118 protein-coding genes, 1 tRNA gene, 1 pseudogene and 2 riboswitches (2 of these 122 running past the window's edge) are annotated in these 112,777 nt (G+C 49.7%); of the genes and pseudogenes, 49 read left to right on the plus strand and 71 right to left on the minus strand.

The features are described 5' to 3' along the window. Positions 1–490 carry the 3' portion of a PaaX family transcriptional regulator gene (locus AC2D8L_RS09665; protein ID WP_484685274.1) on the plus strand. 380 nt of this gene lie to the left of the window's left edge, so only the last 490 of its 870 coding nucleotides appear in the window; its start codon lies beyond the left edge, outside the window; the stop codon is at positions 488–490. Between the two features lie 29 nt (positions 491–519). Here AC2D8L_RS09665 and AC2D8L_RS09670 read toward each other — a convergent pair whose 3' ends face one another. Next, positions 520–954, minus strand: a complete 435-nt coding sequence (locus tag AC2D8L_RS09670) for a PaaI family thioesterase (RefSeq protein WP_484685275.1) — start codon at positions 952–954, stop codon at positions 520–522. 85 nt (positions 955–1,039) lie between these two features. Here AC2D8L_RS09670 and paaA point away from each other — a divergent pair, with 85 nt between their 5' ends. From paaA to AC2D8L_RS09700, 6 genes are read left to right on the plus strand one after another with little or no spacing between them, the layout of a single operon-like run. Then, a complete protein-coding gene (paaA, locus tag AC2D8L_RS09675; RefSeq protein WP_484685276.1) occupies positions 1,040–2,041 on the plus strand; it encodes a 1,2-phenylacetyl-CoA epoxidase subunit PaaA in 1,002 nt (333 codons plus the stop codon). 23 nt (positions 2,042–2,064) lie between these two features. Then, on the plus strand, positions 2,065–2,349 hold the full coding sequence (gene paaB / locus AC2D8L_RS09680) for a 1,2-phenylacetyl-CoA epoxidase subunit PaaB (protein WP_484685277.1): 285 nt from the start codon (positions 2,065–2,067) through the stop codon (positions 2,347–2,349). Beyond that, positions 2,349–3,101, plus strand: a complete 753-nt coding sequence (paaC, locus tag AC2D8L_RS09685) for a 1,2-phenylacetyl-CoA epoxidase subunit PaaC (RefSeq protein WP_484685278.1) — start codon at positions 2,349–2,351, stop codon at positions 3,099–3,101. Before paaB ends, paaC begins: the two co-directional genes overlap by 1 nt. Positions 3,102–3,106: 5 nt before the next feature. Continuing rightward, positions 3,107–3,619 carry a 1,2-phenylacetyl-CoA epoxidase subunit PaaD gene (gene paaD / locus AC2D8L_RS09690; RefSeq protein WP_484685279.1) on the plus strand — a complete coding sequence of 171 codons (513 nt, stop codon included), beginning with the start codon at positions 3,107–3,109 and terminating at the stop codon, positions 3,617–3,619. 9 nt (positions 3,620–3,628) lie between these two features. Continuing rightward, complete coding sequence (locus AC2D8L_RS09695; RefSeq protein WP_484685280.1) at positions 3,629–4,708, plus strand: 2Fe-2S iron-sulfur cluster-binding protein; 1,080 nt, start codon at positions 3,629–3,631, stop codon at positions 4,706–4,708. A 54-nt stretch (positions 4,709–4,762) separates the two neighbouring features. Beyond that, the gene (locus tag AC2D8L_RS09700; RefSeq protein WP_484685281.1) at positions 4,763–5,266 is read left to right on the plus strand and encodes an AAA family ATPase; all 504 of its coding nucleotides are present in this window, start codon (positions 4,763–4,765) and stop codon (positions 5,264–5,266) included. Positions 5,267–5,418: 152 nt separating this feature from the next. Here the strand turns inward: AC2D8L_RS09700 and AC2D8L_RS09705 are convergent, their stop codons facing one another. Further along, the gene (locus AC2D8L_RS09705; RefSeq protein WP_484685282.1) at positions 5,419–8,805 is read right to left on the minus strand and encodes an indolepyruvate ferredoxin oxidoreductase family protein; all 3,387 of its coding nucleotides are present in this window, start codon (positions 8,803–8,805) and stop codon (positions 5,419–5,421) included. A 113-nt stretch (positions 8,806–8,918) separates the two neighbouring features. Between AC2D8L_RS09705 and AC2D8L_RS09710 the strand changes: the two genes are divergently transcribed. Continuing rightward, positions 8,919–9,398 (plus strand): Lrp/AsnC family transcriptional regulator, encoded by a 480-nt coding sequence (locus tag AC2D8L_RS09710; protein WP_484685283.1) that lies wholly within the window; start codon positions 8,919–8,921, stop codon positions 9,396–9,398. Here AC2D8L_RS09710 and AC2D8L_RS09715 read toward each other — a convergent pair. From AC2D8L_RS09715 to AC2D8L_RS09755, 9 genes are all read right to left on the minus strand, one after another. Further along, positions 9,395–9,793, minus strand: a complete 399-nt coding sequence (locus AC2D8L_RS09715) for a rhodanese-like domain-containing protein (protein ID WP_484685284.1) — start codon at positions 9,791–9,793, stop codon at positions 9,395–9,397. The two genes, AC2D8L_RS09710 and AC2D8L_RS09715, sit on opposite strands and share 4 nt — an antisense overlap. 12 nt (positions 9,794–9,805) lie before the next feature. Then, positions 9,806–10,099, minus strand: coding sequence for a GNAT family N-acetyltransferase (locus AC2D8L_RS09720; RefSeq protein WP_484685285.1), 294 nt, complete (start codon positions 10,097–10,099; stop codon positions 9,806–9,808). After that, the gene (locus AC2D8L_RS09725) at positions 10,096–10,563 is read right to left on the minus strand and encodes an NUDIX domain-containing protein (protein ID WP_484685286.1); all 468 of its coding nucleotides are present in this window, start codon (positions 10,561–10,563) and stop codon (positions 10,096–10,098) included. Before AC2D8L_RS09725 ends, AC2D8L_RS09720 begins: the two co-directional genes overlap by 4 nt. Next, positions 10,556–11,464 carry an ornithine cyclodeaminase family protein gene (locus AC2D8L_RS09730; protein ID WP_484685287.1) on the minus strand — a complete coding sequence of 303 codons (909 nt, stop codon included), beginning with the start codon at positions 11,462–11,464 and terminating at the stop codon, positions 10,556–10,558. The genes AC2D8L_RS09725 and AC2D8L_RS09730 overlap by 8 nt, the downstream gene beginning before the upstream one ends. A gap of 9 nt (positions 11,465–11,473) precedes the next feature. Further along, positions 11,474–12,103: a cob(I)yrinic acid a,c-diamide adenosyltransferase gene (gene cobO / locus AC2D8L_RS09735; RefSeq protein ID WP_484685288.1), complete on the minus strand. Its 630-nt coding sequence runs from the start codon at positions 12,101–12,103 to the stop codon at positions 11,474–11,476. After that, positions 12,100–15,816: a cobaltochelatase subunit CobN gene (cobN, locus tag AC2D8L_RS09740; protein WP_484685289.1), complete on the minus strand. Its 3,717-nt coding sequence runs from the start codon at positions 15,814–15,816 to the stop codon at positions 12,100–12,102. Before cobN ends, cobO begins: the two co-directional genes overlap by 4 nt. Further along, a complete protein-coding gene (gene cobW / locus AC2D8L_RS09745; protein ID WP_484685290.1) occupies positions 15,816–16,883 on the minus strand; it encodes a cobalamin biosynthesis protein CobW in 1,068 nt (355 codons plus the stop codon). Before cobW ends, cobN begins: the two co-directional genes overlap by 1 nt. A gap of 55 nt (positions 16,884–16,938) precedes the next feature. After that, positions 16,939–17,157: riboswitch (cobalamin riboswitch) on the minus strand. A 16-nt stretch (positions 17,158–17,173) separates the two neighbouring features. Beyond that, positions 17,174–17,869, minus strand: coding sequence for a tRNA (5-methylaminomethyl-2-thiouridine)(34)-methyltransferase MnmC2 (gene mnmC2 / locus AC2D8L_RS09750; protein ID WP_484685291.1), 696 nt, complete (start codon positions 17,867–17,869; stop codon positions 17,174–17,176). A 70-nt stretch (positions 17,870–17,939) separates the two neighbouring features. Further along, positions 17,940–18,617: an energy-coupling factor ABC transporter permease gene (locus AC2D8L_RS09755; protein ID WP_484685292.1), complete on the minus strand. Its 678-nt coding sequence runs from the start codon at positions 18,615–18,617 to the stop codon at positions 17,940–17,942. Between the two features lie 74 nt (positions 18,618–18,691). Continuing rightward, positions 18,692–18,921, minus strand: a riboswitch (cobalamin riboswitch). Positions 18,922–18,944: 23 nt separating this feature from the next. Between AC2D8L_RS09755 and AC2D8L_RS09760 the strand changes: the two genes are divergently transcribed. Continuing rightward, positions 18,945–20,117 carry an NAD(P)/FAD-dependent oxidoreductase gene (locus tag AC2D8L_RS09760; RefSeq protein WP_484685293.1) on the plus strand — a complete coding sequence of 391 codons (1,173 nt, stop codon included), beginning with the start codon at positions 18,945–18,947 and terminating at the stop codon, positions 20,115–20,117. Between the two features lie 196 nt (positions 20,118–20,313). After that, entirely contained in the window at positions 20,314–21,261 is a 948-nt protein-coding gene (locus AC2D8L_RS09765; RefSeq protein WP_484685294.1) for a hypothetical protein, read from the plus strand. A gap of 221 nt (positions 21,262–21,482) precedes the next feature. Here the strand turns inward: AC2D8L_RS09765 and AC2D8L_RS09770 are convergent, their stop codons facing one another. From AC2D8L_RS09770 to AC2D8L_RS09780, 3 genes are read right to left on the minus strand one after another with little or no spacing between them, the layout of a single operon-like run. Beyond that, positions 21,483–21,695 (minus strand): DUF4287 domain-containing protein, encoded by a 213-nt coding sequence (locus AC2D8L_RS09770; protein WP_484685295.1) that lies wholly within the window; start codon positions 21,693–21,695, stop codon positions 21,483–21,485. Further along, positions 21,695–22,114 (minus strand): SRPBCC family protein, encoded by a 420-nt coding sequence (locus AC2D8L_RS09775; protein ID WP_484685296.1) that lies wholly within the window; start codon positions 22,112–22,114, stop codon positions 21,695–21,697. The genes AC2D8L_RS09770 and AC2D8L_RS09775 overlap by 1 nt, the downstream gene beginning before the upstream one ends. 15 nt (positions 22,115–22,129) lie before the next feature. Then, positions 22,130–22,447 (minus strand): ArsR/SmtB family transcription factor, encoded by a 318-nt coding sequence (locus tag AC2D8L_RS09780; protein WP_484685297.1) that lies wholly within the window; start codon positions 22,445–22,447, stop codon positions 22,130–22,132. A 261-nt stretch (positions 22,448–22,708) separates the two neighbouring features. Between AC2D8L_RS09780 and AC2D8L_RS09785 the strand changes: the two genes are divergently transcribed. From AC2D8L_RS09785 to AC2D8L_RS09800, 4 genes are read left to right on the plus strand one after another with little or no spacing between them, the layout of a single operon-like run. Next, the gene (locus AC2D8L_RS09785) at positions 22,709–23,983 is read left to right on the plus strand and encodes an imelysin family protein (RefSeq protein WP_484685298.1); all 1,275 of its coding nucleotides are present in this window, start codon (positions 22,709–22,711) and stop codon (positions 23,981–23,983) included. 47 nt (positions 23,984–24,030) lie between these two features. Next, entirely contained in the window at positions 24,031–25,545 is a 1,515-nt protein-coding gene (locus AC2D8L_RS09790; protein WP_484685299.1) for a di-heme oxidoreductase family protein, read from the plus strand. Next, on the plus strand, positions 25,542–26,594 hold the full coding sequence (locus AC2D8L_RS09795) for an imelysin family protein (RefSeq protein WP_484685300.1): 1,053 nt from the start codon (positions 25,542–25,544) through the stop codon (positions 26,592–26,594). The genes AC2D8L_RS09790 and AC2D8L_RS09795 overlap by 4 nt, the downstream gene beginning before the upstream one ends. A 1-nt stretch (position 26,595) precedes the next feature. Next, positions 26,596–27,690, plus strand: coding sequence for a DUF1513 domain-containing protein (locus AC2D8L_RS09800; protein WP_484685301.1), 1,095 nt, complete (start codon positions 26,596–26,598; stop codon positions 27,688–27,690). Here AC2D8L_RS09800 and AC2D8L_RS09805 read toward each other — a convergent pair. Then, positions 27,687–28,259, minus strand: coding sequence for a helix-turn-helix domain-containing protein (locus AC2D8L_RS09805; RefSeq protein WP_484685302.1), 573 nt, complete (start codon positions 28,257–28,259; stop codon positions 27,687–27,689). The two genes, AC2D8L_RS09800 and AC2D8L_RS09805, sit on opposite strands and share 4 nt — an antisense overlap. Before the next feature lie 214 nt (positions 28,260–28,473). Here AC2D8L_RS09805 and AC2D8L_RS09810 point away from each other — a divergent pair, with 214 nt between their 5' ends. The 12 genes from AC2D8L_RS09810 (at position 28,474) to AC2D8L_RS09865 (ending at position 42,411) form a co-directional block, all read left to right on the plus strand. Then, positions 28,474–30,054 carry an ABC transporter substrate-binding protein gene (locus AC2D8L_RS09810; RefSeq protein ID WP_484685303.1) on the plus strand — a complete coding sequence of 527 codons (1,581 nt, stop codon included), beginning with the start codon at positions 28,474–28,476 and terminating at the stop codon, positions 30,052–30,054. Between the two features lie 66 nt (positions 30,055–30,120). Then, a complete protein-coding gene (locus AC2D8L_RS09815; protein WP_484685304.1) occupies positions 30,121–31,062 on the plus strand; it encodes an ABC transporter permease in 942 nt (313 codons plus the stop codon). Continuing rightward, on the plus strand, positions 31,062–31,904 hold the full coding sequence (locus AC2D8L_RS09820) for an ABC transporter permease (RefSeq protein WP_484685305.1): 843 nt from the start codon (positions 31,062–31,064) through the stop codon (positions 31,902–31,904). The genes AC2D8L_RS09815 and AC2D8L_RS09820 overlap by 1 nt, the downstream gene beginning before the upstream one ends. 4 nt (positions 31,905–31,908) lie before the next feature. Then, positions 31,909–32,901, plus strand: a complete 993-nt coding sequence (locus tag AC2D8L_RS09825; protein WP_484685306.1) for an ABC transporter ATP-binding protein — start codon at positions 31,909–31,911, stop codon at positions 32,899–32,901. Then, on the plus strand, positions 32,902–33,879 hold the full coding sequence (locus AC2D8L_RS09830) for an ABC transporter ATP-binding protein (protein ID WP_484685307.1): 978 nt from the start codon (positions 32,902–32,904) through the stop codon (positions 33,877–33,879). A 23-nt stretch (positions 33,880–33,902) separates the two neighbouring features. Beyond that, positions 33,903–35,696, plus strand: a complete 1,794-nt coding sequence (locus AC2D8L_RS09835) for a M24 family metallopeptidase (protein ID WP_484685308.1) — start codon at positions 33,903–33,905, stop codon at positions 35,694–35,696. A gap of 182 nt (positions 35,697–35,878) precedes the next feature. Then, positions 35,879–37,093 carry an ROK family transcriptional regulator gene (locus AC2D8L_RS09840; RefSeq protein ID WP_484685309.1) on the plus strand — a complete coding sequence of 405 codons (1,215 nt, stop codon included), beginning with the start codon at positions 35,879–35,881 and terminating at the stop codon, positions 37,091–37,093. After that, positions 37,086–38,336: a M20 family metallopeptidase gene (locus AC2D8L_RS09845; RefSeq protein WP_484685310.1), complete on the plus strand. Its 1,251-nt coding sequence runs from the start codon at positions 37,086–37,088 to the stop codon at positions 38,334–38,336. Before AC2D8L_RS09840 ends, AC2D8L_RS09845 begins: the two co-directional genes overlap by 8 nt. A gap of 17 nt (positions 38,337–38,353) precedes the next feature. Further along, the gene (locus AC2D8L_RS09850) at positions 38,354–39,403 is read left to right on the plus strand and encodes a substrate-binding domain-containing protein (RefSeq protein WP_484685311.1); all 1,050 of its coding nucleotides are present in this window, start codon (positions 38,354–38,356) and stop codon (positions 39,401–39,403) included. Between the two features lie 83 nt (positions 39,404–39,486). Then, positions 39,487–40,440 carry an ABC transporter permease gene (locus tag AC2D8L_RS09855; RefSeq protein ID WP_484685312.1) on the plus strand — a complete coding sequence of 318 codons (954 nt, stop codon included), beginning with the start codon at positions 39,487–39,489 and terminating at the stop codon, positions 40,438–40,440. 8 nt (positions 40,441–40,448) lie between these two features. Then, positions 40,449–41,654, plus strand: a complete 1,206-nt coding sequence (locus tag AC2D8L_RS09860; RefSeq protein WP_484685313.1) for an alanine racemase — start codon at positions 40,449–40,451, stop codon at positions 41,652–41,654. Between the two features lie 4 nt (positions 41,655–41,658). Continuing rightward, complete coding sequence (locus AC2D8L_RS09865) at positions 41,659–42,411, plus strand: ATP-binding cassette domain-containing protein (RefSeq protein ID WP_484685314.1); 753 nt, start codon at positions 41,659–41,661, stop codon at positions 42,409–42,411. Positions 42,412–42,604: 193 nt separating this feature from the next. On the opposite strand, the gene phnE (AC2D8L_RS09870) is transcribed toward AC2D8L_RS09865, so the two are convergent. The 12 genes from phnE (AC2D8L_RS09870) to phnF form a co-directional block, all read right to left on the minus strand. Beyond that, the gene (phnE, locus tag AC2D8L_RS09870; RefSeq protein WP_484685315.1) at positions 42,605–43,465 is read right to left on the minus strand and encodes a phosphonate ABC transporter, permease protein PhnE; all 861 of its coding nucleotides are present in this window, start codon (positions 43,463–43,465) and stop codon (positions 42,605–42,607) included. Then, a complete protein-coding gene (gene phnE / locus AC2D8L_RS09875; protein ID WP_484685316.1) occupies positions 43,462–44,400 on the minus strand; it encodes a phosphonate ABC transporter, permease protein PhnE in 939 nt (312 codons plus the stop codon). The genes phnE (AC2D8L_RS09870) and phnE (AC2D8L_RS09875) overlap by 4 nt, the downstream gene beginning before the upstream one ends. Before the next feature lie 62 nt (positions 44,401–44,462). Then, complete coding sequence (phnD, locus tag AC2D8L_RS09880; RefSeq protein WP_484685317.1) at positions 44,463–45,380, minus strand: phosphonate ABC transporter substrate-binding protein; 918 nt, start codon at positions 45,378–45,380, stop codon at positions 44,463–44,465. 43 nt (positions 45,381–45,423) lie between these two features. Beyond that, positions 45,424–46,230 (minus strand): phosphonate ABC transporter ATP-binding protein, encoded by an 807-nt coding sequence (gene phnC, locus AC2D8L_RS09885; protein ID WP_484685318.1) that lies wholly within the window; start codon positions 46,228–46,230, stop codon positions 45,424–45,426. 140 nt (positions 46,231–46,370) lie between these two features. Continuing rightward, on the minus strand, positions 46,371–47,537 hold the full coding sequence (locus AC2D8L_RS09890; RefSeq protein WP_484685319.1) for an alpha-D-ribose 1-methylphosphonate 5-triphosphate diphosphatase: 1,167 nt from the start codon (positions 47,535–47,537) through the stop codon (positions 46,371–46,373). After that, a complete protein-coding gene (locus AC2D8L_RS09895) occupies positions 47,524–48,201 on the minus strand; it encodes an ATP-binding cassette domain-containing protein (protein WP_484685320.1) in 678 nt (225 codons plus the stop codon). The genes AC2D8L_RS09890 and AC2D8L_RS09895 overlap by 14 nt, the downstream gene beginning before the upstream one ends. Positions 48,202–48,255: 54 nt before the next feature. Beyond that, entirely contained in the window at positions 48,256–49,065 is an 810-nt protein-coding gene (locus tag AC2D8L_RS09900; protein WP_484685321.1) for an ATP-binding cassette domain-containing protein, read from the minus strand. Continuing rightward, on the minus strand, positions 49,062–49,976 hold the full coding sequence (locus AC2D8L_RS09905; RefSeq protein WP_484685322.1) for an alpha-D-ribose 1-methylphosphonate 5-phosphate C-P-lyase PhnJ: 915 nt from the start codon (positions 49,974–49,976) through the stop codon (positions 49,062–49,064). Before AC2D8L_RS09905 ends, AC2D8L_RS09900 begins: the two co-directional genes overlap by 4 nt. Beyond that, positions 49,973–51,034, minus strand: a complete 1,062-nt coding sequence (locus AC2D8L_RS09910) for a carbon-phosphorus lyase complex subunit PhnI (RefSeq protein ID WP_484685323.1) — start codon at positions 51,032–51,034, stop codon at positions 49,973–49,975. The genes AC2D8L_RS09905 and AC2D8L_RS09910 overlap by 4 nt, the downstream gene beginning before the upstream one ends. After that, positions 51,035–51,568, minus strand: coding sequence for a phosphonate C-P lyase system protein PhnH (gene phnH / locus AC2D8L_RS09915; RefSeq protein ID WP_484685324.1), 534 nt, complete (start codon positions 51,566–51,568; stop codon positions 51,035–51,037). 1 nt (position 51,569) lies between these two features. Beyond that, a complete protein-coding gene (locus AC2D8L_RS09920; protein WP_484685325.1) occupies positions 51,570–51,998 on the minus strand; it encodes a phosphonate C-P lyase system protein PhnG in 429 nt (142 codons plus the stop codon). Between the two features lies 1 nt (position 51,999). Then, positions 52,000–52,731 (minus strand): phosphonate metabolism transcriptional regulator PhnF, encoded by a 732-nt coding sequence (gene phnF, locus AC2D8L_RS09925; RefSeq protein ID WP_484685326.1) that lies wholly within the window; start codon positions 52,729–52,731, stop codon positions 52,000–52,002. Positions 52,732–53,164: 433 nt separating this feature from the next. Between phnF and AC2D8L_RS09930 the strand changes: the two are divergent. Then, positions 53,165–53,965: pseudogene (locus AC2D8L_RS09930) on the plus strand (terminase TerL endonuclease subunit); the annotation flags it as partial. Between the two features lie 33 nt (positions 53,966–53,998). Here the strand turns inward: AC2D8L_RS09930 and AC2D8L_RS09935 are convergent. The 5 genes from AC2D8L_RS09935 to AC2D8L_RS09955 form a co-directional block, all read right to left on the minus strand. Then, positions 53,999–54,781 carry a hypothetical protein gene (locus AC2D8L_RS09935; protein ID WP_484685327.1) on the minus strand — a complete coding sequence of 261 codons (783 nt, stop codon included), beginning with the start codon at positions 54,779–54,781 and terminating at the stop codon, positions 53,999–54,001. 75 nt (positions 54,782–54,856) lie between these two features. Beyond that, positions 54,857–55,825: a DUF2971 domain-containing protein gene (locus tag AC2D8L_RS09940; RefSeq protein WP_484685328.1), complete on the minus strand. Its 969-nt coding sequence runs from the start codon at positions 55,823–55,825 to the stop codon at positions 54,857–54,859. A gap of 223 nt (positions 55,826–56,048) precedes the next feature. Beyond that, complete coding sequence (locus tag AC2D8L_RS09945; RefSeq protein WP_484685329.1) at positions 56,049–56,444, minus strand: hypothetical protein; 396 nt, start codon at positions 56,442–56,444, stop codon at positions 56,049–56,051. A gap of 251 nt (positions 56,445–56,695) precedes the next feature. After that, a complete protein-coding gene (locus AC2D8L_RS09950; protein WP_484685330.1) occupies positions 56,696–57,430 on the minus strand; it encodes a FadR/GntR family transcriptional regulator in 735 nt (244 codons plus the stop codon). Between the two features lie 112 nt (positions 57,431–57,542). Then, a tRNA-Ser gene (locus AC2D8L_RS09955) sits at positions 57,543–57,632 on the minus strand. A gap of 271 nt (positions 57,633–57,903) precedes the next feature. Here AC2D8L_RS09955 and AC2D8L_RS09960 point away from each other — a divergent pair. The 4 genes from AC2D8L_RS09960 to AC2D8L_RS09975 all read left to right on the plus strand — a co-directional run bounded on the left by AC2D8L_RS09960 (position 57,904) and on the right by AC2D8L_RS09975 (position 59,835). After that, entirely contained in the window at positions 57,904–58,239 is a 336-nt protein-coding gene (locus AC2D8L_RS09960) for a hypothetical protein (protein ID WP_484685331.1), read from the plus strand. Between the two features lie 13 nt (positions 58,240–58,252). Beyond that, a complete protein-coding gene (gene msrA, locus AC2D8L_RS09965; protein WP_484685332.1) occupies positions 58,253–58,837 on the plus strand; it encodes a peptide-methionine (S)-S-oxide reductase MsrA in 585 nt (194 codons plus the stop codon). A 3-nt stretch (positions 58,838–58,840) separates the two neighbouring features. Then, positions 58,841–59,197: an MmcQ/YjbR family DNA-binding protein gene (locus AC2D8L_RS09970; RefSeq protein WP_484686386.1), complete on the plus strand. Its 357-nt coding sequence runs from the start codon at positions 58,841–58,843 to the stop codon at positions 59,195–59,197. A 68-nt stretch (positions 59,198–59,265) separates the two neighbouring features. Beyond that, entirely contained in the window at positions 59,266–59,835 is a 570-nt protein-coding gene (locus AC2D8L_RS09975) for a DUF2799 domain-containing protein (RefSeq protein WP_484685333.1), read from the plus strand. 53 nt (positions 59,836–59,888) lie between these two features. On the opposite strand, the gene AC2D8L_RS09980 is transcribed toward AC2D8L_RS09975, so the two are convergent. The 4 genes from AC2D8L_RS09980 to AC2D8L_RS09995 all read right to left on the minus strand — a co-directional run bounded on the left by AC2D8L_RS09980 (position 59,889) and on the right by AC2D8L_RS09995 (position 63,331). Continuing rightward, positions 59,889–60,524 (minus strand): peroxiredoxin, encoded by a 636-nt coding sequence (locus AC2D8L_RS09980; protein ID WP_484685334.1) that lies wholly within the window; start codon positions 60,522–60,524, stop codon positions 59,889–59,891. Positions 60,525–60,670: 146 nt separating this feature from the next. After that, entirely contained in the window at positions 60,671–60,871 is a 201-nt protein-coding gene (locus AC2D8L_RS09985) for a hypothetical protein (protein WP_484685335.1), read from the minus strand. Between the two features lie 146 nt (positions 60,872–61,017). Continuing rightward, entirely contained in the window at positions 61,018–62,625 is a 1,608-nt protein-coding gene (locus AC2D8L_RS09990) for a SulP family inorganic anion transporter (RefSeq protein ID WP_484685336.1), read from the minus strand. A 100-nt stretch (positions 62,626–62,725) separates the two neighbouring features. Beyond that, positions 62,726–63,331 (minus strand): TetR/AcrR family transcriptional regulator, encoded by a 606-nt coding sequence (locus AC2D8L_RS09995; RefSeq protein WP_484685337.1) that lies wholly within the window; start codon positions 63,329–63,331, stop codon positions 62,726–62,728. Positions 63,332–63,407: 76 nt separating this feature from the next. Between AC2D8L_RS09995 and AC2D8L_RS10000 the strand changes: the two genes are divergently transcribed. Then, complete coding sequence (locus tag AC2D8L_RS10000) at positions 63,408–63,812, plus strand: DUF4345 domain-containing protein (RefSeq protein ID WP_484685338.1); 405 nt, start codon at positions 63,408–63,410, stop codon at positions 63,810–63,812. Positions 63,813–63,867: 55 nt separating this feature from the next. Here the strand turns inward: AC2D8L_RS10000 and AC2D8L_RS10005 are convergent, their stop codons facing one another. Beyond that, a complete protein-coding gene (locus AC2D8L_RS10005; protein WP_484685339.1) occupies positions 63,868–64,698 on the minus strand; it encodes an amino acid ABC transporter permease in 831 nt (276 codons plus the stop codon). 60 nt (positions 64,699–64,758) lie between these two features. Then, positions 64,759–65,556 carry a transporter substrate-binding domain-containing protein gene (locus AC2D8L_RS10010; RefSeq protein WP_484685340.1) on the minus strand — a complete coding sequence of 266 codons (798 nt, stop codon included), beginning with the start codon at positions 65,554–65,556 and terminating at the stop codon, positions 64,759–64,761. Positions 65,557–65,778: 222 nt separating this feature from the next. Here AC2D8L_RS10010 and speA point away from each other — a divergent pair, with 222 nt between their 5' ends. The 4 genes from speA to speB are packed head-to-tail and all read left to right on the plus strand — an operon-like array spanning position 65,779 to position 70,973. Next, the gene (speA, locus tag AC2D8L_RS10015) at positions 65,779–67,668 is read left to right on the plus strand and encodes a biosynthetic arginine decarboxylase (RefSeq protein WP_484685341.1); all 1,890 of its coding nucleotides are present in this window, start codon (positions 65,779–65,781) and stop codon (positions 67,666–67,668) included. Positions 67,669–67,694: 26 nt separating this feature from the next. Beyond that, positions 67,695–68,906 (plus strand): saccharopine dehydrogenase family protein, encoded by a 1,212-nt coding sequence (locus AC2D8L_RS10020; protein WP_484685342.1) that lies wholly within the window; start codon positions 67,695–67,697, stop codon positions 68,904–68,906. A gap of 19 nt (positions 68,907–68,925) precedes the next feature. Continuing rightward, positions 68,926–70,110, plus strand: a complete 1,185-nt coding sequence (locus AC2D8L_RS10025) for a carboxynorspermidine decarboxylase (protein ID WP_484685343.1) — start codon at positions 68,926–68,928, stop codon at positions 70,108–70,110. 11 nt (positions 70,111–70,121) lie between these two features. Then, complete coding sequence (gene speB / locus AC2D8L_RS10030; RefSeq protein WP_484685344.1) at positions 70,122–70,973, plus strand: agmatinase; 852 nt, start codon at positions 70,122–70,124, stop codon at positions 70,971–70,973. A 170-nt stretch (positions 70,974–71,143) separates the two neighbouring features. Here speB and AC2D8L_RS10035 read toward each other — a convergent pair whose 3' ends face one another. Together AC2D8L_RS10035 and lepA are read right to left on the minus strand one after the other, a co-directional pair. Then, on the minus strand, positions 71,144–71,560 hold the full coding sequence (locus tag AC2D8L_RS10035; RefSeq protein ID WP_484685345.1) for a VOC family protein: 417 nt from the start codon (positions 71,558–71,560) through the stop codon (positions 71,144–71,146). Between the two features lies 1 nt (position 71,561). Further along, complete coding sequence (gene lepA / locus AC2D8L_RS10040; RefSeq protein ID WP_484685346.1) at positions 71,562–73,364, minus strand: translation elongation factor 4; 1,803 nt, start codon at positions 73,362–73,364, stop codon at positions 71,562–71,564. A gap of 147 nt (positions 73,365–73,511) precedes the next feature. On the opposite strand from lepA, the gene AC2D8L_RS10045 reads away from it, so the two are divergent. From AC2D8L_RS10045 to AC2D8L_RS10070, 6 genes are all read left to right on the plus strand, one after another. After that, a complete protein-coding gene (locus tag AC2D8L_RS10045) occupies positions 73,512–73,931 on the plus strand; it encodes a c-type cytochrome (protein ID WP_484685347.1) in 420 nt (139 codons plus the stop codon). A 19-nt stretch (positions 73,932–73,950) separates the two neighbouring features. Further along, positions 73,951–74,394, plus strand: a complete 444-nt coding sequence (locus AC2D8L_RS10050) for a c-type cytochrome (RefSeq protein WP_484685348.1) — start codon at positions 73,951–73,953, stop codon at positions 74,392–74,394. A 15-nt stretch (positions 74,395–74,409) separates the two neighbouring features. Beyond that, positions 74,410–75,129 carry an extensin-like domain-containing protein gene (locus AC2D8L_RS10055; protein ID WP_484685349.1) on the plus strand — a complete coding sequence of 240 codons (720 nt, stop codon included), beginning with the start codon at positions 74,410–74,412 and terminating at the stop codon, positions 75,127–75,129. A 97-nt stretch (positions 75,130–75,226) separates the two neighbouring features. Beyond that, positions 75,227–76,213, plus strand: a complete 987-nt coding sequence (gene mbfA / locus AC2D8L_RS10060) for an iron exporter MbfA (protein WP_484685350.1) — start codon at positions 75,227–75,229, stop codon at positions 76,211–76,213. Positions 76,214–76,238: 25 nt separating this feature from the next. Further along, positions 76,239–77,081 (plus strand): alpha/beta fold hydrolase, encoded by an 843-nt coding sequence (locus AC2D8L_RS10065; RefSeq protein ID WP_484685351.1) that lies wholly within the window; start codon positions 76,239–76,241, stop codon positions 77,079–77,081. A 28-nt stretch (positions 77,082–77,109) separates the two neighbouring features. Further along, entirely contained in the window at positions 77,110–77,946 is an 837-nt protein-coding gene (locus AC2D8L_RS10070) for an alpha/beta fold hydrolase (protein WP_484685352.1), read from the plus strand. Here the strand turns inward: AC2D8L_RS10070 and AC2D8L_RS10075 are convergent. Continuing rightward, positions 77,936–78,493 (minus strand): pyridoxamine 5'-phosphate oxidase family protein, encoded by a 558-nt coding sequence (locus tag AC2D8L_RS10075; RefSeq protein WP_484685353.1) that lies wholly within the window; start codon positions 78,491–78,493, stop codon positions 77,936–77,938. The genes AC2D8L_RS10070 and AC2D8L_RS10075 overlap by 11 nt on opposite strands. 140 nt (positions 78,494–78,633) lie before the next feature. Here AC2D8L_RS10075 and AC2D8L_RS10080 point away from each other — a divergent pair, with 140 nt between their 5' ends. Then, complete coding sequence (locus AC2D8L_RS10080; RefSeq protein ID WP_484685354.1) at positions 78,634–79,872, plus strand: glycerophosphodiester phosphodiesterase family protein; 1,239 nt, start codon at positions 78,634–78,636, stop codon at positions 79,870–79,872. A gap of 34 nt (positions 79,873–79,906) precedes the next feature. Here the strand turns inward: AC2D8L_RS10080 and AC2D8L_RS10085 are convergent, their stop codons facing one another. Then, positions 79,907–80,320 carry a hypothetical protein gene (locus AC2D8L_RS10085; RefSeq protein ID WP_484685355.1) on the minus strand — a complete coding sequence of 138 codons (414 nt, stop codon included), beginning with the start codon at positions 80,318–80,320 and terminating at the stop codon, positions 79,907–79,909. Positions 80,321–80,424: 104 nt separating this feature from the next. Here AC2D8L_RS10085 and AC2D8L_RS10090 point away from each other — a divergent pair, with 104 nt between their 5' ends. Beyond that, positions 80,425–81,003, plus strand: a complete 579-nt coding sequence (locus AC2D8L_RS10090) for a TetR/AcrR family transcriptional regulator (RefSeq protein ID WP_484685356.1) — start codon at positions 80,425–80,427, stop codon at positions 81,001–81,003. On the opposite strand, the gene AC2D8L_RS10095 is transcribed toward AC2D8L_RS10090, so the two are convergent. Then, entirely contained in the window at positions 80,977–81,486 is a 510-nt protein-coding gene (locus AC2D8L_RS10095) for a DUF2306 domain-containing protein (protein WP_484686387.1), read from the minus strand. The two genes, AC2D8L_RS10090 and AC2D8L_RS10095, sit on opposite strands and share 27 nt — an antisense overlap. 110 nt (positions 81,487–81,596) lie before the next feature. Between AC2D8L_RS10095 and AC2D8L_RS10100 the strand changes: the two genes are divergently transcribed. Continuing rightward, positions 81,597–82,370 carry a LytTR family DNA-binding domain-containing protein gene (locus AC2D8L_RS10100; RefSeq protein ID WP_484685357.1) on the plus strand — a complete coding sequence of 258 codons (774 nt, stop codon included), beginning with the start codon at positions 81,597–81,599 and terminating at the stop codon, positions 82,368–82,370. A gap of 3 nt (positions 82,371–82,373) precedes the next feature. On the opposite strand, the gene trhO is transcribed toward AC2D8L_RS10100, so the two are convergent. Further along, entirely contained in the window at positions 82,374–83,396 is a 1,023-nt protein-coding gene (gene trhO / locus AC2D8L_RS10105) for an oxygen-dependent tRNA uridine(34) hydroxylase TrhO (protein ID WP_484685358.1), read from the minus strand. A 176-nt stretch (positions 83,397–83,572) separates the two neighbouring features. Here trhO and AC2D8L_RS10110 point away from each other — a divergent pair, with 176 nt between their 5' ends. Further along, positions 83,573–84,610: an aldo/keto reductase gene (locus AC2D8L_RS10110; RefSeq protein ID WP_484685359.1), complete on the plus strand. Its 1,038-nt coding sequence runs from the start codon at positions 83,573–83,575 to the stop codon at positions 84,608–84,610. A 24-nt stretch (positions 84,611–84,634) separates the two neighbouring features. Further along, complete coding sequence (locus AC2D8L_RS10115; RefSeq protein WP_484685360.1) at positions 84,635–85,114, plus strand: GNAT family N-acetyltransferase; 480 nt, start codon at positions 84,635–84,637, stop codon at positions 85,112–85,114. A gap of 33 nt (positions 85,115–85,147) precedes the next feature. Here AC2D8L_RS10115 and AC2D8L_RS10120 read toward each other — a convergent pair whose 3' ends face one another. The 12 genes from AC2D8L_RS10120 to infC form a co-directional block, all read right to left on the minus strand. Next, positions 85,148–86,671, minus strand: coding sequence for a fumarate hydratase (locus tag AC2D8L_RS10120; protein WP_484685361.1), 1,524 nt, complete (start codon positions 86,669–86,671; stop codon positions 85,148–85,150). 85 nt (positions 86,672–86,756) lie between these two features. Next, positions 86,757–87,980: an O-antigen ligase family protein gene (locus tag AC2D8L_RS10125; protein WP_484685362.1), complete on the minus strand. Its 1,224-nt coding sequence runs from the start codon at positions 87,978–87,980 to the stop codon at positions 86,757–86,759. 5 nt (positions 87,981–87,985) lie between these two features. Beyond that, positions 87,986–90,412, minus strand: coding sequence for a phenylalanine--tRNA ligase subunit beta (pheT, locus tag AC2D8L_RS10130; RefSeq protein WP_484685363.1), 2,427 nt, complete (start codon positions 90,410–90,412; stop codon positions 87,986–87,988). Between the two features lie 4 nt (positions 90,413–90,416). After that, on the minus strand, positions 90,417–91,436 hold the full coding sequence (locus tag AC2D8L_RS10135) for an ASCH domain-containing protein (RefSeq protein ID WP_484685364.1): 1,020 nt from the start codon (positions 91,434–91,436) through the stop codon (positions 90,417–90,419). Between the two features lie 14 nt (positions 91,437–91,450). Next, positions 91,451–92,029 carry a hypothetical protein gene (locus AC2D8L_RS10140; protein WP_484685365.1) on the minus strand — a complete coding sequence of 193 codons (579 nt, stop codon included), beginning with the start codon at positions 92,027–92,029 and terminating at the stop codon, positions 91,451–91,453. After that, positions 92,026–93,138, minus strand: coding sequence for a phenylalanine--tRNA ligase subunit alpha (pheS, locus tag AC2D8L_RS10145; protein ID WP_484685366.1), 1,113 nt, complete (start codon positions 93,136–93,138; stop codon positions 92,026–92,028). Before pheS ends, AC2D8L_RS10140 begins: the two co-directional genes overlap by 4 nt. 188 nt (positions 93,139–93,326) lie before the next feature. Continuing rightward, on the minus strand, positions 93,327–93,728 hold the full coding sequence (gene rplT, locus AC2D8L_RS10150; RefSeq protein WP_484685367.1) for a 50S ribosomal protein L20: 402 nt from the start codon (positions 93,726–93,728) through the stop codon (positions 93,327–93,329). A 26-nt stretch (positions 93,729–93,754) separates the two neighbouring features. After that, the gene (rpmI, locus tag AC2D8L_RS10155; RefSeq protein ID WP_236112880.1) at positions 93,755–93,952 is read right to left on the minus strand and encodes a 50S ribosomal protein L35; all 198 of its coding nucleotides are present in this window, start codon (positions 93,950–93,952) and stop codon (positions 93,755–93,757) included. Between the two features lie 165 nt (positions 93,953–94,117). Beyond that, on the minus strand, positions 94,118–94,453 hold the full coding sequence (locus AC2D8L_RS10160) for a VOC family protein (protein ID WP_484685368.1): 336 nt from the start codon (positions 94,451–94,453) through the stop codon (positions 94,118–94,120). Positions 94,454–94,463: 10 nt separating this feature from the next. Then, entirely contained in the window at positions 94,464–95,000 is a 537-nt protein-coding gene (locus AC2D8L_RS10165) for a DUF4199 domain-containing protein (protein WP_484685369.1), read from the minus strand. Positions 95,001–95,085: 85 nt separating this feature from the next. Beyond that, the gene (locus AC2D8L_RS10170; RefSeq protein WP_484685370.1) at positions 95,086–95,517 is read right to left on the minus strand and encodes a response regulator transcription factor; all 432 of its coding nucleotides are present in this window, start codon (positions 95,515–95,517) and stop codon (positions 95,086–95,088) included. A gap of 107 nt (positions 95,518–95,624) precedes the next feature. Continuing rightward, positions 95,625–96,170 carry a translation initiation factor IF-3 gene (infC, locus tag AC2D8L_RS10175; RefSeq protein ID WP_484686388.1) on the minus strand — a complete coding sequence of 182 codons (546 nt, stop codon included), beginning with the start codon at positions 96,168–96,170 and terminating at the stop codon, positions 95,625–95,627. 163 nt (positions 96,171–96,333) lie between these two features. Between infC and AC2D8L_RS10180 the strand changes: the two genes are divergently transcribed. Next, positions 96,334–97,107, plus strand: coding sequence for an alpha/beta hydrolase (locus AC2D8L_RS10180; RefSeq protein ID WP_484685371.1), 774 nt, complete (start codon positions 96,334–96,336; stop codon positions 97,105–97,107). Here the strand turns inward: AC2D8L_RS10180 and AC2D8L_RS10185 are convergent. The 3 genes from AC2D8L_RS10185 to AC2D8L_RS10195 are packed head-to-tail and all read right to left on the minus strand — an operon-like array spanning position 97,082 to position 99,740. Next, entirely contained in the window at positions 97,082–97,936 is an 855-nt protein-coding gene (locus tag AC2D8L_RS10185) for an SDR family oxidoreductase (RefSeq protein WP_484685372.1), read from the minus strand. The two genes, AC2D8L_RS10180 and AC2D8L_RS10185, sit on opposite strands and share 26 nt — an antisense overlap. A gap of 4 nt (positions 97,937–97,940) precedes the next feature. Beyond that, positions 97,941–99,062, minus strand: a complete 1,122-nt coding sequence (queG, locus tag AC2D8L_RS10190; protein WP_484685373.1) for a tRNA epoxyqueuosine(34) reductase QueG — start codon at positions 99,060–99,062, stop codon at positions 97,941–97,943. After that, entirely contained in the window at positions 99,063–99,740 is a 678-nt protein-coding gene (locus AC2D8L_RS10195; protein ID WP_484685374.1) for a glutathione S-transferase family protein, read from the minus strand. Between the two features lie 115 nt (positions 99,741–99,855). On the opposite strand from AC2D8L_RS10195, the gene AC2D8L_RS10200 reads away from it, so the two are divergent. Next, positions 99,856–100,668, plus strand: coding sequence for an undecaprenyl-diphosphate phosphatase (locus AC2D8L_RS10200; RefSeq protein WP_484685375.1), 813 nt, complete (start codon positions 99,856–99,858; stop codon positions 100,666–100,668). Between the two features lie 34 nt (positions 100,669–100,702). Here the strand turns inward: AC2D8L_RS10200 and AC2D8L_RS10205 are convergent, their stop codons facing one another. The 12 genes from AC2D8L_RS10205 to AC2D8L_RS10260 form a co-directional block, all read right to left on the minus strand. Beyond that, complete coding sequence (locus AC2D8L_RS10205; protein ID WP_484685376.1) at positions 100,703–101,677, minus strand: complex I NDUFA9 subunit family protein; 975 nt, start codon at positions 101,675–101,677, stop codon at positions 100,703–100,705. A 151-nt stretch (positions 101,678–101,828) separates the two neighbouring features. Continuing rightward, positions 101,829–102,530 carry a FadR/GntR family transcriptional regulator gene (locus AC2D8L_RS10210; RefSeq protein WP_484685377.1) on the minus strand — a complete coding sequence of 234 codons (702 nt, stop codon included), beginning with the start codon at positions 102,528–102,530 and terminating at the stop codon, positions 101,829–101,831. A gap of 31 nt (positions 102,531–102,561) precedes the next feature. Beyond that, the gene (locus AC2D8L_RS10215) at positions 102,562–103,653 is read right to left on the minus strand and encodes an ABC transporter ATP-binding protein (RefSeq protein ID WP_484685378.1); all 1,092 of its coding nucleotides are present in this window, start codon (positions 103,651–103,653) and stop codon (positions 102,562–102,564) included. Positions 103,654–103,655: 2 nt separating this feature from the next. Then, positions 103,656–104,513 (minus strand): carbohydrate ABC transporter permease, encoded by an 858-nt coding sequence (locus AC2D8L_RS10220; RefSeq protein WP_484685379.1) that lies wholly within the window; start codon positions 104,511–104,513, stop codon positions 103,656–103,658. Beyond that, positions 104,513–105,388, minus strand: coding sequence for a carbohydrate ABC transporter permease (locus tag AC2D8L_RS10225; protein WP_484685380.1), 876 nt, complete (start codon positions 105,386–105,388; stop codon positions 104,513–104,515). Before AC2D8L_RS10225 ends, AC2D8L_RS10220 begins: the two co-directional genes overlap by 1 nt. Positions 105,389–105,447: 59 nt before the next feature. Then, positions 105,448–106,653, minus strand: a complete 1,206-nt coding sequence (locus AC2D8L_RS10230) for an ABC transporter substrate-binding protein (RefSeq protein ID WP_484685381.1) — start codon at positions 106,651–106,653, stop codon at positions 105,448–105,450. 103 nt (positions 106,654–106,756) lie between these two features. Further along, entirely contained in the window at positions 106,757–107,845 is a 1,089-nt protein-coding gene (gene hisC / locus AC2D8L_RS10235) for a histidinol-phosphate transaminase (RefSeq protein WP_484685382.1), read from the minus strand. Next, a complete protein-coding gene (locus AC2D8L_RS10240; RefSeq protein WP_484685383.1) occupies positions 107,845–109,347 on the minus strand; it encodes an aldehyde dehydrogenase family protein in 1,503 nt (500 codons plus the stop codon). The genes hisC and AC2D8L_RS10240 overlap by 1 nt, the downstream gene beginning before the upstream one ends. Positions 109,348–109,352: 5 nt before the next feature. Next, positions 109,353–111,035 (minus strand): thiamine pyrophosphate-dependent enzyme, encoded by a 1,683-nt coding sequence (locus AC2D8L_RS10245; protein WP_484685384.1) that lies wholly within the window; start codon positions 111,033–111,035, stop codon positions 109,353–109,355. Between the two features lie 5 nt (positions 111,036–111,040). Continuing rightward, the gene (locus tag AC2D8L_RS10250) at positions 111,041–111,310 is read right to left on the minus strand and encodes a hypothetical protein (protein ID WP_484685385.1); all 270 of its coding nucleotides are present in this window, start codon (positions 111,308–111,310) and stop codon (positions 111,041–111,043) included. A gap of 3 nt (positions 111,311–111,313) precedes the next feature. Further along, the gene (locus AC2D8L_RS10255) at positions 111,314–112,462 is read right to left on the minus strand and encodes a nitrilase-related carbon-nitrogen hydrolase (protein ID WP_484685386.1); all 1,149 of its coding nucleotides are present in this window, start codon (positions 112,460–112,462) and stop codon (positions 111,314–111,316) included. 13 nt (positions 112,463–112,475) lie between these two features. Beyond that, on the minus strand, positions 112,476–112,777 hold the 3' end of the coding sequence (locus AC2D8L_RS10260) for a phytoene desaturase family protein (protein WP_484685387.1). 1,273 nt of this gene lie beyond the right edge of the window; 302 of the gene's 1,575 nt are visible here — the last part of the coding sequence; its start codon lies beyond the right edge, outside the window; the stop codon is at positions 112,476–112,478.

Genomic DNA, 112,777 nt, shown 5'->3' on the forward strand with positions numbered 1-112,777 from the left:
CGAAGCTCAAAACTCGATTTTGACGGAAATGGGCGGCCTGCCACTTCGAAACGGAGTTGCCTTGTTTGCTGATCCTAATGATGCAACACGCAGTAAGATCCGCGATGCGGATTTGTTGTTGGTCGAATGCGCCGAGCACAATTTACCCAATTGGATCAGCGCACGATTGGAACTTGATCAGCTCAAGAAAAATTATGCGGATATGACCGAACGGTTCGCGCCCGTCGCAAATGCTTCTAGTGAGTTGGCATATTTCACTCCACTGGAAGCACTTTGCACGCGTCTATTGCTTATTCACGAATGGCGACGTTTGATCTTAAAGCAACCACCACTTCCACATGAGTTATTACCTCAGGATTGGCCAGGTGCTGATTGTCACGCAATGGTGGCAAAACTCTATCGCGCTGTGCTTCCAAATTCAGAACATTGGTGGGATGGCGCAACAAACAAAACGGCGCAAACTGAATTGTCGCGCCGCTTTTCCGTTTGACTAATGCGAGAAGATTTTTGATCTGGACCCTAGTCCTCGATGTAGGCAAATACGCCCGTTGAAGTCGTCGCAATTTTTTCGCTGCTCTCGGCCCGAATATCGATGCGCGTGGTGGCCAACCTTCTGCCGTTCGAAAGCACGTCGACGTCGTAAACAACATTGCCAGCCGGTAGAGGCCGCATGAAGTTGGTGGCCATATCAACGGTCACGCAATCACGAAAACGGCCATTGAGGTAACTCAGCGCCAAAAACGAAACCGTATCAGAACCCGCCATCAGGGCCTGCCCGCTCACCAAAGCGCCGTTCGGACCTTTGTGCCGCAAGATTTTTTCCGTCGCTGGCATGATGAATTGTATCTTGTCATCATCAAGCGTCAGCACCTTAATACCCAACTCTTGCACCCACGGCGCACAGATCTCGCTAATCAATCCCTCAAGTTCAGCTGAATTTAGCCGATTTTCCATCCCATCTCTCCAATATGTTACAAAATTTACTTGATATGTAATTTTTTGTCACATATTATTATCAGGAACGTAAGGGGATGCCAATATGTATTCACAAGGATTGATTGGTGCGGACGGAAAGACAACAGAATCTGAAGAGTTTCTGGCCGCCTTCCAAGCCCGTATTGACCGGGAAGAAAAGATTGAACCAAATGATGCGATGCCAGAAGGCTATCGCAAAACATTGGTACGCCAAATAGGGCAACACGCACACTCCGAGATTGTGGGCATGTTACCCGAAGGCAATTGGATTACACGTGCGCCGTCGCTGCGCCGCAAAGCTGCTCTGCTTGCCAAAGTGCAGGACGAAGGCGGGCACGGACTTTACCTTTATTCTGCAGCAGAAACACTTGGTGTCACACGCGAACAGATGACCGAAGAATTGCATTCGGGCAAAGCGAAATACTCGTCCATTTTCAACTACCCAACGCCTACATGGGCGGACATGGGCACGATCGGCTGGCTGGTTGATGGCGCAGCCATTATGAACCAAATACCGCTTTGCCGTTGTTCATATGGGCCCTATGCCCGCGCCATGATCCGGGTGTGTAAAGAAGAGAGTTTTCACCAGCGCCAAGGCTATGAAATTCTGATTACACTTTGCAATGGTACGGACGCGCAAAAAGAAATGGCGCAAGACAGCATCAACCGTTGGTGGTGGCCCGCCTTGATGATGTTCGGCCCGCATGACGCGGATTCAAGCCATTCAGAGCAGTCCATGAAATGGAAGATCAAACGGTTTTCCAATGACGAATTACGTCAAAAGTTCATCGACGCCACCGTGCCGCAAGCCGAGTTTTTGGGCCTCACTGTTCCTGATCCGGACCTTAAGTGGAACCCGGAAAAGAATGGCGGCAAAGGCGGATATGACCACGGTAAAATTGATTGGGACGAGTTTTGGCGGACAGTAAAAGGCGGCGGTCAAATGAACCGCGACCGCATCAAAGACCGCAAGAAAGCTTGGGAAGACGGAGCATGGGTACGCGAAGCCGCGCTTGCTCATGCAGAAAAGCGAGCCGCACGCCAAACCAAACAAGCCGCTGAATAGCGCACAAGAATTAAGGACAAATCATGTCAAACGAAACACCCCTATGGGAAGTATTTATCCGCCCACGCAATGGCCTCTCACATAAGCATTGTGGTTCGCTGCACGCTGCTGACGAAGTGATGGCACTAAACGCTGCACGCGACACCTACACGCGCCGTGGCGAGGGCCTGTCGATATGGGTTGTGCCTTCGAAGTCGATCTTTGCTTCTGACCCAGATCAGGCAGGTGAAAACTTTGAGCCGGGCGTTGATAAGGTTTACCGCCACCCAACATTTTATGACATCCCAGACGAAGTGGGGCACATGTAATGTCTAGCGCTTTGTTTAATGCTTTACTCGAATTGGGTGATGACCATTTGATCCTCGGACACCGGATTTCTGAATGGTGCGGACATGCGCCCATGCTTGAAGAAGATCTTGCCATGCCAAACATGGCACTTGATCTGATCGGCGCATCACGCAGCATCTACACCTATGCGGGTGAAATTGAAGGCAAAAACCGAGACGAGGACCAACTGGCCTATCTCCGCCTTGATCGTCAATATAAGAACTGCCTTTTGGTCGAACGCCCCAATGAAGATTTTGCGCACACTATGCTCAAGCAGCTCTATTTCGCTACGTTCATGGAACCCTATTGGCAAGCCGCGCTTTCTTCAAATGACGAAACGATCAAGGGCATTGCCGGCAAGTCGGCCAAAGAGATGGCCTATCACATTCGCCATGCTGGCGAATGGGTCATTCGCTTGGGTGATGGCACTGAAGAAAGTGCAAACCGCATGAAGGAAGCTGTTAGCTGGCTCCATCCCTATGTGGAAGAGCTGTTTGCCATGTCTGAAGATGCGCAAGCCTGTGCGGATGATGGTGTGTTACCTGACAGATCAGCACTTCGTGGCCAATGGGAACAAACGATCTCTAACGTTTTCGATCAAGCCTTGCTTGATATTCCAGAGGTTCAGTTCACGCAGATGGGCGGACGGACCGGTCATCATGGTGAGGAATTTGGGCATTTGCTATCGCAATTGCAGTATGTCCAACGCGCCCACCCCGGTATGGTTTGGTAAGGCAAGTGACGCAAGCCCAATTCGACACGCCAACACGCGATCCCCTCGCCCAAAAGGCTTGGGAAGCGGCGTCACTTGTGCCCGATCCAGAAGTGCCATGTGTGAATGTGGCAGAGCTTGGCATTTTGCGCGATGTTGAGATGATCAACGGCCAAGCAGTAGCCTATGTCACGCCAACCTATACCGGTTGCCCAGCAGTTCTGGCCATCGAATTAGCGATTGAAGTTGCATTACGCGAAGCGGGGTTCGATCCAATAATAGAGCGGGTGATTTCCCCGGCTTGGACAACCGATTGGATCAGCGAAGAGGGCCGCGAAAAACTGCGTGCCTATGGCATTGCCCCGCCGGTAAATGGGTCAAATTCAAAACTTGCCCTATTTGGTGAAACCATTGTCGCCTGTCCAAAATGCGGCAGCTCCACAACAGAAAAACTATCCGAATTTGGGTCAACAGCCTGTAAAGCACACTATCGGTGCAAAGACTGTCTAGAACCCTTTGACTATTTCAAATGTATTTGAGGTCCGACCATGGCACCCACTTTCCACACGCTAAAAATTTCAAACATTGAGCAGCTCACGCCAGACGCGAAAGCGATTAGCTTTGCACCAGATGAAAGCCTAAACGGGGCCTACCGTTTTGTGCCAGGTCAGTATCTAACGTTACGGGCTGACATTGATGGGAAAGACACACGCCGTTCCTATTCAATCTCTTCACCGGTCGGCACCGATCAACTTACCGTCGGTATTCGCCATGTTGAAGAAGGTGTATTTTCTTCATTTGCCATGAACGATCTAAGCGTGGGGCAAGAATTGCAAGTCATGACCCCAGAAGGTCGTTTTACGGCCAATGTGGGCGCTGTAAAAGATGCGCTTTTGATCGCTGCAGGCTCGGGCATTACCCCAATGATGTCGATCGCCCAGTCATTGCTCGATGGTGACGACGAGGCGACGGTCACGCTGGTTTACGGCAACCGTGAAACGTCTTCGATCATGTTCCGCGAACAGCTGGAATTTCTCAAGGACCGTTACATGGATCGATTTACATTGATCCATATTCTAAGCCGCGAAGACCAAGACGTGCCAATTCTCAATGGCCGCATTGACGGCGACAAAATCAAACTGCTGACCAAGACCGCTGCAATTGACCCCTTATCTTGTGATGGCATTTTTGTGTGCGGCCCGGAAGAGATGATACAAAATGTTCGCGCCACTTGCGAGGAGATGGGTGTCGAAAAATCCAACATTCACTTCGAACTGTTCACCCCAGCAGATGGCCAAGCACCGCGCAAAGCGCCGACCAAAGAAATGCTTGAGGCAGCAGAACAGGGCGTGTCCGTTGAAATTATCCTTGACGGCACAAAACGCAATTTCAAGCTTACAGATGCGAATGAAAGCGTGCTGGAAGCCGCGAACAAACATGGTCTTGAACTTCCCTTTTCATGTAAAGGCGGCATGTGCTGCACTTGCCGCTGCAAGGTCGCTAAGGGCAGTGCGGAAATGGCCGTGAACTATTCGCTTGAACCTTGGGAAATTGAAGCCGGGTTCACCCTTGCCTGCCAAGCACGCGCCACCAGCGACAATCTTACCTTGGATTTTGACGAAACGTAGAAATTTCAACCTCTTAAGCTTGTTGATCAACCCGTTATTTGGTAGACGCTAAAAATGGGAAACAAAAACTATCTTATTCGCGGTGTGTCATGCACTGGCAAAACAACAGTTCACCATGAATTGGTGCGCCGGGGTTTCCACTCGTTCAATGGGGACAAAGATTTAGCATATCAAGGGGACCCTAAAACCGGCATACCCTTGCCGGGCACTGGCCATGAACACCATATCTGGAATGTTGAAAAGGTCCGTTCGATCATGGCAGACCAACAACATCGCGCATCATTTTTCTGTGGTGACTGCAGAAATTTTAGCAAATTCATCCAGTTTTTCGACAAGGTGTTCGTACTAAATATTGATCGGGCGACACTGGATCAACGACTTAAGAAACGTCCGGCGAACGAATGGGGCGGGAAAGAACAGGAGCGTCAAGTCATTCGGCAACTCCACGCCGAGCAAGAAGATTTTCCCAAGAAATATATTATGATCGACGCCACCGCGTCACTTACTGAGGTGGTCATGTCGATTTTGAATGAACGCGACCTAACATATTCGCGTTAGGTATCGATCAACGTAGTTCTTAAGCCAATCCTCAATCGTCACCCTCGGGCTTGACCCGAGGGTCCACCTCACAATTTATGGTTCTGCCGTGCTAAGATGGTTGCTCGGATCAAGTCCGAGCATGACGAAGAAAGAGGCGTGGTGCCTATCCCCTAGGCAAGCGTTTTGAGCTTCTTATAGTAAGCAACCAAATTCGCTTCTTGCACCACGCCGTACCCTTTGACCATGTCAACAAGCCCAGCACGCTTCATTGCCGCAGCATGATTTTGTGCGTTGAGATCTTGCAGCAACTCATTTGCAAGCTGAATATAGTCATCACGTAATTGGCGTTCATCGCGCCTGTCTTTTGCCCAGCCAAAAACATCTAACGCTGAGCCGCGCAATGGCCTCATGGCATTGAGCAATTTTAATGTTGGGATTGCAATGCCACCTGGAATGGCAAACTTTTTCGGACGGCCGTTTGGTTCTTTAATCCAGTTCAACATTGGCGGTGCCATGTGGAATTTAAGCTTGCCACCATCTTTAAAATTCGTGCGCATTTCACTCAGATGAGCGGTTTCAAGATGCAGCCGAGCAACTTCATATTCGTCCTTGTAAGCCATCAACCGCGCCAAATGATGCGCGACAATTTCAGCTAGCCCCGTTTTGCCAATTGCTGCCTCTGCATCTGCAACATTGGCGACAATCGACTTATATTGATTGGCGTAGGCTTCATCTTGATAATCGGTCAAAAACGCAGCGCGATCCTCTATCAGTTCTTCAAGTGTTTGCTCACCTGCCTCCTCTTCATCAGCCATAAAAATTTCTGGCTGTTCAGCAATAAGCCGACCTAATTCGAAAGCCTCAATGTTTGCATCTACGGACTTTCCGTTAAGCGTAACTGCCCGGCGAATAGCATCACCATCCAAGGGCACATTTCCCTTTTGCCAAGCCATACCGGTCAGCATCATGTTCGAGAAAACGCTATCGCCAAACAGTTGAACGGATAGATCTGTAACGTCAAATGAAGTCACTGACTTCGCGCTTTCAGTTAGCTTTTTCAGGCGAATTTCTTCTTGGAAATCGGCAAGGCCGCGCAGCACAAAATCTGCCGTTGGCAAAATTTTTGTGTTGGCGATGACGTTGGTTTTATCCATCGATAGGCTCGCCATAGGCTCCGCCATATTGGCTACCACCAGGTCACAAGCGATAAGCGCAGTTGCGCTTCCTTTGTCGATGCGAACTGGCGTTTCAAGTCCCGGCCTTTCGAGCACTTTGAGGTGCGAAATGACCGCGCCGCCTTTCTGGGCAAAGCCCATAAAGTCTAGCACCGACGCGCCCTTGCCTTGCAGGTGCGCTGCCATCGCCAAAACAGCACCAACAGTCACAACGCCGGTTCCGCCAATGCCGGTGATCAAAATCTCGCCGGTTTTGGCGACTTGAGGCTCAGGCAATGTTTTGGTGTGCACCAAGAGATGTTTGCGGCGCGTTTCATCGCCGGTGGCTTTTTTCTCTTCACCCTCAACGGTCACGAAGCTGGGGCAAAATCCTTCAACACAGGAAAAATCCTTGTTGCAAGACGATTGGTCAATCGTTCGCTTCACACCCCATTTCGTTTTCAAAGGACTGACGGAAATGCAGTTTGATTGCACAGAACAATCACCACACCCCTCGCAAACCGCAGGGTTGATGAACACCCGCTTTTTCGGATCTTCGATCAGCCCGCGTTTGCGTTTGCGGCGTTTTTCGGTTGCGCATCCTTGATCAAAAATCAGCGCGGTAACGCCCTTAAGTGTTTTCAACTCTTCCTGTACAGCGTCGAGGTTTTTGCGGTGATCAATGCTCAAACCTTCGCCGCGCATCAAATCCCATGCAAAGCGGTCGGGTTTGTCGCTCACTAGAGCAACGCGCTTGAGGCCTTCTGCGCGCAATTGAGCAATGATGGATTCAACGCTCAACTCGCCATCTACATCTTGCCCGCCAGTCATCGCAACCGCATGGTTGTAGAGCACTTTATACGTCACATTTGTGTTGGCGGCGATGGACTGGCGGATGGCCAACAGGCCGGAATGGAAATAGGTGCCGTCGCCCAAATTTTGGAAAATGTGCTCACGGCCAGTATAGGGTGACATGCCAATCCAATTGACGCCTTCCCCGCCCATTTGCACGATGCCATTGGTCTCGCGCCCCATCCAAGACGCCATAAAATGACATCCAATGCCCGGCAACGCCTTGCTGCCTTCTGGCAGATTTGTGGATCGATTATGCGGACAGCCTGAACAGAAGTAAGGCGTGCGTCGCTCAACGTCCAAACCGGATAGGTTTGGCGCAGGTTGAGGAACAGGAGGTGTACCCTCAAGGTTCAAGAACTGATGAACCACCTGCGCCAAAATGGAAGGACGTAACTCGCCTGCTTCGGGAAGCAGCGGGGTGCCATCCAATGACTTTTTACCGATGATTGAGAAGCGATTGTCCGCATTGAAAAACAACTCTTTAAGCTGCGTTTCAACGACCGCACGTTTTTCCTCAACGACCAACAATTTTTCAGCGCCTTGCAAGAATGTTTGATATCCGGTCGGCTCAATCGGCCAAACTAGGCCGACTTTGTAAATGCCAATGCCAGCGCGTTTTGCAGCCGTTTCTGAAAGGCCGAGGTTTTTCAGTGTTTGCATCAAATCGGCAAAGGCTTTGCCAACTGCTACAATGGCCAGTTTTGGCTTTTTTGCACCAAACGCAACCCTATCGATTGGGTTCGCGCGGGCGAATGCTTTCATCGCATCAAGTCGCGCCAACAGCTTTTGCTCAAGCACAGGGCCAAAGCTTGTTGCCGGATCATGGCTTAGCTCAAATGGCGGCGTATATTCATCTGGCGTTTTGAATTTACGCGGATGCGGCACTTCAATCGCCGCACTAGATTCAAGTACTTCCGATATGGTTTTGATGCCAATCCAAGCGCCAGAATAGCGCGACGCGGCAAAGCCATAAAGCCCAAACGGGATATAGTCAGCGACCCCTGCCGGGTGCAGCACCGGCATCATGAAATGTTCGGCGGCTTGATCTGACTGGTGCGGCATGGAAGACGATACACATCCGTGGTCATCGCCTAAAAATGCCAGTACGCCACCATGTTTTGAAGAGCCCAGCGCATTGCCGTGTTTTAGCGCATCACCAGACCGGTCCACCCCGGGGCCTTTGCCGTACCAAATGCCAAACACACCATCCACGTTTACAAGTTCGTCACTTGATACCTCTTGCGTACCGATCAAAGCGGTGGCTGCTAAATCTTCGTTGATCGCTGGCTTCACCGTGATGTTGTGGCTATCCAAGGCATCCTTGGCTTTGAACATTGCTTGGTCATATGCACCAAGGGGAGAGCCGCGATAGCCGGAGACAAAGCCCGCAGTGTTTAAACCTGCCGCTTTGTCAGCCTTTGCCTGTTCAATGGGAACGCGGACCAGAATGTCAGTGCCGGACAGAAAAACCCGCTCTTTGACCAGGCCGTCGGCCAATTCATAATCTGGAAACGCAAAAATGTTGGCATCTGCCGGTAACAGGTCCATGTCTCAACTCCCTCTCTCAGAGGTAGTATCATTCAATTTTCTTGATTGATCCGGTCAAAATCCATATGATTTCAACAAATCTATGCACGTTTGGTTCGACATTGGAGGAAATTATGGCAAATTCATTCGAAATCGATCAAATAGACCGAAGAATCCTTGAATTGCTGCAGTTCAACAGCCGCTTGTCGAACCAAGAAATTGCCACACAAGTGGGCAGTTCTGCTTCCTCTGTCTGGCGGCGCATCAATGCACTTGAAGAAGCCGACATCATCACGGCGTACGGGCTTACCGTTTCACCGGAAAAAATGGGCTATGGCGAGTTGGTTTTGCTCCAAGTCAGTCTTAATCAACATAATGATGATTATTTGGAAGAATTCACTCAATTGGTGAACTCAATCCCTGAAGTTTTGGAGTGTTATGCCACCACTGGCGAGTATGATTATGTGATGAAAGTGCTGGCGACCGACATGCGGTCCTATCATCGGTTTTTGCGCAACAGACTGATGAGCCAGCCCTTTATTTCAAAGACATTTTCGCAAGTCGTGATGGAAAAAATCAAGTTTCAAAAGGTCGTGCCGACCGCGTCTGGCTAATCTTTTGTGTTTTTGGGCGCATCCAAAATCGGTGCGCCTGCATCTCGCCAACCACCAAACCCGCCTTCAATATGGGCGACATTTTCAAATCCCATTTGTTTAGCCGTCTGGGTTGCCAGTGCGGATCGCCAACCCGCCGCGCAAAAGAAAACCAGTTTCTTATCCGTAGCCAATTCTTGTTTATGATACGGGCTTGTCGGGTCAATCCAGAATTCAAGCATACCGCGTGGCACATGCACCGCGCCTTCAATCTTGCCTTCGTGTTTCAGCTCGCGTACGTCGCGCAGATCAACCAGCAAAATCTCATCATTTTCTAAAGCCCGTCGCACGCTGGAAACCGACAAGGTTTCGATCTGAGCCATAGCTTCATCAACAAGTTGCTTCGCCGATTTCATCTCGTGCTTCCTCTAATCAGCTAGTACATCTGCCCATTCTTTATGGCGTTTAAACTGCACCACAACATAGGGACAAACAGGCTTAATCTTACGCCCATTTTTACGCGCGAACTCGACACCCGCGACCACCAATTTTGCTGCGATGCCTTTTCCTTCAAAGGGCTTGGGCACCCCCGTATGGTTGACCACCATAACGCCATCGCGGCGGATATATGTCATTTCCGCTTCATATCCATCGCCTAAATCGGCAAAGAATCTGCCATTTTGGTCATTCTCTTCAAACTGGATATTCAATTCAGGGGTCATATCTGATCCTTTGAAAGCAACTTGATGGCCAATTTCATCACCGGATTATGGGAACGCACAAGTTCAATGTGGCCCAATTCGACTTTTGGCACAAACCTAAGAGCTAAGGATTCTTCGCTCAATATCAGTTCAGGCATTTTGTCCACGCGCGCTCTAAAAACAGACATATGCGTTTGCACGACATTGCCATCATCATACGCGCCAATGCCGCCCGGATCGTCAAACAGGGCTACAAACTCGAGTGCTATCCCAGCAATACCAGTTTCTTCTTCTAGTTCCCGCGCGGCGCAATCTATTGGTGCTTCACCCGGCTCCGCCTTGCCACCAGGAAATCCCCATTGACCGTTGTCACTTCGCTGTTCCATCAAGACACCCTCGTCAAAAAAGACCAACGAAACCGAACCGTGGGCTAACGGTTGGTTGATGGTTGGGGCATCTTCCAGCCGGTCGAAGAATTCAGCCATTCTGAGTGTCCAAATAGTCGATCGCGGCAGAAAGTGCGGCGACTTCTGTTCCGGCAAGACCTGCGGAAAGAAACAGCGTGATGTCGCCGTCGCCAGTCGAGTATTCTTTAGCACCTAAGTGCTGAATTGAGATATCTTGACCATAAAACATATGCCGCTCACCCTGATCTTCAATCTGTTGCGGGCTGTCTGAAACGATCAAATTTGCGCGCTCCAAAAAATCCAACGGCAGCTCATGCCGATCGACCGACTTTGGCCCCACTGTCGTGACGTGGGCGCCGGTTTTGATCCAATTCATGTCAACAACAGGTGAAGATGCGTTGGTGGCCAAAATCACAACATCAGCATCACGAACAGCGCGCTCAGCATTGGCGCTTGGGGTGATGTTTATGCCATATCGAGAGGCCAATTTTTCAGCAAATTTGGTTCTGTTTTCCAATGAACGGGAGAACACGCTGATTTTTGCGATCTCACGCACGTTCAAAATGGCTTCAAGTTGGGTAAGTGCCTGAACACCTGTGCCAACCAGAGCAAGCTTTTCAATTCGTTCCTGTGGCACCAGCCGGTCAATTGCAACGCCACCCAAGCAGCCTGTGCGGATCGCGCCAAGTCGCTCGCCGACGGCCACGCCCTTTAGCTTGGCGCTTTTCCGATCAAAGGCTATTACCAATTGATCTTCTGCTTGGTCATCAGTTTTTGGGAAAGTGTCATAAACACGAAACCCTGCGAGCTCATAGTTGCCGCCGCAGGTGAAAACGAGCGCGCCAGGGTCAAATTCAACTCGATGACGAGGCGGAGCAATTGCTTCACCGTTTGCGTCAGCAACAATTTGATCACGCACAGCTTCAAGGAAGATCCGTGTCGGGACTTGATCAAGATCTTGCTCTTGCAAAATACGCACTTTGTCTCCTTAGAATTCGATCCCAACCTGTGCTTTAACGCCAGAGCGGAAGGGGTGCTTTACTTGGGTCATGTCGGTCACCAAATCGGCAAAATCAATCAGTTCATCCTTGGCGTTTCGACCAGTGATAATAACGTGCTTCATTTCAGGTTTTTGCGCCAGCACTTCAAGGATTTCTTCGACGGGCAGATAATCGTAACGCAGCACAATATTCAACTCATCGCACAATACCACGTCGTGCTTATCGTCCAAAATGAACTGTTTGGCCTGCTCCCAAGCGGCGCGTGCGGCGTCGATATCGCGCTGGCGGTCTTGGGTTTCCCAGGTAAACCCTTCGCCCATTGTGGCGAGTGACACTTGGTCGGGGAACTTGTCCAACACATTGCGTTCACCGGTGCCCCATTTGCCTTTGACAAACTGGACGACGGCCACCTTCATATCATTGCCAAGGGCGCGGAAAACAATGCCAAAAGCGGCGGTAGACTTGCCTTTTCCCTTGCCCGTATGGACAATGGTCAGGCCTTTTTCAATTGTTTTGGTGGCGATGATTTTATCCCGCGCGGCCTTCTTCTTCTTCATTTTGTCAGCGTGGCGTTCATTAAGTTCTTCTTCACTCATATTGTCGGTTTTCTTGCTCATAGCTGATCCTCGCTCCCGTCTAAAAAGGCATAAGTTGAATTGCGTTTTGGCGTCCAGAACCCGCGTTCCATCGCCTCCTTAAATTTGGCAATAAGCTCATCATAGCCAAATTTATTGTTTTGTTGAATGAATGTGCGCACATCATCATTGGCGACGAACGCGTCAAACGCGATATCGAAATGATGCGACTTCACCGCGCCAGTGGTTGCCGCAAACGCAAACATATAATCAGTTGTCGCGATAATCTCGAATGCGCCCTTATAGCCGTGACGCATAATCCCTGAAATCCACTTTGGATTGACCACCCGGGATCGCATGACTTTGGCAATTTCTTCGTCCAGCGTTTTGGTGACCGGGCGTTCAGGGCGCGAATGATCATTGTGATAATTGACCGGCTGTTGACCGGACAAAGATGTCGCTGTAGCGGTTAGCCCACCTTCAAACTGATAATAGTCATCGCTATCCAAAAGGTCGTGTTCTCGATTGTCCTGATTGTGCACAATCGCATCAACCGATTTCAGACGTGAAATGAGTTGCGCACGGGCTTTGGTGCCTTTGGCCTTGCTGCCATATGCATATTGCCCCCAATTTAGAAACGCGGTGGCGATATCATCAATATCCTGCCAATTGCCACTGTCCATAATGCCTTGCAGCCCTGCGCCATAGGCACCCGGTTTTGATCCAAAAATACGATAACCTGCCTGCATGGCAGCTGCATCTTCGGGCGCACCATTATCCATCAGTGCCAGCGCATCAGTGCGCATACGTTCGGCAATTGGGTTTTCGCTTGATGGTTCATCAAGCGCCCCGATAGCGCGAATGGCTTTATCGAACAGCTCGATTTGGGCGGGAAATGCATCACGGAAAAACCCGGATATGCGCAGTGTTACATCAACGCGCGGCCTGCCCAGTTTAGCCAACGGAATAATCTCATATCCCGACACCCGGTGCGACCCAACATCCCATTTCGGTTTCACCCCGATCAATGCCATTGCCTGCGCGATATCATCACCTCCCGTGCGCATGTTGGACGTGCCCCACACCGATAAAGCAATTGCCGACAGATAAGTGCCGTGATCCTGAAAGTGCCTTGTGATCAGATTTTCAGCCGACTTCTTGCCCAACTCCCACGCGGTTGGTGTTGGCACTGCGCGGTTATCGACAGAATAAAAATTGCGCCCTGTCGGCAACACATCTAAGCGACCGCGCGTCGGCGCACCAGATGACCCGGGTTCGACAAATTTTCCGTCCAAACCTTTGAGCAAGTTGGCCCGTTCAAGTGCGCCTGATTGATCCAATTTTGGAGCAATGGAACTGATGATTTCTGTTAGGACAGCCTTTGTTGCGGTCCAGCTTTCATCTGGTTCAATTTCACCATCAACCAATTTCACCGCCAGCAGTTCCAGCCGCTCGATTGTGTGCCCGACATGTCGCCATGTTTCAGCCGAAAGGTTTTTCAATAAATCGGGCTGTGGGCCGTCCCACTCTTCGCCCATAGGTGCCGACAATGGATCAAACCCCAATGCCAGATCGTCAGCCAAGGCGCGAATAAGTGATTTATCTTCTGCCCGATCTTCGCCGCGCGGCACTCTGGCAAGGGCAACCGACAGATCCGTTTTAAGGCTTCCTTTCGGGGCTTGGCCAAATATATGCAGCCCATCTCGAATTTGAGCCTCCTTCAGCTCGCACAAAAACGTGTCGATGGTAGTTAACGCATCATCTTCGGGCTGACCATCAAGCCCCATGTCCTTATCAAGGCCTGTGTCTCGGCAAAGGTCAAGAATGCGGGTTTTGAGGTCTTTCAACCGACGTTGGTCCAGACCTGACGCGTTGTAATATTCGTCAGCAAGTGCTTCCAGGTCCTTGAGCGGCCCATAGGTCTCAGCACGGGTAAGCGGCGGAGTTAGATGATCTATGATCACCGCGCCTGTGCGCCGTTTTGCCTGAGTTCCTTCGCCCGGATCATTGACGATAAATGGATAAAAGTGAGGTAGATTTCCCCATAGCATTTGCGGATAACAACTCGAACTAAGCGCGTTGGCTTTGCCCGGCAACCATTCCAAATTCCCGTGTTTTCCGTTGTGAATAATCGCTTGCGCACCGAACTGATGACGCAACCACAGGTAGGCAGCGAGATAGGCGTGCGGTGGCACTAGATCCGGATCGTGATAGCTGGCTTCAGCATCTAGGTGATAGCCCCGCGCGGGCTGCAACATCACCACAGCATTGCTGAAATTCAGGACCGGCAGGTGGAAGTTTCCATCGCGTACAAATGGATCGGCGCTGGGTTCGCCCCAACGTTTAGTGACGTCAGTTTGCACATCTGTCGGCAAGGCTGAAAATAGCGCTTGATATTCATCGAGTGACATTTGCGCGGGGCTGGTCCCACGGGTCGGGTGTGCATTGGTCGGCCCAGCTTGCAGCTGTTCAATCAGCGCATTGCCATTTTCCGGCAAGCCTTCCAGCGCATATCCTTCGCTCTGCATATAGCGCAAGATTTGCACAGTGGATTGCGGCGCATCATAGCCCACGCCATTGGCAATGCGGCCATCCCGAATTGGATAATTCGCCAAGATAATTCCGACCTTGCGATCTGAAACATCAGTTTGCCGAAGTGTTACCCAATTCGCCGCGAACTGGGCGGCGTCTTTGATCCCATCCATATGGGGTTGGTTTGCCGACAATGGGCACTGGGTGCGTTCGTGCCATATGTCTTGTTCTTTATGGGCGATCAGAATATCGCCAATACGGCCATCAAGTTCAGGCAATACAACTTGCATTGCCAAATCTTTGGCGCTTAAGCCCTGAACATCCTTTTCCCACGCTTCTGAGGGACGCCCCGCCTGCACAAGTTGAATGATCGGTGCATCACTATTCGCAAAGGGGTTTTTCGCGTCCTCAAGATCGGTCAAACCAAGCGCAAAGCCTGTCGCGTTTAAAATCACATCTGGTGGGTGCTTTTCAAAGGTGCTTTGCACGAACTCAACGCAAGATTGTTCTTTAAGCGAAGCCGCAACAATTGGCAGTGCTTGGATGCCCTGCGCCTCCAACGCATCCATAAGGGAATGGATTGGCGCCATGTTGCCGCCGTCCAGCAACGCGCGATAAAAGATAATCGGCGCAACCGACGCATCAGATTTCAGTTCGACTTGATCAAGCGTCCGCACACCTTTTGCTCGGTCATAGACACCGGCCCGCGCTGTTTGTTTTGGTGCAGGGAGTTCCCCTTCCCCATCAACCACTTTGCGCATGGCTGTCAGAACGCCAGCGATGTTATCGGCACCGCCTGCTACAAACAGAGCGTGCAATGCGTCATATGCATTAGCGTCCAAAGTGGAGCGCGCTTGTAAGTCAGGGTCTGGGTTCGCATCGCCGGGTAAAAGCGCCAGCTTTATACCATTGTCGGCACAAAGCGCGGTGAGCTGATCAACGCCATAAGTCCAATAGGCGCGCCCGCCCAAAAGGCGCACAACAATCAGCTTGGCGTGAATGGCAGTTTGCTCCAACCATAGGTCCACAGAGAAATTGTGGCTGATGCGCATGGTGTTTGCCAGACGCAACTGGTCAAAAGTTTGCGCATCGGCAGCATTGGCCAAGGCGGCCAATTCCGTATCGGCGGCGGAAAGGAACAGAATATCGGCAGGCGACTGACCAAGGTCAATCGCTTCGCCTTCTTGCTGTATCTCGCCCGCCTGTGCGGTGAGAAGGTGCATTATCCCAGCGCCGCTTGCAACTCAGCTGTAATTTGATCGCGGTTTAGTGGGGCTTGGCCAATCACCACTAAAGACGTGCCGCGCTTATCCGCCTCAGCCCATGGGCGATCAAAGTAGGTGTCGATACGCGGGCCAACTGCTTGAAGCGACAAGCGGGCTGGCGCATCTTTAATCGCGGCAAAGCCTTTAAGGCGCAAAATATCATGTTTGCGGATAACCCCTTCAACTGCATCATTGAGATGCTTTTTGCTTGCCACTTCTGGCAACGAAATCGAGAAACTATCAAAATCATCATGCTCATGATTGTGGTGATGGTGACCATCACCTTGCGCTGCGTGATGGCGTTCATGGTGAGACATGCGCCCCTCCATGTCCGCTTCACTTTCGCTCTGGATACCCAAGAGCGCCGCCATATTGATCTCACCCTTTTGGGTGCGCACGAGCTTCACACCATCGCGCAAATGATGGCGCAATTCGGCTTCAACCTCGTTCAGTTTCGCTTCTTCAACAAGATCAGATTTATTGAGCAAGATCAGATCTGCACACACCAATTGATCTTCAAACAGTTCACCCATTGGCGTATCGTGATCCAGCATCTCGTCAGACTGGCGTTGGGCGTCCACGGCCTTTTCGTCCGACGCGAAACGACCTGCCGCAAGCGCTGCGGCGTCAGCGACGGTCACTACCCCATCAACGGTGACATCGGCTTTAATTTCAGGCCAGTTGAAGGCACGCACTAAAGGCTGTGGCAGGGCCAAGCCAGATGTTTCGATAACAATGTGATCAGGTCGCGGTTCACGCGCTAAAAGCTGCGTGATCGTTGGGATAAAATCTTCAGCCACGGTGCAGCAGATGCAGCCATTGGCCAGTTCAACCATATCGGTCTCGTCACAAGCTTCGTCGCCGCAACCTTTAAGCACGTCGCGATCAACGCCAACGTCGCCAAATTCATTGATGATCAACGCAATGCGCTTGCCCTTGGCATTGTTCAAAACGTGCCGCACCAATGTGGTCTTGCCTGCGCCCAAAAAGCCAGTGATTACCGTCGCCGGTATTTTTGAATTCATTTTCGTTCCTTCTCCGTCCGCCCGACGGGTTAAATAGGTATGTGTTTCGCGCGAAAATGCGCCTTGTTGTGTGGCAGGTCTCCTGGCTCACGATTTAAACAATGCTTTTCCGCCTTCCCGACTTTTCGGTCAGTGGCAAATGGCATAAGCATCTCATCGCTTACAGTTGCGGGGGCAGCCATGGTTTTGGTCGCTTTTGCGTACGCCGCACCATGTTCCCTTTTCATCCCGTCAACGTACTACGCTGACAAGAACCACGTTTGTGATGTGACATTAAAGAGTGAGTGGCGTCAATCGCTAGGTTGCAATCGACCACGCATCATTTCACGTTTGCCTGCATGTCCGGGACATTTTCCAACTTCAAATCCTGCGGCTTGCAAATTGCGCCGCACCCACCCTGCGGCGGTGTAGGTGGCGAATGTGCCCGCGGGGTTCGTTTTTTCGGCGATGGACTTCATCAAATCGTCTTCCCACATTTGCGGGTTTTTTGAGGGGGCAAATCCATCCAAAAACCAAGCACCTGCCTTTTGAGACCAATTGGGCAATTGTTCGCGTACGTCACCGACCATCAATTGAAACTGGGTTTGATCATCCAGCTGAACCGATTTGCCCGCTTTGGCATCAACCCAATGCGCCAACAATTGATCACGCAACGGATGCAATATGGGCCAAGGCTCAATCGCTTTGTCAATTTCCTCGCCAGCAAGGGGATAAAGCTCAAACGACGTGAACAGCAATTGCTGACCGGTCTGCCGCAACTCAATCCATTGCCGCCAAGTCTCCAATAGATTTAGCCCAGTTCCAAACCCCAATTCGCCAATGGAGAAATGTTGCGCGTCGACCCATCGCTCTTGTACTTCATTGCCGCGCAAAAACACATGGTCGCACTCCATGCGCCCGTCAGCACAGGAATAGAAATGATCGTCAAATTCTCGCGAAAATGGCAGATCATTTTCATGCCACTCGAGATTATTGTCTTTGCTCATGTCTCACCAATTGCCACAAAAAAGGACGCATCATAGATGCGCCCTCCAATTCTCTTAACTTGAAACCGCTCTACGCGGTTGCGTAAAGGCGCTTTTCAAACAGGCCGCTATTTTTCATGCCTGATAGGAATTTCGCGCCAGCGAGTGCACCAAGGTCAACAAGAGGCTCGATGATGATCACCGTCATATAAGCAGCGCCGAACGAGAGAGCGCTCGCCATGTTCTCAGCGCCAAAGCCTTGGCCGTAAAACGCCCAGAACATCACCCAAGCGACAATGCCGCCCTGATACAGGGTAGAAAGCTGCAAAGCTTGGCCATAGCCAATATCTTTGTAGGCAGTGTTTGCTGGGATAATTTTTTGTGCGATTGCCGCCATGGCGAACAGTGGCACCAACAATGTAGTTACATTCATGCCGAACTGGGGCAGATCAATCGGTGCGAACAGCACGCCCTGCAAAAGCAGGCCAGCCATCAAGCCAATCGCTGCCGGTGCGGCGCCAAAAAGCAAAAACAGGGTTGAGCCCATAATCAAGTGCACTTCAGAAATACCAACTGGGTGATGTGGCAGCACTTGGAAATAGATAAAAACCATCGCGGTTGTAAAAACAGAGCGAATGGCAAGCGAAGCTGCGCCATCTGTTTTGACCATGTCCCACGCCAATTTGGCGGAATAGCCCAAAGCGCCTGTGGCTGTTGCATAAGAAAGCGTAATTTTTGCACCATCAACGATGCCTGGTTCGATATGCATATCGAATGTCCTTTAAACGTCGCCGCACTTTCCCCGTGCGGTCGAGTTAATTTTCGAGCAACCTGAAATCAGATCACCAGTTCACACTTTAGGCCGGTCTCCGGACTTATGAGTGAAGCTCTGTGCTTCGGACCGATCGCCTTCCCACGAAAACGCAGTGGCTTTTTGATCGGCTTTTCTCATCTACCGTTGCGGGGGCAGTGTTGGATTTGTTCCCCTATTTGGGTCGAGCGCACCAACTTCCCGTTTCATCCATTCAAATTAGCTTTTTCGCCAAATGGACACCTGAAGTAAAAGCGAACCTAAAAACTGCGCATACGCTTGTCAATGAAGATTGAATGTGATCAACCCAAAACGATGAGCCATTCAGACACCAAAAGTTATGATTTAGCGATTATCGGCGGCGGCGTTGTGGGGCTTTGGTGCGCCTATTTCGCCAAACAGGCCGGCTTGCGCACTGCCCTTTTTGAAGCCAATAAAATTGCATCTGGGCCAAGTGGCGGCATTTTGGGGGCACTTATGCCCCACATGCCGACTCAGTGGTACGAGAAAAAACAGTTTCAGTTTGAAGCACTGATTGACCTGGAAACGATCACCGCGACCCTTGAAGCGGAAACCAAAATTGATTGCGGCTATGCGCGCGTGGGTCGCATTTTGCCGCGTAGCCGCCCTGAACATGAAATTGAAGCCAAGCAAATGTGTAATGCGGCGGCCATCCAATGGGCGCGGCCGGACCACAAATATGAGATGCGCACGATCTCAGCGCCCCTGCACACCAATTGGCCCCATGTTGACGTGATGCCCCACGGCGCAATTTTTGATGATTTCTCCGCCCGGATCAGCCCGCGCGGGGTTACGAAAGCGCTGCATACGTCCATCACAGGCCATGCCGACATCTTTGAAGAAACGCCCGTGCAACTGTCAGGCGAAAGGCAAGTCACTTTACCTAATGGGGATATTGTAGAAGCTGACAATATTGTCGTGACGGCTGGCCTCAATTCATTTGAATTGCTCGAACCTTTCGTCCCTTCTCTTTCTGGCCGTCCGATTAAGGGACAGGCCGCGATGCTGGACACCAAGTTAGATCCAAACTTGCCAGTGGTGCATCAGAATGGCGTATATCTGATTGTTCATAATGACGGGCGCACTGCGGTGGGTAGCACGTCGGAGCGTGAATTTGAGGATGGCTACACAACAGATCAGTTGCTTGAAAACGTGATTGAGCAAGCCCGTCAAATTTGCCCATTGGTTGGCGATGCGCCTGTGGTGGAGAGATGGGCGAATTTGCGCATGCAGCCCTATGGACGCGATCCATTGGTCGGCCCCGTGCCGGACCATGATGGGTTACATATTTGCACTGGCGGCTTTAAGATCACCTTCGGCATCGCCCATCGGATGGCCCAAGCCACATTGGCACCAATCACTGGAAAAGCCCCACTTAGCATCCCGCCAAGTTTTCAAGTTGAAAACAGGGTTAATCACATCTTTACAATGGCTTAGACCATCAAAAACTGCAAATTCTACTTGCTTTGTTAACCCTTTGAGCAACAAGAACGCCGTTTCAGCCTCCCCCAGGTTACACTTTAACCGCTCATTTACAGCTTACGCGCCTTTATCTTTGCGAACGATACAGATGGGGCAACACCCATCCTTAAAAAGTTATCAGGGTAACACGGCGGGCATAGAGGAGAAAATTATGGGACGCTGGACACAAGTAGATCAAGGCGGCGCTGACAATTTTGGCAAAGGCCAAGTTAGCATTCAACATAAACTCAACGATAGTGGATTTTTCACCGACGAAGCGTTGGCTGAGTTGATCGACAAATATCCACGCGAATATTACATGCTCAACACCATGACGAAAGTTGGTGAAGAGAAAGTTTGGCGCAGCGGCGACAAAGGCGACCTAACGGGCGCTGAAATTGTGAAAGCCATTCATGATGGCCAAGTTTGGATGTGCCTACGTCGCTTTGACGTAGTGGCACCAGAATATCACAAACTGATCGACGATTCCTTTGAAGAGCTAGAAGACGGCAATCCTGAGCTTAAAACATTTAAGCGTGAAAGCAGCCTTTTGATCTCATCACCAAATGCACGCGTGTTCTATCACACAGACATTCCGTTTATCTGCCTATGGCATTTGCGCGGCAAGAAACGCGTTTGGCTTTATGATGCGGACAATAAAGCGCATTTGCCAGACGAAACACTTGAAGGTGTTATTCTTCGTGAGACAGAAGAAGAAGTGGCCTATGATGAAGCTTGGGACAAAGAGGCACAAAGCGTCTTATTGGAGCCAGGTCAGGCCCTATCTTGGGAGCTCAACGCGCCACACCGCGTGGACAATGTTGAAGGCCTCAATGTTTCGATCACGACTGAGTTTTTCACCCCAGAAGCACAACGCAAATATGGTGTTTATTACACCAACGGTTATATGCGCCGCTATATGGGCATGGAGCCAAAATCAACTGAAACAGATGGTTTGGGTGCTTATGCCAAATGCGCAGCTGCGTTGGGTATTAAGAAACTTGGCCTACTAAAAGGCAAAGAACGCAAAATGATGTGTTCGTTCACCATGGACAAAAACGATCTCACAAAGATCATTGATATCCCTGCCAACGAGCAGTGGGAAATCAAACAGGCTTAATGTTTGATTTTATATAACTCTTAGAGGCTGGCCATTGTGCCAGCCTTTTTTGTTCAGCCAATTCTCGCCTAAGCGATGTGCACGAGATCTTCCACCCATCTGGGAAGCAGTGTCGTCGTCAATTTCAGCCTAGTTTGAACATCCCGATCTAGCGACCATGCCCGATCAAGAATGTCGGCTTCCTTTAAAGACGGGGTAAGCAATCACTCTTCGTCGAGGGATTAGAGTTTGCAAGCATTCATCTCTTTTAAAATAGCGATGGCTGTGAAATGGCCAAGTCCATAATCTTTCTTGAGGATATTTACCAACTCTTTATGGCTGTATTCGCTATGTCCGGCCCGAACGGTTTTGATCCATTCATCAAGGCCTTTGCCCGTTTTCGCATTTAGATTTTCAACAATGCGCACATGCATTTCTTGCGGAGAAAGTGCCATCACGCCGCTTCCATTTTAGTCGTTTGGATTGCTGTTAATAGCTTTTTACCAATAATCGATCTCCACCCCAGATTGAGGATGAAATAGGGCAAGGCATTTTTGAGCTTGAACCCTGTTTGTTTAAATTCGATGGATGTGCCGGTGCCCACCGGACTAAGCTGAAATGATACGACGGAATCGATACCGCCGCCCTTCCAGCTAAATGCCAACTTGCTCATCGGGACCAATTCAAGCACTTCACAATAAATTATGCCGTCAAAACCGGGGCCCGGTTTGCTACGAAATTGAAATGTATAACCAATTTCAGGCCGAAAATCATTTGGCATCAACCATTCCTCCATTTGCGTGCTGCTCGTCAGCGCCCCCCAAACCATTTCGGGTGGAAACGCGAGGCGCCGGATGATCGTTATCGTGTTCATTCAAGTTACCTTTCGTCAATTCTTACTGCGTTCAAGATGCTGCTCGAGTGCGTTCAAATGTCTGGGCCAATCTTGTCTAAATGGGGCAAGCCAGTCATCAATCTGCATAAGTTGATCAATACAGACGCTGTAATATCGGTTGCGCCCGACTTTACGGTCCCGCACAAGCCCCGCATCTTTTAACACTGCAAGATGTTGCGAGACCGCAGATTGCCCAATCGACACCTGATCGGTCAGTTCGGTAACTGTTCGATCTCTTTCAATCATCTGGACTAAAAGGTCACGCCTAACATCCACGGCCAGTGCCCTAAACAATTCGGAAGTTTGATTCATCAATTTTCCCATTAGCAAATACTAATGTATTAATATATTAGCACTGACTAATGAGTCAAGAAATTTCAACACGCGAACTGGTCGACGTCATAGGAACATTTTCCGCAAACTTTAGAATCGTTCTAAGTTATTGAAAATTATGTTGATTTTATATCTGGATTATGTAACTCCACTTACATCTCGTCGAGGCAATGTCTTTTCGGCAGCCTGAAATTTACACAAAGAGTTGGAGCATTGGCATTTTGAGGCCATTGAAATCAGATGAAACAATTTAATATTTTAGCGACAGCGGGCGCATTGGCATGTCTTTTGACATCGAGCGTGTTTGCTGGCGGTCATGACGTCAAAGGCGTATTGACCAACTACGCAAACATCGCCCATGCAGGTTACGAAGATAGCTTGATCACTGCAAAGTCGCTTGATGCAGCAATTGACAAATTGTTGGCCGAACCAACAACAGCAAATCTAAACGCCGCCCGCGCTACATGGTTGGCCGCACGTGTGCCTTACCAGCAAACTGAAGCTTACCGTTTCGGCAATGCGATTGTTGATGAGTGGGAAGGCAAAGTAAATGCGTGGCCACTTGATGAGGGCCTGATCGATTATGTTGATCTTGGCTATTATGGCGCTGAAAGCGACGAGAATGCCTTGTTCACTGCCAACGTGATCGCCAATAGCGAAATCCTCATCAATGGTAACGCCGTTAGTGTAGAAAAGATCACGGCAGACTTCATCGGTAATGAATTGCACGAAGCGGGCGAAGTTGAAGCCAATGTGGCCTCTGGCTATCACGCCATTGAGTTTTTGCTTTGGGGCCAAGATTTGAACGGCACTGGACCGGGCGCAGGCAACCGCCCTGCAACAGACTTTGATGTGGCAAATTGTACCGGCGGCAATTGTGATCGTCGTCGCGATTACCTAAAAGCTGCGTCAGAACTCACAATTTCTGATTTGGAAGAAATGGTCGCGAACTGGGCCGACAATGGCGCGGCACGCGAAGCTGTTCTTTCTGCCGAAGAAAATGCTGGCCTTTCCACCATTCTAACCGGCATGGGCTCTTTGTCTTACGGCGAGCTTGCCGGCGAGCGTATGAAACTTGGTCTATTGGTGCATGATCCAGAAGAAGAGCATGATTGTTTTTCTGACAACACCCACAACTCGCATTTCTACGACGCTAAAGGCATCCAAAATGTATATTTGGGCAGCTACACACGTGTAGACGGTTCTGTTGTTTCTGGCCCATCTCTAGCAGATTTCATCGCCCATATTGATGCAGACTTAGACGCTGAACTTCGCGGCAAATTGGATGCGACAATGAGCTCGATGCAAGTCATGGTAGATCGCGCAGCGACAGAAGCCTATGACCAAATGATTGGCGAAGGGAACGCGGAAGGCAATGCGGTTGTACAGGCAGCGATTGACGCCCTTGTTGACCAGACACGGTCAATCGAACGTGTTGTTGCAAAGCTTGAATTGGCAGATGTTGCCATTGAAGGTTCCGACAGCTTGGACAATCCAAACGCTGTTTTTGAGTAAACGAAAAATGGGGCGCTTTACAGCGCCCCTATCCTATTGGAGTTAAAATGACCCGCACCATTTTGGCATGGGTCGCAACGTTTCCATTATTGGTTGGGCTTGCGGTCGCACAAGAGAACAACTTCCCTCGCAACGATCTTTCGCAAAAAGATCGCGAGCGGGTTGAACAGGTTACAAAGCCAGCAATAGATTTTTCAAAAGCTGAGCGCTTTGAAAATATGCAGGGCGGTGCTGCAACCTCGCGCAAGCTTGTATCTAAAGATTCATTTTCTCAGTCCTCCGCAAACATAACCTTTGCAGAGGAAGAGAAGTTCAAACTCGGCAATGCGTTTTTCGATAAATTATGGGTGTCATCCCCCGCTTCAACTTTTGCGTCAGACGGTTTAGGCCCGCTGTTTAATGCCCGCGCCTGCCAGTCTTGCCACCTAAAAGATGGACGAGGTCATCCACCCGCGAACGCTCAAGACAGCCGCATTTCGATGTTTTTGCGCCTTTCTGTTCCACCAAGAACTGAAGAGGAAAAAGCCAAACTCGCATCAGGCGAACTGCAAGTCATCGAAGAGCCAACCTATGGCCGTCAGTTGCAAGATTTAGCCGTTCCCGGCATTCCCGCTGAAGGCAAAATGCATATTGCCTATGAAGAAATTCCCGTCGAGTTGGACGATGGTACAATCGTCAATTTACGCAAACCAACCTATTCAATTTCTAACCTGCAATATGGGGCGATGGACCCTGATGTTATGCTCTCTCCCCGGGTTGCCCCGCAAATGATAGGGCTTGGCCTGTTGGAGCAAATTCACCCATCCGATCTGCTCGCCATTGCAGACCCTGACGACCAAAATAGTGATGGCATTTCGGGTAAAGTAAGTTGGGTCAGCTATCCCGGACAAGACAAACAAATCGGGCGTTTTGGCCACAAAGCATCCCACGCCAGTGTGCGGGCGCAAAGCGCGGGCGCATTTGCCGGCGATCTGGGGCTTTCCACGCCCGATGTGCCAAAACATTGGGGCGAATGTACACCCAACCAAGCCGCGTGCCTTGCCGCTCCACATGGCGTACAAAAAATACAAGGCGACACTGAAGTGCCTGACCCGATAATGGAATTGGTCAGCTTTTATTCTGAAAATCTAGCCGTGCCGTTGCGCCGTGATGTTGATGCACCAGATGTGCTACGTGGCAAGGAACTGTTTTATCAAACGGGTTGCGCGAGCTGCCACACGCCAAAATTTGTGACCCGCCGCGACGCGCCAAACAAAGCCCAACAGTTCCAATTGATTTGGCCATACACCGATTTGCTGCTGCATGATATGGGCGATGGGTTGGCCGATGGCCGCCCGGTTGGTGACGCGAATGGTCGTGAGTGGAAAACACCACCCCTCTGGGGCATTGGCCTAACCAAAACTGTATCTGGTCACACCCAGTTTTTACATGACGGGCGAGCCCGCAATTTACTCGAAGCGATATTGTGGCATGACGGGGAAGCACAGGTCGCCCGTGACAAAGTTGCACGTATGAATAAGCTTGACCGGTCCTCGCTTCTGCGCTTTTTGAATTCCTTATGATGAGAATTTTTGCCCTATTCGCCACTTCGCTTATTTTAGCTACGCCATCCTTCGCGCAGTCTATTGAAGAACGCGCGGTTTATGACTTTATCGTGCCCGGCTATCAGGCTCTTCAACAAAGCGCGGCTGATCACATATTGGATATGGGAACCCTGTGCACCAATAATGACCAACATAGTTTAGACGCGGCCCGCTCTTCGTTCGAAGAGTTGGTGAAAAGTTGGAGCCATATCGAAATCATCCGATTTGGTCCTGTCCTCAAAGAAAACCGTCTCGACCGGATCCTGTTTTGGCCGGATCGTAAATCAATTGGTTTGAAGCAAGTTCAGCGCGTGATCGCCCAGCAAGATGAAAGTGCAACCAGCATTCGTTCGCTGCAAAAAAAGAGCGTTGCGTTGCAAGGATTAGGCGCTCTTGAATTTGTTCTGTTTGGCACAGGGGCCGACACGGACCTTTTGGAGCAGGCAAATTTTCGTTGCCATTTTGGGCTAACCATTGCCTCGGCGATCCATGATGTCGCCGACCAAATTGTCAAAGATTGGCAGGGAGAAGACGGATTTGGCACTTTGCTGATTAGTCCCGAACCAAACGCGGAACTGTACCGGAACCAAAGCGAAACGATGCGGGACATTCTGGGCGTCGTCGCGCATGGTCCGGGCATATTTTTTGATACGCGATTGAATAAATATCTGGGAAGTGACGCATCGTCGGCCAAACCAAAATCAGCCCTATTTTGGCGCAGCAATTTGAGCTTTAAAAGTCTGGCTGCAAATATTTCTGCCCTGAGCGCATTCACGACAATCGTTGATTTCAACCAGCAGTTGGACGATGAAAAACATTGGGTTGCAGATAGCTATATCTTTGAAGCGAGCAACGCTTTGCGGGCACTTGATGTTGAAGCTCCAGTGCTTGAAGCGGCGCAGTCAGACGAGCGCAGCAAACTTGAATATTTAAAACTTGTCCTCCATTCCATGGGGGAAATCGCAACGGATGATCTAGCGCAAGCCCTTGGTCAGTCTGCCGGTTTCTCCTCGTTGGACGGGGACTAATATGTGGTCGCGGCGCGACTTTATCCGCATGGCGGGGGGTAGCTTTGTTGCTTCGCTGTCCCTGCCAGCCCAAGCCACCCTCACCCAATCAAACCAACTGTTTGCGGCAACATGCAAATTCAACGATGGCAGATTCGGTCTCGCCATCCTTAGCGAGACAGGCGACGTGATTTCCGCTCAGGTTCTCCCCGGTCGCGGCCATGATGTTGTGCAATGTCCTGAAACGAGCAATCTTCTTGTTTTTGCCCGCCGGCCGGGCCTATTCGCAGCGCTGTTTGACAGAAACGGCAAACCAATCGGCCAGATAGATACCCCCGCCGGGCGGCACTTTTATGGACATGGAATTTTCGCCCAAAATGGCAAGATATTTTATGCGACAGAAAATGATTTTGAAGGCGCTCGTGGCATAGTCGGTATCTACCGTGTTGGCGCGCAACAGATTGAGCGAATTGGGGAATTTTCTTCAAACGGCGTCGGCCCACACGATATCCAACTTAGTGCCGACAGTCAGTATTTGATTATTGCAAATGGTGGCATTGAGACCCACCCAGACTTTGCCCGCACCAAACTAAACCTATCCACCATGCGCCCCAACATTAGTTGGATCAGTACAAAAGACGGCTTGGTTGCAGCCAGTTTTGAAGCACCCGCTGATTGGCATAAATTATCTTTACGCCACATGGCGACCAACAATGGCAACGAGGTTTGGGTTGGCGGTCAACAGCAAGGCAACCTGCGACCTGACATGCCATTGGTTGCCCGCGTATCGATTGATCGCGGTATCGAGTTTGTTGAACTGGCAACAAAAATTCAACGAAATCTAGAGGGTTATGTTGGTTCAATCGAAGTCAATAATGACGGTAAGCATATTTGCATCACGTCCCCCAAAGGAAATCACATCACCATCATCGACCGGCATGGAAATCTTATTGAGTCTAATCGACAAATTGATGTATGTGCATTGGCCCCAAGTGGACGAAGCGCCTTCCAATTCGGCACAGGGTTTGGCGCATTTGGTGTAACACGTGGCAGGATAGTTGAAATCGACAACATCCAATTCGACAACCATATGATTGCGATCAAATCGCCTATTTAATGTCCCGCTAGTGGATGAGAGCTGACCCAGAGTTCTACGGTCTCGATGTCGCTCACAACTTTTGAGTAGTGTTCCTCGGTCGTGTCATGGTGGATAGAGTCCCCGGCGACAAGATTATAGACTTTGTCTCCAATATGATACTCAACTTCTCCAGCGACCAGATAACAAAACACCTCGCCTTTATGGCTCATCCGTTCAGATACTCGTCCTGGTGGTCTGTGGATTATGCAGGGGTAGAACAGTGCGCCGGAAAAACCAGGACCGAGCTTTTCGTACCATCGTCCGGACTCACCAAGACTATAGCTTTGGCGATGTTCAACCTTCGTAACGACCTCATAGGTCTCGCTGACATTGAGTAACTGCTCGATGGTCGTGTTTAGCGATGTTGCAATTCTCATGAACGACGAAAGTGACGGTGCGCAAATACCCCGTTCGACTTGAGAAATAAACCCAACTGTCAACTCTGTTTCTGCGGCAATTTGCATGAGTGTTTTGCCAAGAGCCTTACGCCTGCGGCGAATTACTTTGCCGATCTCATCATTTGTTGGTCCAGATCTTTTGTCTGTCACTATTGTTCCCGTCAAATTCATCTACAGCCTGTCGATCAATGTCAGATCAGCTGCGGCAATGTGCATCGTCATATTTCGCAAAGCAAGCCCTGAGATTAATAATAACTAAAATAAATTATAGTTTGACTTCAATTTATAATAGTGTCTATCTTGGAATTGGATACAATCTACGAAGCGCGCAAGCGCTACTCATCTGTGAGGGAGGAAATGCACGATGAAAAAAATCCTTTTAGCTACAGCTGCAGCTGTTGCGTTGGTATCAGCGGTACCGGCGTTGGCTATAGAACGGGGCGGTTCACTTACGTTCGCTCGATATGACGATTCTACATTGATCGATCCGATCTATGCAGATCGCAATCCAGACATCTGGATGGTTACAAACCTGTTTGACACTCTTCTACGTACAGAAGCAGACGGCAAAACAATCACATCCGGATTGGCATCAGAATATTCAGTTTCTGAAGATGGTACGAGCGTTTCGCTAACTCTACGCGATGGCATCAAGTTCTCAGACGGCTCGCCAATCGAAGGTAAAGACGTTGTCTTTTCACTTGAGCGCGCCTCAAATGAAGAACTAAGCCCTTGGGCTGGTCTGTTGGGTTCAGTTGAAAGCGTAACTGCTGACGGCAACGCGATCTCAATTCAGTTGAAAAACCCAGATCCGACAATCGTTTCAATGTTGGCAACTTTTAACACCGCAATTGTTTCTGCTGACGCGTTTGAAGCTGCTGCTGGTGGTTCTGACCAAGAAAAAGCAATCTCTTTAAGCTCTGAGGGTTTTGTAGGTTCTGGTCCGTTTGTTTTGACAAATCACCAAAGTGGCACATTGATGCAATTTGCAGCCAATGAACACTATTGGCGTCAAGGCGAAGACGGCAAAGCATTGCCTTATATTGATGGCATCAATTTCCTTATCATCCCTGATGATGCGACACGGATCTTGAAATTGCAGGCTGGTGAAGTTGATGCGGTTGAGTTTATTCCGTTTGCCCGTGTTGGCGAATTGCAGAACGACGCAAACATCAACATGGAATTGTTCCCATCAACACGGATCATCTACTCGCCAATCAACACGCGCCCTGAAAAAGCTGACGGAAGTGCAAACCCACTTTCTGACGTAAAAGTTCGTCAGGCGCTAAACTATGCAACAGATAAAGACGCATTGGTTCAGTTGGTGTTGCACGGCGCGGGTAAGCCAGTAACTTCTGGTTTGATGGCCTCTACGACACAATTGGCAACCGACAATGGTCCACTTTATCAGTATGACCTTGAAAAAGCGAAAGCACTGATTGCTGAAGCTGGAATAGCTGACGGAACTGAAGTGCGGCTCACCACATTGGCAGGTTCTGCTGACGACGGCATCATTTTGGCTGCATTGCAGCAAATGTGGAGCCAAATCGGCATCAAGCTTAGTGTCGAGCAAGTTGACGGCCCAACACGTGGCGCGAAAAACCGCTCTGGTGAATTCGACATCCACACATATGGTTGGGTAAACGATGTGAACGATCCAGCTCAGGTTTCTGGCTGGCTTGGTTACTACCCAACGCGTAAAGCTGTTGGTACTGGCTGGAACAATGATGAGTTCAATGGCTTATACGAAGCGTCAAACACCGAAATTGACCCCGCAAAACGTGCAGAACAATATGCACGCATGCAGGAAATTTATGCGGAAGCTGCGCCATTGTTGTTCATGTATGAAACACCATTTGCTGTAGCCCTTTCCAACGACGTTAAAGGTTATGTCCAAACTCCACTTGGCAACAACGAGTTTGCCACGACTTGGATCGACCGTTAATATTCCTCCCCTGACCAAAACCAATGTGCGGGCGCCTCGGCGTCCGCGCATCACTGGGAAAACCCTATGTCGTCAATTTCCTACCTAATTTCCCGACTTCTGCAGATCATCCCTACATTTTTGATTGTGATGGTGATTATCTTTTTGTTGGTGCGCGCCCTTCCAGGTGACCCCGCAATCGCGATGGCAGATGCTAAGGCTACTGATGTGCAGTTGGAGCAAATTCGACAGCGGTTAGGCCTAGATCAGCCGATCTGGGTGCAATTTGGCTACTTCGTGAAGAATGTCGTCACCGGCGATCTCGGCGATTCAATTTTGAAGAAAGCGCCCGTCACAACTGTGATTTTGGAGCGCCTGCCAGCTTCCGGTTTTCTCGCACTTTATTCGGTTATTTTTTCGCTGCTGATTGCGGGGCCGTTGGCGTTTGTCGCCGCGCTCAATCGCAATGGCTGGGTTGATATTACCATTCGATCGGTCTTTCAAATCGGCCTATCCACACCTGTTTTTTACATAGGGCTTTTGCTTCTGACGTTCCTAGCTGCAGGCATGCGCTGGTTCCCGGTTGGTGGATATGGAGTAACGTTTTGGGAGCATATGCACCACCTGTTGCTGCCAGCCCTTACCGTGGCGCTTTACACATCGGCGATCATTATGCGGAACTTGCGTTCCTCGGTGATTGAAGTCGTGGACGCAGAATATGTACAATTCGCGCGCTCAAAAGGCCTGTCAGAACGGGTTATTTTGGGCCGCCATGTATTGCGCAACGCCCTGATTTCCACCGTTACATTGTTGGGCCTATCAATCGGCAATTTGATGAGCGGTACATTGGTTACTGAAACAGTGTTTGCTGTGCCGGGCGTCGGCCGCTTGATGCTCGAAGCCATTTACGCACGGGATTACCCACTGATCCAAGGCCTGACGCTAACATTTGCAGTTCTTGTTTCAATGATTTTTTTGCTTACAGATTTAATACAAGCTTGGCTTGATCCAAGATTGCGGGTGTCGTGATGTTAAAGCGTTTCTTGCCACATAAATCTCAATTGATGGTGCTAAGCCGCCCAGGTTTTCTTGTTGGCGTTGCCATATTGCTCAGCTCAATCACATTGGCGATCTTTCCATCAGTGTTTGCGCCATTTGACCCCAACGCGTTCAATTATTCGGCCCTTAAGCAACCACCATCGCTTGACCATTGGTTCGGCACCGACAATCTTGGCCGCGATACGTTTTCACGGGTTGTCTGGGCCTATTCGGTCAACATTCAGATGGCGTTTGTCGCCACCATATTTGCTTTGGTCATTGGCGTAACTGTTGGCTCTCTTGTTGGATATTATGGCGGAATAGCAGATGCTATTTTCGGCCGCTGCGTTGATGCGATCATCACATTCCCGTTCCTTGTTTTGGTTATCGCGGTTGTTTCTGTTCTTGGGCCGGGCCTAACCAACATGTATATTGCGATCACCTTGGTGGGTTGGGTCTATTATGCCCGTCTCATGCGGGCCGAAATTATGGGCCAAATGGCAAATGACTACGCCGCTGCCGGTAAAGTGATGGGATATTCAGACCGCCGGATTATCTTTCGGCACCTTTTGCCCAACGCGATCACCCCAGTAATTGTTTATTGGATGACCGACATGGCGCTGGCCATTTTGCTGGGCTCGTCGCTGGGTTATCTCGGCTTAGGCGCCCAGCCGCCCACCGCGGAATGGGGTGTTCTCATCGCTGAGGGGCGCAACTTTATCACGACGGCTTGGTGGCTAAGTTTGATGCCCGGTATTGCCATTGTGGTCACCGGTCTAGGATTTTCGATGGTAGGCGATGGTATTGCCGATCTGATGCGGCCAAGAGGGTAAGACTGTGGTTGAAAACGAACAAAAAACAGGCACGCGCGACCATCTATTGGACGTCAAAGGCCTTTCAACAAGTTTTGCTGTCGCCGGCAAACAACTCAAAGCCGTCGACGATGTTAGCTTTCACCTCAATGAAGGCGAAGTGTTGGGTATTGTGGGCGAAAGTGGCTCGGGCAAGTCCATCACCTTGCGCTCAATCATTGGTTTGACACGCAGATATGGTGATGTCGAAGGGCAGGTTAAGTGGCGCGGAACAGATCTTGTTCCAATGCCGGAACGTGACATGCGCAAAATTCGTGGCAAAGAAATTGCCATGATTTTCCAAGAGCCCATGTCTTCTCTAAACCCACTTCTGACCGTTGGACTTCAGATCGGCGAAAGCCTTGTCGAACATACAGATCTCGACAAAAATGGCCGAAAGGCCCGTGCGATTGAACTGTTGGACATGGTTGGCATACCCGACGCATCGAACCGGCTTGAAGACTATCCACACCAATTTTCTGGCGGCATGCGCCAACGGGTGATGATCGCCATTGCGCTTGCGTCTAATCCAAAGCTTTTGTTGGCAGACGAGCCAACGACAGCCCTTGATGTGACCATTCAAAAACAGATTTTGAAGCTGATTTTGGACCTGTCAAAAGATTTGGGCATGGCGGTTATTTTGGTGACCCATGACCTGGGTGTCGCGGCACAAACATGCGACCGCCTTGCGGTTATGTATGGTGGTAAGCTGGTTGAAACTGGCGATACGCGAGACGTTTTGCGAGACCCGCAGCATCGTTACACGATGGGTCTTTTGAAATCTGTTCCTGAAAATATTGAGCCGCGCACGGAGCTTTATTCTTTGCCCGGCACACCGCCAAGCTTGGTGAATTTACCAGTCGGCTGTGCCTTTGCACCGCGTTGTGACCATGCGGTTGATGCCTGTACCGCTGGCAAGCCAGAGCTGGTTGGTCAGTCGCACAAAGTAGCATGCTACAATCCGGTGGGAGCAGCTTAGATGACAAATCCTGTTTTAAGAACCGACGATGTTGTTCTGCACTTCAAAAAGAACTTGTCGATCGTTGACTTTTTGTCCGGCAAAAAACGTCAAGCGGTAAAGGCCCTAAACGGCGTGAGCATCTCCCTTGAAAAGGGCGAGACGTTGGGTGTTGTTGGTGAAAGTGGTTGCGGCAAGTCCACATTGGCAAGGGCTATTGCAGGGCTCTATCAACCCCAATCTGGCACCATTGAATTTCATGGCACCCCCATCACCAAGCAAAAGGGTGCCGCAGCACGCGACTATAACCGCCGTGTGCAAATGATTTTTCAGGACCCCTATTCTTCGCTTAACCCGCGTATGCGTGTGGGCGACGTGTTGCGTGAAGCCCTGAGCGTGCACAAAATGCGGCCTGAAGCTGAAATCCCAGCGCGCATTGACGAGTTGCTAGATTTGGTGCGCTTACCACGCGATGCGGCAGCAAAATTGCCGCACGAGTTTTCGGGTGGGCAACGTCAACGGATTGCGATTGCACGTGCCTTAAGTGTTGAGCCCGAAATTTTGATCGCAGATGAATTGGTGTCCGCGCTTGACGTTTCGGTGCAGGCCCAAGTGGTCAACTTGCTTTTGCACTTGCAGGATGAACTTGAACTTACCGTACTTTTTGTAGCGCATGACCTTCGTCTTGTTCGCCATGTTTCGCATCGGGTTGCGGTGATTTATCTCGGGTCCGTTGTGGAGATTGGGCCGTCTAGAGGCCTATTTCAAAGCCCTAAACATCCCTATTCACAAGCACTTTTGAGTGCTGCACCCTCGCTTGATCCTGACGATAAGGGCAATGCCATTCAGCTGTCCGGCGAATTGCCCAGCCCGCTCAATATTCCATCTGGTTGTGCGTTTCACAGCAGGTGCCCAATCGCAACTGATCTGTGTAAGAAGGAAAAGCCTTTGCTAAAAGGCGAGCCAAGCACGGGTCAAGTTGCCTGCCATCACGTCTAAGTACAAAACGGTATACGCCATAAATGACGCTCAATATCGCTCAGCAAGCAGCTACACTAAAACTCATTCGCAATGCCATTGACGCGCAAGGTTTTTACGGCCTAATCGTGCCGCGTTTTGACGCGCATATGGCCGAATATATTGCGCCTTGTGATCGACGGTTGGAATGGGCAACAGGGTTTTCTGGCTCCGCTGGCGTTGCCCTGATTACGCTTGATGAGGCGATCCTGTTTATTGACGGTCGATATACGGTTCAAGCGGCGCAAGAATGCTCCGCGGACCTGTTTAGCTTTCGCCATTTGCACAATGAACCATTGGCAGATTGGTTTGAGCATTGCTCTGTTCGAAACAAAATATTTGCGTTCGATCCGATGCACATTCCCCTCACTTGGCATCAGGATTTCAAAAAGGCGTGCAAGAAATCGCACAATAGTCTGGCGGCAACCGACACCAATCTGATTGACCAGCTTTGGACTGACCGACCAAATTCATCAGACACAAAAGCTCGTCCGTTTGGCAAAGACAAAAGTGGGCTGGATTCTTATGCAAAACGAGCGCAGATTGCGCAGGAACTAAGATCCACCAACACCGACATCGTGGTGGAAAACCAACCCGACAATATCGCCTGGCTGCTCAATATCCGGGGCGACGATATCGCTTACAACCCTTTCGTCAATTCGTTTTTGACCATTGATCAGCAAGGGGACGTCAATTGGTTCGTCGATCAAAACAAAGTGCCACAGGATCGCAGTGAATTTGAACTTGATGGGGTGAACATCAATTCGCCGGACATGTTTTTGCAGACGGTTGAACGCCACGCCAAGGACGGCAAGGTTCTAAGTTTTGACCCCGCCATGTCGCCAGTCGCGGTGGAGTTTGCGATAGGCAATGATGTTGACGTCGTTCAGCAGCGCAGCCCAATCACGCTGGCCAAAGCCAAGAAAAACTCAACCGAACTCGCTGGGATGCGCGATTGCCATCTTGTTGATGGGGTCGCTTGGGTTCAATTCGCCCAGTGGCTCGAAGATGAAGTGCCAAAGCGCTCAGACACCGACAATCCAGTGAGCGAAATGGAAGCTGCGCTTAAAATCGGGGCGTTGCGGCAGGAAGCGCCAACCTATGAGCAGCTCAGCTTCGATGCGATTTCAGGTTCCGGTGGAAATGGCGCAATGTGCCACTATAATGTGAGCGAACAATCAAGTCGCCCCGTGAGAACATCCGACGTCTATTTGCACGATTCTGGCGGACAATTCGTCAACGGCACCACGGATGCCACGCGGACATATTTGTTCGACAAACCGTCCCGCGAATTTTGTGAAAACTATACCGCAGTGTTAAAAGGCTTCATTGCCCTTGCCGATATCAAGTTCCCACAAAAGACATATGGGCACCATCTAGACGCGATTGCGCGCGCGCCACTTTGGACCATTGGCAAAGATTATGATCATGGCACCGGCCATGGCGTTGGGCACAACCTATCGGTGCACGAGCAGCCCCAGCGCATTGGCCGCGCCATCAATGAAGTTGAACTTGTTCCGGGGATGGTCTTGAGTATTGAGCCAGGATATTATGTCGAAGGCCAATATGGCATTCGCATCGAAAACTTGTTCGAAATCGTGGAGGCTAGTGAAGGCTTTCTGAACTTCAAGACCCTCTCGATGATCCCGATTGCGACTTCCCCGATTCTAACTGATCGCCTCACCAGTACGGAGCGCGCTTGGTTAAATAATTATCATGACGCAGTCCGAAACAGCCTCGCCCCGCTGATGCCAGACGACCAAAAAGAATATCTCAAAGCAACCACCGCTCATATTTGATGGTACGTGCACTCTAAGTTACTAAAGAGGTTGACCTTTTCGCCGCCGTGGCACGCGCGAAGTGCACAACAAATTCAGCTTCCAGTGGACGCTAAGCAGTACCAATTGTGAAAAAGCCAATTGACAATTTGAGCGCGCCAATCTATTAGTTCGGTAAGTTGACGAACTAATAGATTGGCTCTATGACCGAAGCAGCAAACAACATACGCAAATTGAACAAATGCAATGTGTTTGAGACAATTGCCCACGAAGGTCCTATTTCGCGTGCGGCAATCGCCAAGCGTTTGGGGCTCTCGAAACAAACCTTGTCAGAAGTTGCAAAGCAACTCGAAGATGAGGGTTGGGTTCGTCAGGTCGGGCTAAACAAAGGCTCTGTTGGTCGCGCTGCCATGAATTATGAAGTCGTTCCTGATGCTGCATTTGTTGCAGCAGTGGATTTGGGCGGCACCAACGTGCGTGTGGCAATTGCGGACTTGTCCTGTACGATATTTGGCGAAGCATCTGAAAAGACCAACCCAAACGGTGGCAGCGATGTGGTGCGGCAGGTCGCAACCCTTTGTCGATCGGTCATGGTCGAACGAAATTTGCCTCTTGGAAAACTTCGCCTTGTCGTCGTTGGTGTTCCCGGTGTTCCCGACACTGCGACTGGTGCGGTCCGTATGGCCCCGAATATCGCGCATCTAGACGAAATAGACTTTAATGGAGAGTTGAGAGCGGAACTGGGTGTTGATGTCGTTGTAGAAAACGATGTCAATCTTGCCGTTCTGGGCGAACATTGGGGCGGCGTTGGGCTTGGGTTCGACGATATTGCCTATATTGCGATCGGAACCGGAATTGGCGCGGGTATTATGGTTGGCGGTGAACTCGTCCGCGGCAAAAATGGCTCTGCTGGCGAACTCGGTTATTTGCCGTTTGGGGCCGACCCATTCGAGGAAGAATCCTTGCGTCAAGGTGCCTTAGAACGGGTAACTGCAACCGACGGTATCAAAGCACACTATCTGGAATTGACTGGTGAAAAGCTTCAAGTTCCTGAGATTTTCGACCGTCTTGAGCACGATCAAAACGCCCGGACGGTCCTTGATCGGGTTGCACGAGAAGTGGCGCGCGCATGCGCCGCGATTATGGCGATCACCGATCCAGAGCAAATCATATTTGGCGGCTCTATCGGACGGCGTGTTGAACTCGCGGAGCGGGTTCAACGTCAGTTATCACGTCTTTCTCGCTCAAATACCGAAATTGAAATCAGTAATTTAGGCGGACGTGCGGCATTAATCGGCGCAGCTTCTGTTGGATTGAGCCAAGTGCATGCGACGCTTCTGTCAGGTGGCATACCAGGTGCAGAAATCAGCTTGCCACCCGCGAAATTGTCGAAGTTGGAGGCGCTTGTCGATGGCTAATCTGACCCAGAAACTTCAAGGGCACTTGAACCGAGACAAAGCGATATCCCTGCTGCGTGGCGCGGTGGCGAGAGACAGTATTACGGGCAATGAAGCCAACTTCGTTTCTTACTTGAACGATCAAATGAGTGCACGGCAATTGGCACCATCGCTTGAAGAATTCCTGCCTAACCGACCCAACATATTCGGCAAACGGGCTGGTTCTGGCGGCGGGCAAAACCTGCTCTTCGTCGGGCACACAGATACAGTACATGTGGATGGATGGCGCGAGAAGTGGACTGGCGACGAACGCGAGGACCCATTTGGCGGCGCTATTGTCGATGGAGAGATGTGGGGACGCGGCACTGGCGATCTTAAAGGCGGGATTTGCACAAGCCTTGCGGCCCTCGACCTGATCGACGCTGCCGGGATCACCTTGAAAGGTGATGTTTCGTTTGCCTTTATTGGTGACGAGGAAAGTGGTGAAGAAGGCATGGGCGTAAGCGCCGGCATTAACCACCTAACCCGATCAAATGCGTTTCTTGCCGAAAACAATCCCGACTTTGCTGTCTATGTGGAACCAACGCAGCTCCAAGTTTTCCCTGCCCAAATGGGTTTCTTCATCGCTGACATTGAGATTATTGGAAAGTCTGCCTATTTCGGCGTGCCGGAGCAAGGTGTTGACGCCCTAAAAGCTGGGCACAAAGTACTAGAACAAATCTGGTCGCTTTCGGACATAATGGCCGAACGTGCGAACCATGAATTGGTGGGTCGTCCTTTCATTCTTGTGACAGAGGTAATGGGCGGTGGCTACATTGCCGTGCCAGGCGAATGCAAACTGTCTTTGATCTGCAAATTGTTACCCGGCCAAAGCCTTGATGAGGCCGTGGCTGAGCTTGAAAAGTCGATTGAAAATGGCCTCGTAGATACGGGCTGTTCCTTCAAAATCGCCTACCCAGCAGGTAGAGATCACAAGTTCGGTGGCTCCCCGACTGATATCTCGCCCGCACTACCGGCGATTACGCACCTCGCAAAAATCATCACTGAACATATGCCCAATCGGGGCAAAATTGACGGCGCGCCCTATTGGTCTGAAGCGCCGTTTCTCATTGAACGACTTGGGTGCCCCACTGTCTATTGCGCCCCCGGAAATATCGCCAATTGTCATACGCTGGAGGAGCGCATTTCGATCGATGAATATCTTGCAGGCATAACCGCGTTTGCAGAATTCATTGTCAATTTTTGTGGCGTTGAAAATCAATAACAAAGAGGAGAATTAATATGCATTATCTATCAAAAACTGCACTGTCGGTGATCGCCGCCGTTGCATTGGCCGGCTCTGCCTGGGCACAAACGGTTGGCCCAAGTGGCGAGGCTGCGACCCCTTCATCTGAAGTTACTGTTGCAGATAGCGACGTGTCTGCGCTTAAGGCTGGCAACTATAAAGCCGCGTTCGTTTGGCACGATCAGTCTGATTTCGTTAGTGCTGTTTCTTTAGGCGCGACGGACGAATTTGATCGTTTGGGCATCGAAGTTGTGGCCACAACAAATGCTGGATTTGATACAGCAAAACAACGCAGTGACATTGAAACGGTGATGGCAAAATCGCCGAACATTGTGTTGGCATTGCCGCTTGATCCTGTGGCGTCTGCCGCAGCCTTTAAAGAAGCGACCGAAACTGGCGTGCAATTGGTGTTCTTGTCTAACGTGCCAGCAGGGTACGTCCATGGCGAGCAATATGCATCAATCGTAACCGATGATCTTTTCCAAATGGGCAAGCAAGCTGCAGACGCTTTGGCGGCTGATATGGGCGGCAAAGGCTCTGTTGGTTGGATTTTCCATGATGCGACATATTATGTGACGAACCAACGCGACAATGCGTTTAAGACAACCATTGAAAACGACTATCCTGATATGGAGATCGTCGCGTCAGCTGGCATTAGTGACCCAGCACGGGCCGAAGAAATCGCCAACGCCATGTTGCTTAAGCATCCTGACCTTGGTGGCGTCTACGTGACTTGGGCCGGACCTGCTGAAGGCGTGTTGTCTGCACTTCGCTCAAACGGAAACAAGACCACAAAAATTGTAACCCTCGATCTTTCAGAGCCAATTGCTTTGGACATGGTACGTGGTGGCAATGTGAGTGCCTTGGTCGCTGATGAAGCTTATGAGCTTGGTCGTGCGATGGCAGCATCTGCCGCGCGTGGTTTGCTTGGCCAATCTAGCCCAGCATTTGTGGTTGCCCCTGCTGTGACCGTGACGAGTGAAAACATAAAAGAAGGCTGGATGCTTTCGCTACATCGCGAAGCACCAAAAAGCCTAACCCAATAAACTCCCTCCGACCTATTGGGGGCGGCAATGCTGCCCCCATTCTTGCGGTCTAACACCCAGTTGCTCCATACAGGATTTTGCAGATGCAAAAGCTAACTCAACTTTCACAGAAACTAAATTTGACGCAATATGTCGTCTATATTGGCTTTCTGCTGATCTTCTTGTTTTTCGCCATAACCCTTGGTGATGATGGGTTTCTGACCCAACGTAATTTAACAAACATCGCTCTTCAGACTGCGCCCACAACGATTATGGCGATCGGACTGGTGTTTGTTCTAGCAGCCGGTGAAATCGACCTTTCCTTCGGCTCAATTGTTGCCGTTTCAGCGCTGGCCAGCGCGGTAGTACTTGGCGAACAGCCATTGTTCTTCGGTATTTTGGCAGGCTTGGGCGTCGGTGTTGCAATCGGCTTCTTCAACGGCGTTCTCGTTGCCTATCTACGCCTTCCATCCTTCTTGGTGACCTTGGCGACAATGGGCCTGTTTGCTGGTATCGCGCGTACAATGACTGACTTGCGATCCGTGCCCGTACTGAATTCAACATTTACTGACCTATTCGGTTCCGGCTCTTTGTTTGGCATTCCATCTTTGGTCCTTTGGACAATTGGTGCTGTCGCTCTAGGGCACTTCGTTTTTCGCGAAACAAAATTCGGTGCGCATGTATTGGCGACAGGTGATAACCCCCGCGCAGCACAAGTTTCTGGCATTAAAGTTCCTCGCGTTCGCATGTTGGTGATGATGGCATGTGGAGCATGCGCAGGGTTGGCTGGACTGCTTTATGCGGGTCGCTTGCAATCAGCACGATACACATTGGGCGAAAGTGATTTGATGACCGTCATCGCTGCTGTGATCATAGGCGGCACGGCCCTAAATGGCGGCAAAGGAACGATCATCGGCGCCTTGGTAGGCTCGTTGATGATGGGCATGCTCAATAACGGCCTCATATTGATGGGGCTTTCAGTTTCAGACCAAATGATTGTCCGTGGTCTCATAATTCTAATTGCCGTCGCGATTTCATTACGCGACGTGAACCGATAGGAGAAATCATGTTTCTCGACCTCATTCGAAGAAGAAATCCAAAGCTGATTGAAACCGCAATTGCACTGCATCAGGCAGGTGAAATACCAGCCAATGCCTATGTGCTCGATTTAGATGCTGTAGAGCATAATGCCGCCATTTTGCGCGCGGAAGGCGACCGTTTGGGCATGAAAGTTTTCGCAATGACCAAACAGGTCGGCCGAAACTCAGCCTTTTGCAAAGCCTCAATTCGCGGCGGTGTTGACCGCGCAGTTGCCGTTGATGTGGCGTGTGCCGTTGCCTGCACCCGCGCTGGCCTAAAGGTCGGGCACGTTGGGCATCTTGTTCAAGTGCCGAAGTTTGAAGCCGATTTGGTCGCTGGGTATATCAAGCCAGACTATTGGACAGTTTTCAGTATCGAAAAGGCGAAAGAAGCTGCCGCCGCTGCAAAGAAGGCTGGCCGCATACAAGACATTCTCGTTCGCATCAAAGCCGATGGGGATACCTTTTATAAAGGCCATGAAGGCGGGGTAAAGGCCGAGCAAATCGTTGAGTTCGCCCGGTTGGTTGACGGGTTAGATGGCGCAAGATTTGCAGGCATCACAACATTCCCCGCTTTGCTTTTTGATCAAGACAGCAATGAGGTTTTGCCGACGCATAACCTTTCAACGCTTGAAGCTGCGGCCATTGCTCTGGTTGACGCGGGTTACCAAGACATCGAGATTAATGCGCCCGGCACCACATCGTCCGTAGTGCTCGAGGCGCTTGCAAACGCGGGTGCAACACAGTGCGAACCGGGGAATGCATTGCATGGTACAACGCCGTTGCATGCGATCAAGGACCTCCCGGAATTGCCAGCAGCTGTCTATTTGAGCGAAGTCTCACACTTGCATGAAGACAAGGCATATTGTTTTGGTGGCGGATTATATATTGATCCAGTGTTCCCCGATTACGATGTGAAAGCGATCGTGTCATCGACACCAACCGCAGACGATGCTGCCTTGGCGAGCGTTGAAATTCCACCCACAACGGCCATCGACTATTATGGAATGATTGATGCGACGCAAAATGTGTCACCCAAATCGGGCGACAGTGTTGTGTTTGGTTTTCGTGGGCAAGCGTTTGTTAAGCGAGGCTATACGGTTGGTATCTCGGGTATTTCCAAGGGCACACCAAAAGTGAAAACAATTGAAAACATATTTGGTCAGGCAGAAGCTTGGCCCAACTTGAGGTAGTCAAATGAACAATCAATCTGTTGATGCGCCTCGAGATGTGCTGCGGCTTGAAAATATCCATAAATCTTTTGGCGGCGTTGTCGCGATCGAGGATTTTTCGCTTGATTTAAAAGCGGGCGAAATTGTTGCACTTGTTGGTGACAATGGTGCGGGCAAGTCTACCCTGATTAAAATCATATCAGGTGTTTATACCCCCACTTCGGGCACGATTTCTTTTGATGGTGACCAAGTGAATTTCAAAGATGCAACCCAAGCAAGAGCATCTGGAATTGAAGTTGTTTATCAAGATCTCGCGCTAGCGGATGAGCAAGCCGTTTACATGAATATGTTCTTAGGCCGCGAACAAACACGTGGTCCGCTCGGCCAATTGGACCGCAAGAAAATGATCGCGGAAACAGAACAGCTCGTTGAAGAATTAGACGTTCGCATTCCTTCTGCGCGCACAACCATCCGCAACTTATCGGGCGGTCAACGTCAAGGCGTGGCGATTGCACGGGCAACACATTGGGCAAAGAAGTTGGTGCTTCTGGATGAGCCGACCGCAGCGCTAGGTGTGGCGGAAACAGCAAAAGTTGAAAAACTTGTCGCTAGCCTAAAAGAACGCGACCTCGCTGTCCTCATCATTAGCCATAGTTTGGATCAAGTCTTCCGCCTCTCGGACCGCATTTGCGTTTTGCGGCGAGGCAAACAAATTGGCATCCGTGAAACGGCAAAGACCGACAAGAACGAGATCGTTTCAATGATCACCGGGGTTTAGACGAACTTGAATTGAGCCCCGGCGCAAGTTGCCCCCAAAGATGACTTTTGATCCCTGGTTGTCGGTTTTTTGACCAACAAAAGGCGGTCGATTGCCAATTGCCTTTCGCCCTTGATCCCTCAAACGCTAGCATTGAACATTGCCTTTCGACATGGGAATTGCGGCGCGCTCAACCCTCGCAAATCCAATTTAGCTACTTGTCTGATTTGCTCGGCTCGCCGATGATTTTGTTGCGAATTTTGCCACTCAGCCAATCGATCAAATAGACCATCGCGATGATCAAAAAGATGATCGACCACGCCTCGCCCCACTTATAGGCGGAGATGCGATCTGACAGCAAAAATCCGATGCCGCCCGCACCAACGATACCCAATATTGTGCCGGAGCGGACGTTGGATTCAAAGTTATACAACAGGATCGAAATAATGACCGGGCTAACCTGCGGCATGATCCCGAAGCGAATGGACTGGAAACGAGAGCCACCTGATGCCTTGATCCCATCAACTGGTTTTTCCGATGTGTTTTCAATCGCTTCTGAGAACAATTTTGCGAATGTACCAATTTCGGAAACGGCCATTGCCAAAATGCCTGCCAGCGGTCCAAGACCGAAGGCGCGAATGAAAATCAGGGCCAAAATCAACGTTTCAAAGGCACGCACAATGTCAAACCCGCGACGGGCCGTGTGGCGCAAAAACGGAATTTTGTTGATGTTCTTCGCGCCTAAAAAAGACAATGGAAATGCAACGACCGCACCCAGAACGGTGCCCAAAAAGGCAATCGCCAAGGTTTCCAAAAGACCTTCAGCGATAGGCGCGAATTCAGCCCAACTCGACCATATATAGGGCGGAAACATGAAACCCATTACGCGTCCAAAGCGCTCCATTCCGGTAAAAATGCGGATAGGAGAAAAGTCAAAAACCACCAAACAGTAGATAAGTAGGATGATGATCGCCGCCCATACACTGGTACGCTGAAGGCGCACAGTGAGCGGTTCTTTAAACAGTTGGGGAGACGTTGAGCGGTAGTGCTCTATATCTTTTTGTGTCACGTTCATGTTCGTTCTCCCATGCCAATTATGCGGTGCCGTAGTTTTTCTGAGAGATAATCGATGATCATTACGGTGAAGAAGATGATGACGAATAGTGCAGACAGGTCTGTATATTCTTGGAAGCTCATGGCTGTGCGAAATTCCTGGCCAAGTCCACCAGCTCCAACATATCCGATGATGGAGGAGGCACGGACATTGATCTCAAATCGCAGCAAAGTGTAGCTGATGATGTTGGGCATGATTTGAGGGACCGCCCCATACCGTATTTGATCAAACCAACTTCCGCCCGATGCTTTGACGCCCTCTAGCGGGCGCATATCGATATTCTCGTTGACCTCGGCATATAGTTTGCCCAGCGATCCGGTGGCGTGAAGACCAATCGCCAACACCCCGGCCATTGGCCCAACCGAAAAACAAAATACAAAAATCAGCGCCCACACCAGTTCAGGAACGGTGCGTGCAATTTCTAAATATCGACGACTTGCCCAGAATACATATTTGTTGGGTGTTAAGTTTTTTGCGGCCGGAAATGAAAGGACAAACCCGCCAAAAACACCAAGTGCCGTTGCCATGAACGCGATCAAAATTGTTTCAAACAGCAAGCTCAGCCAAATGGGCCAACGCCAAAACCAGTTGGCAAGATCAGCGCCAAGCGTTTCAAATTGTAAGGAAGGCAAGGTCAGCGATAAATATTCGCCTAGTCGTGGAATGCCGGCCGCAATAATCCACATCCATTCACGCGAACCGTCTGGCAGCGAGACCTGCGTGACTTTGAAAAAATCACCCACCCATGCAGTGACATAAAAGACCAGAAAAAATATCAATAGGCCGACGGTCCAGTAAATCCGGGATTGCCGACGATCTATTTCATACTTGCGTTCGAATTCATCGATTTTGTTTGATGATGTGATGTCGTTGGAAATTACGGACTGAACAGCCAATTTCTTCATCCTATAGCAAAAGGGACGGCGCTAATTGCCCCGTCCCGGTTTTGTTATTGCGATTAGCCCTTGCGGCGCTGTTCCTTGATCCACTGACGCATATCAACGATCCATTGATAGCGCTCGTGATCTACTGGGTGAAATCCAACTGATGGATTTGCATCTTCTTCGTTCCAGTCAGAATAGATTTTGTAACCTTCTGGGTCAGCCTGCGGGAAAGCTTGAATTGCTGCAGAAACATCTTCGATCATGTCTTGAGGCAAGTTAGCGCGGAATGTCCAAGGGCCCGACGTGATTTCAGGGCTTTCCCAGACTTTGCACACTTGGTTATCTTCGATCATGCCTTTGGCGATCATGCGCTGATAAACACCACTTGCATCATTGTTTTGGTAGGTTGAGGCGGTATCAAACGTGCCATTCACGACGCCCTGTACACCGGCTTCATGCGAACCAGAAAAAGTCACGGTGCCAAAATGATCTTCGGGCTTAAAGCCTTCACGATTGACCATATTGTAGTATGGCACTGCATAGCCGGAAGTTGAGTCTGGGTCCGCGAAGGCATGTACTTTGCCCTTCGCGTCATCAAGATTTTTGATACCGCTATCGCAACGAGACACAACGATTGAGTAATAGCCTGTTGTTCCGTCCTGTTTTTTGGTGGTCAGCGTTGGCACAATATTGCCATTTGTTGCCGTAAATGCCGCTGCATAGGATGACGATCCAAAACGCGCAATTTCAATTTGATCAGCTGAAATCGCTTGGATAACACCATCATAATTGCCGGCCGTGAAAATCTCGACTTTGATGCCTAGCTTGTCTTCCAAATAGACCCGCAATGGCTCATTTCGCTCCAATCGATCTTGCTCATTTTCACCAGAAAGAATGCCAAATTTGACGACTTGATAGTCTTCTTTCCAACCGTTCGCAAAAGCAGGCGAAATCATTAGCGCCAATAGCGCTGTGCTTGTTAGCAACTTCATTTTAGGTTCTCCTAGGTGAGATATTTTGTTTGGGGGGATAGGTTTAAGCGGCGACCTTGGTTGGTTTGCCCACGGATGTGGAGGTGACCGCTTCGTTGAAATCTTCGAGCCCTTCGGCACCATAAATATCACGCACGACAAGGTCTGTTAGTTCAAAGGCTGGTCCGTCAAACATGATTTGACCTTCGCGCATGGCGATGACACGGCTGCAATATTCACGGGCAGTATCAAGCGTGTGCAAATTGACCAGAACCGTCAGGCCATCTTGATTATTGATGGTGCGCAATGCTTCCATCACACGGGTAGCATTGCCCGGATCAAGTGAGGCAATCGGTTCGTCCGCCAGCATAATGCGTGGATTTTGCACCAACGCCCGTGCAATCGCGACCCGTTGCTGCTGACCACCAGAAAGGGTTCCCGCCCGTTGCAGAGCAAAAGGGATCATGTCCAACCTGTCCAAAGCTTTGGCGGCCATGGCGCGTTCTTCGTCAGAAAAACGCATGGCTGTAGAAGACAATATACCGTGTTCAGCAATGCGGCCGACAAGCACATTAGTGATGACATCTAGACGATCAACGAGATTGAATTGTTGAAAAATCATGGCACAGTTTTTGCGCCATTGGCGCAACTGCTTGCCTTTTAATTGGGTGATGTCTTCACCATCGAAAAATATAGAACCGGTTGTGGGCTCAATTAGTCGATTGATCAGGCGCAATAGTGTCGATTTTCCAGCACCGGACCGGCCAATAACACCAACAAATTCGCCGCGCCCGATCTCTAGATTGGCGTCACTAACCGCTATAGTTGATCCAAAATGTTTGGATAGTCCGCTTATTTTCAAAGTGCTCATGACTTCCTCCAATTTAGTTCAGACAGCTCGTCCGAATGAGTTGAGGAAGTGATATCAAGCGTAGATGACGCTAGCTGCGCAGAATTGTAAAACTTATGTCAAAACATCGAACGAATTTCATCTATTCGTTCGATGTAGGTTTATGCAGCCCGTCCCAATTGAATTAGACCATCAGAATAAATTACCTGACCGTCCCGCATGCTGGTGACGACATGCCCCATGGATCCGGTTTGCGCGATGACAAGGTCAGCCCGCTTACCCACTTCAATTTGTCCACGATCATTCAAACCTAACGCCTTTGCCGGGTTTGCTGTTGCCAAGCGCACGGCCCCTGCCAACCCGTCCGGGTCGGATTGTGCCAGAATAAGAATGGCAGGCAAAATTGAACTGGGATGGTAGTCAGACGCAAGAATATCAAGCACACCAGCCTGGTGGGCACCGCGCGCAGACAAGTTGCCGGAATAGGACTGCCCACGTAACGCATTGGGTGCCCCCATTGCGTTAGCCAACCCTTTTGCATGGGCTTCTTTTGCCGCGACCATATCAACTGGAAACTCAGAAATCGCGACGCCCAAGGCGTGCATGAGCGATACTTTTTCAACACTATCATCATCATGGCTGGCCAAAGTTACATTGTTAGCATGGCACAATTTCGAGATTTCATTCAGGGTCGTTGAAAGGACCTCAGCGGGCTTACTGCGGTCTTGGATTTTCTTTTTGACGGCCACCTGTGCTTCTTCAACTGATATGCCGCGCATATGCGCCACATTGTTCACATGGCGTTCAATATCCCGATATTGGCCTTGGCCTGGCGTATGATCCATCAGCGATACCAAATCAAGTGTATCGTCTTGGATGAGGTCACGAATTACCGCCAATGAATTATCAAACGTAATGTCAAAACGGGCGTGGATGCGATGATCAACATGTAAGTTTTTACGCAGCGCATGAAGCTGCCGTATGACATTGCCGGTATGTTCAAATGAGCGCAATTCGCCCCCTGCGGCACCGGCGGTAAAAGAAACGGCGGCATAAGCAGTGGTTACGCCTGAGCCAGCTAGCCTCCGGTCGAGTTCCCGAAACGCAATTTCGGGGGGCATGTTGACCCGTGGTCTCGGCTCCAATTCGCGTTCAATCATATCTCCATGCATATCGACAAAACCGGGCATTAAGGTTAGCCCGTCGCCGGCAACACCACCAGAAACTGGTTCATCACGGATTTCAGCGATCAGGCCGTTTTCAATTCGAACCGACCCACGCTCGATGACGTGGTCACGTTTGACAATTCTTAGATCAGACAGCCACATTTGCCGGCTCCATTTTTTGTTCTTCTATTGCGACGCGTAATTCAACTTCACGGTCGACCAATTCAGCCACATCGCCGGGATGGTGAAAAACACCAATCATGGCAACACCACTTGATTTCAATTCCGCCAACCGGTTGGTCAGTGCTGCACGGGCACCCGCATCCAGGGACGCGGTTGGTTCGTCCAACAACAACAAACGACGCGGCAAAATAAGGGCCCGCGCCAAATTCACCTTCTGCTGCTCACCGCCAGAAAATGTAGTTGGGTAAGCACGCCATAATTTTTCTTTCACGCCAAAAATTTTCAGCCAATGGCGTGCTTCAATAATTGCCTCTTGTTGGGACATACCATTTTGAATGAGTGGCTCTGCGACAATTTCTTCTGCCGCAACACGGGGGCGTGCCACCAAAAACTGGGTCACGAACCCAATTTCTTCGGCCCGCAAAAGCACAATGTCGACATCTGCTGCGCGGGCCAAATCTATTTGTCCCCGCTGTGAAGAAAACATCATCTCACCTTCAACGGGCAAATATGTCCGATAAATGGTGCGCAGCATGGTGGATTTACCAACACCATTTGCCCCTTTTAGCAGCACAAATTCACCTGGATCAAGACTGAGATTCAAGCCGGAAAAGGCATGAAGTTGATGATCAAAATGGTGCATTTGAAAGCTCTTTTCGAGCCCTCTAATTGTTAAAATCGGTTGTGTCATGATGGCCTAGAGTTTTGCGTGAACCAGTTGCTGGGTATAGGGATGTTGGGGATCTTGGAAGACCTGATCAACAAGGCCCTGCTCCACAATTTGTCCCGACTTCATCACAATCACCCGATCCGCCATGGTGCGAATAACACCAAGATCGTGGCTGACGATGACCATGGTAATTTTGCGTTGTTGCTGAAGCTTTTTTAACGTGTCGAGCACCAAAGCCTGCACAGAAACGTCCAAACCGGTTGTAGGTTCATCCAGCAATAATAGTTCGGGTTCTAGCGCGATGGCTTTTGCAAGCTGCACCCGCTGTTGCATCCCACCGGACAATTCGATCGGCGGCGCATCCATGCGGCTCAGCGGGAACTCACTTGAAGCTAAAGCATCTTGTGCCTTTTCCCGAAGCACCGCAAAACGACGTTCGCCCGCGATCAGCAAACGCTCGGCCACATTGCCAGAGCTTGAATGTTTCATCAGCAACCCTTGATGCGGGTTTTGATAAACGATCCCAATATGACGCGACCGGATTTGCAACTGGGCAAATCGATCAAGTTCAAACAGGTTCGTCACGTCTTTTCTTATGTCGAGTTGATAGTCGCCTATATCAGGTTGCTCTTGTAAATTCATCATGCGTAAAAGCGTTGACTTGCCGGACCCACTTTCGCCCACAATGCCCAACACTTCGCCACGATATACTTCAACCCCGACATGGTCGACCGCCACCACATCACCATAGCGCTTGGAGATGTTTTGCATGGTTAGCACGGGGTCGTCCGCAACAAATAAGGGTGCATTTAGCGCATTTTGGTTCGCGTTTTTCATGATTGCCACTGCCCTTCTTTATACCATGTGTCCCCAATTTTGTTAGGTTCGCCGCTCTTCGCGTCTAAATTTTTGATGCCCAGATTGCTGTCAGATACTTCGAACGACGACGATCCATCATCATTTGGAATTTCATTCATAAAGAAGCCGCGCAACCTTGAGCGTTCGCACACAAAATCATGATGGTCTTCAACTTTGTATGGCACATCTGAAAACACCAGCGGCTCGACCTTGGTGTATGGCGGCACGGCAAAAATACGCTTTTCACGGCCTGCTGAAAGAATGGTGAGATTGTCCGCCATATTCAATTTTGGCACGTCCCACCGCGGAATCGGCGAAGGGGTCATAACGTGTCGATTATTGACCATTGAGGGATAACTCGCCCCCTGCATTACCCGTCCGGAGCGTACAATTTGCTCGTAAAGCTGCAACCACATCCGGCTATAGTTTGCGTCCGCATGCATTTGCCTGGCAATCGACATGTTTGGTTCTACAGACCGCAGGGGTTCCGGGTTTGGCACCTGCAAAACAAGCACCTGATCGCGGGTTAACTTTTCTTCGGGTATACGGTGGCGAGATTGAATGAGGTTTGCTTCAAGCGTGTCCCATGTCGAGTTCGCATCGGTCACCGTTGTGAGGAACTTGCGAATTGAGGCGGCATTCACGCTGTCATCTGCCCCTTGGTCGATGACTTTGACCACCGATTTGGGATTTAACAGGGTCAGGGAAATCTGCAACCCGCCTGTGCCCCAACCGCGCGCCATTGGCACCTCTCGGCTGGCATAGGGCATTTGACAGCCTGGCACGGCCACGGCCTTTAGCATTTTACGCCGAATTTCGCGCTTTGCGGATGCATCTAGAAAGCCGTAACTAAGCGGCTCCCACGCTTTACTGAGTGATTTGAGTTTCATTCTGCTGCCTCCATTTTGGGCACGCTGTTTTTCTTGTTCGCGTCCCGCATCGCATCAAGGCTAGATTGGAACGTCACGTAGTGCGGCAGTTTGAAATGAATACAGAAACCAGAGCTTTCCACGCCTTCTGTGTGATAAAGGAAGAATTCTTCCTCAACCGCTGAGTTCTTCTCCGCCCCATCCGCATTCAGATCCAATGTCGCAGCAGAGATGCATTTGACTTCGTTCCACCCAAATGTCGCTGAAAATCCGCGCTCCAACTTGCCGCTTTTGGCCTTAGAGACGACCTCCGCTTGGCTGATTTTGACACGGCCTGCGCTGAATTTGGTGCCCGAGGGGTGTTCCACTTCAATTTCTGCTTCGGACAGTCTCAACTCGCTTACTGTTGGGTGCGCTTGTCCATATCCGCGCATGGCGGAATATCCCAAAGCAAGCACGCCGCCTGTGTCTGCCCTCGCCAGACTTTGCAAGCGATGGGCGCGCTTTGCCGGAAACAGCAAAGGCTCGCGTGTTAGATCGGGAATGTCTTCAATTGGGGTTTCATCCAAGTCGCTTTGCGCCACCAACTGCTGATCCGCGAGCCAAGTGCTCACGCTGGGCTGGTGTCTGGGCGCTGGCTTTTCTGCTCGCTCAACTGGCATGGGTTGAACAGTTTCCCCGGTGAGAACTTGGGTGGCAAGCAGCCGGTGTGAATAGTCAAGTGATGGGCCAAGCAACTGACCACCCGGAATATCTTTAAACGCTGCGGATATGCGGCGCACCACATGTGTACCGCTTTGGGTAACAGGAGCAGCTATAGCAATTCTTGGTTGCGTTGTGCGCCAAGCCCGCAACAGCAAAACAGCCTCGTGCAATTCGCCGCCTGCCTGCGCCAGCGCAAGCGCTGCAACATCGCGATCATAAAGTGATGCTTCGCCCATCAGGCGATCCACGAGATAGGGCAATGCATCACGTATTTTTGAAACTTTTTCGAGCGTTAAGTCTCCAATTTCCTCGCGGAACAAACGCTCGGATTGCTCGATTGCGCGCTCGCCGCCACGCGTTGCAACATAGGCCATCTAACCCACCTCAATTTGTGTTGAACGCGGCAGCGCCACGATTTGATTTTTGTAAATGATGACCATGTCAAAACCCATCGGGTATCGGATTTGCTGTGCCCGCAGGTGCCAAACCGTTTGTCCTAACCGCCAATCGCTAATGTTTGTTTTTCCCAAAATACCCGGTCCTGAAAGGGACAATGGAAGACCATCTTCGCCGCTAACATTCACAATCAATGTCGCGCCATCATCTGGATAAAGGTCAGAACCTAACATCAGCTTTGGGATGATCTGCGCCGCATCCACCGCATCGCAAAAGACATATTCAGCCCTTTCAGCGGGCACTAAATGAGCCCCCGTTTCCAAAATATTAGAGCTAAGAGCGGCGTTTGCGGTGAATGCAGTGCATTCACGATCCAATAAAGCCAAGATGATGCTTGAAACCCCGGTTTGGGGAATTTCAAACGCCTCGCCAGGCCGCGACATTGCTTTCAATAACGCGTCAAAAGCCGCATTGGCGATGACTTCCTCATCATTTCTAATCGGCACGGCCATGTTAGAATGTCTCCATATTCACGCGCGTCGCTTCGACGGCCCGCATCTGATCATCGTCAATTTGAGCAAGGTCTGATGTTTGTCGATCAGCAAAGGCATCTATGCGATCAACGCCTAGTCCTGCTTGCCAAGCCACATCGATAACGGCCATCGCCATTGAGGCTTCCAGATCACGCCCAGTACGCATGCCATAACCATCAACATTGTGCGCTTTGATGTGGGCTTCGCTGACCAATACTTCGCCGAGGTGAAACGATGTCCCAACCACCGTGTCTTGCATGGGCAACATGACAAGGCCAGTGCGATTTTGAATGACCTCCACCTCGCCAATTTGCGCAAGCAACTCTTCTGCTAGGCTTTTCAATGCGCTGGCTTCAGCACGGGCCAATATGTTCAATATCGCGGCATGGCGTGTCTGTTTTTCGGCCATTCTAGGACTCCAAGGTATTTTCGTTTACGTCTGCTTTAAATGTGAATTTCACCCGTGCGCCTGCCCACGCGACTTGCGAGTGGTTGATCGGCACGCCGTCCAATGTGGCGTCTGTAGCGCTCACGACCATCACGGGCATCTGCCGATGTTGTTCAAGCGCATTGGCTTCATTTGCCCGCGCCTGCCTTGTGTAAATTGAAGTGTCAGTGCGGACATAATCTTGAATGCCGTAGCTCTTATAAGTGTCCGTTAAGGAGCGAAACTGAGCACGCTTATTGACAAAGTCTGGAAATAATTCGACCGGCTTATAAGCGGTGACGAAGGCTACGGGGATGCCGTCCGCGGTCTTTAAACGCTCAAGGCAATAGACTGACGCGCCGGGCTTGATGTTCAGCGCATTTGCGATCTTTTCAGAGGCGTCAACAACACAATGGCCCAGCAATTTGCCACCCGGAGCAAGTCCTTGCTCAATCAGGTTTTGGCGGAACCTTGTGCGGCGGCCAATGACGTATTTAATGAGTTCACGCGTTTCGACATAGGTACCGCTGCCCTGATGGGTTCTGACTTTACCTTCAAGCGCCAACGCCGCCAGCGCGCGCCGTACAGAATGGCGACCCGCATCAAATCTCGCCACTAGCTGCGGCTCGGTCGGCAATCGCTCACCCGGCTTTAAGACGCCAGTTGCAATATCCGCATCAAGCGCATTTCGAATTATCATCCATTTGGAGGTCATCTGATTTCTCAAATTCATTCGGATGAATTAATCATATCGGTTGCACGCAACATTTATGTGACGTGCGGCCGAAATTTGAGAAAGGCGTGATCAGTTTGTCGAGAAATGTGACGCGTTTATCCGTGGTGCAAATTGTGCGTCACCTGCCTTTGATGTATCGCATCCAAGCCAATGAAGATGTCACCGCACCAAAAACGAAATTCTGGCGCGGTGACATTTACCGCCCTACAAGATCGGGAACTATGACTTGTGGGAGCCAAAGTGTGATGCCGGGCACCTAACCGGCGATAAACAATGCACCAATGGAAACATTTGCCGATGCCCAATAGATTACCATCAGAATTGAATACAAAAGCTTTCGACTAAGTCTATCGCGCGCTGGACGATGCAGATGCGTGGGACGAAAAAGGTTTGGTAAAACTGCAATCCGGCGCTTGGTGATTTTCGGTCACTTGAAGAAATGCGAGCAGCAGCCGTTCGGGCGCAGCATATGCCCGCATTCGAAAGCACGTTTCGCAATCTCTACCTCAATCAGCGCATTGATGCTGAAGCACGGTTTTTCAATGGTGCTGAGTGGAAAGAATGCGATGGTGAGGTTGATTTAAAGGCACTAGAGGGTCGTCCCTGCTATGGCGACCTTGACCTCTCTACAGCGCGAGATTTGACCGCCCTTGTGATGGTGTTTCCAGGCGATGCAGGCGGATTTGATGTGGTGCAGCATTTCTGGTTACCTAAAGAAGGTTTGCGCGACAACGAAGACGAAGACCGCGTTCCCGACTGCACATGGGCGCAACAAGGCTTTTTGGAAACGCCACCCGGCAAGTCAGTTGATTATCGGCATGTGGTGCAGCGCATGGGCGAACTGGCCAACAAATACGACATCAAAGCTATTGCCTATGACCGTTGGCGGATAAACGACCTCATGCGCGAAATGCACGACGAGCACGTGGAAATTGAACTGAGCGAATTTGGCCAAGGTTACAAAAGCATGAGCACGGCCATTGAAGAGTTTGAACGGTTGATGATCAACGCGCGGTTTCGGCATGGTGACCAGCCAATATTGAAATGGAACGCCAGCAACGCGGTGGTGACGATTGATCCAACAGGTGCGAGGAAGCTTGACAAATCAAAATCCCGCCAACGGATTGACGGGATTGTGGCGTTGGATTTGGCGAGACGGCATGAATTGCAAGAAGCACCAATGTGTTTAGTAGATGGGCCACTTGTTTTTTGACGCATGGGTCTTTGTTTTCTGAGAAACTGCAGATTATTTCGGAATTACTTCCTTTTGATTTTTCGAATCGCTTTCAGAATACTTGGCTTGTGACCCGCCAGCGATCTTTGCTGGTTGATGGTCCAATATTATTCCCCTCAGAATGCTTAGTGCCTCGTCGATATAAATCCTTGTGTTGCCGCCCTTTTTGCTTACGTCCAAAGCGGTTTTTAAGTTTCCCTCGGCGTCGGTGATGTCCTTCCCAAACGACCAAATTTCTTCACGCGCTGCTTCTTGCGCCAATCCTTTCATCTCCTCGAACTCACGCGGTGTGGGTGCAATTTTTTCGTAGGCTCCAAGTAAACGAATTGCATTTGCAAGTTTGTCCGCTGGTTGCTCCAATCTGGCGAATTTTTGAAGTTCCGGCTTCAGACTTTCCAGTTCAGTTTTAAGGTCATCTCGCTCATTCGCGACTGCTTCATACTCCGCGTTGCCGTTCTTAATGCGTGTGAGTTTTGCTTCTTTAGATGCAATCTTAGTTTCTTCGTCGAGCTCATGTTCTCGGTGTTTCAAACGAATATTTACACGCCTGTTTTTTGGCATAGACGTCAAAGTCTCAACACCGACAGCGATCCACGGCATTAGCAGTAGAAGCGCGGTCCCAGCAACAAGTGGGATTATAAATGCATTTAGAAAGTTCAAAGAGGCAGTGAACTTTTCGAGACGGTCTGCGGCTTCACCGCCACCCCAAAAAAGCAAGAATATCGCACTCCAATTGGTCGCGATCCATGAAATTCCAAATGATGCATAAACTGGATTGCGAAGGCGATCAGCCATCGCATCGGAGACTGGTTTTAATAAGCTATGCGGCATAAAATGACTTTCAAAAAAACTTGAACGGCTGTTTTTGGCTTAAGTTCTTAGCGGAATATCAGATAAGAATATCTTGTCTTCGGGATTAGGGACGCCCAACTCTTTCAACAAATCCGCAAAAACTGCCTTCAATTCATCTCCACGATTTGTTGGTCCAATTATGATCCGGTCCAAAAGTGTCGCAGGACTTAATCCCGGGAACGTGTCAATAGCTGGCCAAACCAGAGACAGCTTTTGGACAACCTGTAGAGTTCCCCCAATCATCTCTTGTTCTGTTTTGACCAATTCTGTTGGCTGTGTGTAGGTTGGCATGTTGATTACACGCCATTCCTGCTCTTCAGCGAAACCCGGATGTTTCACACAGATAACGGTCATCAGAAACGCCCAAAAGACCCTATTCAAAAATTCGCCCCGCTCCATCTTTTTTAGGACAGCAGAGCTGTCTTCGAAATTTTTTGCGAGTCGGGCAGTTTGAGTTTCGAAGTTCTCGCGATTCAGGTACGCGACAGGGCTTGAAAAAACATTTGTGAGATTGGCTTCCGAAAGGAACGGGGAATTGTTTAAAACTAGGGCAACTCCGTTGCGAGAAGCATACGCTCGCCACATTGAAAGTCTGCCCATTAGATTTTCGGGTTTTTCGTGCACTGAGAGACAAGAAATGTAGCAGTTGGTAGCGATGTTCTCGACCCAACCGTCAAAGTGTTTTTCGATTTCCTCTGAGATGCCATCGTGAATTGAGGCGATTGCCGTTTTCAGTCGGTTGCCGACCTTGGTTTTTGCATAGGTTGACGTCAACAGTTCAAAACCGTACTCTGCCTCCTTGTAATCATTAATCAGGCGTAGATTACGAAGCCAGATTTCCTTGTGTTTCAATATCTTGTATGCGGAATCTGCGGCACAGTAATGAACTAACCGTTTGTTCAGTACCTTAACATTGCGAGTTTTTTCTGCGGCATAGGGGTGAAACAACGCAGCGTAAAAATCGTTGTTGTAATCGTTGCTAGCCAACCTCGTTACTTCCTAAGTCTTACGCCCGGCCCTTCGCTGTTCGATTCTAAAAATATGATGCCAGCTTTTTCTAAAGCGCGACGAACTGCAAGTTCGTTAGAGTCGGTCATGCCCAACTTTCGGTCCGCAGTTCTGCGCGTCGGATTGTTGCGGCGCCTATTGAAGCTTTGTCAGTCAATTCCTAAGCGGTGAATTTCAGCAATGCACGAACTGCTCTAATCTTTCACAGCGCGATATCCACACCAGACAGCGCCTGCATTAACATGCCTTTTTGGCCATGATCGCGTGTAAGATTGTAGACGCGGTGCCAAATGACATCTTTGTTCAGTGGGTCTTCCCCCAAAACCATCGGCGCGATAAGCGTTTCAACAATCGTCTTATTGACCAGGGCCACATTGCCCGGGCCGAAACATTCACCCCAACCTGTAACACCTTCGTCTGTGCTGACTTCGACCAAGTGGGCTGTGCGTTTTTTGTAAAACTGCTGCGAATAGCCCAATTCCTCTGGCAAGTCATACTGCAAGATGTGGCTTTTGATTTTTGTGATTTTCATCATCGCGCCCTTGGAAAAAGCTGCACAGAAGCGATAGACGTCGGCCAGCTCACGCAGGGTTGCCATGGGTGGCAAACATGATTTCGAATTCTGCTCTGCATCTATTCCTCGCTAACTGTCCTAATTTTGGCCGAGAACGACCCTCTCCAAAACTGAACGGTTTGGAGTTTTTGCAATTTTCTCGTTGTGCTATTCCAGATCAGGCGGAACTCAGTCCGCCGCGTGACCGCGTCTTGCCAGACGCACCTCTCCCGTGTCGCAAAGTTGCGAAAACGCGCACATGTTTTGCGTTAGTTTTGGTCGGTTATGAAGAATGACTAGTTGTCGATCCGTCGTCCCAAACGGTCGCTAGCATCATTCAACAATTTCCTCATTCGTTCTTCAGCCACATCAGGCTGGTGTGCAGCAATCGCTTCATAGACTGACCTGTGAAACGGAATTGAGTCTTCATTTTCACGGGGATCCTTATTGGTGAGCCTTATGCTGCTCAAAAGCGCAGAAAAGATCACCCCTTCCATCGCTGCCAAAAACTCATTATTGGCAGCGCTAAGCACAGCCCGATGGAATTTCGCGTCGGCGATGACAAATCCCTCGACGGACGAAATGTCCTTAGACATAGCGTCAACCGCTTGTTCAATTTTCAACAAGCTTTCAGCGTTTGCGCGTTCGGCGGCCCAACGCGCCGCCATAGGTTCAAAAACGACCCGAACTTCCATCAATTGCTTGAAAGTTTCAGCGTTTGGCGGCGCGGATTGAGACCACGCCATAACATCATCGTCCAGCAGTCCCCAACTCGTTCGGGATTGAACCCGCGTTCCAATGCCCCTTCGAACTTCCAGCAGGCCTTTGCCAACCAAAATTTTCACAGCATCACGAACCACAGAGCGGCTCACTTGATACTTGGCCGCAAGTGCTGTTTCATCCTCAATGAGGTCGCCAGGGCTATATGCACCGCCAACCACCCGCCGCCCCAGCTCTTTTGCAACCTGCGTAGAAAGGCTAGGCGTAAGCCCAGCGATTTGCTTTAAATCGTAATACATCATCTCTGTCATATGATTATATTAAACATATGATGTTTAATGAGTCAACACGCAGTTGAAGGTTTGGCGCTGGCAGTGCAATTTGGCACGGCGCAACTCAATTGACATAATTGCTTAAAAAGGATGGCGGAGAGACAGGGATTCGAACCCTGGAGACAGTTACCCGCCTACACGCGTTCCAGGCGTGCGCCTTCGACCACTCGGCCACCTCTCCAGCGCGACAGTAAACTGCCAGAACATATTAATGGACAGGCATAGATCCTATCCATTTTTCGTTGAACGATTTTCTGATTGGGCGAGGCCAAAGAGTTTTGCGTCCATAACATTGCTGTGGCAAATCAATTGAATTTACGCCTGCAATCGGGCGCACTATACTGATCGCGAAACTGATCGCAAGTGTTCACTTATCCGTTGGGCGCTTGAAACGCGTTTTTTGCGCCCCTATTATTGAATTAACGCAACAAAAGCCCCCAAGAAAGTTCACCATGAAGATGATTACGCGCCTTATCGGCTCTTTATTTTTGGCGTTAATGCTGATTTTCATTGTTATGGATGGCGCTAAAATTCTTAGCTCAAATGAATTGGTGTTTTCGCCGCTTGGGCAGGTATGGTTCCAAATTGACCGGGCCGTTGGTAGTTTGACCTTGAACACTTTCCAAGCCGTCGTGCAACGATATGTGCATCCGTTTATTTGGGATCCGATTATTGTAACGGTTCTTGGCGCACCAGCTTGGTTGTTCTGTGCCATATTGGGTGTGTTTTTCCTTTATCTGGGACGCACAAAAACACGCGAACGCTATAAGCATATCGACGAACTATAAGCGAGGCCTATCAATGGATATTAGCGCGACAAATTTTGCTCATCATGTGAACGGCAATCCAATTGAGGGCCCCTATCCTGAAGGCAACCAGTCCATCTATTTGGCATTAGGGTGTTTTTGGGGCGCTGAGCGTTTATTCTGGCGACTTGACGGCGTGTGGGTCACAGCCGTTGGCTATCAGGGCGGGCAGCATGAACACCCGACCTATCAACAAGTTTGCACGGGCAATACTGGACATACAGAAGCTGTTTTGGTGAATTTTGATCCAAACCAAATTTCTTTGGAAGAAATTCTTGTGCATTTTTGGCAAGAACACGACCCGACCCAAGGCAATCGTCAGGGCAATGATGTGGGCAGTCAGTATCGGTCTGCGATCTATTTCACATCACCTGAACAGGAAGCTGTGGTACGCGCAAGTCACGATGCATATACTGCTTCTCTGAAAGCCGGGGGTTTTGGGCCCATTACCACTGAAATCGGCGCTGCGAAGCCATTTTATTTCGCAGAAGAATATCATCAGCAATATTTGTCCAAGAACCCGGGTGGATATTGCGGCCTTAAAGGCACAGGCGTTAGTTGTACAATTGGTGGCGCATAATTGATGTTGTCCAGAGAAGAATTCGAAGCCTATTGCTTCACGCTTCCGCACACGACGCATGTTGTGCAGTGGGGCAATGCATCTGTTTTTAAGATTGGTGGCAAGATATTTGCGCTTTATAGCCGCTGGGACGACGCAGATTGCGACGTCATCAATTTCAAATGTTCTGATCAGTCCTTTGCCATTTTGCCGACTCAGGAGGGCATAGATCCCGCTAAATATTTGGCGCGCGCAAAGTGGGTGCAGGTGCGCGAAGAGGCCGGATGGGACGATGAAACGTTCCACGCCTATATAAAACAAGCCTATGATATTATCGTAGGCAAACTCACTAAAAAGACGCGGTCGGAATTGGGCCTATAATAATGCTTGTGCCAATTGGCACCAATTGATTAAATGCCGCGAAATTTACATTTTTGCGGGTAAGATTTATGAAATTGGCTAGTGCTGTTTTTGGTTTGTTGTTTTTGTTGGTTCTTTCGGGCTGTGCAACCCTGAGCAAGTCACAATGTCAAACTGGGGATTGGCGCGCCATTGGTGAAAATGATGGCCGGGCAGGCTATTCATCAGTTCGCTTCGCTGAACATAATGAAGCTTGTGCAAAGCATGGTGTCACGGCAGATCGAACCCTTTACGAACAGGGGCGTGCGATAGGTCTGCGATCTTATTGTACCCCTGCAAATGCTGCAAGAACTGGGCTAGCAGGGAGATCTTATGGCAATGTTTGTGAAGGTGAAATTGGACTGAGTTTTGCCCGCATTCACCGGCAGGCAAACGACGTTTATTCAATAGATCAAGATATTGAACGCATTCAGTCTCAGATAAGCAGCCTCACAGACAAGTTGGCAAATCCGGCAACACCGCAAACTGAACGGAACCGCCTTGCAAGCGACATCAGGTCTTTGGGTTATGACTTGTCGTCAAAGCAGCGTGAGCGCGCTCGGGAGGACGCAGAATTGCGTCAGGTGCTGCTTGAAGAACAAGCCAGATTATCGAGCTAAAGAAAAGGCGGCCATAGGCCGCCTTTTCTTTTTGTAATGATGGACTTCGAATTTTAAGAAGTTGGTTGTTTAACAACCCGCAAATATGGCTTCACTTCATTCCATCCGTCTGGAAACTTCTTTTTCGCATCGTCGTTTGAAAGCGCTGGCACGATGATAACATCTTCGCCATCTTTCCAGTTCACGGGTGTTGCCACTTGATGTTTGGCGGTGAGCTGCAACGAGTCAACTACGCGCAATACTTCATCAAAATTCCGGCCGGTTGATGCTGGATATTCAATTTTCAGTTTGATCTTTTTGTCCGGCCCAACAACGAAGACAGAACGCACAGTTAGTGTGTTATCCGCTTGTGGGTGGATCATTGAATAAAGATTAGCGACCGATTTGTCTGGGTCCGCGATCAATGGGAAGTTCAGCGCTGTGCCTTGGGTTTCTTCAATATCGTCAACCCAAGCGCGGTGATCTTCAATAGGGTCAACCGAAAGGCCAAGCACTTTAACGCCACGTTTCTCGAACTCAGGTTTCAGCTTTGCTGTATAACCCAACTCGGTTGTGCAAACAGGAGTGAAGTTTTTCGGGTGCGAAAACAAAACCGCCCAGTGGCCGTCAATATAGTCGTGAAACTTAATCCGACCTTCTGTTGTGTCTGCTTCAAAATTCGGGGCTTCATCGCCAATTAGCAATCCCATAATCATATCCTTTCTTAAGAAGTTCTTCTGTCTTTAATATGTGGTGTTGCGCACCAAAAGAGAACATATGATTTTGAGATTATTTTTGCCAAGTTTTGACGATCGCTGGGATTTTATTTTGCGAGCGTTGCTGTGCGTAATTTGCGTTAGAAAAACATGCGCGTGAAGTCCGCCAACACGCGGTCTTGAAAGATCAAAAAAATGACTGCGGGCAGCAGGAATATTGTGAGGGCGAATAGTCGACTGGAAGACACAAATCGGGCCAGCATGTAAGCTAGAAGGCACGCTACCGCAAGGAACAACAGGTCGTTGCCATGCAAGCTCCAAAACCTAGAAAAGCCGCTCATTCGTCTTACACCTAATCTGCCCCCACAGTTGTGATCAAGGATCAGACTAACAATGATGCATGTGTAAGTTAAAAACGAAGCCGATCAGGTTTAATCCAAATTCGCATTAAACCTGATCAATATCGGTGTTTTGCAAGTGTTGCTCGCTAGTGACCTGCGTCTAGGCGTCCAGTTTGCAGATCATAGTCAGTTGCGACCGCATATTCTGGATCGTCCTCAGCGGGCTCTACCAATTGGCCCGCATTTTTCAGCAAAGTCTTACAATCGTTTGATAGATGCCGAAGTTTTAGTTTTGTGCCATTGGCTTCATACTTTGCGGCCAATGCTTCGATCGCTTGTAGACCCGAATGGTCCACAACCCGGGAACCGGCAAAATCAATAATCACGGTCTCTGGGTCTTCTTTCGGGTCAAAGAGAACGCTGAAGCTTTCAATTGAGCCAAAGAATAGCGGCCCTTCAAGCTTGTAGATCTTTTCCTTGTCGCCTTCATGATAGCCCGGCGTTGTTGCATGCATGCGCGTGGATGCGTTCCAGGCGTAAACCAGCGCGGAAACGATCACCCCAACCACTACTGCCGTAGCCAAGTCCGTTGCGACGGTAACCACAGTCACCAACACAATGACAAATGCATCGGCACGCGGAATACGCATCATGATTTGAATGGAGCGCCAAGCGAACGTGCCGATCACGACCATAAACATGACGCCGACCAAGGCAGCTAGTGGGATCAATTCGATCCAGCTTGATGCAAACAGGATGAAGGCCAAAAGGAACAATGCCGCGGAAATACCCGACCAACGGGTCCGTCCGCCAGATTTTACATTGATCATTGACTGACCAATCATCGCGCAACCGCCCATGCCGCCAAAGAAACCGGTGATGAGATTGGCAAGGCCCTGGGCAATGCTTTCTTTAGATGCGCCGCCCCGCGTTTGCGTGATTTCGGCAACAAGGTTCAATGTCAGCAATGATTCAATGAGGCCAATGGCAGCGAGGATTACAGCATATGGCAAAATAATCTGGAAGGTTTCTAATGTCAGCGGCACCATCGGAATATGGAATGAAGGCAAACCACCTTTAATCGATGCCAAATCGCCGACACGCGGCACGTCCAAGTTGAGTACGATCACAGCAATCGACACAAGGCCAATGGCGAGCAGTGGCGCGGGCACAGCTTTGATGTATTTGCCGCCCCAGTGAATAATCATCATGGTGATAACAGTAAGGAAAAGCATCAGGACAAGCGGCATACCCGTCATCCATTCGCCGCCAGCGACCCCATGTCCACCGCCGCTTGCAGTGCCGGGTACTTGGAACTGGCTGAGTTGGGCCAAGAAAATCACAATCGCCAAGCCGTTGACGAAACCCAACATCACAGGATGAGGGACCATGCGGATGAATTTACCCCATCGCATAATGCCGACAACAATCTGAATGAGGCCCATCAGCACCACGGTGGCGAACAAATACTCAATACCATGTTGGGCAACCAGCGAAACCATCACCACCGCCAACGCACCAGTTGCGCCTGAAATCATGCCCGGACGACCGCCTAATGTCGCTGTGACCAGACCAACGATGAACGCTGCATAAAGGCCGACAAGTGGGTGAACTCCTGCAACGAATGCGAAAGCGACCGCCTCTGGCACGAGAGCCAAGGCAACGGTCAGCCCTGCAAGCACGTCAATGCGCAGTTGTGATGCGGACGGCACGCCAAATCCATCGGCGCTTGCGGCTAGAAAACGGTTAAACAAATTAGTGATCTCGCTGATGTGATTGTGGGACAGATCCCACGTTAAACCCCTGAGTTCAGGCGTTTAGCGCAGATTATGCCCGATGGCAAGGAACATCGGGCTATTCGCCTATGAGCACTGGACAAGCGAGGCCGCCCACCAGCATTGTGTAGATATATTCAATATAGTGCGATTGGCCCCAGCCTTTATTTCGCACAAGCTCGAACCATCCATCAAATGAGATGGTAACATAGATCATTTCTGCTGCAGATTTTACGGTCCAGCCGCTCGAAAGTTTCCCGTCATTTTCAAGTTTTAGCGCTATATTTGTGCAAACATCCAAATGTTCGTCTAGGCATTCTTGCCACGCTTGGCCAGCGGCTTGGTCTGTCGCTGCGCCCAATTGCATAGCTCTAACAAGTCCAAAAATATGCGGTAAATATTCCGCCCAGAAAGCGACGTATTCGCGCAACGCTTGCATTGCCGAGCCCTGATCCAAGATTTTTGAGATCCTTTCGTCTACGCCGTATAGTTCATCGACATAGTTGCGCGTGGCGCTGACAAGGTTTGCCCGATTTTCAAACTGCAAGTAGACAGCTTGGCGGGAGACATTTGCAGCGCGCGAAATGTCCACCATGCGCACTTCTTTGCCCGCCCCTTCTTCCAAGAGTTTTCGCGAAGCGTCCAAGATTTTGTTCCGGGTCGATTGGGCTGAACTTGACATCATGTAAAGCAAATACCATATAGCGCCAGCAAGTCAATTTACACGGTGTAAAGTGACGCCGATGTTGAAAGGATAAATTATGTTGGGTTTTCGAGCTCTTTGGATGAAAGGCTTGCTTGGAGTTGCAGGCATCACAGGTCTTATTATTGGTGTTATGGCACTATTCATCCCCGATCAGTTTCACGCTACGGCAGGTATCATCTTGGGCGAAAATGCAAGCCTAAGAAGCGAAGTTAGGGCACCTGGTGCATTACTGATCGTTATTTCCGCCAGCATATTGAGTGCACTTATAGTTGAAGCTTGGCAACGAACCGCACTAGTAGCGACTGCTGCGGTATACCTGTCATATGGTGTCGCGCGCATTTACAGTATCGGTGTGGACGGTATGCCCAGCACGTCGATTTTGAGTGCAATGATTATTGAATTGGCCATTGGGGCAGCCGCGGTTGGCACGCTGTATCTCAAGGAACCCGTTCGGGTTTAAGTTGCTTTTGGCAGGGGGTGCAGAACAGGGCACCCCTGCTTGCAATGCATTCTAGCTAACGCTTGCCCAAGCGACCTTGTTCTTGTGTTCGTCCCATTGCGCGTTCCAGCCATCGCACAATAAGGGTCAGCGAAATGGTCATAACCAAATAGAGGAACGCCACGACATTGTAAGTTTCGAAAAACTTAAATGTTGAGGCCGAATAGACTTTGCCCAACTGGGTGATGTCTTGCACCCCAAGCACAGACACCAAGGCGCTATCCTTGATCATGGCGACCAACTCGTTGCCCATGGGCGGCAAGATCAGTTTGAAAGCCTGCGGGGCAACCACAAGGCGAAAAGTTCGCCAGCGACTTAGGCCAAGTGCCTTTGCGGCCTCAACCTGCCCCTTATCTACGGACTCGATGCCGGCTCGGAAAATTTCGGCAATAAAGGCCGAATAAGATATCGTCAGCGCGATAATGGCACGCCATGTAAAATCAAAGCCACGCACCGTCATTTTGCCAAATAGGCCCATCTCGATCAGCGGCGCGCATATCTGGTTGAAAATATCGACAAACCAAGGTGCGCCGACAAAGGCGATGTAAAACAGCAAAACCAACATGGGCACGCCGCGCACAATTTCAATGTAAAAAGTCGCTATCTCACGCAAAATACGGAACGTCGAAATGCGCCCAAGCACAACAATAGTCGCCAAAATCACACTAAGAGTAAAGGCAACCAGCGTTACATAAAGGGTTGTTGTGATGCCCCGACTAAGAGCGAAAAATATGGTTTGATATCCCTCGTCCGCCACCAGCGACCAAAAAACGAGCGCAGCGCACAATATGGCGACAAGCAACCAATAGGGCACTTCGCGCTTGGACGAACTTCTGGTTGGGGACATCAAATTTTGATTCTTTATCGGAAGAGGAAAAGTGCCCGCTAGAAGCGGGCACAATTGGGTCTATTGATTTACTTTATACTCGAAGAACCACTTCTGGTTCAGTTTTTCCAATGTGCCATCGTCCCGCATTGACTTAAGCGCTGCGTTTATTGGTCCAACAAGATCTGATCCCGGCGTTAGGATGAAACCAAAATCTTCAGTACCCAGCGCATCGCCAACAACTTTGAACGCACCCGGGTTCGCGCCCATATAGCCTTGCGCCGATGTGCTATCCATCAACACTGTGTCCACGTCGCCGGTTTTAAGCGCCTGCACACTTGTGCCAAATGTTTCGAACAATTTGATACGCGGGTTCGCTTCGTCGCCATCCAGCATGTCGTACACCGCCACATAGAAATTGGTCGTGCCCGGCTGTGCGCCAACCAGCAAACCGCCATCCGCTGCAAATGATTTTGCATCAGCAAATCGTTCCTCATCCGCGCGAACCAACAAGAATTGTTGTGATGTCATATAGGCTTCGGAGAAATCGATCTGGGTCGCGCGCTCCTCGGTGATGGTAATGCCGTCCATACCAACATCAAACTGGCCGTCTTTCACGGCTTGGATCATTGTGTCCCAACTTGAAATCTGCCAATCGACTTTTGCATTTAGGCGTTTTGCGATTTCGTTGAATGCATCATATTCCCAACCGATGCCTTCGCCGGTTTTCGGGTCTGCAAAGTTAAGTGGCGTATAAGCGTTTTCAGTTACCGCAACGATCGTCCGCCCGTTCAAGTCCGGCAGATCGGCTGAAAATGCCATTGATGTAAGGCCAATGACAGCCGCTGTCGCTGCCCCGATTAGTGTGGTGAATTTCATGATGCACTCCACATGTTGTTGTGTTGGTCTGCTTTTTGTTGTTGGGTAAAACCTTAAAAGGTGAAACCGCACTTGAAAAGCCCAATTGCGACATCACTCAAATTGAGGCTCGTTCTCAAATTTCAGATTGACAACCACAATGCTTGTCTGATTTGGAATTTCTCTGCACGCTGGCAAATTTTGAATGGCCGTGTTTTCCCAAATTAAACTGGAGATCATAGATTGGAAACTGAATTGGGCGCCGACATTTATGGCATAAGCAAATGGGGTCATAAGATCCTCACCGTCTTGCCAAATGGCGATGCGGGCTTGGTCGATGTTCAAAATTCCAATGCAACGCCTGTCAGCATTCCTTCGGTTGTAAACGACCTTTCTGAACGCGGCATCAAGTCCCCAATTTTGTTGCGAGTGAACTCGTTTCTTGAGAACTCATTGATCGAACTCAACAATGGCTTTGCTAATGCCATCAAAGAATACGAATATGATGGCGCTTATCGCGGCGTGTTTCCTATTAAAGTCAACCAACAGGCCGAAGTGGTTGAGCGGATTGTTGAGACCGGACGCCAGTTTAATTATGGACTGGAAGTTGGCTCGAAGCCCGAATTGCTGATCGCGTTGTCGCAAAATCTTGCGAAGAAAAGCTTGCTGATCTGTAATGGGGTAAAGGACGAAGAATTTATCCGCCTTGCCATTCTGTCCTGCAAAATTGGTTTCAACACCATCATCGTGCTGGAAAGCCCCAAAGAACTTGACCTTGTTATTCGGGTTTCCAAAGCATTGGGCGAAAAACCAAAGCTGGGTGTTCGCATCAAACTGACCCATCAAATTCAAGGCTTTTGGGCAGAGAGTTCGGGCGACCGTTCAAGCTTTGGCATGACGACCGACAATGTGGTTGCGGTTGTTGAAAAGCTCAAGGCTGAGGGTATGGACGATTGCTTGATCCTTCAACATTCCCATTTAGGCTCACAAATTTCGGACATCATCGATGTACGCCGCATCGTAAATGAAGCATGCCGGTTTTTCACTGAGTTGAAGAATTTAGGTCTGCCGTTGGCGTTTTTGGATCTGGGCGGCGGTCTTGGTGTCGACTATACGGGTGAGAAACAATCCAACGAAAACTCGGTCAATTATAGCCTGCCCGAGTATTGCGAAGCGATCGTTGAAACGGTCAAATACGCGATGGATGAAGCTCGAATTCCGCATCCGCATTTGGTCACCGAAAGTGGCCGCGGCGTTGTCGCCCTGTCTTCGATGCTGATCTTTGATGTGTTGGACACGACGCTTTATGACAGCAAAACTTTGCCCAAAGTTGAGGCCGATGACCATCACCTGATCCACGATCTGTTGGCTATTCAAGAATATCTATCTTCCAAGCGATTGCAGGAGAGCGTGAACGACGCGATTTATTATCGCGATGAAGTGCGCGCCCTATTTCGGCGCGGCAACATGGACATCAAGTCATTGGCTCAGGCCGAAACAGTGTTTCGGTTCCTTGTCGCACGTTTCAAAGAACTTGCTGCTAAAGACGAAATCGCGCCGCAGCTTGAAGAACAGCTGGGCAATTTCGCCGATATTTATCACGGAAATTTCTCGCTTTTCCAATCGCTACCGGACGTATGGGCGATTGATCAGCTTCACCCCATTATGCCGCTGCAACGTCTAAATGAAGTGCCGCACCGGCGGGCTGTTCTTTCCGATATCACTTGCGATTCAGATGGCAAGATCGACAATTTCGTGTTGGCGGATGGCATTTCAAAAACCCTACCCGTGCATGATATTGCGGAGGACGAAGCCTATTATATCGGCGTGTTCTTCGTAGGCGCTTATCAGGAAACGTTAGGCGATTTGCACAATCTGTTTGGGGACACCAACGTGGTCACGATAGCGCTGGGCGAAAACGGCGATTTCGACCTTTTACACGAGGTTGAAGGCGATACAATTGCTCAAGTTTTAGAATATGTTGAATTTGAAACCCAAGCTTGCTTGGCCGCCTTTAGAAAGCGCGTGGACAATGCGGTTAGCCGGAAAGAATTGACCATTTCTGAGCGACGTGTGTTGATAGCAGCATATAAAGACAGCCTTAGCGGCTATACCTATTTCGAAAACGAATAGATACCTCAGGAATGAAGGACAATTTGATGGGCAAAACACTTGTCATTGGCGCCGGGGGCGTAGGATCAGTAGCCGTTCATAAAATGGCGATGAATAGTGATATTTTCACCGACATTACCTTGGCCAGTCGGCGCAAGTTTAAATGCGACGACATCGCCGCCTCCGTTAAGGAGCGCACTGGGGTTGAGATTAAGACAGCCCAAGTGGACGCAATGGATGTGGAAGCAACCGCTGCACTGATCAAACAAGTGGGTGCAGATCTCGTGGTCAATCTGGCGCTGCCCTATCAAGATTTGGCGATCATGGATGCGTGTTTGAAAGCTGGCGCCAACTATATGGACACCGCCAACTACGAGCCAGAAGACAATGCCAAGTTCGAATATCACTGGCAGTGGGCTTATCAGGACAAGTTCAAACAAGCTGGTTTGACCGCCATTTTAGGTTCTGGTTTTGACCCCGGTGTAACATCCGTGTTCGCCACATGGTTGCGCAAACATAAGTTAGAGACGATCCGGCAGATTGATATTTTGGACTGCAATGGCGGGGACAATGGCAAAGCCTTTGCGACCAATTTCAATCCCGAAATCAATATTCGCGAAGTAACGGCACCAGCCCGACATTGGGAAAATGGCGACTGGGTTGAAAGCCCTGCCATGACGACAAAACATGCGTTCGACTTTCCCGCTGTCGGGGAAAAGAACATGTATTTGATGTATCATGAGGAACTAGAAAGCCTAAAAACCCACTTCCCGGAAATTGAACGCGCCCGTTTTTGGATGACCTTTGGTGATGCCTATATCAACCATGTCACCGTACTACAAAATGTTGGCATGACCTCCATTGAGCCAGTGATGCATGACGGCAAGGAGATCATCCCTTTGCAGTTTCTCGCGTCGGTTTTGCCAGACCCAAGCGATTTGGGCGAGTTGACCAAAGGCAAGACATGTATTGGCGATATTGCAACTGGCAATGCACGCGATGGCGACGGCGAAAAGACCTTCTACATCTATAATATTTGCGACCATGAAGAATGCTATGCAGAAGTTGGATCACAGGCTGTGGCCTATACAACTGGTGTACCAGCAATGATCGGAGCGGCGCAGTTCCTAAAAGGCAATTGGACCCAACCCGGCGTTTGGAACATGGAACAGTTGGACCCAGATGACTTTATGGACATGCTCAACCAACATGGTTTGCCGTGGCAGGTAAAAGAGCTGGACGGCCCAGCATCGTTTTAACCGGAGGAAGGGCGCGGACATGAGTGAATTTGGGTTGCCCCAGTCGGGCGATGAAGGCGCATTTGCTAAGTTCGATTTATTCAGTGTGCCCTCGCCTTGCTTTGTGGTCGATGAGGTTGCGATTGAGCGCAACCTCGCCATCTTGGCTGACGTTAAAAAGCAATCTGGCGCTAAGGTGCTGTTGGCGCTCAAAGCCTTTTCCATGTTCTCGCTGGCCCCGCTGGTCCGCCAATACTTGGATGGCACATGCGCTTCCGGCCTTTTTGAGGCCAAGCTCGCGTCCGAGCATTTTGGCGGATCGCTAACGACATTTTGCGCTGGTTATAAGGCTGAAGACCTGCCCGAAATTATTGGGTTAAGCGACCATTTGATTTTCAATTCTGTGGCACAGAAAAATCAGTTTATGCCGATAATTGAAACGGCACGGGCGAATGGTAACGGTGTTAGTTTGGGATTACGCATCAACCCCGAACATTCCGAAGGCCATACCGAAAAATACGACCCATGTATGCCCTGTTCGCGTTTGGGCATTCCGGTTTCGCAACTCACCGAAGACGACCTTGTCGGCATTGATGGGTTGCATATGCATACATTGTGCGAGCAGGGTTTTGAGCCGCTGGAGCGCACTTGGCAGGCGGTTCTGCCAAAAATCGAACCCATTTTGAAAGACATCAAATGGATCAATTTCGGTGGCGGGCATCACATAACGCGGGCTGATTACAACCGGGACGGATTGATTGAATTCATCAAGACCATTCGCTCGACTTATAATGTTGATGTCTATTTAGAACCCGGCGAAGCCTGCGCCATTGATGCAGGTGTTTTGGTGGGGGAAATATTGGACCTGCCCGTGAACGACAAGCAATTGGCGATCACCGATATCTCCGCAACATGTCATATGCCTGATGTAATCGAAGCGCCTTATCGGCCAGCCATGCTTGGGGAAATCGAAGATGGTGCAAGCTATTTAATGGGTGGCCCTTCTTGTTTAGCCGGGGACGTAATCGGCGACTATCGCCCCGCCAAGCCATTTGAAATTGGCGATCGCTTCGCATTTTTGGATCAAGCCCATTATTCGATGGTCAAGACCAACACGTTTAATGGCGTACCTCTGCCCACAATCGCGATTTGGAATTCAACCACAAATGAGGTCCGAATTGTGAAGCGATTCGCCTATGCGGATTTTGAACAGCGTCTCTCATAATTGGAACCGATATGGCCGACTTTCTGGATAGTGAACTGACCTCCGATGAACGCGAAATTGCTGGCGCAAAATTTGTGATTATCCCCATGCCGTTGGAGCGCACCGTTTCGTATGGCGCAGGCACAGCGAAAGGGCCAGATGCGATCATTGAAGCATCCAACGAATTGGAACGGATTTGCCCTGAAGGCGAACCTTGTTTGGGCGGTATTACAACCGTTGAACCGATTGGTTGCGACGGCCCGTTGCCAGAAGTGATGCAACGTCTGGCGACACAGACACAGATGGTGGTTTCCCAAGGTAAAATCCCGGTCACGCTTGGCGGTGAACACTCATTGACCTACGGCGCGGTAACAGGCGTCGCAAAAGCACTTGGGCGCAAAGTTGGTATCATCCAAATTGACGCCCATGCAGACTTGCGCGTTGCTTATCAGGGTGAAAAGCACTCCCACGCATCGGTAATGAACCTATTATGCGAAGATGGGCATTCACTCGCTCAATATGGGGTTCGTGCCCTTTGTCAGCAGGAAGTAGAGGCGCGGGCAAAGTTCGGCGTCACGTTTATTGATGGCGAAAAATTGGTCACTAAAAATGTCAATTCAATTCCACTACCCAGTGACTTCCCAAACGATATATATATCAGCTTTGATGTGGATGGGCTCGACCCTTCCATCATGCCCGCAACAGGCACCCCGGTGCCGGGCGGATTGGGATATTATCAAGCGCTAAACATTGTTAAGTCCGCACTTCGCGGTCGGCGCTGCGTTGGCATGGACATTGTGGAACTCGCGCCTAATCGCGATAGCCAAGCGTGGGACTTTACGACGGCGCAAATTACTTATCGAATGATGGGCATGGTAGCTTAATATACCTCGCGGTGCGCACCGTATTTTCGATGACGCGCTAAACCCGCGCTATCGAAAATCCTGCACCTCCGGCGGGGCGGCGCAAAAGTGCGCCGACACAACCGCTGGCTCAGTATAAAAGAAAAAAGCGTGGCTTACCTCACGGTGCGCACCGTATTTTCAATGACGCGCTAACTCTCAAACACACCATCAAAGTCCGCAAAGCCTTTAATCTCGATGGGGTTGCCCGACGGATCGACGAAGAACATCGTGCTTTGCTCTCCCGGTTGGCCAACAAATCGGGTTTGCGGTTCCAGGATAAACTCTAGGCCAGCGGCTTTCAGTTTGGCGGCGAGTTCATCCCACTCTAGTTTCGGCAGGATGACGCCCAAATGGGGCATGGGCACCATATGCTCACCAACTTTGCCTGTATTAGCGACAGGAAATGGTTCACCCAAATGTAGAGATATTTGGTGTCCGAAAAAATCAAAATCCACCCAGCTTTCAGTGCTGCGCCCCTCAGTGCATCCAAGGAGGTCACCATAAAATGACCGCGCTTTAGCCAAATCTTTCACGTGATAGGCGAGATGAAAGCGCGATTTGACCATTTTAGCTATCGCCCATCTTAAGCGCTTTGATGAACGCTTCTTGTGGAATTTCGACTTTGCCGAACTGGCGCATTTTCTTTTTACCAGCTTTTTGCTTGTCCAATAGCTTACGCTTACGTGACGCATCACCACCATAACATTTTGCGGTGACGTCTTTACGCAACGCAGAAATGGTTTCTCGGGCAATCACCTTGCCGCCAATGGCCGCTTGTATTGGAATTTTGAACAAGTGCTGCGGGATCAACTCTTTAAGCTTTTCACACATTACCCGACCACGTGCTTCAGCTGCATTTCGGTGCACCAACATGGAAAGCGCATCGACAGGTTCGCCATTGACCAACACACTCATTTTGACCAGATCGCCAGCGCGATAGTCTGAGATTTGGTAGTCAAAACTTGCATAGCCTTTGGAGATTGATTTCAAACGATCATAGAAATCAAACACAACTTCGTTCAATGGCAGATCATATTGCACCATGGCGCGTGTGCCGACATAGGAGAGGTCAGTTTGCACGCCACGACGATCTTGGCAAAGCTTTAGAATGCCGCCCAGATATTCATCTGGCGTTAGAATGCTGGCTTTGATCCAAGGCTCGCGAATCTCTTCGATTTGCATCACATCTGGCATGTCTGCCGGATTGTGCAATTTAGTTTCTGACCCATCGCGCATGCCAAGTTCATAAACCACACTTGGCGCCGTTGCGATGAGGTCGAGGTCAAACTCACGGCTCAGACGTTCTTGAATAATCTCAAGGTGCAACAGCCCCAAAAAGCCACAGCGGAACCCGAAGCCAAGGGCTGCAGACGTTTCCATCTCATAGGAAAAGCTTGCGTCGTTCAAACGTAACTTGCCCATCGCGGCGCGCAAATCTTCAAAGTCGTTAGCGTCAACTGGGAATAGACCACAGAACACAACTGGCTGGGCCGGGCGGAAGCCTTCAAGCGGTTCCGCACATGGCTTTTTCGCGTCAGTGATCGTGTCACCAACATTGGTATCTGCCACTTCTTTGATCGACGCGGTGATAAACCCAATTTCACCGGGCCCAAGTTCGCCAGTATCGATCAATTTTGGTGTAAACACCCCAACACGATCCAAATCATAGGTCGCATCGGCATTGATCATCTTGATCTTTTGGCCCTTCTTGATGGTCCCGTCGATCACCCGAACAAGCACCACCACGCCAAGATAGGCATCGTACCAACTATCAACCAACATCGCTTTTAGTGGCGCATCGCGGTCACCTTCTGGCGACGGCAAGCGCTCGACAATAGCTTCAAGTACTTTGTCGATTCCCAAACCAGTCTTAGCAGAAATCTCGACGGCGTCTGTCGCATCCAAACCAATAACGTCTTCGATTTGCTGTTTCACCCGATCTGGTTCAGCCGCAGGCAAATCGATTTTGTTCAATACGGGCACGATCTCATGATCGACTTCCATCGCCTGATAAACGTTGGCCAATGTTTGCGCCTCAACCCCTTGGGAGGCGTCGACGATCAGCAACGAACCTTCACACGCCGCGAGCGAGCGGTTCACTTCATAGGCGAAGTCAACATGTCCTGGCGTGTCGATCAGGTTGAGAACATAGGTCTCGCCATCATTGGCTTTATATTCAAGCCGAACGGTTTGGGCTTTAATGGTAATCCCGCGTTCCCGCTCAATGTCCATATTGTCGAGAACCTGCTGCTGCATTTCGCGTTCAGCAAGTCCACCGGTCGTCTGGATTAGACGATCAGCCAATGTGGATTTGCCATGGTCAATATGCGCCACGATTGAGAAGTTGCGGATGTTTTTTAATTCAGTCATAGGGCGCTGATTACCAGCTTTATGCCGACACGAAAAGCAAAATTAGCAGCCATTTCACCTTTACGTGATTTTGAGCGTTTTTTGGAAGATTTGCTTGACCTTCCTCCTACTGGAAGTGGTTCAACTTGCATGTGAAGCGAGGTGCAAATGAAAAGTAAAATCACAGTTCTAGCTGGCATCATCATATTGATTGGTTGTGTTGCGTTATTCATGAGCTTTCAAAGCGATGACGCAAAAACAGATCCAGTGGTTTCTTTGCCCGCTGGGTTCGTTTTGCCCGAGCTAAATGTTGAACAAATCAAAGGACAGCAGAGTTTTGAACAGTTTTGCCAAGCTTGTCACGGCAATTACGGTTTAGGGTCTGCAAGTGGACCACCACTAATCCATCGGATCTATGAACCAAACCACCATGGTGATGGAGCATTCTACAATGCTGCCTTAAATGGCGTGCGAGCGCATCATTGGAAGTTCGGTGACATGCCACCTGTCGAAGGTATAACAGAAATGGAAATTGGTCCCATTGTGGCGTACATTCGCGCAATACAAAAAGCTAATGGCGTGTTTTAGGGCGAAAGAGAGATCTAAAATGATAAACGACAAAAAGCTACTCGCCTGTATCTTAGGATTAGCATTATTCGTGACGCCTGCTATGTCGCACAAAGGCGCGAGCGGGCCGACTATGGAACGCATGAATGCAATGTCAGACATTCAAAAAACACTCAAACAATTGCGGCCAGCTTTGGCAAGCTCAGCCGCCAACAAGGCCGAAATTGATATGGCCTTTGAAAAGCTTCGTGCGTTGGGCGAAAGTCTGCCAAAATTGTTTGAAGAGAAACACATGATGGATGTGAGTGAAGCGTTGCCGAACATTTGGTCTTCGCCAGAAATGTTCGCTGACGAGATAAAGTTCTACAATATGCAGATCGAAAAAGCTGCGGCTGCGGTTGGTTCTGATCCAAAACTCGTGATGGGAGAAATCGCCAAATCGTGTCAGTCCTGCCATACTCAGTTTAGAGAAAAGAAAAACTAGTATTAGGTTTAATCGATGAAGCAGGGTCCAGTGTTGTTTTCATTTATGGCCATAACCTGCATGCTCCTGAGTGCAACCGCTTTTGCGCAATCTGGCCCAAGCCTCATTCCTCTGCCTATCCCACGCCCGAATGTCCCCGCCGTGGTTGCACCAGCAAAGAAGGCCGAAGCAAAACTTCGAACCTATCAAGCAGCCTGTTCCGTTGTTTTGTCGGGAACGGCAATTGGTGAAATCGCCAAACCGATCGTTGACGGCAAATGCGGCACACGCTCCCCGTATCAAATTAAAGCCATTCAACTTAATACCCGTCGGATCGAACTTTCCTCACCAGCAATATTGAATTGCGGCATGGCGACGGCACTGGTGACTTGGGTCGAGGGGCTAAACACCTTCGCTCACGCCAATACAGGCTCGGGCATCAAGAAAATCAGTATGGGCACAAGCTATGCATGTCGGCGGCGGAACAATCAGCCAACTGGCAAAATCTCAGAACATGGATTTGCAAACGCAATCGATATAACCGGTTTTGAACTGGAAAATGGTGACAGGATTGAGTTACCGCAGGCGTGGAACGGCAATGATAAAGCAGCACGACTGATCAAACAAAGCCATCAAATTGGTTGTGAAATTTTCACCACAGTTTTGGGTCCGGAAGCAAACAGCTTACATGAAGACCACTTGCACTTTGATATGGGCTGTCATGGTGAAACCTGCGCCTACAAAATCTGCGACTAATTGCTTCATCTCACCACAAACTGACAAACATCATTGTTATCCCTTTTTTTCGCGATTAGATTGATGTCACTAACAATTTTTGATTTGGGAATTTTTGATGCTTCGAAGTGTATTGGGATGGCAAAAGAGGCGGTTCGACGATCTGAGCGAAGCGGAAATTTTGGCGCTTGCCATTTCTTCAGAAGAAGATGACGCACGAATTTATGGTGCGTACGCACAAGTTTTGCGCGATGAGTTTCCGGCGTCCGCCGCTGTATTTGACGGCATGGTTGAAGAGGAAAACGAGCACCGCCATCAACTTATCGCGTTGTTTGAAAAGAAGTTTGGCAAAAGCATTCCGCTGGTTCGGCGCGAACATATTCGTGGCTTTTTGGACCGCAAGCCATTTTGGTTGATGCAAAACTTGCCGCTTGAAACCATTCGCCAACAGGCATGGGAAATGGAAGAAGCGGCGCAAAACTTTTACCTCGAAGCCGTGAAACGCACAAAAGACTCGAGCATTCGCAAGCTTTTAGGTGACCTCGCGATTGCCGAGCAGCATCACAAACGCGCCGCCAACGAGCTTGAGGAAGAGCATCTGCACGAAGATGCCGTCGCTGAGGAGAAAGAACAGGAACGGCGAAAGTTCTTGCTGACCTATGTTCAGCCTGGCCTTGCTGGGTTGATGGATGGATCCGTTTCCACCCTCGCACCGATTTTTGCTGCCGCGTTTGCGACGCATAGCACATGGCAAACTTTCCTGGTTGGACTTGCCGCCTCCATCGGCGCGGGTATTTCCATGGGCTTCACAGAAGCGGCATCTGACGATGGCAAATTGACGGGTCGTGGATCACCGATTAAGCGCGGGTTTGCCGCTGGCATTATGACCACCATTGGCGGGTTGGGACACGCGCTGCCTTACCTCATTACAGATTTTTGGACAGCGACAAGTGTTGCCGTAGGTGTTGTCTTTGTTGAGCTTTGGGCGATTGCTTGGATACAAAACAAATATATGGATACGCCATTTTGGCGGGCGGTATTGCAGGTTGTGTTTGGCGGGTCACTCGTTTTTGCTGCTGGCATCTTAATCGGCAATGCCGGATAATCCTGAAGAGAGAAATTCAATAATCATGTCGATACAAGATAACTCGTCAAAGCCGACGCTAGAATTACTTCCAGCGAAATCCATCTCGCGCGGCAAGTTTGAAATTTCCTATTGTGATGTCGGGGATAAGAACGCGCCCGCGATTGTGCTGTGCCATGGGCTTGCTTCCAGCGGACGCCAATTTAGCGACGACGCTCATTATTTTGCTGAGCGAGGGTTTCGTGTGATTTTGCCGGACCTACGGGGACATGGGCGCTCAAGCGTTCCGGATCAAATCAGCGAAGAGGAATTTGCCATTCACGAAATGGCGGCGGATCTAATTGCCATCTTCGACGACGCCGAGATCGACAAGGTTCATTATGTGGGCAATTCACTTGGCGGCATTTTGGCGCTGCATCTGCTCCCAGAGCACGGGCATCGATTTAAGACCTTCACAACATTTGGCACGTCCTACGCGTTGATGACGCCGAAGTTTCCAGCGGACGCGGTGCCGATGATTTATGATTTCATTGGTCCTGAATGGGTCGATAAAATCATTGCTCGCAGCACATCAAAGCGTCGCTCTGCCCAAGAGCTCGTGCACGAACTGCTAGATGATTATGATATTAACGTGGTCAGCTATGTGGCCAAGAGCGTCGGCAATTACGATTTTATTGAAAATGGGCGTCAATTTGACGGGCCTATGATGATGCTTCGAGGTGGACAGGATGGGCTGGTGAACGCCGCACTGATGACCACTATGAACGTGATGAAAAAGCAACCGAACTTCATCTATTTCGACATTCCAAAAGGTGGCCATTGCGCCAATCTAGATGCCACTGAAGAAGTGCGGGTTGCCCTGCTGGGTTTCTATTCAGCGCACGGCTAATTCCTTTGCTAGCTTGACGGAAAATCACATGACGCGGTTTGAAGAATGGTGTCACTCTGCACCAATGGCACACATGTTTGATCGAGATGAGTTTTCGCTCGCGTATTACGATGTTGGCCAGGAAAATCAAAACACAATATTGCTTTGCCATGGGCTTGGTGCAGGAAAGTTGCAATTTTCCGAAGACGCTAAATATTTCGCGGCGCAAGGCTATCGCGTCATCGTGCCAGACCTACGTGGTCACATGGGGTCACAAACGCCGGAAGAATTCGGCGCGGATCGATTTAGCTTGGACGCATTCGCAGGTGACCTTATCGCGTTGCTTGATCACCTTAAGATTGAAAATGTCAGATTCGTCGGTAACTCGTTGGGTGGGCTAGTCGGATTGACGGTGTTGGACATCGCGCCTGAACGCATCAGCCAACTGGCAACTTTTGGCACAACATATTCTCTAAAAGTATCTGCGTTCGCCATGAAACTTGTGGTTTGGAGTAATAGACTTTTGAAACCGGAATGGGTTGCCAATATTGGTGCGTCCAGCATCTCTAAAAACAAATTGGCGCAGGACGTCATGAGGCACTTATTGTCTCAAACAAACCCAGATGTATCCACAAATTCGATGTCGCACATTTCAAATTATGACCTAATTGATGTCGCGGCAAATACAACGAAACCGCTGTTCATGCTCAAAGGTGAGTTTGATGCGCAAATAAATAAGGCGCTCGGCCCCACGCTAAGTCGATTGGCTGACCAGCCCAATTTCAAGCTGGTTGAAGTGCCAGGTGGCGGACATTGTGCGAACCTTGATGCAACCGAAAAAGTGCGTTTAGAATTGTTGAATTTCTTCAAACACTCTAATTCTTAACTGACCAACTATTGCCCTGCCGCACCAATTTCATTGGCATCAAGCCAAATGGTTCCGGCACGATATTTTGAGAGAAGTCCAGAACTTCCAGCTCGTCGGCCCGCAATTTGATCAATATGTAATCGTTCCCTTTTGGCCCATCGGGAAAAAACAAATGCCAATAGGGTTTCCAGTAACGGAGGCGCAGCGGTATTTCGTCTACCAATTCTGCGCGGCCTTTCACGATCAGGTTGGAATTATCATTCTGATTGGAAAATAAAAGGGTCACCGCACAATTGATTTGAATCTGTTGCACCTTGCGTGATTTGGGGCTTACCCCCATCCAGAACGTGAATTCTTGCTGGTCAAATATCGGTTCGACAAGCCGTGCATCCGGCGCTGCACCACCACCAACATCGGTAATAAGCGCCGCATATTTCGAGCGCTTAACTTGTCGTTTTGCACTATCCAATGTTTGGGATTGATGGTTTTTGAATCCTGCTCGTTTTCGGGCTTTGTAATTATCAACGATGGAGCCGAACATGGCTTGTTTGATTTTCTTGAACATCTCAAACCCTCTCAACTCTACGGTATTTTACTGCCACAAATAGTTTGCAAAACATTCACAAATTTGAGTGTTTTCTGTCACGTATTCCAATCAAGTTCTGCGCTGTTTTGAACATTTGATCAATTGGTTGGAGAACCTAAATGAACCATACAGTTTGCGCACTGTTTGCGGGTGCGCTTATTGCCGCATCTGCCCCTGCTGCATTTGCCGATAATCACGGAACACACAATGCGCAGGTGGGTGTACGCCCAATGTTCCTTGTGGATGCGATGAAGCCAAGCGCCCTAAAAGACAAGCTTGCCGCTTGTGAAAATGGTCCTTTTACAAAGAGCCTATTTTCAATCGGTCACCGTGGCGCTGCAATGCAATTTGCTGAGCACACAAAAGAGAGCTATGTGGCAGCAGCACGTCAGGGCGCTGGCATTATTGAGTGTGACGTAACATTTACCGCAGACAAGCAGCTTGTTTGCCGTCACTCACAAAGCGACTTACACACAACAACTGACATTTTGGCCCGCCCTGAATTGGCTGCAAAATGTACCACTCCGTTTAAACCAGCTGACCCTGCAAATGGCGTAAAAGCTGAAGCCAAATGTTCAGCTTCTGACATCACGCTTGCCGAGTTCATGACCTTGAACGGCAAAATGGATGGCGCCAATGTTTGGGGCACCACTGTTGAAGAATATATGGACGGCACATCGAAAAGCCGCACAGACCTATATTCAACAACAGGCACTTTGGTCACCCACGCGCAAAGCATCGAGTTGATCAAATCGCTTGGTGGCAAGTTCACCCCGGAACTGAAAACACCAACAGTTGATATGCCTTATGAGGGCGGTTTCACCCAAGCTGACTATGCCCAAAAAATGATCGACGAATATAAAGCTGCTGGCATTCCGGCATCCGATGTTTGGGCGCAATCATTTTTGCTTGATGATGTTCTATATTGGATCAACAACGAACCAGAATTTGGCAAGCAGGCGGTTTATCTAGACGGCCGATACAATGTTGAAGGTTTTGATTTCCGCAACCCATCAACATATGGCAAAAGCATGCAAGAACTTGCCGATCTTGGCGTTCAATTTATCGCGCCACCAATGTGGATGCTTGTAGATCTTGAAGGCGACAAAATCGTGCCTTCTGTCTATGCCAAAGAAGCAAAAGCGGCGGGCCTGAAACTGATCACATGGACACTTGAGCGTTCTGGTCAGCTTTCAAATGGCGGCGGTTGGTACTTCCAGTCCATTAAAGACGTAACCAACAATGACGGCGTTACATTTGAAGTGCTTGACGTGTTGGCACAAGAAGTTGGTGTTGAAGGCGTTTTTTCTGACTGGCCCGCAACAACAACTTACTATGCAAATTGCATGGGCCTTTAGGTCACGATCAGTTTCCGACCAATTTGAAACGGCCTCAATTTGAGGCCGTTTTTTTGTTGCGATACAATCCAACAATCGACAAAGCAGAAACAGTAAGGAAAAGCGTCCATTGGGGCATGGTCCAAACATCGCCAAACTTATTGAGTCCAGAAAAGAGAAACAGGGCTGTTATCCCCAAATATAGAAGAATAGTGGTTAGCGATAATTCCAAGGCCACGGCGGGTTTAGTCGCAGCCAGTCCAAGCATTGCGCCAGCCAAAATGCACAATAGCGTGATCTCATTCCACATTACCTCGGCGATGCCCTTGCTCAATTCTGGTGTGTTTGACGCATAAAGGGGATCCATAATCTCTGGCGTTCCGCCAAACACGTGCAATCCGGAAACGGCGATTGAAAGCAGTCCCGCGCTCATTAGCCACATATTTGTTGATTTGAAAAAGCTGGTCATTTTGTTGGCTCCTTGCCATAACATACGCAAACGTATCTAAACGAGCGTAACAACAAATACAATACGGCAGCGTATGGTAATATTGTCGCATGTAGGAGCAGCCAATGGGGCGCAAAGCAAAGCACACGAAAACGGACTGGATACTCGCTGCATTTAAAGCGCTAGGCGAAGAAGGCATTGACGGTGTGCGTGTTGAACGTTTGGCGAAGAATATTGGCGCGACCAAAGGATCATTTTACTGGCACTTTACAGATCGACCCGCCCTGCATGTGCAAATGCTAAATTTTTGGGAACAAGAGGGCACCCAAAAGATTATCGCTGAGCTGGATGAAGCGGACATGACGGCAAATGAAAGACTTCGCATGCTGGCCAGATCCGCTGTGGAAACACAGGTCATGAAATTAGACACAATTGCCATTGAAGGGGCATTGCGGGCATGGGCTGGCCAAGAAGGTTGGGTCGCAGACAGAATTAGAACCGCAGAAAATGCGCGGGTTGAATATGTGGAACGATTGCTTGATGACATTGGGCACCCGACGACCCAAACAAATTTACTAGCGAACCAACTTTACCTGCTGCTTTTGGGGTTTTATTCAATTTCGCGGCACGACCCAAAAAAGGTACATTCGGATGCTTTTATTGCGCTTGCTGATCATCTAGCGATTTCGCCGGGCAGCAAATAGGTTTAGCCAAAACCCTTCCCAACGATAATATGCGCCTACGCCTAAAACTATTGTTGCCACGATTGCCATAGGTATCCACTCCAAATCTTTTGTGCCAAAAATCACTGCAAGTACGCGGTCCGGCGCGAGAGCAAATGCGAACGGAATGCACAACGCCCCCCAATACATTGATCGCATCGAGGCGCGATGTGCACCAATTCGTCCGGCGCGTGCGTGTCGAATGCCCTCGTAAAGGCCGTAAAAGGTGATGGGTACGAAAATATGAATTGGGCTAAACACCCAGATCATGCGCAATTGGTGAATGAATGCGGCGCTAATGGCAGCCCCCAACATCATTGCGACCCAAACCTTGCCGAGCACCCGGTGTATACGTGTGCCTTTTTCGCGTACGAGCATATAGCAGCCCAACAAAAGGCTAGTGATCGCGCAAACCATATGTATTTGCACCGCCACAGGTGCCTCAAAGAATACTGCTGGATTCATCACCACATGCCTCACTCACAAAGAAAAACTCAACGTCACTTGCATTTGGCCAACTAAGACGGCACAAATCGGCACAACAACCATGTGTTCGTGAATGAAAGGGCTAGTACGTGATCGGTAATGCACTGCAACTGACGCTTCGTGAAATGCGCGACACATTTACCGCCCATAAGCCACTGACGGCTATGTTCATCTTGGGCATTATGTTGGGGTTGATTGGTCCGTTCGGCACTTTCGACATATTCCGCCCCCTTCCGCGCCTAGCATATTGGATGGGCATGGTGTTTTTCGGCTATGGCGCAGGCTCGTTTGGCGGCAGCTTTGTGGTCAATCTGATCTTACAAAAATACAAGAAGCCGAATTTGGTTCTGTTGATCTTGGCATCAGGCCTAGGGGCAGGCATTCTGGTTTCAATCGTTGTCTATTTGGTGAATTCAGCCATTTTGGGCGACTGGGACCTTAAAGGTTTTTCTGGTGTACTGACCGCTGTATATTGCATTTTGATCTCCATTTGTGTGTCAGCATTGCATGTGCTTTTCATCCGCGAAGAACAAGCACTGGCCCCTAAACAAATTGAACTTCTTGCCCGGCTGCAGGTACAAAACCGTGGGCCACTTCTCTATCTCTCCATGCAAGACCATTATGTGAATGTGGTGACGGCAAAGGGCAGTGAATTGGTCTTAATGCGGATGGGCGACGCGATTAAGGAAATCAACGGCGTTGATGGCCTCAAAATTCACCGTTCGCACTGGATTGCACGCGACGGAATTAAAGCCGTCACGAAAAAGAGCGGTGCATATGTTGTTGAGATGCTGGACGGCACCCAATTGCCGATCAGCCGCGGGCAAATCCAGGCCGCCCGCGATGCTGGTATTTTGACCTAAAAGCTAACTTGCCTTGTTGGCTTTCTCATTGAGAATACGTTGCTCTTCTCGCAACTCTTTCATTCGCTTTTTATTTTGTTCAGCGAATTTTGCGGCCTGATCGCCAATATGTTCCTGCCCGCGTTCCGCGGCGAGACGAATTTGCTTCTCGCGCTCTGCCGCACGAGCCCGACTTTTTTCACTAATCGTTGCTGCACAGTGATGGCATTGTTGACCTTCAATATAGTCAGCGTGTTGCATGTCTTCAGGCGTCAGTGGGAACCGACAGGCACGGCACAACGCCAACTCACCCTGCACGAGGCCATGACCGACTGAAACACGCTCATCAAAAACAAAGCACTCGCCATTCCACATGCTCGTGTCCTCAGGCGTATCTTCCAAATATTTTAGGATACCGCCCTTAAGGTGGTAAACTTCTTCAAACCCCTTCGCCAACATATAGGAAGACGCTTTTTCACACCGGATGCCACCGGTGCAAAACATGGCGACCTTTTTGTTTTTCTTCGGGTCGAGGTTCTTTTCCACAAAGTCCTTGAACTGGGTGAAGTTTTCGGTTTGCGGGTCAAGCGCCCCTTCAAATGTACCGATAGCCACTTCGTAATCGTTACGCGTATCCAACACCACCGTCTCATCATCTGAAATGATGTCGTTCCAACCCTCCGGTTCCACATAAGTGCCGACATTTTTTGTGGGGTCAGCTTCGGGCGCACGCAAGGTGACGATCTCTTTTTTCAGTTTCACTTTCATGCGCATGAAGGGCATTTCACGGGCGTCAGAAAATTTGACTTCGCCGCCTTTGAAGCGCCCTTTGAACAAGTTACCACGCTCTAGGTATTCCATTAGTGCATCAACATTCTCTGGCGTGCCTGCGACCGTGCCGTTTATGCCTTCTTCTGCCAGCAACAATGCCCCTTTGATGGAGTGGTTCACGCAGAACTCATAGATAGGCTCGCGAAGTTCTTTAAAGTCTGGCAGCGCTACAAATTTATAAAGCGCGACAACCTTAAATTCGGACATGTTGGTCAATCCTGTTGATCTAACTCGACGTAGGGGTGTAGCAAAAGCTAGCCCATTCGCCAAGGGGGACGGATGATCTTGATCAAGAGAACTCTGATTTTGTCATTTGTTTCGTTTTTGGATTTGCCTTGGACCAACTCCAACATGATACTAGTGCTCAAGACGCTTTATTGATGGAGAAATTTATGGCCTACCGCGCAGCTGACAATCGTTATGACACAATGCAATATCGCCGGTCTGGGCGTTCAGGGTTGAAACTACCAGCAATCAGCCTCGGCCTATGGCAAAATTTTGGTGGCAACCGCGACTATCCAAGTGCATTTGAAATTCTAGCCTATGCATTTGATCAAGGTGTCACACATTTTGATCTCGCCAACAATTATGGTCCACCTCCGGGCTCGTCGGAAGGGTTGTTCGGCCAAATGATGGCGCGCGACTTCGTCCCCTATCGCGACGAGATGATCATCTCGTCCAAAGCGGGATATGATATGTGGCCGGGCCCCTATGGCGAATTCGGCTCGCGCAAATATCTAATTGCCAGCTGCGACCAAAGCCTGAAACGCTGCAATGTTGACTATTTTGATATTTTCTATTCACACCGTTTCGACCCAGAAACACCACTAGAAGAAACAATGGGCGCCCTCGCTTCTCTCTACAAACAGGGCAAAGCGCTCTATGTTGGTGTTTCGTCTTACCCACAAAAAGAAACGATTGAAGCCCATCGCATTTTGACTGATATGGGTGTGCCACTGACCATCCACCAACCAAGCTATTCCATCTTAAATCGCTGGATTGAGGAAGACGGCACATTGGACACGCTTGGCGAACTTGGTGTTGGCTGCATCGCATTTTCACCTTTGGCGCAGGGCGTTTTGAGCGGCAAATATTCAAAAGACAAATCCACAGGCACGCGTGCAACCGAACCCGGCTCTTCGCTTTTTGGACGGCATATGGAAGAAGGCGTGCTTGCCGCTGTTGACAGTTTGCAAGACCTTGCAGATCAACGCGGACAGAGCCTTGTTCAATTGGCACTGGCGTGGGCGCTGCGGCGCAGCGAAATGACATCGGCCCTGATCGGAGTGCGTACGTTAGAGCAGCTCAAAGACAATCTTGGCGCATTGAATAACTTGGAACTATCGACAGAAGAGATTGCAATCATCGATAAAGCCGCAAAAGGCGGTATGATGGACCTTCATCCACAACCGGGTGGATGGCTACGCTAGGCGAGAGTACGGGTGAGGCAATAAATGGAAATTCGTGTTGCGAAACCAGACGAGTTGGACACAGTCAGCGCGTTCTACCACAAGATTTGGCACGAGACGCAAGCGTCTATGCAACATAGTGATATCGCGAAATTTCGTGATATCGGTTTCATGCGGGCACGAATTGACGAATTTTACCCCCACATTATTGTTGCCGTAGAAATCACAACAATCGTTGGTCTCATCGTCGCGCAGAACGGCCGAATATCCCAACTATTTGTCGACCCTAAATTTCGCGGTCAAAGGTTGGGGGCAAAGCTTCTTGATTTAGGTGAGGCAAAACTGGCGGCCGAGAGCACGATCATCGCCGGCCTAAATTGCCTTGTAGGTAATGATGGAGCTCGTCGATTTTATGAACGACATGGTTGGCATGTTGAGCGGCAGCTCACCAAGATGGGGCAAACCCACAAAGGCGAAGTAGAAATAAGGGTCTGGGAAATGATGAAGCGGCTGGCGATTTCTTGAACGCCAGCCATTTTCTTTAATGGCTACAATCAATCACGTAAGTTCTGGCAATTTGCCGATCTTTTTGCGCCAAATAGCCGGTGCGATATTGTGTACGCTCTCCCCTGTCGAATCTACCGCGACAGTGACCGGCATATTTTCGACGTCAAATTCATAAATGGCTTCCATGCCCAGCTCTTCAAACGCAACAATGCGGGACGAGCGAATGGCTTTGGAAATCAGATAGGCAGCGCCACCAGTGGCCATCAAATAAGCGGCCTTGTGTTTCTTGATCGCCTCAAGACCTGCAGCCCCGCGCTCGGCTTTACCGATCATTGCCACAAGACCGGTTTTATCCAACATCATCTCTGTGAATTTATCCATACGGGTCGCGGTGGTTGGGCCAGCAGGCCCCACTGCTTCATTGCCCACGGGATCAACCGGTCCAACATAATAGATCACGCGATCCGTGAAATCGACACCTTCGGGCAGACCTTCGCCGCTTTCATAAAGCGATTGAATTCGCTTATGCGCCGCGTCTCGACCCGTCAGGATTTTGCCGTTCAGCAGCAATCGATCGCCTTGTTTCCAAGTCGCCACTTCTTCTTTGGTCAATGAGCTCAAATCAACTGATTTTGCCTGCGCCGAAGGTTTCCAACCAATATCAGGCCACGCGCTAAGCGGCGGTGGGGTTAGATCAGCTGCACCCGTACCGTCCAATGTGAAGTGCACATGTCTGTTGGCGGCGCAGTTTGGCGCAAGCCCAACGGGTTTAGACGCCGCATGGGTTGGCATATCCATCACTTTAACATCAACGACGGTGGTCAACCCGCCCAACCCTTGGGCGCCAATGCCAAGTGCGTTGACTTTTTCGAACAGTTCCAACCGCAATTCTTCCGCTGTCGAGTTCGGGCCGCGATCCATAAGGTCTTGAATGTTTACTGGTGCCATCAGCGATTTTTTGGCCATATACATGGCTTTTTCAGGCGTGCCGCCTATGCCCAGACCCAAAACGCCAGGGGGACACCAACCCGCACCCAATGTTGGGATGGTTTTGAGCACCCATTCAACAATGTCATCAGATGGGTTGAGCATGGCCAGTTTGGCTTTATTTTCAGAGCCACCGCCTTTTGCGGCAACGGTCACGTCTACCTTGTCGCCCGCGACCATTTCATAGTGAATAACCGCCGGAGCATTGTCGCCCGAATTGTTGCGTTTACCAGCCGGGTCCATCAAAATTGACGCGCGCAGCAGGTTTTCATCAACGCCGGTATAGGCTTGCCGCACCCCTTCATTTACCATCTCTTCAATGGTCATATCCGTATCCCAGCGCACATCTTGGCCAATTTCAAGGAACACCACCGCAATGCCAGTATCTTGGCAAATGGGGCGGTGCCCTTCGGCGCACATGCGAGAGTTTGTCAGGATTTGCGCAATCGCATCTTTTGCCGCTGGGTTTTCCTCACGCTCGTAGGCTTTGGCCACGGCCTCCACGTAATCAAGCGGATGATAATAGGAGATGAATTGAAATCCGTCGGCGATCGACTGGATGAAATCTTCTTTTTTTATAGCAGGCATATTGGAACCCTTGCGGCAACAGGACGTGTGTGTTGTTCGCTTGTCCCATGAAAGGTTCTAAATTTCAACCAAGCCCAAAGTTGAATTAGTTCACAATTGGGGGATTTGGTTTCGCTAAACGCAAGGCAATCGCGACAATAAAGAAATAGCAGACCGTCAAAACATCATAGCTAAAGGTGATATCCGTTAGACCAAATGCTAAATATGAAACTGGAATTAGTACGAGCAAATAACGTGCGCGCTGCTCTGCGCCTGTTGGCCAAAAGAAAATGGCACGTAGCAAGGGCGCGAAAATAAACGTCGCCCAAGTTGCAATTCCAACAATTCCACCGCCGACGGCAAAATTAAAAAAGTCATTATGCAAATGGCGGAAGCCGATCAAACTCGAAACACTTGCATCCGGCGACAAAGTTCGATCAGCGACCACCACAATATTAGGCCAACCATAGCCAAAAAATGGACTTGCTAGGAGGGCATTCCATCCGGCCCAATACATATCAGTTCGGGTATCAGTTGAAGAGCCTGCGGACTGCCCAGATAAAACTGCAGACACGGTGCTGCCGATTTGCGACATGCGATCAGACATGGAAGCAAACACAATCACGCCAAAAACAACTGCAACGCCAGTAAGCAATAATAACTGTGCATGCTTTTTCTCTCGAATAAGAAGGACGGCAAAGTAGATCATGAAGGTTAGGACCAACGGCGGAATGGCAATGAAAGTGCCTCTTGAGCCGCTGAGAATGACAATAAATAGCCCCAAAAGCGGTCCAAGCAACAATATTCCTGTTTTGCGCCAACGCTGCGTACTGAAGCCAATAAGGCAGACAAAGCCACTTAATAGCGCAACCCGTGCCAATACATTCGCGTTACTTGTCCAGCCTTCCGCACGGCCAATATTTTGACCCCACACTTGATAGACTGAAATAGCCAAAGACAGGGCAACACCTAGAAATGCAACCCAGGCGATGAATTGTAGAAGCTTAGGGACCTCAAACCGTTGCAAATAGACATAGAATATTACAGCCAAAGGAGCTGCCAAGAAATTCACCGCGTGAAGTGAACCTGACGCGTCTCGCATGGCAATTGCAAAGGCCAATGCGAGCGCTGCAAAGGCAATAAGGTTCGCGAGTAAAATAGGTTCACCCAATATTAGGGTTCGCCAATCTTCTTTCCAGACAAAAGGCAATGCGCAGAGCACTAGCACTTGGGCAACGGTCGCGCTGATCGAGCCTAGCGCTCCCATTGTTACAAACAGAAACAGCGCAATGAGAACCAACAATGGCGACTTTCGCATTGTCTCTAACATTTCAACTAACCCCGCAGCACTGCGCCGGTGGCTTTTTCGACGGCGGCGATGATTTTCTTGCTCACCGCATCAATTTCTTCGTCCGTCAGCGTTTTTTGGCGTGGCTGCATAACGACTTCTATCGCCACAGACTTTTTACCTTCGCCAACATGTTCACCTTCAAACACATCAAAAATCGAGGTGGTTTGGATCAGCTTCTTATCTGCCGAGTTCGCGGCTTTGACGAATTTATTTGCCTCAACTTGCTTGTCCGCAACAAATGCAAAATCTCGTCGCACAGGCTGCAAATCAGAAATATCTAACGCGCCTTTCGCCTTGCTCTGCTTCTTGCGCGATGCAGGAATTGCATCCAGATTAAGTTCAAACGCAACAACAGGGCCAACAAGATCCAGCTCGTTGATCAAAGCGGGGTGAAGTTCGCCGAACCAGCCAAGGATCATTTTAGGACCCAATTGCAAACGGCCTGCGCGACCCGGATGGGCCCAGTCTGCAGGTTCTGCGACGACTTGAACATTTCCGACATTCATACCCAATACTTCAAGCGCAGCCAAGGCATCGGCCTTTGCGTCAAACACGTCAACCTTGTTGGCTTTGCCCTGCCAGTCACGCCCGACTTGAGCGAACTTTGCGGTTCCCGCACGAACACCTGTCGCATAGTTTAGTTGACCGTCCATTTTGTCGTTTTTAAAGACTTGGCCAATTTCGAACAAAGCCACATCGCTAAACCCACGATTGGCATTGCGGCCAACAGCACCCAATAGTCCGGGCAAAAGAGACGGGCGCATATCTGTTAGATCAGAAACAATCGGGTTTTCGAGCTTTAGCTCTTCGCTGCCGCCGCCAAAAAGATTTGCTTCTTTTTCAGAAATGAAGGACCAAGTTACCGCTTCATGGAAGCCGCGCGCGGCCAATGCCCGGCGCGCAACACGACGACGGTTTTGAATTGTGGTCAGCATATTTGGTGCAACACCAGATAGGCGTGGCAATGGATCCACCGGCACCTTATCGACGCCAACGATGCGCATCACCTCTTCCACCAAATCAGCCTTGCCTTCAATATCTGGACGGAATGATGGCACATTGACCTTTACCACGTCGCCCGTGCCAGCAACCCAAAATCCAAGACGCGAAAGAATGGCTTTGGCTTCAACGAATGGCACCTTTAGGCCTGTTAGGCGAGTAATCTCTGCCAATGGAAAATCAATGATTTTGTCGGCGGATTCGACTTGGCCTGTGACGACGGTCTCATGCACCTCACCGCCGCAAATCTCTAAAATCATTTTCGTGGCCAGTTCCATGCCCGGCAACACGAAGTCAGGGTCTGCATGGCGTTCCAAGCGATAGCGGGCGTCAGAAACGATACCTGTTTTGCGACCAGCTTGGGCGATGAGAAGTGGTTCCCACCACGCACATTCCATGAAGATATTTGTGGTTTCTTCTGAACACCCACTTTCCATACCGCCCATAATGCCGCCAATACAAAGCGGTCCATTATCGTCAGCAAGCACACACATGGTTTCGTCCAGTGCGTAGGTTTTGCCGTCAAGCGCGACAATTTCCTCGCCCTTCTTGGCGTTACGGGCATGGAATTGACCATTGATCTTGTCTGCGTCGTAAGCGTGTAGCGGACGACCGCGGTCGTATGAGATATAGTTCGTGATGTCCGCCAGCGCATTAATCGGGCGCAAGCCAATGGCGATCAATCGCTTTTGCAGCCATTCTGGAGAAGGACCATTTTTAACGCCCTTAAACAGACGTCCCGCGAACATTTTACAGGCCTGTGGTTCGCCTTCGCCAAAGCGGAAATCAACTGATATCTCGCCTTGCCCATCCAAGGTTGATGGTACGGCTTTGACGGTGCCGTCTTTCAACTCACCGATACCAACAGCTGCCAAGTCCCGTGCAATGCCATAAATGCCGGTGGCGTCGCCACGGTTGGGGGTGATTGCAATATCAACAACCACATCGTCAAGACCAGCATAATCGACATATTTGGTGCCGACGGGCGCGTCTTCCGGCAAATCAATAATGCCATCATGCTCATCAGAAATCAGCAGTTCGCGCTCTGAACACAACATCCCATTGCTTTCTTCGCCGCGAATATTGCCTTTTGACAATGTGAATTCCGTACCTGGGATGTACGTGCCCACAGAGGCGAACACGCCCTTCATGCCGGTGCGTGCATTTGGTGCACCACACACGACTTTCACCGGATCGCCCGAGCCTGTATTGACCATGCAGACCCGCAATTTATCAGCATTTGGATGCTTTTCGGCGCTAATAACTTCGCAGACCGTAAAGTCGTTGAGCACCTTTGCTTGGTCTTCAACTTCTTCAACCTCAAGACCAATCATGGTCAGGGTTTCAATGATCTCATCATTTGATGCAGTTGTATCAAGATGATCTTTGAGCCAATCAATTGTGAATTTCATCGGTCTACTCTTTTGCGTCTTTTTCAGCGAATGTCTCGATTAATTCGAACCGTTCGCAAACCAGTTTCATATCAGGTGAATATCCGCCATTGCGGGTAAAAAATTCTATGTGTCCGTCGCGCCAAAACTCGTATGACAAGTCACCCTCGCCTTCAGCACGCGCAAAATCCTCGTCCACTTCGTCAAAGCGTTTCACTTCAACTGATGTTGTTTGGATTATAGCCTTTGGATTGCCCGCCCAATCGGGCACGATAAATAGCTCACCAATTTCAGGGAGTTTTTCGCCGGCCTCTTCGTAAAATGCCAGTGCGCCACATGTTGCTGTTTTGCGGCCTGATGAAATCAAATCCACCAACTCATCACGCAAGATCTCACCATCGCCAAATTCTGCGATTTCGAGGGCACGATATTTTAGCGGCAAATCACCAACAACGAAGAAGCGCTTCAACAGATGCGCAAAGCCGCGGGCATCATCAATGGCGAGATGGGTATGGGGCTGATTGCCAATCCAACTATCTGGAATGCCGCGCGTGGTCCAACCATCATGTGGCGCACCAGCAACTGTCCCGGCCATCGTGTAAATATCGACACCGCCACCTGCGAAAATGCGCTTCTGGCTTCCTGGGCCACCGAATGCGCGGGTGTTGGCAAACGTATCAAGGTAATGATCGATAAAGGTACCATCAAAAATCAACGGGGCTGATGCGAAAGCTCTTCGCCCTTCAAAAGCTTCAACCCAATCAACATACGCTGACATCGCTTCATTGGGTGAAACAGCGTCTGTAGTTGCCGCTTTATAGGCATCGGGTTCTGTTTGCCACCATTCCATGGTTTCAGGATCCGCCTGACGATCTGGCCGAGGCTCCAAAACCACTTCAAACTCACCCAAAAAATCCCCGCGACGATTCATCGCCACAGATGCAAAACTCAGCATCGAGTTGCGCAGCGGACTTGGGCCATCTGTTTCAATGTCTGTGACGATATAGACGGTGTCGTCTGTTAATCCGTCAAGCTCGGTTGTCATTTAAAAGTTACCCATCAACCAAATATGATAATGCCAAGAACTCGCAAGACAAAAGCGATGCCTAACAACATGAGTAATGCGGCAAACATGTTGAATACAAATCCAAAATTTCTATTGGTGACAAATGGTACCCAACTGCCTGTGGCTTCAATACATTTGACAGATTCAACGTCTGCTGCAGCTCTGTTGATATATACTACGTCAAGAATCACAAGTTCACGAGGAGCAACAAACGGCAACGAGACGACAAGCCTACCATCAGGATTTAGCTCCTTAGTATACTTCCGGCTAGGCCACACTGACAAATCGTCTGGTAATTGTCCCCGCAGTACAAACTCAACATCTGTAGCGCCTTTTTTCCCTGTGTTTTGCAAATAATACTTCTCTGCATAAATATTCGCAGACCCTGTTTCAGCACCCTCGTCATTTAGGATCGGAACATTATGCAAACTACTGTTGGACCGGCCCCAAATTAGTTTTACCTGCGGTCTCAATACCGACGCAACAATGCTACCCAGTACTGCAAGAGCAAAGGCTATTAGTTCGCCAGAAAATGGTTGAATAACGCCCCACAGTTGATTCACAATATTCAAGATGACAAGCCCCCGAACAATGTTGGGAGATCAAGTGGGCGGAAGCCATAATGCTCCATCCAACGCTGATCAGCATCAAAGAAATCACGCAGGTCAGGCATGCCATATTTCAGCATTGCGATCCGGTCGATGCCCATGCCCCATGCAAAACCTTGATAGATATCTGGATCAAGTCCGCAATTGCGGATGACATTTGGGTGAACCATGCCGCAGCCTAGGATTTCAAGCCAGTCATTGCCTTGCCCGATTTTCACTTCGTTGCCAGAGCGATCGCACTGCACATCCACTTCCATGGATGGTTCGGTGAACGGGAAGAAAGACGGACGGAAACGGGTTTTGACGTTATCGACTTCGAAATAGGCTTTTAGAAATTCTTCAAGCACCCAGCGCAATTGACCAATGTGAGACGACTTGTCGATCACCAAGCCTTCAAGCTGGTGGAACATTGGCGTGTGGGTTTGGTCGCTATCGCAACGATAGGTACGGCCCGGGATCACCACGCGAATGGGTGGCTCTTGGCTTTCCATCGTGCGGATTTGAACTGGCGAAGTGTGCGTGCGCAGCACCATCTTGCCGCCATTACTTTCTTCGCCTTCACTTTCGGGCTTAGGTTTCATGAAGAACGTATCATGCATTTCGCGGGCCGGATGACCTTCGGGGAAGTTCAGCGCGGTGAAATTGTAATAGTCGCTTTCAATGTCCGGACCTTCGGCAATTGCAAACCCCATATCCGAGAAGATCGCTGTGATCTCGTCCAGTGTTTGGGAAACCGGGTGGATCGAGCCGCGTTGCATTGGGCCGGGCTGGAGAGGCAGGGTGACATCAACTTTTTCAGACGCTAAGCGAGCTTCCAACGCTGCCTTTTTAAGAACTGCGGACTTGGTTTCAATCAACGCGGCCAAATCATTCTTCAATCCGTTGATAGCTGGGCCAGCGGTTTGACGTTCTTCAGGGGACATTTTGCCCAAAGATTTTAGTTGGCCCGAAACAGAACCCTTTTTGCCCAATGCGGCGACACGCACGGCATCGAGTGCTTTTTCATCAATTGCATTTTCAATGTCTGCGGTGATTTGCTCGCGGAGCGCATCAAGTGAAATGGCGTCGTTCATTTTGGACCTCTGTCCCCTCAAAATGCATATTTTCGGTTGAGTTCAACCAATGTGTTTTTGTAAGCTTGTTCGTAAGATCCCAGCTACGATTCTGGGCGCACCTTACAAATGCAGAAAGCCTTGCGCCACCCTTTTGAGGGAGGCACAAGGCTTTTAATTCGGCCTCAGATAGGAAGAGGTAAAAAGCTTTAAGCTGAAACCCGCTCGTGGGTTACTGCGTCAACTTCTTTGAGGTAATCAAGAGCTGCCTTAGATGCATCAACCAAAGCTTTGAAGCTTTCTGGGTTGCGCACCGCCAAGTCTGCCAACACTTTACGATCTACCGCAATCTCAGCCTTGCTGAGGCCGTCGATAAATCGACCATATGTTAGGCCGTGCTCACGCACAGCGGCGTTGATACGCTGGATCCACAAAGCGCGGAAATTGCGTTTTCTCGCCTTACGGTCGCGATATGCATATTGACCGGCTTTTTCGACTGCCTGTTTAGCAATACGGATGGTGTTTTTGCGACGGCCATAATAGCCTTTAGCCGCTTTGATTACTTTTTTATGACGGGCGTGGGAAGTTACGCCTCTTTTAACACGTGACATGGAATGGGTTCCTTAGAAGTCGTTATTTAGGCGTATGGCAGGAATTTTTTGATCGTACGTGCATCTTGATCGCACATTGCGCTGGTACCACGGTTTTGACGGATATATTTACCGTTGTGGCTGATCAAACGGTGACGTTTACCTGCTGCAGCGGCCATAACTTTGCCAGTGCCAGTCACTTTAAAGCGCTTTTTCGCGCCTGACTTTGTCTTTAGCTTGGGCATTTTGCTCGTCCTTCTTGTTGCCTTTGGTTTTAACACCAATGGCGGGTTCAGCATTTTGGATCAACACGGCATACCCTTCGGCCGGCCGACCCGCTTGAAGTTGTGGTTTATAATCGCACAGTTTCTAATATGCAAGTCTTGAATCGCGCATGTTTGCCAACTTATTCACTCATCATGTTGGTCGATCAAGATGTCATTTCCATCGGGGTCTTTAAACGCGGCCATTTTGGGATAGTCTTCTCCCCCCATCTGGCGCGAATATTCAATACCTAACTCGTCCAACTTCTTGTGGATCGGTTTTATGTCTTTGGGGTTGAAGGTCATTATGTTTTTGTCAAACATGCCCTGGAAAATGCCAATTTTCGCATCACCCTGACCAAGGATCAGCCAACCTTGCTCCTGCACGCCTGCGATCACTTCAAATCCTAGGCCTTCGTAGAATGCTCTTGAGACTGCAATATCTTTGACGTTCAAACTTAGAGAAAAGCGTCCGAGTTCCATGTTGTATCCTTTAAGCGTTTTGTGTTGAGTTGCGACGTGTCAAAAACCAGTGGCCGACACTCGCCAATATCGAGACAACAATACCAATCATCCAAACTGTTGCTGCCATCACAAGGAAAATCATCAACGGCGTTCCAAACATCTCGCGTTGGCCTTGCAGCTCCTTAACTTTAAGATCGTATTCGGGGCCGGGCTCCATCTGCAAGTTATCGATGTAGTAATTGTAGTAGGTGTCCATAAATTCAGGATTGATCCAGAACGTATAGATATTGTTGGTGAGGCCGAAGATCGCGCCGGCAATAAATGTAATGCCAAGGCCAAGCTTTAGCCGTTGCCAAATGCTTATGTCTGGGCCTGCATCTTTAAAATGCGTGTTAATCGCAAGAATAATGATCAATAATGACGCGATCATCCCGACATAGCCGGCGATCTCGGCAACCGCAAAGTTTTCTGGCTTGTCCCCAAGTATGAAAATTTGGGGCACATACATGACCACGGTCATAACAGCGCCGCAAATTAGCCCCCATCGAATGATCGATTTAATCATTTGCCTGCTCCCAATGTTTCTTGTGGCCGAAGCATGGCAAATTTGACGGGTTCTGTCCTCACTCAAATGGGTGATTGGAGCAAATTCAATCCAAAATACCGAGCAATTTGGCCTCTGCGGCAGCCTCTGTGCGGTTGGAAACGTCCAATTTTTGAAACAGGTTTTTGATATGGGTTTTGACCGTATTTTGACTCACCCCAAGTGATGTCGCAATTTCTGCATTGGTGTATCCGTGTACGAGATAGGATAAGACATCCCGTTCCCGTCCGCTCAAGTCCAAACTCGCCGCAACTTTTGCCGGGCCGCGACGCAATCGCTTAGATTGTTTTTGAGCAAACGACCAAGCTAGAAAAAAACCACCAATCAAAAAGATTAGCGCGATTATACCCAAATAGGCTTGTTCGTTTAAAATTCGGATAGCGTTCGCTCGACGCAAAAACTCAAACAGGCCCAGCAGGACACCAAGCACGAGCCCATAGCGCAACATCTGCTTCACCACTGGCTTGTCATCCTTCATCACATTGGCCTGAGACTAAATGTTGCTTGGCTGGCACGAAATTTCAACCCGCCAAATAAAAAACGGGCCCGAAAGCCCGCCTAATTCAATCAAAACTGATGTTGCACTTATTTCTGTGCAGTTGGCGACAAGATCATGATCATCTGTCGACCTTCAGTTTTTGGTTGCGCTTCAACCTTTGAAATCTCGGTGACCTGATCACGAACTTTGTGCAGCAATTGCAGGCCAAGTTGCTGGTGCGCCATTTCACGACCGCGGAAACGCATGGTGACTTTTACTTTGTCGCCATTTTCCAAAAACTTCACAACGTTGCGCATTTTAACATCAAAATCGTGCGTATCCGTGTTGGGACGCATTTTGACTTCTTTGACGTCAATGATCTTTTGCTTTTTGCGCGCTTCAGCCGCCTTCTTTTGAGCAGCATATTTATACTTGCCCAAGTCCAAGATTTTACAAACCGGCGGTTTCGCGTTTGGTGAAATTTCCACGAGGTCCAAGCCAGCTTCACGGGCACGTTCCATAGCATCACGCGTACTTACCGTACCGTGGTTGGTGCCTTCATCATCAATGAGCTGAACATCTGGGGACGTAATTTCTCGATTTGAGCGTGGCCCATCTTTTTGGGGCTGCACGGGTCTTTGTGGACGACGAATGGTGACTTTTCCTTCTTTTGTGAAACCAATCTGAATATGCGCATAAAATCTGGTTAAATCGTTCCAAAGTCAACCTTGAAACACAAGAATAGCGCATAGATTGCGAAATAGTTGCCGCTCTTTTATCAAAAGATACTGTTTACCTACGATTCGACGGGCTTTCATGACACTTTTGACCGACAGAATTCAGCTTGGCTCTGACAAAACGCAACGCGACATCGCGGTCGCACACCGCAAGGGCGAAGGGCCAGGTATTTTTTGGCTTGGTGGATACAATTCTGACATGCAGGGGAATAAAGCATTAGCGCTTGATCAGATTGGGCAAGATAACGGTTTAAGCGTGACCCGTTTTGACTATATGGCGCATGGCAAATCTAGTGGTGATTTTTATGAAGCTTGCATTTCTTTGTGGCTTGAAGATGCAATTGCCGTATTTGACCAATTCACAAATGGTCCGCAGATATTGGTGGGCTCCTCCATGGGCGGATGGCTTGCTCTGTTGCTCAACAAGCATTTGCGACAGCATGGCGAAAACCGAATTTTGGGCATTGTGCTTATTGCCCCTGCTGTCGACACGTCACGGGAACTGGTTCCATCACGATTTTCAGACGAACAGCTCGCCCAAATGAAAACGATCGGGCACATTAAAGTGCCTAGCGCTTATTCCGATGAGCCTTATATATACACGCAGAAATTGCTAGATGATGGCGAGCAACACCTCATGTTTGGCAATCCCATTCAAACAGATTGTCCGGTCCATATCATGCACGGCCAACAAGATCCGGACGTGCCGCCTGCCCACGCCCATAGGTTGCTTCAACATCTGATGCTAGATGACGCTTGCTTAACGCTGGTGCCAGACGGCGACCACCGCCTTTCGCGGCCACAAGACTTGGCAAAACTTGAAGAGATTATTCGTTCTCTATTGCCCAAATAGCGTCCAAGCCCTCACGATAAGTCGGGTAACGTAGCGTGATGGCGAGGTCTTTTTTAAGCCGCGCATTACCGCATCTTTTATTGTCACCATAAAACGACCGCGCCATTGGCGTAATTTTAGCAGTCTCAAACGGCTCGCTTGGTGGCGGGTCGATGCCGAGCATTTTCGCCCCATGCTCGATGACGATGTTTGGTGGCGCAGGTTCATCGTCTGCACCGTTGAACACACCATCTGCCCGTAACTCTGCCGCTGCGCACAAAATCTGGGCAATGTCCGCGACGTGGATGCGGTTGAATACCTGGCCGGGCTTTACGATGCGGCGGGATTTACCACCACGCAATTTATCAAAGGTTGACCGGCTCGGCCCATAAATCCCTGCCAAGCGAAAAACGGCAAAATCGACCTCGCAGAGTGCCGCCAATTCTCCCCATTTCTTTTCCGCTTCCACCCGCCAATTTCCCCGTTCTGAAACGGGCTTTGGCGATGTTTTTTCCGAAATCCAAGCGCCATTGAAGTCGCCATAAACACCAACGGTCGAAAGATATCCGATCCATTCCAACGCCTTTGCCCTATCACCAAGATCGGGAATGGCGTTGAGCACCGGATCCCCATCTGCGTTGGGCGAAGCGGAAATAATGATGTGGGTCGCTGTTTTGATGTGGTCGGCAAGCTCATCGTTCAATTGTCCATCGAACAGAACGGCATCCAAGCCCTTAGAATTCAGGACCTGCTGTTTCTCTAACGTTCGCGTCGTGCCCACGACTTCGTGCGCCCACTCATGTGCGATGGCTTCACCGGAATAGCCCATGCCAAAAATCAACAATTTCATTTGGCTAGCTGTTCCATTCTGCGATGACATCATCGTCGATTTCAGTTTGCAATGCATCCAGTTTGTACTGCGCGAAACCGGAGGGGCTTAGATGTTGCGCCAATGCCCAAACGGCGGTGGCCCGCACAATTGGGTTAGCATCATCTAAGTGTGGTTTGATCGCGTGTACCATATCATGCCCTGCTGCATTACCCAACCCGATCAGTACATTTCTGATAAATGCATCCCGGCCAAGTCGCTTAATGGGTGATCCAGCAAAGTGTTTGCGAAACGCTGCATCGTCCAGTTTAGCCAGTTCAATTAGGTCTGGCGCGCGTAGATCTTCGCGCATTTGCAGTTTTGCATCGGACGTTGTTTGCGCGAACTTGTTCCAGGGGCAAACCGCTAAACAATCGTCACAGCCATAGATGCGATTACCAATGGGTACGCGATACTCAACAGGGATAATGCCCTTATACTCATTGGTGAGATAGGCGATGCATTTTCGCGCATCTAACTTATATGGCTCGGGAAACGCGTTTGTGGGACATATATCCAGACATTTTGTGCATGACCCGCAATGGTCAGATTCTGGTTCATCGGCGGCTAGTTCTGCATCTGTTAGGATAGTGCCAAGGAATAGCCAACAGCCCTCATCCTTTGAGACCAAAACACTATGCTTGCCTTGCCACCCGATGCCGGCATGTTGTGCTAAGGGCTTTTCCATCAATGGCGCTGTATCCACAAATACTTTGACCTGCGCCTGCAATTGCCGGGCCATGACGCCAGCGAGCTCCTTGAGTTTGCCCTTAATGATGTCGTGATAATCGCGATTGCGGGCATAGACGGAAATTATGCCCTTGTCCCGCTCTTCAAGCAAATCCATCGGGTTGCTATCCGGCGTATAGTTATAGGCAAGTACGATTGCTGATTTCGCTGCAGGCCACAATGTATTTGGGGAGACGCGCCGTTCTAAAGTATCGGCCATCCATTCCATATCACCATGCCATTGTTGGCCAATTGCGGTTTGCAATCGTTCGCCCCACAAGGCAGGCACGTCAGTGCTTGTGACACCAAAATGGACAAAACCTAAGCGTTCTGCACGCTTTTTAAGGTCCGCAAGAATTTTATCCTCTTGGGGTAACAATCAAAAATCCAAATCCGCATAGTTTGCGGACGCTGGCATGCCAACGACACGGTCCAAAAGCAAGGGGCGGAAAGCCGGGCGTGACTTCAAGCGCTGATACCAAGCCTTAACTTCGGCCACATTGTCCCAAGGCATTTCTGAAAGGTAATCCAGGGTTGAAATTTGCGCTGCCAGCGCGAAATCTGCCAATGTCATTTCGCTTCCGGCCAACCAGGGGCGGGTCGCTAGGACATAATTGAAATAACTAAGATGCTCGCTCAAGTTGGCGCGCGCCGCACGCAACACTGTGGTGTCTGGTGTGCCACCGGGACGATCGTTTTTGATAAATTTCTCTTCAACGATATAGCGCGACACATCATCAGAAAATGTGCCCAGCGCCCAATCGGTCAAGCGGCGGGTTTCCGCCCGCAAAATGGGCTCTTTGGGCAATAAGAGGGGCTCCGCGCCGAATTGCTCTTCGACGAAATAAATCACAGCGCTTGAACCAACCAACGTCAATTGATCGTCGACATTTAAGATAGGCACTTCGCCTGATGGGTTCACATCAAGAAAGTCTTGTTCCCGACGCCAAGGCTTGATGTGCACCAATTCGATATCTTTGCCATATTCCGCGCACATAAGGCGGACCAAACGCGATTTAGGATCAAGCGTGTAATGTAGCAATTGTGGTACAGACATTTTCTTGACCCCTTTTTTTTGGCTTAGCTTTTTTTGCTTGGCAGGAAGCGTTAGAACGATGATAACGTCTTAACGTTAATTTGCGCCAAATTTTCATCGATTGATAGGAGAACTCATGGCTGTTGATCAAGGCATTTTTGTGCCCCTTATACTTGGCGTGGTCGAAGGGTTAACAGAGTTCTTACCTGTGTCGTCCACCGGACACATATTATTGCTTGGTGAATGGCTTGGGTTTGAGAACCCCGGACGCTCGTTTGAAGTACTTATTCAACTCGGCGCGATTTTGGCCATCGTGACAATATATTTCAAAAAGCTATTGGATTTGGCACTGGATGCATTGCGCGGCAAAGCTTACGCGCTGAAATTTGCCGCAGGGGTGATATTGGCATCTTTTCCCGCGGCGCTTGCTGGCGTGTTACTGCACGACTACATCAAAACCGTTCTCTACAATACGCCCCTCATTATTTGTTCCATGTTGATCACAGGTGGCATCATTCTGTTGATCGTTGATCGCATGAAATTGGAACCCAAATATACTGACATTTACGACTATCCGCTGCCATTGTGCTTTGGCATTGGCCTTTTTCAAATGTTGGCCCTTGTGCCCGGCGTTTCACGATCCGGCGCAACGATTGTCGGCTCGATGCTGATGGGAACTGACAAGCGCTCCGCCGCTGAGTTCACGTTTTTCATCGCCCTACCGATTATGACAGGCGCGTTCGGGTACGATCTATATAAGAACATAGACCTGATCACTGTTGATGCTGGGCTCGACATCGCCGTCGGCTTTGCCGCCGCGTTTATCGTCGGGGCCATTGTTGTGCGCTATTTGCTGGATTTTGTATCGCGCTACGGGTTTGCGCTGTTCGGCTGGTGGCGCATTATTGTGGGTGTGGTTGGCTTGTTTGCGCTCGGCCTGATTGGCTAGGCGCAAACCTATTCACTAAGCAGAATTCAAGTTTCTAGCTTGCAGTTGGCATATTCTCTTCGAACTGGCCATTTTTGCGGAAGCGCCACATATAGCTGGGTAGAATAGCGTCCATTGTGGTCGGCTCGATGCCAAATGCACCCAATGTGCGCTTTTGCTTTTTCGCTTCGTCAGAAACCACATTATCGCTCTGCAACAAAACAACCTGATCGGCGGTGAGCATCGGGTTTGGCAAAATCTGCAAAACAGAGCCAACCATTTTCGCAATTGGGGTCGGCAAAGGCAGAAGCATGTTTGACCGGCCGGTTTCGCGCAACATTCGTTGCATCAACTCAGCCATCGTTTCTGTTTGCAGCCCGCCAATTTCATAAATCTTGCCGCCCTTCACACCACCATTTGCAGCAACCGCGATCGCTTCAGCAACATCGCCAACATAAATGGGCTGCATTTTGGTTTCGCCGCCAACAAGGGGCAAAACAGGAAAGATGCGTGCCATCGCGCCAAACAGGTTGAAGAAACCGTCACCCAGTCCAAAAATGATTGATGGGCGGATGATAATTGCATTTGGGAACTCTTGAAGCACCGCTTCTTCGCCCAAGGCCTTTGAGCGGGCATATGTGCTTTCAGATGCTTTATCGGCTCCCAATGCAGACATGTGCACCAGCGTTTCAACACCAGCGATCTTGGCAGCTTGCGCCACCGTTTTGGCGCCTTCAGTTTGAACAGAATCAAAACGTTGCTTGCCGCCCTCAGACAGAATGCCTGTCAGGTTGATGACAATATCGGCGCCTTTTACGGCACGAATAACAGAATCAGGAAAGCGAACATTTGCCTGGATCGGCTGAATTTGACCAACAGTGCCAAGTGGTTTCACATCACCCGCTAAATCGGGACGACGGACCGCAACACGGATACGGTGTCCATGCTTTGCAAGTTCCTGCACCAATTGACGTCCTACAAAACCTGATCCACCAAAAATAGTGATCAATTTGCCCGCATTGTCGCTCATTTTTTGAACCTTTGCCATCTGTTGCACTAAGGCTGCCCACAAGCCTTACTTCACTAAAGGTTGTTTAGCTTGATCCTACGGGCTTTGTCGAGCTTTATAAGCGGCATTTATCAACATCGGATTAGCGTTACCGCGTGAACTCAAATTGGTGTTAAAGACCCAGAAGCTTCTTGTAGCGCATAAGGTGGCGTCGCATGGCATTTTTTGCCCCATCAACTTCTTGCGCTTCAATGGCCCGCAAGATCGCTTCGTGGTCCAATAAAGGCAATTCGGCGTGCTGCTGCAAATCTGCTTTATCCTCCATTGCCCGCATCAATGGCGAGCGAAGGCCTTTCCAAAGGAACCGTGCAATTCCAGTATTCAAAGCATTATGCGAGCAACCTGCGATTGCGCGGTGGAACTGCCCATCCGCATCGCTGGCAAAACTATCGCTGCGGATGATTTTTGTTTCAAAATCTTCCCAGCCTCGTTTTACGGCATCACGCATCAGGTCTAAATCGCTGGCCTGAGCCTGCAACGCTGCGATTCCTGCCAACTCCACCTCAAAAATGAGCCGCGTTTCTATGATCTCGCGGGCGGAATGGCCAACATCAAATAGTGATTCAAAATCCAGCGCGGCTTGGGGCGTCGAACGCACATAGGAGCCCGAACCACCCTTAATTTCAACCAAACCCTGAATTTCTAACGCAATCAATGCTTCACGAACTGTTGGACGCGAGACTTCTAGTGTCTCAGCGAGCTTTCGCTCTGTCGGCAACTTAGACTCCAACGGAAAATCGCCATCATGGATGCGTCGCGCGATTTGCGCTGCTACTTTTTGATAGAGACGGTCAGATTCGTGAGTGGCTAACATGGGGCGTTCATAAATTCATTTTGAGCTGAAATCAAATCCTGAGTTGGGTTGCATCGTCAAATAGGGCGCAATGTTCGATATCAATGGCAATTTTTTGCGCACTGCCAATCGTTGGTTGGCGAGCTGATTTGTAGCGGCTACGTAGATCCTGTCCCTCAAATTCGAAGAGCACATTTGTATCACCGCCAGTCAATTCACGAGACTTTGCAACCAGTTCCAGTTGCACATGTCCCATGCCGCTTGGAACGGACTGTGCTTCATAGATATCTTCGGGTCGCACACCTAAAATTATCTCTTGTCCCTGCTCAGGCATGTTTTCGAATTCGTACTTATCCAGCGCGATTGTACTTTGACCAATTTTGATCGAAGCTTTTCCATCAATATTTGCGAATTGCCCGTGCAAGAAATTCATTTTTGTTTGACCGACAAAGGCCGCGACGAACAGGTTTTGTGGCCGATGATAAATATCATATGGGGTTCCAAATTGTTGAACCCGACCCTTATCAAGCACTGCAACCTTGGTGGCCATGGACATCGCTTCGATTTGATCGTGTGTCACCAAAACAAATGTAGCGCCGAGTTGCTTGTGAAGATCACGCAATTCTTCGCGCATTTTATTGCGAAGCTTCGCATCCAAATTCGACATCGGTTCATCAAGTAAAAACAGTGCTGGATCGCGGACTAGTGCACGCCCTATGGCGACCCGTTGACGTTGTCCGCCAGACAATTGCCCCGGACGTCGATCCAATAGATCTGAGATGTGCAGCAAGCTTGCAACTTGGGCGACGGCCTCTTTACGTTTTGCTTTAGATACGCCCTGACATTCGAGACCAAAACTGATGTTTCGCGAAACACTCATCGTGGGATAAAGCGCGTAGCTTTGAAAAACCATGGCAACATTTCTGTCGCTCGCGTCAGTTTCGTTGACCCTTTGGCCCTTAATCTGAATTTCGCCGCCAGAAACTGTTTCAAGGCCTGCAATGCAGTTGAGAAGCGTCGACTTCCCGCACCCGCTAGCGCCGAGCAGCACTAGAAAGTCGCCTTCTTCAATCGTGATGTTGATATCGTTCAACACTTCTACGGCGCCGAAGGATTTCGAAATATTTGTGAGTTCGAGTGACATAACTAACCCTTTACCGCGCCTTGAGTGAGACCGCGCACAAAGAACCGACCAGCGACTAAAAACAGAAGCAAGGTTGGCAGCGCAGAAATCATCACAGCTGCAATGTTCATATTGTATTCTTTGACGCCATAGGATGACGAGACGATGTTTTGTACGGCCGCCATGATTGGTTGTTTGCCTGCCTCACCAAATGTGAGCGCAAACAGAAAATCATTATAGACACCGGCAAAGACCAAGATCACCGACACCATCAAAATAGAGGGCGACAACGGTAAAATGATATTGAAGAAAATCTTGAAGAAACCTGCACCATCCATAATAGCGGCTTTTACCAACTCATCCGGAATATTCACATAATAGTTGCGAAACAACATGGTTGTGAGCGGAACGCCATAAATAGTGTGAATGAGGATCAGGCCAATTGACGTGCCAAAAAGATCCAGCTCGCGAAGTGTGATCGCCAATGGAATGAGGAACAGTTGAAGGGGAATGAAGCTTCCGATTAACAACAGGCCGAACAAGATGTCGGCAGCCTTGCTGCGCCACTTGGCCATCACATAGCCGTTCAAGGAACCAAAGAAAATCGCAAAGATCACAGATGGAACCGCAATTTCAAATGTGGCAACAAAATAGGGTCTGATGCCCGTGCAGTTTTGCCCCGAACATGCGCCGCTCCACGCTTTAACCCATGGCTCGATTGTCCACTCGGTCGGCAGTGCAATGATGGATGAATTTCGAATTTCCGTTAGTGATTTAAACGAGGCCACCAGCATCACATACATGGGTGCTATGAAATAAAGAGCGATCAAAAATAGCGTCGCGTAGAGCAAGGCGGTTTTGAAGGTGCGTTGTTTTTGCATCAGTCTTTTCTCCGCACTTCATAAATCAGATATGGCAGAACAATCATGATCATTGTTGCAACCATGATCACAGCACCGGCAGCGCCCTGCCCAATTCGTCCGCGTTGGAAGAAATATTCAAATACGTAACGCGCAGGCACATCAGATGCGAAGCCCGGCCCACCGTTTGTGAGTGCGACCACCACATCAAAGCTGCGCACAACCTGGAACCCAAGCAACATCACAGCGGTTAAAAGAGTGGTGCGCAATTGTGGTAGAATAATATTGAAATAGACGCGCCATGTGGGCACGCGATCAATCCGCGCAGCCTTCCACATTTCGCCGTCAATCGATTTGATGCCGGAAAGAAACAGGATCATGATCAGACCTGTCCCGTGCCAAACGGCGGCAAAAACAATCGTATAAATCGCGAAGTCGGGCGAGGCTAGCCAGTTAAATTGGAAATCTGCAAAGCCACCGTCACGCACAATTTGCTGAATGCCACTTGTCGGGTTTAACAGCCATTGCCAAGCAAGACCGGTCACCACCAGAGAAAGAGACATTGGGTACAAGTAAAGCGTTCGAAACAACGTTTCTCCAATCGTTACCCGATCCAGCAAGATCGCCAGCAGGATACCCAGCGTGATACACAGTGACAGATATAGGCCGCCAAAAATGAACATATTTTTGTAAGCCACCCACCAGCGTGGATGGGCAAACAATGCTTCAAATTGAGCAAATCCGACCAATTCGTGCTTTGGCAAGAACGTGGATTTCGTGAAGCTTAGAAAAACCGTGTAGGCGCCGAACCCCCAAATAAAGTAAAGGGCGACAACAGCGCAGGGCAGCAGAACCAACCATGCCATCAGCCAATTTTTGGAGAGTTTGTTGTTCACTTGATCGACACCTCAAAAGGAGTCCCGGACACCAAATGACGCCCGGGAGAATTGATATATTATTGCATTGCAGCCACAAGTGCTGCTTGACCGTCCGCAGCGCTCATGTCCGAGTTCCAGAATGCAGTTACTGTGTCTTTTACCGCATTGCCTGTATCGCCATCTCGACCATTCCAGTGAGTCACTGTTTGACGTACTTGCATTGCTGCAACTGCTTTAGAGGCACAACCTGCAAAGTCTTCCTCTTTCGCGCCCTTAACCGCAGGCAATGTGCCTTTGGCTTTCGCCGCTGCAATTTGGGTATCTTTATCCATCACAGCTTGCGCAAATAGTGCTTGAGCTTTTGCGTCATCACCGTCGACTGCAATGAACTGGAAGCCATCAGCAACAGCTGTCAGGCCATTTGACCATGGGGTCACGCGGCAAGACCATGCGCCGCCCTCATCGCCCAAATCGCCATATCCACCAGCGGCCCAAGGACCCATGAAGAAATAGGCCGCTTTACCTGAAACCATAAGCGTATTGGTATCGTTCCAAGAACGGCCGGTTTTGCCTTCGTCTGTATATTGACGCAAGCTACCCATTTGCTCAAACACTTTAAGCGTAAGTGGGCTGGCAATAGCCGCGCCGTCGCCACTCATAATCGCATCGTAAAGCTCAGCTCCGCCGACTCCTAGAATGATGTGATCAAACAGAATGGCTTCCTGCCAACTTTCGCCACCAATCGCGAGTGGCGTAAATCCAGCCGCCTGAATTTTTGGCAACGATGAAACGAAATCGTCAAATGTCTCAGGGGCTTCTACACCAGATGATTTCAACACATCGTTGTTTGTGTACATCCAGTTGATCACGTCCAAGAATACTGGAGCGGCAACATAATGCCCGTCATATTTTGCGACTTCAGGGAGACCTGGAGACAAGATATTGTCCCAATCACCTGCTGTGGCGACTTCGTCCATATTCTGGAGTAAGCCTTCTTCAGCGAATTCCTGCATTGTGCCACCAAGGGTGCTTTGCAACGACATTGGTGGCTTACCGCCAATGATCCGTGTCTTGACCGATGATATGCTTTGCTCAGTATCTGGGAAAGCTGTTTCTTTCCATGTACCGCCCAGCGCTTCATATTTGTCGCGGAAAATTTTCATCGCCGCGGCTTCATTTTCAGCGTTCCAGTTGTGCGACACATCACTGTCGGCCAAGGCGCCTGCGCTCCCCAACAATAATGTGCTCAAAGCAATCAGAATGCCTTTTTTAAAAGATCTCATTGGTTCCTCCCAATATGCCGGCACTGTCCAAATGATACATGTTCACCGGCATTGGCCAAATGACCAACTTCAACACGCATCAAACTTCGTCGTTACCCAATGGCTATCCCAAATTGTTGTGCCAAGCGGCGACAACGTTTCTGGTCAGTTCCATTTCCTCTTGAGTACCGATCGAGAATCTCAATTCATTAGCGTCGCCTGTTACGGGCCGCGCCAAAATTCCGTTTTTTTGAAGTTCCTCATCCAACAAGCGCGCTTCATCTCCCCCTTTTGGGAAAACAAGCAGCACAAAATTTGTCTGACTTGGAACGGTTCGAATGCCCAGATCTGCCATCTCATTTGCAAACCATTCGCGGGTCGCAACGATCTGCGCCGATGTTGCTTCTAAATAAGCTTGGTCTTTTATCGCCGCTGTCGCCGCAGCAAGCGCAGGTGCATTTGTATTAAATGGTGTGCGCAATCGCGAAACTGCGTCTGCAACATTGGATGGCACTGCCGCCCAACCGATACGTTGGCCGGCCAAACCATAAGCTTTTGAGAAAGTGTGTGTTACCGCAACACGACCATCAGGCTTGAACAGGGTTTTGATGCCACAATCATAATCGCTGGCAGTTACAAATTCTGCGTAAGCCGCATCCAAGATGAACAAAATGTCCTTAGGCAGCGCATCATCAAGCTGCTTGATCTGATCTTTTGTAAGATAAGTCCCAGTCGGATTATTCGGCGAACATAGATATACGATCTTGGTGTTCTCATCTGGCGCGTTTAGGATTGCATCAACGTCGAATTGATAGTTCTGCTCCGGCACTTTAATGACGTCTGCGCCGCTTGATCGCGCATAAATCTCAGTCATGATGAAGCTGTTTTCACTCACAACAATATTGTCACCCGGCGCCAACATTGACCGCACGATCAACCCAATAGCCTCTTCCGATCCATTGCCTGCAAATATGTTTTGCGCCGACATCTCATATTGCGCTGCTATTGCTTCGCGCAGTTCTTTTTGTGATCCGTCGGGGTATCGCCCGATATTTATTGGCGCATTTTCCAGCGCAGTCACCGCGTCGGGGCTAGGCGGATAAGGCAGCTCGTTTGACGAGAGTTTAATCGGCTCATCAACGCCTGCAATTGCAGATTGCCCTTGTTTGTAAGGCGCTACATTTTTCAATGATTGTTTTGTGCCGATAGACATTACGCATTGCTCGCTTTAGGGCTGATGTTCAACATGATTGATTTTGATTGCAGGTATTCGCCAAGCCCAAGTTGGCCGAGTTCTCGGCCCCAACCGGATTGGCCGTAACCACCGATGGGCATTGCGAGATCTGGAATGTTGTGGGTGTTAACCCAAACGATGCCGCAGTGGAGTTTTCGCGAAACACGAACGGCGCGATCAATATCTTTCGTCCAGACGCTTCCCGCCAACCCGAACGATGTTCCGTTCGCCAAACCAACGGCTTCATCCTCATTGCCAAATGATGAGACGCACAGGACGGGTCCAAATACTTCTTCTTGCACCAATGGGTTTGCTTGATCATCGACCTGCAAAATTGTAGGTGCGTAGTAGCTGCCGTTTTGGTCTAAACGTTCGCCACCACACAAAAGCTTTGCGCCATTTTTTACGCCGTCGTGCACACGCTGATGAATTTCATTTAAGTGATTTTCAGATGCGATTGGTCCCATCTGATTATCAGCATCCAACGGATCGCCAACTTGCAGCGCGTTCGCAAACACCGCCAGCTTCTCAACGAAACCATCAAAGATTGACTGATGGACATAAAGGCGTGACCCGGCAACACAGACTTGGCCGGAGTTTCCGAAAATGGCATCCGCAGCACCTGCAATTGCTGCATCAACATCCGCGTCTGGCCAAACCAGAACTGGAGATTTTCCACCGAGTTCAAGCGTCAATTTTTTCAAGTTGCTATCGGCGGCATTGCGCACCAGCCCTCGCCCCACAGATGTGGAGCCCGTGAAGGCGAGCTTATCCACGCCATGATGACTGGCGATTGCCTTGCCAATGACAGAACCTGGGCCAGTTACGATGTTAATGACACCGTCGGGAACGCCCGCTTCTTTCGCCAATTCCGCAAAACGCAGCAAGCTTAATGGTGTGGTGTCAGCTGGCTTGATTACACATGTGCAACCTGCCGCCAAAGCTGGGGCAATTTTCCACCCAGCGATCACCAAAGGACCATTCCAAGGTAAAATCATGCCGACGACGCCGACCGGTTCTAACAATGTGATGCCGTGCAAATCGCCAACTGGGAAAGAAAGAGGTGCTGACGTTCCCTGAACCTTGGTGCACCAGCCCGCAAAATAGCGGAACGTTTCGCCAAAGAATGGCACTTCCCCATGCACGGACGCGCCAATTGGCTTGCCCATTTGCAAAGTTTCAAGTTCACCAAGTTCTTGGGCGTGAATATCCACAAGGTCAGCCAGACGCCACATGATTTTGGCGCGTTCTGAAGCCTTCATGTCGGCCCACTCAGTGCTCTCAAATGTTTTGCGTGCCACTTCAACGGCTACGTCAACGTCCGCCGTCGCGCCAACGCTAACAGAAGCGAATTTTTCCCCTGTCGCTGGGTTGGTGAGGTGACGTACATCATCACGTGATTGGCTTTGGCCGTTCACCCAAAATGGGCGCGGGCTTTTGAGCCAATCAAGCGTTGCATTTGAGATGGTGTGGCGGCCCATATCGTTTAACCCTCGCTCGGCTTGTTCGGGCCGCGAACGGGTGCTTCCAAAATATATTGCCAAGGTGCAGGCATATCTTTTGGCTGATGCGCTTCAATGATAACTGGTCCGTCATGAGCTAGCGCTTTTTCCAGCGCCACACGCAACTCATCAGGGTTTTCTACTTTGATCGCCATCGCACCAAAACTTTGAGCGAATTTCACGAAATCGGGATTGCACAAGTCCGCCGCGATAAAGCGTCCGTCAAACCATTCTTTTTGCTGACGATAAACGTTAGCGTATCGGTTGTCGTTGAACACAATCGTCACGAGATTGATGTTGTACTCAACAGCGGTTGCGAGTTCTGTTGCGGTGAACAAGAACCCACCGTCGCCAGAAACGCTAACCACCGGTTTATCCGGGTTCGCAACTTTGACCCCAAGAGCCGTTGCGTAACCATAGCCCAGCGTGCCCTGAAACCCGCAGTTTACGTGTGAACGTGGATTGTAAATTGGCAACCCAAACCATGACGAAAATCCTACCTGAGTAATCTCGTCACAAAAAATGCCATCTTCGGGCAGCACATCACGGATGGCTTTGAGATAAGCCAATTGTGGCCCCACATTTTGCGCCATTTCTGCGTTGAGTTGCTCTTTCAACGCGGTCAATTCTTGCTCACGGGAGGTAGGCGTTGACCGCATTGCAGCTACAAGAGCAGGCAACATGGCACGAAGTGTCGCTTTCGCGTCTCCGTGTAGGGCCACAGCTGGCGCTTCATATCGACCAAATTCCTTCGGATCGATATCAAGACGGATAATCCTGATGTCTTTATCGACGCCCCAATAAAGTTGCGGATATTTAAGACGCGTACCAATGGCAAACACCACGTCCGCATCTGCCCACAACCGACGACCAGCAGGGAAAACTTGCGCGTGATAATCGCGATCATCAACCACCCCACGACCTGAACGGAAACTTGAAACCGGCGCTTCGATAATGCTGGCCAGTTCTTTGACCTCATCAGACGCATCCATTGCCCCGCCACCGACATAGATGAGCGGACGCTTAGCGCGGGCGAGAAGTTCAATCGCACGATCAATTGCATTTTCATCTGCAGGAAGCGCTTCTGGCAAGCGTGCAGGCGCACATTCCACCACTGCACTATTGTTGCCCATTACATCAGGTGACATTTCTAAATGCACCGGACCCGGGCGACCAGTTTGCATGGCAACGAAAGCGTCATTGATCATTTGAGGCGCTGAGTGAGGACTATCGATACGCTCAGCATATTTGAGCATAGAGCGCATGGTTGCGAGTTGGTCTGGAATTTCATGCAGATAGCCACGGCCTGAGCCAATAGCGTCTGACGGGATTTGCCCACATAGACTCATAACTGGTGCGTTAGCCGCCCATGCAGTTGAGAGCGCGCCCATCGCATTCATAATGCCCGGGCCCGGAACAACCGAAAACACTTGTGGTTTGCCAGTTGAACGTGCTGCGCCAAATGCCATATAGGCAGCGCCTTGTTCATGACGGGAGCGAACAATGTTCAAACCGCCATTGGTGCGCTGAATTGAGTCAAAAAAGTTGTCGAGTTGCCCGCCGGGTAGACCAAACATTGTTGAGATGCCATTGGCGCGCAAAGACGCAACTAGGCTGTCGGCACCGGTTCTCACGGCTGTCGTATCCATTAAATTTTCTTTGTTCATTTTCTTCACCATGGATGCGGAGTTGGATGTTCAACTGTGTTGGATTGCGCTTGAACCTCTTGGTCTTTTACGAGACCAAACAGACAGCGAATGCCGAAAAACAACACACTTGGACGAAAGAGAAATCCGAATAGTTTTCGCACATCGGTTGGGGTCATTTCAGCTCGGGTTGGCATAGCGTCGCCTTCGCCGTTTTGCATAACCAGACGTGTTCCAACCACCGTGAGACGGTCAATTGTAATGTCCATATCTGCAATGGGGGTTGTAACGCGCATGCTCTAATCCTTGCGCAACGTGCCACGCGCCTGAGCGCTAGCAATACGTTCTTTAAGGAGATCAGAATGGCGCATGCCTTCTTTATCGAATGGCATAACGAACTGACCGCGATCATACATCTGATCCATCGACGTATAGGCACCCTGCATTTTGTGCGCGAGGTTCTGCGGTGGATTGCCAGATGGGAACAAGTTTGGCGGGTAAATCGGGTTTTCGTAGATCTTACGGAACGCCTCGGTACGTACATCAACCCACGTGTTGTGGTTGATCCGAGTGCGATGCTCGCGTTGCGCTTCGATATCGATCGTAACCGAGAGAACCTGTTCCTCAGGATAAGGCGCGTGACGCAAAACTAGACCCGTGTAATCAATTGCGAATGAGTTGCCGGCGCAAAACGCTTTTGGATAATACTTGTAATCCACTGTGCCCCAGTTCGAACCAAGCACATATGCCATATTGTCATGGGCACGGGTACGGCGCGTGAACATCCAGAAATCCCAAGGCTCAGAAACACCCTCAATTTCTTGCAATGCAACCGGGTGACAAATGACCTCAACACCATTGTAGCCAAGCGCCCGTGACGCTTCAGGCGTGCAGCCATCGTGACACGTCATGCAACCCAATTTACCGATTGGACTGTCTAGAACGGGGAATAGATCTTTAATATCGCTGCCAAATACTTCTGTATATTCGTCCCACATGTCGTGTGGCGAAGTGCCAAGCCCGATTGAGGCGGGAACATGGTATTTGTGATATTTCAACTCAACGCCGTTCGGGCCAAGAATGAAGGCAGTATTGAACCAGCGGTCTGGGAACTCAGGCACTTTCTCAATCACGCCGCCACCAGAAATGTAGATATTATATTCTTTACATTTGTCGATTAGCGCAACGATTTCTGGGTCTTCAAAGGTGATGGCCTTCTTCATAAAGTCAGCTAGGCCGTGCTCGCCTTTGCCCGGCGTTGTTACGCCTTGCAAGAAATATTCTGGAAACACCACCAGCCGCACCGGGGTTTCCCAATGATAACCAACGCCGAAATCAATCATATCGAGAGCGCGCTGTAGGTTTCGTTTAATGCCGTCACGATCAACCGCAACTTCCACGTGCGGCTGGATGACAAGGGCGGTGTATTTTTCAATTGGCTTGCGCATAGTTACAAGTTTCCTAGCTAAATGAGCGATGTTCCATGCCAAAATCATTCAACATGACGTTGGCGGTGATGGTGCCCATTGCGGTAATTCCACCGCCGGGGTGGCAACTTGGCCCCGTCATGTAAAGATTTTTAATCGGCGATTTATATTGGGAGTAGCCGGGCAATGGGCGCATATATCCCATTTGAGACAGCAAGCGTTCGCCCCCAGTTGTATTTCCGCGCACAAATGATGGATTGGCCTCTTCCAAGCTCACACGCGTTTCATAATAGGCGCCCAAAATATTTTCAGGCCCCATATTCGTGGTGTAGCGGC

The organism is Maritalea sp. YIW29, from assembly GCF_057219265.1.

Excerpts from the sequence above, each read along its gene's own strand:
- AC2D8L_RS09765 (WP_484685294.1), top strand. The coding sequence starts at position 20,314 with ATGGGACGCTGGACACAAGTAGATCAAGGCGGCGCTGACAATTTTGGC.
- AC2D8L_RS09860 (WP_484685313.1), top strand. The coding sequence starts at position 40,449 with ATGTTTCTCGACCTCATTCGAAGAAGAAATCCAAAGCTGATTGAAACC.
- mbfA (WP_484685350.1), top strand. The coding sequence starts at position 75,227 with ATGCTTCGAAGTGTATTGGGATGGCAAAAGAGGCGGTTCGACGATCTG.
- AC2D8L_RS10080 (WP_484685354.1), top strand. The coding sequence starts at position 78,634 with ATGAACCATACAGTTTGCGCACTGTTTGCGGGTGCGCTTATTGCCGCA.
- AC2D8L_RS09855 (WP_484685312.1), top strand. The coding sequence starts at position 39,487 with ATGCAAAAGCTAACTCAACTTTCACAGAAACTAAATTTGACGCAATAT.
- AC2D8L_RS09995 (WP_484685337.1), bottom strand. The coding sequence starts at position 63,331 with ATGATGTCAAGTTCAGCCCAATCGACCCGGAACAAAATCTTGGACGCT.
- AC2D8L_RS09975 (WP_484685333.1), top strand. The coding sequence starts at position 59,266 with ATGAAATTGGCTAGTGCTGTTTTTGGTTTGTTGTTTTTGTTGGTTCTT.
- AC2D8L_RS09795 (WP_484685300.1), top strand. The coding sequence starts at position 25,542 with ATGATGAGAATTTTTGCCCTATTCGCCACTTCGCTTATTTTAGCTACG.
- AC2D8L_RS10115 (WP_484685360.1), top strand. The coding sequence starts at position 84,635 with ATGGAAATTCGTGTTGCGAAACCAGACGAGTTGGACACAGTCAGCGCG.
- AC2D8L_RS10120 (WP_484685361.1), bottom strand. The coding sequence starts at position 86,671 with ATGCCTGCTATAAAAAAAGAAGATTTCATCCAGTCGATCGCCGACGGA.
- AC2D8L_RS09985 (WP_484685335.1), bottom strand. The coding sequence starts at position 60,871 with ATGAGCGGCTTTTCTAGGTTTTGGAGCTTGCATGGCAACGACCTGTTG.
- AC2D8L_RS09895 (WP_484685320.1), bottom strand. The coding sequence starts at position 48,201 with ATGCACCATTTTGATCATCAACTTCATGCCTTTTCCGGCTTGAATCTC.
- AC2D8L_RS10035 (WP_484685345.1), bottom strand. The coding sequence starts at position 71,560 with ATGGTCAAATCGCGCTTTCATCTCGCCTATCACGTGAAAGATTTGGCT.
- AC2D8L_RS10010 (WP_484685340.1), bottom strand. The coding sequence starts at position 65,556 with ATGAAATTCACCACACTAATCGGGGCAGCGACAGCGGCTGTCATTGGC.
- AC2D8L_RS10135 (WP_484685364.1), bottom strand. The coding sequence starts at position 91,436 with ATGACAACCGAGCTTGACGGATTAACAGACGACACCGTCTATATCGTC.
- AC2D8L_RS09910 (WP_484685323.1), bottom strand. The coding sequence starts at position 51,034 with ATGGCCTATGTTGCAACGCGTGGCGGCGAGCGCGCAATCGAGCAATCC.
- AC2D8L_RS09830 (WP_484685307.1), top strand. The coding sequence starts at position 32,902 with ATGACAAATCCTGTTTTAAGAACCGACGATGTTGTTCTGCACTTCAAA.
- AC2D8L_RS09800 (WP_484685301.1), top strand. The coding sequence starts at position 26,596 with ATGTGGTCGCGGCGCGACTTTATCCGCATGGCGGGGGGTAGCTTTGTT.
- AC2D8L_RS09755 (WP_484685292.1), bottom strand. The coding sequence starts at position 18,617 with ATGCATATCGAACCAGGCATCGTTGATGGTGCAAAAATTACGCTTTCT.
- AC2D8L_RS09775 (WP_484685296.1), bottom strand. The coding sequence starts at position 22,114 with ATGAACACGATAACGATCATCCGGCGCCTCGCGTTTCCACCCGAAATG.
- pheS (WP_484685366.1), bottom strand. The coding sequence starts at position 93,138 with ATGAACGACGCCATTTCACTTGATGCGCTCCGCGAGCAAATCACCGCA.
- AC2D8L_RS09890 (WP_484685319.1), bottom strand. The coding sequence starts at position 47,537 with ATGTGGCTGTCTGATCTAAGAATTGTCAAACGTGACCACGTCATCGAG.
- AC2D8L_RS10070 (WP_484685352.1), top strand. The coding sequence starts at position 77,110 with ATGACGCGGTTTGAAGAATGGTGTCACTCTGCACCAATGGCACACATG.
- AC2D8L_RS09715 (WP_484685284.1), bottom strand. The coding sequence starts at position 9,793 with ATGAAATCGGCGAAGCAACTTGTTGATGAAGCTATGGCTCAGATCGAA.
- AC2D8L_RS09980 (WP_484685334.1), bottom strand. The coding sequence starts at position 60,524 with ATGGGATTGCTAATTGGCGATGAAGCCCCGAATTTTGAAGCAGACACA.
- AC2D8L_RS09920 (WP_484685325.1), bottom strand. The coding sequence starts at position 51,998 with ATGGCCGAAAAACAGACACGCCATGCCGCGATATTGAACATATTGGCC.
- AC2D8L_RS09900 (WP_484685321.1), bottom strand. The coding sequence starts at position 49,065 with ATGAAAAACGCGAACCAAAATGCGCTAAATGCACCCTTATTTGTTGCG.
- AC2D8L_RS10245 (WP_484685384.1), bottom strand. The coding sequence starts at position 111,035 with ATGAACAAAGAAAATTTAATGGATACGACAGCCGTGAGAACCGGTGCC.
- AC2D8L_RS09790 (WP_484685299.1), top strand. The coding sequence starts at position 24,031 with ATGACCCGCACCATTTTGGCATGGGTCGCAACGTTTCCATTATTGGTT.
- AC2D8L_RS10215 (WP_484685378.1), bottom strand. The coding sequence starts at position 103,653 with ATGTCACTCGAACTCACAAATATTTCGAAATCCTTCGGCGCCGTAGAA.
- paaB (WP_484685277.1), top strand. The coding sequence starts at position 2,065 with ATGTCAAACGAAACACCCCTATGGGAAGTATTTATCCGCCCACGCAAT.
- AC2D8L_RS10195 (WP_484685374.1), bottom strand. The coding sequence starts at position 99,740 with ATGTCTGTACCACAATTGCTACATTACACGCTTGATCCTAAATCGCGT.
- AC2D8L_RS10210 (WP_484685377.1), bottom strand. The coding sequence starts at position 102,530 with ATGTTAGCCACTCACGAATCTGACCGTCTCTATCAAAAAGTAGCAGCG.
- phnH (WP_484685324.1), bottom strand. The coding sequence starts at position 51,568 with ATGGCCGTGCCGATTAGAAATGATGAGGAAGTCATCGCCAATGCGGCT.
- AC2D8L_RS10165 (WP_484685369.1), bottom strand. The coding sequence starts at position 95,000 with ATGATTAAATCGATCATTCGATGGGGGCTAATTTGCGGCGCTGTTATG.
- AC2D8L_RS10095 (WP_484686387.1), bottom strand. The coding sequence starts at position 81,486 with ATGAATCCAGCAGTATTCTTTGAGGCACCTGTGGCGGTGCAAATACAT.
- AC2D8L_RS10205 (WP_484685376.1), bottom strand. The coding sequence starts at position 101,677 with ATGAGCGACAATGCGGGCAAATTGATCACTATTTTTGGTGGATCAGGT.
- lepA (WP_484685346.1), bottom strand. The coding sequence starts at position 73,364 with ATGACTGAATTAAAAAACATCCGCAACTTCTCAATCGTGGCGCATATT.
- AC2D8L_RS09835 (WP_484685308.1), top strand. The coding sequence starts at position 33,903 with ATGACGCTCAATATCGCTCAGCAAGCAGCTACACTAAAACTCATTCGC.
- AC2D8L_RS09815 (WP_484685304.1), top strand. The coding sequence starts at position 30,121 with ATGTCGTCAATTTCCTACCTAATTTCCCGACTTCTGCAGATCATCCCT.
- paaC (WP_484685278.1), top strand. The coding sequence starts at position 2,349 with ATGTCTAGCGCTTTGTTTAATGCTTTACTCGAATTGGGTGATGACCAT.
- cobW (WP_484685290.1), bottom strand. The coding sequence starts at position 16,883 with ATGAATTCAAAAATACCGGCGACGGTAATCACTGGCTTTTTGGGCGCA.
- AC2D8L_RS09935 (WP_484685327.1), bottom strand. The coding sequence starts at position 54,781 with ATGGCTGATCGCCTTCGCAATCCAGTTTATGCATCATTTGGAATTTCA.
- AC2D8L_RS09725 (WP_484685286.1), bottom strand. The coding sequence starts at position 10,563 with ATGGCTGAATTCTTCGACCGGCTGGAAGATGCCCCAACCATCAACCAA.
- AC2D8L_RS09905 (WP_484685322.1), bottom strand. The coding sequence starts at position 49,976 with ATGAAACTCAAATCACTCAGTAAAGCGTGGGAGCCGCTTAGTTACGGC.
- AC2D8L_RS09785 (WP_484685298.1), top strand. The coding sequence starts at position 22,709 with ATGAAACAATTTAATATTTTAGCGACAGCGGGCGCATTGGCATGTCTT.
- AC2D8L_RS09850 (WP_484685311.1), top strand. The coding sequence starts at position 38,354 with ATGCATTATCTATCAAAAACTGCACTGTCGGTGATCGCCGCCGTTGCA.
- AC2D8L_RS10045 (WP_484685347.1), top strand. The coding sequence starts at position 73,512 with ATGAAAAGTAAAATCACAGTTCTAGCTGGCATCATCATATTGATTGGT.
- mnmC2 (WP_484685291.1), bottom strand. The coding sequence starts at position 17,869 with ATGAGCAAAGACAATAATCTCGAGTGGCATGAAAATGATCTGCCATTT.
- AC2D8L_RS09945 (WP_484685329.1), bottom strand. The coding sequence starts at position 56,444 with ATGGCAACCCTGCGTGAGCTGGCCGACGTCTATCGCTTCTGTGCAGCT.
- AC2D8L_RS10200 (WP_484685375.1), top strand. The coding sequence starts at position 99,856 with ATGGCTGTTGATCAAGGCATTTTTGTGCCCCTTATACTTGGCGTGGTC.
- AC2D8L_RS09695 (WP_484685280.1), top strand. The coding sequence starts at position 3,629 with ATGGCACCCACTTTCCACACGCTAAAAATTTCAAACATTGAGCAGCTC.
- AC2D8L_RS10090 (WP_484685356.1), top strand. The coding sequence starts at position 80,425 with ATGGGGCGCAAAGCAAAGCACACGAAAACGGACTGGATACTCGCTGCA.
- AC2D8L_RS10005 (WP_484685339.1), bottom strand. The coding sequence starts at position 64,698 with ATGTCCCCAACCAGAAGTTCGTCCAAGCGCGAAGTGCCCTATTGGTTG.
- AC2D8L_RS09760 (WP_484685293.1), top strand. The coding sequence starts at position 18,945 with ATGAAGATTGAATGTGATCAACCCAAAACGATGAGCCATTCAGACACC.
- AC2D8L_RS10240 (WP_484685383.1), bottom strand. The coding sequence starts at position 109,347 with ATGGGCCGCCACACCATCTCAAATGCAACGCTTGATTGGCTCAAAAGC.
- phnE (WP_484685315.1), bottom strand. The coding sequence starts at position 43,465 with ATGAACGTGACACAAAAAGATATAGAGCACTACCGCTCAACGTCTCCC.
- AC2D8L_RS10065 (WP_484685351.1), top strand. The coding sequence starts at position 76,239 with ATGTCGATACAAGATAACTCGTCAAAGCCGACGCTAGAATTACTTCCA.
- AC2D8L_RS09705 (WP_484685282.1), bottom strand. The coding sequence starts at position 8,805 with ATGGACCTGTTACCGGCAGATGCCAACATTTTTGCGTTTCCAGATTAT.
- phnF (WP_484685326.1), bottom strand. The coding sequence starts at position 52,731 with ATGACCTCCAAATGGATGATAATTCGAAATGCGCTTGATGCGGATATT.
- hisC (WP_484685382.1), bottom strand. The coding sequence starts at position 107,845 with ATGTCTATCGGCACAAAACAATCATTGAAAAATGTAGCGCCTTACAAA.
- pheT (WP_484685363.1), bottom strand. The coding sequence starts at position 90,412 with ATGAAATTCACAATTGATTGGCTCAAAGATCATCTTGATACAACTGCA.
- phnD (WP_484685317.1), bottom strand. The coding sequence starts at position 45,380 with ATGAAGTTGCTAACAAGCACAGCGCTATTGGCGCTAATGATTTCGCCT.
- AC2D8L_RS09810 (WP_484685303.1), top strand. The coding sequence starts at position 28,474 with ATGAAAAAAATCCTTTTAGCTACAGCTGCAGCTGTTGCGTTGGTATCA.
- AC2D8L_RS10185 (WP_484685372.1), bottom strand. The coding sequence starts at position 97,936 with ATGAAATTGTTGATTTTTGGCATGGGCTATTCCGGTGAAGCCATCGCA.
- cobO (WP_484685288.1), bottom strand. The coding sequence starts at position 12,103 with ATGAGCAAGAAAACCGACAATATGAGTGAAGAAGAACTTAATGAACGC.
- AC2D8L_RS10230 (WP_484685381.1), bottom strand. The coding sequence starts at position 106,653 with ATGAGATCTTTTAAAAAAGGCATTCTGATTGCTTTGAGCACATTATTG.
- AC2D8L_RS10220 (WP_484685379.1), bottom strand. The coding sequence starts at position 104,513 with ATGCAAAAACAACGCACCTTCAAAACCGCCTTGCTCTACGCGACGCTA.
- AC2D8L_RS10050 (WP_484685348.1), top strand. The coding sequence starts at position 73,951 with ATGATAAACGACAAAAAGCTACTCGCCTGTATCTTAGGATTAGCATTA.
- AC2D8L_RS09720 (WP_484685285.1), bottom strand. The coding sequence starts at position 10,099 with ATGACCCCTGAATTGAATATCCAGTTTGAAGAGAATGACCAAAATGGC.
- AC2D8L_RS10160 (WP_484685368.1), bottom strand. The coding sequence starts at position 94,453 with ATGGAACTCGGACGCTTTTCTCTAAGTTTGAACGTCAAAGATATTGCA.
- AC2D8L_RS09970 (WP_484686386.1), top strand. The coding sequence starts at position 58,841 with ATGTTGTCCAGAGAAGAATTCGAAGCCTATTGCTTCACGCTTCCGCAC.
- AC2D8L_RS10110 (WP_484685359.1), top strand. The coding sequence starts at position 83,573 with ATGGCCTACCGCGCAGCTGACAATCGTTATGACACAATGCAATATCGC.
- AC2D8L_RS09700 (WP_484685281.1), top strand. The coding sequence starts at position 4,763 with ATGGGAAACAAAAACTATCTTATTCGCGGTGTGTCATGCACTGGCAAA.
- paaA (WP_484685276.1), top strand. The coding sequence starts at position 1,040 with ATGTATTCACAAGGATTGATTGGTGCGGACGGAAAGACAACAGAATCT.
- AC2D8L_RS09670 (WP_484685275.1), bottom strand. The coding sequence starts at position 954 with ATGGAAAATCGGCTAAATTCAGCTGAACTTGAGGGATTGATTAGCGAG.
- rpmI (WP_236112880.1), bottom strand. The coding sequence starts at position 93,952 with ATGCCCAAGCTAAAGACAAAGTCAGGCGCGAAAAAGCGCTTTAAAGTG.
- AC2D8L_RS09710 (WP_484685283.1), top strand. The coding sequence starts at position 8,919 with ATGGCAAATTCATTCGAAATCGATCAAATAGACCGAAGAATCCTTGAA.
- AC2D8L_RS09865 (WP_484685314.1), top strand. The coding sequence starts at position 41,659 with ATGAACAATCAATCTGTTGATGCGCCTCGAGATGTGCTGCGGCTTGAA.
- AC2D8L_RS10000 (WP_484685338.1), top strand. The coding sequence starts at position 63,408 with ATGTTGGGTTTTCGAGCTCTTTGGATGAAAGGCTTGCTTGGAGTTGCA.
- AC2D8L_RS10125 (WP_484685362.1), bottom strand. The coding sequence starts at position 87,980 with ATGTTAGAGACAATGCGAAAGTCGCCATTGTTGGTTCTCATTGCGCTG.
- AC2D8L_RS10255 (WP_484685386.1), bottom strand. The coding sequence starts at position 112,462 with ATGCGCAAGCCAATTGAAAAATACACCGCCCTTGTCATCCAGCCGCAC.
- AC2D8L_RS10250 (WP_484685385.1), bottom strand. The coding sequence starts at position 111,310 with ATGCGCGTTACAACCCCCATTGCAGATATGGACATTACAATTGACCGT.
- AC2D8L_RS10025 (WP_484685343.1), top strand. The coding sequence starts at position 68,926 with ATGAGTGAATTTGGGTTGCCCCAGTCGGGCGATGAAGGCGCATTTGCT.
- AC2D8L_RS10075 (WP_484685353.1), bottom strand. The coding sequence starts at position 78,493 with ATGTTCAAGAAAATCAAACAAGCCATGTTCGGCTCCATCGTTGATAAT.
- AC2D8L_RS10085 (WP_484685355.1), bottom strand. The coding sequence starts at position 80,320 with ATGACCAGCTTTTTCAAATCAACAAATATGTGGCTAATGAGCGCGGGA.
- AC2D8L_RS10170 (WP_484685370.1), bottom strand. The coding sequence starts at position 95,517 with ATGAAGGATGACAAGCCAGTGGTGAAGCAGATGTTGCGCTATGGGCTC.
- AC2D8L_RS10180 (WP_484685371.1), top strand. The coding sequence starts at position 96,334 with ATGACACTTTTGACCGACAGAATTCAGCTTGGCTCTGACAAAACGCAA.
- AC2D8L_RS09820 (WP_484685305.1), top strand. The coding sequence starts at position 31,062 with ATGTTAAAGCGTTTCTTGCCACATAAATCTCAATTGATGGTGCTAAGC.
- phnC (WP_484685318.1), bottom strand. The coding sequence starts at position 46,230 with ATGAGCACTTTGAAAATAAGCGGACTATCCAAACATTTTGGATCAACT.
- AC2D8L_RS09780 (WP_484685297.1), bottom strand. The coding sequence starts at position 22,447 with ATGAATCAAACTTCCGAATTGTTTAGGGCACTGGCCGTGGATGTTAGG.
- rplT (WP_484685367.1), bottom strand. The coding sequence starts at position 93,728 with ATGTCACGTGTTAAAAGAGGCGTAACTTCCCACGCCCGTCATAAAAAA.
- AC2D8L_RS10055 (WP_484685349.1), top strand. The coding sequence starts at position 74,410 with ATGAAGCAGGGTCCAGTGTTGTTTTCATTTATGGCCATAACCTGCATG.
- AC2D8L_RS09770 (WP_484685295.1), bottom strand. The coding sequence starts at position 21,695 with ATGGCACTTTCTCCGCAAGAAATGCATGTGCGCATTGTTGAAAATCTA.
- AC2D8L_RS10020 (WP_484685342.1), top strand. The coding sequence starts at position 67,695 with ATGGGCAAAACACTTGTCATTGGCGCCGGGGGCGTAGGATCAGTAGCC.
- AC2D8L_RS09840 (WP_484685309.1), top strand. The coding sequence starts at position 35,879 with ATGACCGAAGCAGCAAACAACATACGCAAATTGAACAAATGCAATGTG.
- AC2D8L_RS09845 (WP_484685310.1), top strand. The coding sequence starts at position 37,086 with ATGGCTAATCTGACCCAGAAACTTCAAGGGCACTTGAACCGAGACAAA.
- cobN (WP_484685289.1), bottom strand. The coding sequence starts at position 15,816 with ATGCACCTTCTCACCGCACAGGCGGGCGAGATACAGCAAGAAGGCGAA.
- AC2D8L_RS09950 (WP_484685330.1), bottom strand. The coding sequence starts at position 57,430 with ATGACAGAGATGATGTATTACGATTTAAAGCAAATCGCTGGGCTTACG.
- speB (WP_484685344.1), top strand. The coding sequence starts at position 70,122 with ATGGCCGACTTTCTGGATAGTGAACTGACCTCCGATGAACGCGAAATT.
- AC2D8L_RS09960 (WP_484685331.1), top strand. The coding sequence starts at position 57,904 with ATGAAGATGATTACGCGCCTTATCGGCTCTTTATTTTTGGCGTTAATG.
- msrA (WP_484685332.1), top strand. The coding sequence starts at position 58,253 with ATGGATATTAGCGCGACAAATTTTGCTCATCATGTGAACGGCAATCCA.